Source organism: Sphingopyxis panaciterrulae (genome assembly GCF_014199295.1).
GTDB lineage: Bacteria > Pseudomonadota > Alphaproteobacteria > Sphingomonadales > Sphingomonadaceae > Sphingopyxis > Sphingopyxis panaciterrulae.
This window is the reverse complement of the sequence record NZ_JACIJH010000001.1, coordinates 54,537-163,760: the sequence shown is the minus strand read 5'-3', so window position 1 is coordinate 163,760 and position 109,224 is coordinate 54,537. Positions and strand designations below refer to the sequence as shown.

The window sequence follows — 109,224 nt, the reverse complement described above, 5'->3', positions numbered from 1 at the left end:
GCGCCGCGTCGAGCAGATCGCGCTGCGCGAGCCTGACGGTATCGAGCGCGATTCGGACGCCTTCGGCTATGACGGGCTGGCGCCGGGACGCCAGCGGACTTTCACCGTCGCTGGCGGGGCCGGAGTTTGCACTTATGAAATCTCCGTCCTCTTCGAGGAAAAGGACGAGGATTGCTGCAGCGATCCGCTCCCGATCGGTCAGCAGAACCTTTGCGACGATCCACGGATCATCATCCATGACTAGCAGATCGGCGCCTCGCCCTGGCGGCTTGCTTCTTTCCGCCGCCTTGGCGCTGTCAGGGGCCGCGTCCCCCTCGACCGCGCAGCCTGCACCGTCCGTCACCGTTCCCGCGAGCTTCGATTGCGGCAAGGCGACGCGTGCGGTCGATCGCTTCATCTGCGCCAACGCCGCCTTGCGCTGGCAGGACCTGGCCCTATCGCGGAGCTATCGCGCCGTGCTCGACAGCTTGACGGGCCCCGCGCGCGCGGCGCTGGTGGCACAGCAGCGCGACTGGGTAGGCGAGCGCGACCGCCGCTGCGCCGCCGACCGCAGCTTCGCCGAGTTGAACGATCCCGCGTCGTGGGTCCACGATCAGGCTTATGACTGCCTGATGGTCGTTTATCTCGACCGCCGCCAGACGCTCGGCGATCGCGCCGCCACCCCGATCGCGACGCGGGTCATCGGCGAAATCGACCTTGCCCCCATCGTCCGCGCGCGGCCCGAACTGGTCGAGGACGGGAACGTGCGGATCGCGGGGATGCGGCTGTCGCCCGACGACAGCCATGTCGCCATCCTGCTGCCCAGCCAGGAAATCGACTATCCCGATCAACTATGGCTGTATCGGGTCGCCGACCGCAAGCTGACGCCGGTGACGCCGCGCCCCGACGCAGCCGCGAAGCATTCCCCCGAAGCTGTGTCCGCGATTACCTCGCTGGCCTGGCGGGGCGGGACGCTGTTCGCCATCGCCTCGCTGTGGAACGACGGCAGCGACGGCTTGGATGGCCCACAGGCTTATTACGCCGCAACGATCGCGGTCGGCCGCCGGCTGCGCGACAAACCGGCGGAGGTGGAGGGGCAGTGGGAATCGGTGACGGGCGGCCTCGTGTACCGCGAGGACGAATTTCCCGACGACCTCGACGCCGTCCAGTCGCTGCGCGGCAACGAAGGCTGGCTGGTCTGGACGGCCAACCGCGGTCACGGCACCGTCGATCTGCATATCCGCACGCGAAAACCACTCGGCGCGCCCCATCTGGTTATATGGGGCGGGTGGGAACTGGCGCAATTCCTGTTCGATGATGCACGCTCGCGCCTGATCTATCCCGCCGATACCGGGATCGCGCAGTTCGACATGGCGACGCGCACCGAACGCCGGATTGCGGGTACCGGGCGCGAAGATCAGCCCTATGCCGTATCCGCCGACTCCGGCACGCTGATCTGGGCGACGCGCAACCGTTGCGGCGAGGAATATCTGGCTGTCCGGGAACCGGACGCGCCCGAACGCTTCTGCCTCGCCGCGATGACCGGGCAGTAGGCGATGGACGATTCGACGATATTCACCGTGGGCATGTTCCTGCTCCCTCTCCTGCTCGGGCCGGCCATCATACTGGTCCTGATTCTTGTCGGTCGCGCAGCCGCGCGCCGCGCCGCGCGGGGAGGCACCTCCGGCGGTCCGGTTCCGCCGGCCGCGCGGTGGGGGTGCGGATTATCCTTGCTGTTTGGCGTCTGCGCCTTTTGCGGCCTGATGGTCGCGACGGCGGGCGGGGCCGTCCACCCGCCGCTGGTGATGGTCGCCGTACCCTATGTCTGTGACGGGACCGTCGAAGCCCAGTCGCGCCATTATAGCTACAGGCCGGGACAGCGGGGCATCGCGCGCAATATCTACTGTATCGGCACGGACGGCGAGCGGCGCGATGTCACGCTACGCGCGGTCGGCGCGGCGACCATCTATTACACGCTGATCTGCTTTGCCGCGGCGCTGGTGCTGCTGGTTCTCGTCCGCTTGCTGAGGCCGCGCCGGACCGTCGGCGCTGATGCGCCAAGCCTCGCCGAATTGCGGCAAAGAATGGCCGAGAGGCTGCGTACCGACGCCGACATCGTGCGCCGTCCCGCCGCGCCGCCCGACACAGGCGGCGTAGAAGGCCGGCTGCGGCACCTGCAATCGCTGCGCGACGGCGGCCTGATCGACGAAGCGGAATATCGGGCCAAGCGCGCCGAGATATTGGGTAGCCTGTGACGCGCTGCCACGTCCGCCCGTGTCTTGCGATCCCGCTCTCGGCCGCGCTTGCGAGCTGCGGAGGATCGGGACATACGAAAGGCTATCACTACGGAGCGATCGGTCGCTCAGCCGCAACCATCTGTTTAAAAGCTCAACGTCCGGTTTCAGTCTTTGATCGGCGATCATGGCAACGATCAGTAACGGGCGCTATCCTGAAGCCGGAAGTCTCTCGGCGGGCATGGCGGGGCGGCGGAACCCGTCGTGAGGCGAATCGAAAAGACCTGCTCGAAAGACGATTTTCAATAGGCTGGCCAGATTCTCGCAATCGAGTTTATCCATTATATTTGCGCGATAAACTTCGACCGTTCTTGGACTGATGCCGAGTTGAAGTGCGATCATCTTGTTCTGCTGCCCATCTGTGATCGCCCTCAGCACCTGAAGCTCGCGCGGTGAAAGCCGATTCAATTGCTCCGCGGCATCGCTGCGGATGATCTCACCGACCGTCCGGTTCCGAAGAGCTTCGAACGCGTCGTCGACGGCGGCAATCAGCAGTTTGAGGTCGAGCGGCTTTTCGATGAGGGTCACGGCGCCCATCCGGAGCGTTGCGACGGCCGTCGATACGTCGGCCTGGCCCGATAGCATGATGGCGGCCAGCGGCACGCCGCGCGCACTCAGTTCCGCCTGAAGCTCGATCCCCGAGATTCCGGGCATCTTGCAATCGATCAACACGCAGGCCGGCTCATGCAACGGCGCGCCCGCCAGAAATGCAGCGGCGTCGGGCCACGCCGATACCCGATAGCCATATGGCCTCAGCACCATCCGCAAGGAACGTCGCACGGCTGTATCGTCGTCGACGATGTGTATAAGGTCGCTCTTCACGCCAATCCTCCCCTGTCGAGGACTTATTCAACGCGCGCGACCCACTCCCCAATTCTCGTTGCATTCGCTTCTGGTTAAACCCCAACCCGTGTGAGCACCATCCGTAATGATACGGGTAGGCGACTCGGCGGCATCCCCATAGCATTCCATTCATGCCACGTGCCGCCTGCGGCCGTGACCGCTTTGCCGTTCCCGCCTCGCAGGGTTCGTGCGGCATAGCCAAAAACGGGACGCACGAAATCGATAGAGCAAGGAGGGTGTGATGGCTCCATCACGCAGGCGATGCCTCGCGCCGATCATATTGGGCGTGGCAATCATCGGGCCGTTCGGTCCTGCAACGGCGCAGGACATCGTCTATACGCCCAGCAATCCGTCCTTCGGAGGCAATCCGTTCAACTCGGCCCATTTGCTCGGCGTCGCATCGGCCCAGAACAAATATCGGGATCCGAACGCGACGACGTCGACCGACCCGGCGCAGCAATTCCTGCGGACCTTGCAAAGCCGGCTGCTCTCGTCACTGGCGACCCAGATTACCGATCTGATTTTCGGGGAGAATGCGCAGGACAGTGGTCTGATCCAATTCGGCGATCAGGAAATATCCTTTGTCCGGGGCATCGATTCGGTGACCCTGACGATTACCAACCACGCCGACGGCAGCGTCACCGAAATCGTCATCCCGCTTCTGCAAAGCGACGACGGATCGGAGCCCGGCCTGTGAAAAAGGCGCACGGCCCGTTGCTCGCGATCATCGCCGCGGCGCTGTTGCCGGCCGGATGTGCCGTGAACAATGGCGCGTCCTGGTCGGAAGCGCGCCCCGTACTTCCGACACCGGCGACACGCAGCCTGCAGAGCCTTCCCGCACCGGGCGACAGCATTTCGGTCGCCGTGTATAATTTTTCGGACCAGACGGGGCAGTTCAAGCCGACCGACGGCGTCCAGACCCTGTCGCGCGCGGTCACGCAGGGCGCGACCTCTATCCTCGTCAAGGCCTTGCAGGAATCAGGACAGGGGCGCTGGTTCAAGGTGATCGAGCGCGAGCGGCTCGACAATTTGCTCCGCGAACGCGCGGTCATCCGCGAGATGCGCGCCGCCTATCTGGGCGAGACGAAGCTCAACCGCCAGGCGCTGCCGCCGCTGCTTTTTGCGGGCGTGATCCTCGAGGGCGGGATCATCGGCTATGATACGAACACCAAGACCGGCGGCGTCGGGGCGCGATTCCTGGGGATCGGCGGCAGCACCAAATATCGCGAGGACACCGTCACCGTCTATCTTCGCGCCGTCAGCGTGAAGACGGGCGAGGTGCTGCTTACCGTCAGCGTTCGCAAGTCGATCGCATCGATCGGGCTCAGCGCCGACGCCTTCCGCTATGTCGCATTCAAGGAACTGCTCGAAGTCGAGGCGGGGATCGCGACCAACGAACCCGACGCGCTCGCCCTGCAGCAGGCGATCGAGGCGGCTGTCTACGGTCTCGTGATCGAGGGCGCCAGCCGCGACCTCTGGTGCCTGTCGACGCAGCCCGATTACAGCGAGAATCTGCTCCGCCAATATTTCGCGCGGCGCGACAATATGGACGCCGCGGCGGTCGAACTCGCCAGGCGCGTCGACGGCAGCACCATCACGGGAGCCTGCACCGCAGGCTATACCCAGATGCATGTGCCCGCACGGCCGGCGCGGCCCGCGCAGCTTTCGGCACGCCCCGCTCCGCCGCAACCGGCGCCGGCAAAGCAACCGGATGATCGGCCACAGCCGGAAGGCTCGGCTCTGCCGGCGCCCGCACGACCGAATGAAGGAGGATAGCAGAACAGGCCCGGATACCGGGCGAGAGATGCGGACCCGTCGACACCATGATTGCACTCGCGATGTCGGCGGATCCGAACCTGGCAAGGTTTACGGGAAACCTGCCGGACGCATGAAGCGCCGATCGCCCCTTTATCGTAGCAGGGCGGCGGCCGCAAGGCATCGACGATGCCGCGCAGCAGGGGTTTCATCCGTCTTCCATCCCGTCGGCGACCAGCGGGCCGGCGCTGGCGACGACCCACGCCGGCCGCACGAAAGCGACAGGGGCAGTCCTTGCCGCGGATACAAGGAGCAAGACGATGAAAAGGATGATGATGAGCGCAGCCTCGGTGCTTGCGCTGGCAATCGCCGGTCCGGCACTCGCCCAATCGGTCAGTACCGTCAATCAGTCGAACACCGGCAACAGTGCCAATGTCGATCAGACGGCTTCGCTGAGCGGGGGCGATTCGCTGATCAACCAGAGCGGCGCCAATAATCAGGCCAATGTCTCGCAGGGCGATGACGGGTCGGGTGCGACGCCGATCAACGTGTCGGTGATCGACCAGACCGGCAACAGCAACCTCGCCAATGTCTCGCAGGATACGTCGACGATCGCGATCCAGTCCGATTCCTACATCGGCCAGTCGGGCAGCAACAATGTCGCCGACGTGACGCAGGTCGATGACTGGCAGTCGTCCACCATCACCCAGTCGAGCGACGGCAATAGCGCAACGGTGGTCCAGGGCGATGCGACTCTGGCGCTGACCGACGACAGCTTCGGCAACACGAGCACCGTCAATCAGGGCGGGACGGGCAGCCAGGTCGCGGAAGTCACCCAGGTCGGAATCTTCAACAACAGTTCGGTCGACCAGACCGGCGATGTCGGCGAAGCCTATGTGACGCAGAGCGGCAACAACAATCTGTCGTCGGTAAGCCAGACCGGCACCGACGACGATGCTCTCGTCGACCAGAGCGGCGATGGCAACACGTCCGACATCGTCCAGGACGGCGAAACGGTGACGGCGACGGTCTTCCAGTCGGGCAATGGCAACAGCAGCCTTGTCGACCAGACCTCGCCCGGCGGCATCCGTCCGATCAATTCGGCGGTCTATGTCGAACAGACCGGCGATGCGAACAGCTCGGACGTCTTCCAGCGCGCGAACGACGGCTATGCCGAAGTCCGTCAGTGGGGGACGAACAGCACGTCGACCGTCCTGAACCACGGCAACCGCTCGGTCGCCTATGTCTGGCAGCTCGCCGGCGACGACAATGATGCGTCGATCGAGCAGCGGTCCGAAGACAGCGATGCGCTCGTCTATCAGACGGGCAGCCGCAACAGCGGCAGCATCATCCAGCGCGAGGATAGCCCGCCGACCGAGAATTTCTCGGCCGCCATCTATCAATATGGCAACGACGGCATCTCGTCGATCGACCAGGATGGCGACAATCATGTCGCGGTCAACGAACAGACGGGTAATTTCGACAGTTCATCGATCGTCCAGACCGGGTCCGGCAGCTATGCCGGCGTCGGCCAATATGGCGACAACGACAGTTCGACCGTGACCCAGTCGGGCAGCGCGCAATATGCGCTCGTCCTGCAATATGGTTCGGGCAACACGTCGTCGGTCGATCAGAGCGGCAACAACAATATCGCCAACGTGACCCAGCTGACGAACGGCAATATGTCGACCGTCCTGCAGTCGGGTTCGTTCAATGTGGCGAACGTCGCCCAGTGACCCCCCAGCCCCGGAGGCATCCCCCAAGCCTCCGGGGCACCCTTTCGTTCGGGAGGCGGGAATGAACCGGTTTCGATTTCACACCCTCGTCCTCGCAGCTTTGGCCATCTGGCCTGCCGTCGGTTCTGCGCAGCACGCTCCGGTCGTCGACCAGGCGGGTTCGCTCGATCAAAGCGTGTCCGTACAACAGATCGGAACGGCTACGGCGGTAGACGTGGCGCAACAAGCCCCCCTTGCACGAGCGGAGCTTGGGCTCGCGGGCGAGCGGCTCGCCGCATCCCTGCGTCAGCAGGGCCAGGCCGACGCCGGCTTCGCCCTCCTGATGGAGGGAAGCGACGGGCTGGTCGACGCAATCCAGTCCGGCGACGCGGGTGGAAGCAATGTCGCGAGCGTCTGGCAATCGGGCGCGGGCAACAGCGCCTCGCTCGACCAATATGCGAGCGCCGGCATGCCCAATCATGTCGCCCTGATCCAGGACGGCACAGCGAACATCGCCTTTCTGACCCAGTCGGGCGAAGGCAACAGCCTCGATCTCGCCCAGCGCGGGGCGGATAATTTCGCGGCGATCGACCAGATCGGTTCGGGGCTGGGACTCAGCCTTTCGCAGCTTGGCGGAGCGTCGGTCAGCATCACCCAGACAGGTGGCCGTTGAGTCCGGTCGCGCCCCTTTTCCTGCTGGTAGCGCAACTCGCGGCGTCGGCGCCCGATGCCGATGCGGTGGACGTCGAACAGGTGCAGGCGCCCAGTGGAAAGTGCCAGGGCAGCATCGACCAGGTCGGTGCGGTCGCGCCGTCCGATCCGACGATTCAGCAACTGCCCGAAACGATGGAACTGCCGCGCGATGCGGCGGCACCCGAAGCGGATCTGGTCCGGACCGAAAGGCCGCGTGCGTCGCTCTATCTCGAGGTCGCCAATGCGTGGGAAGTCATCCGCAGGCGCGGCCAGCAGCCGACGCCGGAACTCATAGCGCGCGAGATCGGCCCCGACATGCTCGCCCGGTTCCTGAATCAATTCCCGGGATCGGAGGCCATGTTCGGCAAGGATTCGGATCGGCTCCCCGTGGAACCGCCCGCTCTCCCGCCCTATCCGGACACGCCGAAATGACGGGAATGGCGGCCCTGGCTTCGATCGAACTTGCATTTGCCGCCTGTACTCTGCTCGCTTTGACGGAGGCGCCAGCGATGCGCGACAAGTCCTACCCGCCGATCCGCATGGAGATCGACCGCCGCGAAGACAAGGTGACCGTGACGCTGATCGGCCGCGAGAGGACGAAGGAGCGATTCTCCTATATATTGGAGGTCACCGGATCTTCGCGTTCGCGCCTGGCGGCGAGCTATATCGGCGGATCGGCATCCCGAATCGTCAACCGGACGAGCTTTCCCGACACGCCGCCTTGGCGGATCACATTCCAGATCAGCGATGGCCGGAACCGGCTCGTGCATAGCGAAGAGGTCCCCGATCACTGACGGGTCGCATTCCGCACATCGGAATCCCGCACATCCGCCGGTTCGGCCGCGTGATGGCGCAAAAGACGAAATTATCACGGTCCGGGCCGCGATCATGATATAGGCATTCGGGACCAGCGATGGGCATGCGGCAGAATGAAAGCCAAGTGGGGCGGCTTTGCTTATGTCGATGATCGACCGACCCTTTTTTGTGCGTCTGGCAACCGCGATGGCGATCGTGGGCGCGACCGCCCTCCTTCGCCTCGCCCTGGGGCCATGGCTGGGCGGTCAGGCGGCGTTTCTCCTGTTCGCCCTGGCGCTGCTCGCTGCGGCGATGATCGCCGGATCGCGAGCCGCGACGATGGCCACGATCCCGGCGCTGGGCTTCGGCCTTCTTTTTTCGGGGCAACGGAATGTCGAATCCTTCGAACCCGCCGTTGCCGGCACCTTCCTGCTGACCGCGATGGGAATCGTCCTGCTGGCCAATCGGCTGCAGAAAGCCCGTTCCCGCATGGCCGAAAGCGAACGGCGCGCCGCGAGCGGTGCCGCCGAAGCCAGGTTGCTGGCGGAAGAGCTCAATCTGTTGATCGACGGCGCCCATGGCCACGCCATCTACCTGCTGGATGCCGAAGGCAAGGTGGCGATATGGAACCACGGCGCGCTGAGGCTGTTCGACTGGCCCGAAGCCGAGATCATCGGGTGCGATGCCTCGATATTCTATCCTGCCGACGCAATAGAGTGCGGAAAGCCCGGCAAGGAGCTTGCACAGGCGGAACGGCAGGGCAGGTTCGAGGTCGAAGACCGTCGCCTTCGCAAAGACGGGTCCGAGTTTCTTGCCGACGTCTCGATCACCGCTCTCCATGCGCCCGACGGCAATCTGCGCGGCTTTGCGACGGTAGTGTCGGACATCACCAAACGTCGGGCCACCGAGGACGCGTTGCGGTCGCAGGAAAACCACCTCCGCTCGATCCTCTCGACGGTACCCGACGCGATGATCGTCATGGACGATCGCGGACTGATCCTGTCCTTCAGCTCCACCGCCGAACGAATGTTCGGCTATCGTGAAGAGGAATTGCTGGGCACCAATGTCAAGAGACTCATGCCGTCGCCGGATCGCGAACGGCACGATCGCTATATTCGGCACTTTCTCGAAACGGGTGAGGAACATATCATCGGGATCGGCCGCATCATGTCTGGACGGCGAAGGGACGGGTCTATCTTTCCGATGGAGCTGTCGGTCGGCCAGACGGCAAGCGGCGCACGCCCGCTGTTTACAGCCTTCATCCGCGACCTGACCGAACGGCAAAAAACGGAAGCGCGGCTGGAATCGCTGCAATCGGAACTGATCCAGGTATCGCGCACCAGCGCAATGGGGACGATGGCGTCCACCTTGGCACATGAGCTCAACCAGCCGCTCACCGCCGTCACCAACTATGTCGAGGCGGTTCGTGACATGCTCGGGAAATTCGATCCCGATGACGTGCCGGTCATCCGCGAGGCGCTCGAGGATACTGCGAAGGAAGCGATGCGTGCCGGTGAAATCGTCCGGCGGCTGCGCAACTTCGTCGCGCGTGGCGAGGTCGAGAAAACAATCGAGGATCTCCCGGCCCTCATCAACGAGGCGGCCATGCTCGGGCTGATGGACGCACGCGAAAAAAATGTCGAGCCGCACTTCGACCTCGACCCGCTCGCATCGCCCGTGCTCGTCGACAAGACGCAGATTCAGCAGGTCCTTATCAACCTTGTCCGCAACGCCATCGACGCGATGGCCGATTGTCCGGTGCGCCGGCTGTCGGTGTCGAGCCGTCCCGGCCCGTCCGGTTTTGTGCAGGTCGTCGTGGCCGACACCGGCCCCGGGGTAACGCCGGAGATCGCCGACAAGCTGTTCACGGCCTTCGTCAGCACGAAGCCCGATGGCATGGGCCTGGGCCTCTCGATCTGCCGGACGATCATCGAGGCCAATGGCGGGCGGATATGGATGCAGGCGGCCGAGGATGGCGGCACCGAGTTTCACTTTACCCTCGTCAGCGCGATTATGGAGAACGGGCATGGCAGCCAGAAAGCTCGTGCATATCGTCGATGACGAGCACGCCATTCGCCGGTCGACCAGCTTCATGCTCCAAACCGCGGGTTATGCCGTTCGGACATGGCCGACGGGGGCGGCGTTCCTGAAGGAGGTCCGGCAGGCGCCCGAGGGGTGCGTACTCCTCGATATCCGCATGCCCGATATGGACGGTATCGCGGTCCAACAGCGGCTGGTCGCGGGCGGAATCGCGATTCCGGTCATCGTGCTCACCGGGCATGCCGATGTGTCCATCGCGGTGCAGGCGATGAAAGCGGGGGCGGTCGATCTTCTGGAAAAGCCGTTCGGAAAGGCGGCGCTGATAGCGTCTATCGAGGCCGCTTTCGACAGGATGACGACGACAAATGGCGCAGCCGTCCGCGCGGCCAGGGCCAACCGATTGCTGGATGTGCTCACCCGCCGCGAGCGCGAGGTGCTCGACCGGCTGGCACGGGGGCTTCAGAACAAGGCGATCGCACGCGACCTCGGCATCTCTCCGCGGACGGTCGAGGTGCATCGCGCGAACCTGATGATCAAACTCGACGTGCGCAGCCTCTCGGAAGCTCTGCGTCTCGTCTTCGCGGCGGGAATATCGGCTGACGGGTCAACGCGCTCGGCCTGCATTCGCAAAACGCCGCGGTGATGCTGCGCGAGACGCGGAAAATGCCTAGCAATGGGCACATATGGGAAAAGCTTTTGTCTGATCGATGCAGATTCGACATGCCTTGGTCGCCATCGGTCTTTCCGCGCCAGCACCCGAGCCTGCAAGAGCGGGTTGGAGGCGACGAAATGGCCGGAACGGGGTGGGAGTGGTCATTCGAAGATTGAACTGATCCCAAGGCAACGCGCGAACAGGCAAAGGCCGACGTCGAGCGCGTGACGGCTTCGCTCAGCCCTGAAGGTCGGAAGGCGGTCGCGCCCGACATGCTGGCGAAGTTCGCCACCGCCGCGCACAAGCGGATGCGAAATGAGAAAGGCGGCTATCGCCGCGACCATCCCCGCGCGCTTGTCCAGCGGGTGGAATTCGCTACCGATGAGGCTCGGATTCTCGGCTCAAAGAGCAATCTGCTCCAGGCGCCGGTCGCGGGAGCCGCCGAAACAAAGCCGGGCGCAGTGCCCAGCTTTGTTCCGAAGTGGCGCACCCGACAGGATTCGAACCTGTGACCTCTGCCTTCGGAGGGCAGCGCTCTATCCAGCTGAGCTACGGGTGCCAGTCGACGCGCGGCCTCTAGCAAGAGCGGGGCGCGCCAGCAATGGCCTATCGACCGGGCGGCGTCGATGTGCAAAGGGCGCGGCACCAACGGGAAAGGCGCGATGCAGGCATCCGAACGAAGCTGGCCGATGGCCGCCGACCTTTACGGCGAACTGCTGCTCGAACAGGCACCGCCGGCGAGGCGGCGCGTACGCGACTATCTGCCCGGCGCCAGCGTCACCGCGATCGCCGCGCTCGCCGCGGCATGGCTCGCCGATCATTATGCCGCGCCGATCGTGCTGATGGGCCTCCTCATCGGCCTGTCGCTCTCCTTCCTGTCGCAGGACCGGCGCACCCACGCGGGGCTCGACCTCTTGTCGCAGACCGCGCTTCGCATCGGCATCGTCCTCGTCGGCGCGCGGATCACCGCGGCGCAGCTTGCCGAACTGGGACCGCTGCCCTTTGCGCTGCTGCTGCTCATCATGGGGGCGGTGATCGGTGCGGCGCTGATCGGCGCCCGCCTGTTCCGGCAGGACAGCCACGCCGCGCTGCTCGCGGGCGGCGCCACCGCGATCTGCGGCGCCTCGGCCGCGCTCGCGCTCTGGTCGCTGATCGGCGACCGGCGCGTCGACCAGGCGCGCTTCACCCTGACCCTCGTCGGCATCACCGTCGCGAGCGCGCTTGCCATGACCCTCTATCCCGTGCTCGCGGCGCAAATGGGGCTTTCCGATACGCAAGCCGGCTTTCTGATCGGCGCCTCGGTCCACGACGTCGCGCAGGCGATCGGCGGCGGCTTTTCCTTTTCGCAAAAGGCGGGCGAGGTCGCGACGATCGTCAAGCTGACCCGCGTCGCGCTGCTCGCGCCGATGCTGATGCTCGTCGCTCTGTGGCTCGGTCGCGGCGGCGCGGCGCAGGCGACGCGGCGCATCCCGCTGCGCCTGCCCTGGTTCATCACCGGCTTCCTCGCGCTCGCGGCCATCAACTCGCTGGTCCCGATCCCGGCGTCGGCGCAGCACGCCGCGAACGGCGCCGCGCAGGCGCTGTTGCTGCTCGCGATCGTCGCCACGGCGATGAAGGCGCGGCTCGCGCTGCTGCTCGATCAGGGATGGCGCAGCTTCGCACCCATCATTGTCGCGACGCTGACCAGCTTCCTGCTCTCGCTCGCCGCCGCGGCCAGCCTGTGACGGCGTGACGCCCCGTCTCCCGGCCGTTTATCCCTTGGGCAAGGCCCAGCTCACCGTCAATTGCGTCGCGCGGCGCGGGATGTCGAGCTTCGCTTCGCTGAAATTCACCTTTTCGTTCGGCGGCAGCGTCCGCACCGGCGGCTTGATCGTCCAGCTATAGACGATCGTCCCCTGCGCGTCGCGCAGCTCGGCGAGGATCGGCGGCACGCGCTGTTCGCGGTCGGTCGGGTTGATGATGACTCCCGAGGCCGCGAAATAGATGGTGCCGTCGGGCAGTTCGCGATGATCCTGGTTCGGCGGCAGTTCGATCACCAGGTCGGGCTCGCCGGTCGCGCCGCCGAGACCGAGACCCTGCGCCCAGGCGGGCAGCCCGTAATAATAGAGCGCGCCGGTCGCGCCGACCATCAGCAGCGCCGCTGCCGCCGCGACCATCGTCCAGCGCCTGGCCGGGTCGCGGCGCGGGCGGCGGAAGGGCAGCGGCGCATCGTCGGCCAGCGGCGGCGCTGGGCGCTGGGCGGTCGTCTCGGGCGCCGCGAAGGCTTCGGGCGGAGGCGGAGGCGGCGCGGGCTCGACGGGAGGCTGCTGGACCGCGGCGGGAACGGGCGCCTCCACGGCGCCGGCGGGTTCCGGCGCCGTGGTCGGTTCCGCCGCCGGCGCCCCATTCGACGCGGGCTGCGGCGGCATCACCGGCGGCGCAGCGGGCTCCTGGAACCAGCTATGGCGGCAGTTGGCGCAGCGCACGGTGCGGCCGTTGGCGCCGATGGCGGTATCGGGCACGACATAGCGGGTGTGGCAGGATGGGCAGGCCAGGATCATGGCGTCCCTCTAAACACCGGGAGTCGCGCGGTTGCAAGCGCCGCGTCGCGCTTGGCGCTTTACGCCGCGCGGCAGGCGTGCGACAGGCAGCGGCATGTGCGTGGAGGGCCATAGTTTTTGCGGACCGGCGGCGCCCGCCCGCCCGCGGCTGACGTCATGACGGACGCGCGGCCCGCGCGCGCCGGCGGCGCGATGGTCGAGTTCGACAATGTCGGGCTGCGCTACGGTCCCGACGGCGAGGTGCTGCGCGACATCAGCTTCAACCTTCAGCCGGGCAGCTTTTATTTCCTGACCGGCGCATCGGGCGCGGGCAAGACCTCGCTGCTTCGGATGCTCTATCTCGCGCAGCGGCCGAGCCGCGGCATCGTGCGCCTGTTCGGCGAGGATCTGGGCGCGATGCCGCGCCACCGCCTGCCCGGATTCCGCCGCCGTATCGGCGTCGTCTTTCAGGATTTCCGCCTGATCCCGCATTTGAGCGCGCGCGACAATATCGCGCTGCCGCTGCGCATCGCCGGGGTCGGCGAAGAGGATCTGGCGGGGCCGGTGGGCGAGATGCTGAGCTGGATCGGCCTCGACGAACGCGCCGAGGCGCGCCCGGCGACACTGTCGGGCGGCGAGCAGCAGCGCGTCGCGATCGCCCGCGCGGTCATCGCGCGGCCGCAGCTTCTGGTCGCCGACGAACCGACCGGCAACGTCGATCCTGACATGGCGATGCGCCTGCTCGGGCTGTTCGAGGCGCTGAACCGGCTGGGGACCACGGTCATCGTCGCGACCCACGACATCCATCTGATCAGCCGCATCGACAATGCGCAGATGATGCGGCTCGAAAAGGGACGATTGTCCGACCCGACCGGCGCGCTGCGCTATCCGCCCAACCGCGCGTGACGTCATGATCATCCCGCGCGTCCCCGTCCAGCACCGCCGCCTGCTTCCCGATCGCCGTCTGTCGGGGCCGACACCGTGGGTGATCGCGATCCTCATGATGCTGACCCTGCTCGCCGCCGCCGCCGGGGTCGGACTCGCGCGGTCGGCGAACGCGATCGGCGAGGCGATCGCGGGTCGGGTCACGGTGCAGATCGTCACCGCCAACCCCGTCACCCGAGCCGAGCAGGCGGCGGCGCTGCGCCGCGAGGCCGCGGCGCAGCCCTATGTCCACGGCGCGCGCAACATCGAGCAGAGCGAGCTGCTCGCGACGCTCGGCCAGTGGCTCGGCAGCGCCGATGGCGACGATCCGGTGCTGAAATCGCTGCCGCTGCCCGCGCTCGTCGACATCGACCTCGTCGGCGGCGACCGCGCGGGGCAGCTCGCCCGGCTCGACGCGCTCGTCGACCGGGTCGCGCCGGGCGCGCGGGTGATCCCGCACGCCGAATGGCTGGGGCCGGTCGCGCGGCTGATCCGTTCGCTCGCCTGGGTTGCCGGCGGCCTCGTGCTGCTGATGATCCTGGCGAGCGGCGCGGTCGTCATCATGACCGCGCGCGCCGCGCTCGGCACCCATTATGCGACGATCGAGATGCTCCACCTGATCGGGGCGACCGACCGGCAGATCGCGCGCCTGTTCCAGCGGCGGATCGCGATCGACACCGCCTATGGCATCGCGCTCGGCACTGCGGTCGCGGCGGCGATCCTGCTGCTCATCGGCTGGCAATGGTCCGACGTCACCGCGGGGCTCGCCGCGACCGCCTCGCTCGGCCCCGGCGGCTGGGCGCTCTTGCTGGCGCTGCCGCTATTGGCTATCGCGCTGGCTGCTTTGACGGCGCGCCAGACGCTGCTCGCCGCGCTCAAGAAGATACTATGATACGGCGCCTGATCTCCCTCCTTTTCCTCGCCTGGGTGCTCGGCTTCGCCTGGTTCGCGCTCCTGCCGCCGATGCCGGCGCCCACGCAGCAGAAGACCGACGCGATCGTCGTGCTGACCGGCGGCCCCGGCCGCATCGACCGCGCGCTCGAATTGCTCGAGGCGGGGCAGGCGAAGCGGTTGCTGATCAGCGGCGTCGCGCGCGAGGTGAAGCCGCGCGAACTCGCCGCCGAATACAAGCGCCCCCAGCAGCTGTTCGACTGCTGCATCGCCCTGGGCTTCGAGGCGGAGGACACGCGCTCGAATGCGACCGAGGTCGCGACCTGGGTGGCGCGGCGGGGTTATCGGACGGTGCGGCTCGTCACCACCGACTGGCACATGCGCCGCGCCGAATATGAAATCGGCCGCGCGATCGGCAAGGACGTGACGATCGTCCCCGACGCGGTGCGCAGCGAACCCAGTTTCGCGACGCTGTTTCGCGAATATCACAAATATCTGGCGGGGCTGGCGGGCGGCCTGCTCGGGCTGTAAACGCCGCTGGTGCACTACGCCCTCGCTCTTTTCCGTTCGATCCTGTTCTGGATCGCCTTCGTCGTCGCGAGCAGTCTCTGCTCGATCGGCGCGGTCGTCGCGCTGCCGATTTCGCATCATGCGACGCATTGGTTCGTGCGCCGTTGGGCGCGCTTCCACCGCCTGATCTGCCGTTTCATCCTCGGCCACCGAATCGTCGTCGAGGGCGCGATGCCCGACATCCCCGTCCTCTATGTCTTCAAGCATGAGGGCGCGTTCGAGACGATCGAGCAGCCGATGCTCTTCCGCTGGCCCGCCGTCTTCGCAAAGGAGGAACTGTTCTCCATCCCGGTCTGGGGCCAGGCGGCGCGCTTCTACGGCCTGATCCCGGTCGACCGCGAGGGCGGCGGCAAGGCGATGCGCGCGATGCTCGCGGCGGCAAAAGCCGCGCTCGCGGCGGGCCGGCCGCTGGTGCTGTTTGCCGAGGGGACGCGCGTTCCGCACGGAAAGGCCCCGCCGCTGCGCGCCGGCTTCGCGGGCGTCTACCGGATGCTCGGCGTACCGGTGATCCCGGTCGCGGTGAACAGCGGCATCGCCTATCCGCCGCGCCGCTGGGTCAAATGGCCGGGAACGATCACCTACAGGATCGGCGAGACCATTCCCGCCGGCTTGCCGCGCGACGAAGCGGAAGACCGCGTTTGGCGCGCGATCAACGCGCTCAATCCACCCGAGGCATTATTGCCCGGGTGACGGCACCAGTCCGCTCCCCCTCCCGGCCTCCTCAACGATAGTAGCCTATGGGAGGCCGGGAGGGGGAGCGGGCTGGTGCCGTCTTCCGCGTCAACGGAAAATCTAGTGCTTGCGTCCGAAATCGGGCGCGGGATCGTCCTGCCCTTCGGCGATGATCGAGCGGCGGATCGCGCGGGTGCGGGTGAACCAGGCTTCCAGCTTGTCGCCGTCGCCGCGGCGGATCGCCTGCTGAAGCACGGTCAGATCCTCGTTGAAGCGCTGCAAGGTCGCGAGCACCGCGTCCCTGTTCGCAAGGAAGACGTCCCGCCACATCACCGGATCGCTCGCCGCGATGCGGGTGAAGTCGCGGAAACCGCCCGCCGAATATTTGATGACCTCGCTCTCGGTCACCTCTTCCAGCTCGCTCGCGGTGCCGACGATCGTATAGGCGATCAGGTGCGGCAGGTGGCTCGTCACCGCGAGCACCAGGTCGTGGTGCGCGGCGTCCATCGTGTCAACCGTCGCGCCGAGCGTCTGCCAGAAACCGGTGAGCGCCGCCACCGCATCGGCCGGCGCATCGGCCGCCGGCGTCACGATGCACCAGCGCCCTTCGAAGAGGCTTGCAAAGCCCGCCGCCGGGCCGCTGTTCTCCGTCCCCGCGACCGGATGCGCCGGGATGACGAGATGATCGGGCAGCGCCGCGCGCAGCGCCGCGCCGACCCCCGCCTTCGACGAGCCGACGTCGGAGACGATCGCATCGGCTTTCAGCCCCGGCGCCAGAGCGCGCGCTGCATCGGCCATGCCGCCGACCGGCACCGCGAGGATGACGAGGTCGGCGTCCTCGACCGCGTCGGCGGGATCGTCAGCGATGCGGTCGCACAGGCCGAGCGCGCGCGCCTCGTCGCGCACAAGAGCGCTGGCGTCGTGGCCGGTGACCGCCACGCCGGGCAGTCGCGCCTTGACCGCGCGCGCGATCGACGAGCCGATCAGGCCGAGTCCGACGACGGCGAGGCGTTCGATCGCCATCAGCCGGCGAGCGCGACGCGGATCGCCGCCGCCAGCCCGCGCGTCTCGTCCTCGGTGCCGATCGTCATGCGCAGCGCGTGCGGCAACCCCTGCCCCGGCAGCCAGCGGACGATATAGCCCGCGTCCATCAGCCGGTTGTAGACCGTCTCGGCGCCCACATCGCCCTCGAACAGCACGAGCAGGAAATTGCAGGCCGACGGCACGACGCGCACGCCGTGATTGCCCAGGCTTTCGAGTTCCCCCGTCAGCCAGCTACGCCATTTCGCATTATGCTCGCGGCTGCGGGTCACGAAATCCTCGTCGCCGAGCGCCGCGACCGCCGCAGCCTGTCCCGCGCGCGTGACATTGAACGGCAGGCGGATGCGATGCAGGGCCGAAATCACCTCGGCGCTGGCATAGCCCCAGCCGATCCGCTCGGCGGCGAGCCCGTGAATCTTCGAAAAGGTGCGGGTGACGAAGACATTGGGCTGCGTCTTCGCCAGCTCCAGCCCGCCGTCGTCCTGCTCGGGCGCCAGATATTCCGCATAGGCCTGGTCAATCACGAACAGCACATCCTTGGGCAAGCCCGCATAGAGCCGCGCCACGTCCACGCGCGTCGCGAGCGTGCCGGTCGGATTGTTCGGATTGGCGAGATAGACGACGCGCGTCTTCCCGGTCACCGCGGCGAGCAGCGCATCGACGTCGGTCGCATAATCCCTGTCGTCGGCCTCGACCGGCGTCGCGCCGACGCGCCGCGCCGCAATCTCATAGACCGCAAAGCCATAGCGGACATAGAGGATCTCGTCGCCGGCCCCGGCATAGGTGCCCGCGGCCAGATGCAGCAGTTCGTCCGATCCGTTGCCGCAGATGACCCGCGCCGGATCGAGCCCGAACTTCGCCGCGATCGTCTCGCGCAGGGCCGCCGATCCGGGATCGGGATAGCGCGACAGCGCGTCGGCGTCTGCTTGCGCGGCCCGAAACGCCGCCCGCGCCTTTTCGCCGGTGCCGAGGGGGTTTTCATTGGCACTCAATTTGATGAGCGGCCGGCCGTCGGCACCCGCCGACTTGCCGGGAACATAGGGCGCGATGCCGCTGATCCACGGCTTGGGGGTGAGGCTGGCGGTCGTGTCGGTCATGCGGCGGCGTTTAGCGGCTGCGCGGCGCGAGTCCAGTTTTGTCGACGGGATTGGCGCAGAACATCCGCGAGAGCATCTCCGGGCGAATCTTCCGCCCCTCGATCTGCATGTCTCCATAATCTCGGCGAGACCCCTGTTCCACCCGTCGTTGACAGCGCTCGCGCACCCGCTTAGCTCCGCGGCACGATGGCCACGCGACTGCAACCCGCCCGGCATAACCAGCTTGTGCTCGATTGTCCGCTGCCGCTCGACAGCGGCGCGGCGGTGGCAAGCCCCGCGATCGCCTATGAAGCCTATGGGCGGCTGAACGACGCGCGCGACAATGCGATCCTGATCTGCCACGCGCTGACGATGGACCAATATGTCGCCTCGACGCATCCGGTGACCGGAAAGCCGGGCTGGTGGGCGAAGGTCGTCCGTCCGGGCGGGGTGATCGACACCGATCGCTATCACGTCATCTGCGCCAATGTCATCGGCAGTTGCATGGGATCGAGCGGCCCCGCCAGCGACGATCCCGGCAGCGGCCAGCCCTATGCGATGCGCTTTCCCGTCGTCACCATCGGGGACATGGTGCGCGCGCAGGCGATGCTGCTCGACCGGCTCGGCATCGCGCGGCTGCATGCCGTCGTCGGCGGGTCGATGGGCGGGATGCAGGCGCTCGCCTGGGCGGCCCATTATCCCGATCGCGTCGACCGCGCGCTGATCATCGCCTCGGCCGCGCGCCATTCGGCGCAGAATATCGCCTTTCACGAAGTGGGGCGACAAGCGATCATGGCCGACCCGAACTGGCGGGGCGGCGATTATTACGCGAGCGGCGAGCCGCCGACGAAGGGGCTGGCGGTTGCGCGCATGGCAGCGCACATCACCTATTTGTCCGAGGCGGGCCTGACTGAGAAATTCGGCCGCCAGTTGCAGGATCGCGAGGCCAAGACCTTCGGCTTCGACGCCGATTTCCAGGTCGAATCCTATCTTCGGCATCAGGGGATCAGCTTCGTCGACCGCTTCGACGCGAACAGCTATCTCTACATCACCCGCGCGATGGACTATTTCGATCTCGGCGATCCGCACGGCGGCCGCCTCGCCGATGCCTTCCGCCAGTCGCCGGTGCGCTTCGGCCTCGTCAGCTTCGATTCGGACTGGCTCTATCCGACCGCCGAATCGCGCCGGATCGTCCAGGCGCTGCACGCGGCGGGCGCGCAGGCGAGTTTCGTCGAATTGTCGAGCCCGTTCGGCCACGACGCCTTCCTGCTCGATTCGCCCGAATTATGGCGGCTGATTTCCGGCTTCATCGAGGCCGGCCGGTGACCGCCTCCGAACCCGCCCGATTGCGCCCCGATCTCGCGTTGATCGCCGCGCAGGTGCCGCCCGGCGCGCGCGTGCTCGACGTCGGCTGCGGCGACGGCACGCTGATGGCCGCGCTGCGCGATGGCCGGAACGCCGATGTGCGCGGCCTGGAGATCGACCCCGCCAATGTCGCCGCCGCGATGGAGCGCGGTCTCGCGGTCGTGCAGGGCGACGCCAACCGCGACCTCGCCGACTATCCCGCGGGCGGCTTCGACTATGCGATCCTGTCGCAGACGCTGCAGACCACCGAGCGGCCCGACCGCATCGTCGACGAACTGCTGCGTATCGCTCCGCGGGCCTTCGTCAGCTTTCCCAATTTCGCGCATTGGCGGGTGCGGCTCGCGCTCATGTGGGGCGGACGGATGCCGGTGACGCGGCTGCTGCCGGTCGCCTGGTACGAAACGCCGAACATCCATCATGTCACGGTCAGCGATTTCCGCGACCTGCTGCGCAGCCGCGGCATCGGGGTCGAGCGTGCCTGGTTCCTCTCGGGCGATCGCCCCGCGAGCGACGCCGCCGCAAGCTGGCGCGCCGAGCATGCGATCTTCCTGATTTCCCGGAAATAACTCCCTTCTGAAAAGGGAGAGAAAGCCGGTCAGCCCTTCTTCGCCAGCCCGTTCGCCAGCAGGTCGTTGGCGATCCGCGCGACCGCGTCGATATCGGCGTCGGCGTCCCACAGACCATAGCGCATGCCCAGAAAGACGTTCATGCCCGCGATCGCCCAGGCGTGGACCTCGCCGGCGTCGGGCCGGATCTCGCCCCGCGCCGCGCCTGCCGCCAGCCGCTGGCGCATGCGCTCGACCGTGGTTTCATAGTGGCGGCGATAGCTCGCATAATCGACGAACTCGGCCTCGTCGATGATGCGATAGATTTCCTTATGCTCGCGCACGAAGCCCAGGAAGGAATGGAGGCCGGCATGTTCGGCGGCGATCTCGTCGGGTGCGGCCTGGACGATCGGCGTGACATGGTCGCGAAGCTGTTCGCTCATGTAGCGAACGAGCGCCTGGAAGATTTCCTCTTTCGAATCGAAATAGGTGTAGAAGCTGCCGAGCGCCGTGCCGGCGCGGCGGGTGATGGCGCTGATCGACGCTTCGTGAAAACCATGCTCGCCGAATTCGACCGCAGCGGCATCGAGCAATTTGCGCAGGGTACGCCGCCCGCGCTCGGTGCGCGGCGCCTTGCCGCGTCCGCCGGCGCGGGGATCGTCTGCCGCGCCGTCTCCTGAATCCGCACCCGATGACCGCGGCTGCTCCATCTCGTCCCCGTCTCCCGCCCTTTGCCAATGGCCCCTGATCGCTCGGCTTCCCCTGCATCGTGGCTTTTCGGCACCACTGGCAAGCCCAAAAAGCAAGGGCGCAACTTCCAAGTTGAAACTTGGTTCAACTTTCATTATTGGGTGCGACGCGGCTTGGCAAGTCCAGGCCGAAGAAAAGACGAGGAGGGGGGACGAGGGGTCGCCCCTGTCATGGGAGATTCATCATGCGTCCGTTCGCCCGCCGCTTGTCCACCGTCATCTCCGCGACCAGCGCGCTCGGCCTTGTCGCCTTCGCCCCCGCCGCCTTCGCGCAGGAAGATCCGGGCGCCAGCAGCGACGACGCGGGCGAGATCATCGTCACCGCGCGCCGCCGCGACGAGCGCCTCGTCGACGTGCCGATCGCGGTCACCGCCATTTCGGGCGACACGCTCGCCAAGGCCGGCGCGATCGACATCACCGACGTCGCCAACATGACGCCGAACACCACGCTCGAAAATTCGCGCGGCACCAATTCGACCCTCACCGCCTTCATCCGCGGCGTCGGCCAGCAGGACCCGGTGCCGGGCTTCGAGGCCGGGATCGGCATCTATCTCGACGACGTCTATCTCAACCGCCCGCAGGCGGCGGTGCTCGACATCTACGACGTCGAGCGGATCGAGGTGCTGCGCGGACCGCAGGGCACGCTTTACGGCCGCAATACCATCGGCGGCGCGGTCAAATATGTGACGCGGCGGCTCGATCCCGATTCGCCCGAGCTGCGCGTGCGCGCCACCTACGGCACCTACGACCAGGCCGATCTCGTCGTGACGGCCAGCGCGCCAGTCAGCGACCTGATCCGCGTCGGCGGCTCGGTCGCGCGCCTGTCGCGCGGCGGCTTCGGCGACAATCTGAACATTCCGGGGCTCGAAAACTACAACAAGGACGTCTGGGCCGGCCGCGCGACGGTCGAGATGGGCGGCAACGGCGCCCCCGTCTTCATCCGCATTTCGGGCGACTATACGCGCGACAAATCCGACCCGCGCAACGGCCACCGCCTGATCCCCGGCCTCGTCTCGGGCGCGCCCGTCCTCGACAATGTCTATGACACCCGCGCCGGCCTCAACGACCCGAAACAGGATGTGAAGGCCTATGGCCTCGCGATGAACGTCTCGGCCGAGCTGACCGACAATCTGACGCTGCGGTCGATCAGCGCGTGGCGCAAGGACACCAGCTTCACCCCGATCGACTTCGACGCGCTGCCCGCGGTCGACGTCGACGTCCCCGCGGTCTATCGCAACGAGCAGCTCAGCCAGGAATTCCAGCTCCTCTACGAAAGCGACCGCCTGCACGGCCTCGTCGGCTTCTACTATCTCGACGCCCGCGCCGCGACCTCGTTCGACGTGCTGCTCGGCCTGACCGGCGAGACGATCGGCCTTCCGGGCCTCAACGGCTATACGGCGGGCGACGTGCGGACCGATACATGGTCGGTGTTCGGCGACTTCACCTTCGACTTCACCGACCGGATCAGCCTGTCGGTCGGCGGCCGCTATACGAACGACAAGCGCAATGCCTTCGTCTACAAGGCGAACCGGATCACCGGCCTGTCGCCCGAGTTCGGCGGCACGCTCGACCCGATCGCGATCGCGGTGGCGACCGATTTCCGGGGCAAGCGCACCTTCAAGGAATTTACCCCGCGCGCGTCGCTCAGCTTCAAGCCCGACGACGACAACATGATCTACGCCTCCTATTCGAAGGGGTTCAAGGGCGGCGGCTTCGACCCGCGCGGTTCGGGCACCTCGGCACCGATCAGCGATCCGAGCGCCGGGCGGACCTATGAGGATATCTACAACTTCCTCGCCTTCGACCCCGAAAAGGTCGACAGCTACGAGGTCGGCTACAAGGGATCGCTGCTCGACCGCCGGCTGACGCTCAGCCTCGCGGGCTTCTATATGGACTATAAGGATGTCCAGATCCCCGGCTCGGTCGGTTGTCTCGTCGGCGGGGTGCAAAGCTTCTGCGGCATCACCACCAACGCCGCCAAGGCCCGCCTCCAGGGGTTCGAGGCCGAAGCGAACGCCGTGCTCGCCCGCGACTTCGCCGGCGCCGGCTCGAGCGTCCGCTTCAACGGGTCGGTCGGCTTCATCGACGCCAAATACAAGCGTTTCATCGGCCCGACCGGAACCGACGTTTCCGACATCCGTACCTTCCAGAACACGCCGAAATGGACCGCCGCCGGCACGATCGCTGCGGGCATCCCGGCGATGGGCGGCATGGTCGATGCATCGACCGGTCTGACCTATCGCAGCCTGACCCATCAGTTCGAGGTGCCGATCCCGGCGCTCGACCAGCCGGGCTATGTGCTGTGGGACGCCAGCCTCGTCTGGACCGCCGACGGCGGCGACTATTCGATCGGGGTCCACGGCAAGAATCTGACGAACAAGCGCTACATCACGTCGGGCTATAATTATCAGAACGCCGCGGGCGGCTCGACGCTCGGCCTCGAGGGCGTCCAGACCGCCTTCTACGGCAACCCGCGCCAGGTCTTCGTCACCGGCACGGTGAAATTCTGAGGAAAAGCGTCGCCCCAGCGAAGGCTGGGGCGACAATCAGATCGTGAGCGGCGGCGCGCCCGTGGCGGCGATCATCCGCTCGCCGTCGATGACGATCGGGCTGGCGACCGCGTCGATCGCCGCGCCTTCGGGGCGAAAGCGCATCCCCCGCGCAATGACCTGCGGGTCGGCGAACACTCCGGCGAGGTCGTTGATCGGCCCCGCGGGCACGCCCTGCCCCTCGAGCGCGAGCGACAGCGGCTGCGCGTCCCACGTGGCGATCCTGGCCGCAAGCAGCGGGATCAATTCCGCGCGGTTCGCAAGCCGCGCCGCGTTGGTCGCGAAGCGCGCGTCATCGGCCCAGCCGGGCTCGCCGAGCAGGGCGCATAATTTATGGAACTGCCCGTCGTTGCCGACCGCGATCACGAGCTGGCCGTCGGCGGTCGCGAAGACCTGATAGGGCACGACATTGACGTGGCCGCTGCCCATCCGCTTCGGCACCACCCCGCTCGCCAGATAATTGGCGGCCTGATTCGCGAGCACCGCGACCTGACTGTCGAGCAATGCCATGTCGATATGCGCCCCCGCCCCCGTGACGTCACGACGCCGCAACGCGGCAAGGATCGCCACCGCCGAATACATGCCGGTGAAGATGTCGGCATAGGCGATGCCCGCCTTTTGCGGGGGTCCGTCAGGCTCGCCGGTCAGCGACATGAAGCCGCTCATCGCCTGGACGATATAGTCATAGCCCGCGCGGTGGGCATAGGGACCTGTCTGGCCGAAGCCGGTGACCGAACAGACGATCAGCCGCGGAAAATCCGCGCGCAGCCGCGCCGGATCGAGCCCATATTTGACCAGCCCGCCGACCTTGTAATTCTCGATCACCACATCGGCACCGGTCAGCAGGTCGCGCAGTTCGGCTTGGCCTTCCCCGGTCGCGATATCGATCGCAACGCTGCGCTTGCCGCGGTTGCAGCTATGATAATAGGCCGCGCCCAGCGCCTCGCCCCCCTCGCCCGTGACGAAGGGCGGGCCCCATTGGCGCGTGTCGTCCCCCCCGCCCGGCCGCTCGATCTTCACCACCTCGGCGCCGAGGTCGGCGAGCAACTGCCCGCACCACGGCCCCGCGAGCACGCGCGCCAGTTCGACGACGCGCAGGCCTTCCAGCGGTTTCATATCAGGAAAAGGCGCTGATGCCGGTGATCGCGCGGCCGAGGATCAGCGCGTGGACGTCGTGCGTGCCTTCATAGGTATTCACCGTTTCGAGGTTCACCGCATGGCGGATGACGTGATATTCGGCGGCGATGCCGTTGCCGCCGTGCATATCGCGCGCGACGCGCGCGATATCGAGCGCCTTGCCGCAATTGTTGCGCTTGAGCAGGCTGATCCGGTCGGGCGCGAGTCGGCCCTGGTCGATCAGCCGTCCGACGCGAAGCGCGGCCTCGGTGCCGAGCGCGATCTCGGTCAGCATGTTCGCGAGCTTTAGCTGCACGATCTGGTTCGCCGCGAGCGGCCGCCCGAACTGCTTGCGCTCGAGCGTATAATTGCGCGCCGCCTCATAGCAGAATTCGGCCGCGCCCATCGCGCCCCAGCCGATACCGTAGCGCGCGCTGTTGAGGCAGCCGAACGGCCCCTTCAGCCCCGACACGTTCGGCAGTAGCGCCTCCTCGCCGACCTCGACCCCGTCCATGACGATCTCGCCGGTGATCGAGGCGCGCAGGGAAATCTTGCCCTCGATCTTCGGCGCCGACAGGCCCTTCATCCCCTTTTCGAGCACGAAGCCGCGGATCGCTCCGTCATGCGCGTCGGATTTCGCCCAGACGACGAACACGTCGGCGATCGGCGAATTGGTGATCCACATCTTCGCGCCGCGCAGGCGATAGCCGCCGGCGATCTTCTCGGCGCGCGTTCGCATCCCCGCGGGGTCGCTGCCCGCGTCGGGCTCAGTGAGGCCAAAGCAGCCGACCAGCTCGCCCGATGCGAGCCCGGGCAGAAAACGCCGCTTCTGCTCCTCGCTGCCATAGGCGTTGATCGGGTGCATCACGAGGCTGCTCTGCACCGAACAGGCCGAGCGATAGCCCGAATCGACGCGCTCGACCTCGCGCGCGATCAGGCCGTAGCTGACGTAATTCAGGCCCGCGCCGCCATATTCGGGATCGATCGTCGCGCCGAGCAGCCCGAGCTGCCCCATCTCGCGCATGATCTCGCGGTCGAAACGCTCGTCGAGGAAGGCGGACGTGACGCGCGGCATCAGCGCGTCGGTGGCATAGGCGCGCGCGGTATCGCGCACCATGCGCTCCTCGTCGGACAATTCCGCGTCGAGCGCCAGGGGATCGAGCGGGTCGAGCGCTTCGATGCGCTGCGGATCGGCGAGGGCCATCGGATCGGCTTCCTTCAAAGAAGCGGCCGACCCCGCGGGGCCGCGCCGCTATCGGCTGGTCGCGCCCGTGCGGGGCATCGCGGCAGGCGGGCTGTCGCGCGGTTCCAATATCGCCGCGGTCTCGATCAGGTCAAGCGCGCGCCGCGCCTCGTGATAGCGCCGCGCGTCGATCAGCCATTCGCTCGCGACCTCGGCGCCGGGCATCGCCTCGACTTCCTCGATCGCCTTGTCGGCCTGCCCGCCGGCAAGATAGCGGCGCGCGCGGTCGATCCGTTCGGAGGCGCGCGGCGACTGGGTGCCCGCGGGGCGGAAGATGAACAGCTCGCCGAGTTCGCGGCGGATACCGGTCCACAGGCTGCCGCCGCTCTGGCTGTTGCGGCCGACGAGTTGCGGCGCCATCGCGTCGAGCTCGCTGCGCAATTGTTCGAGCGTGATCGGGTCGCGCGCGGTGTCGATGATCGTCTTGACCGCATTGGGCTGGTCGTCGCCGAAACGCAGGCGGAGCTGCGCCTCGAGATAGCCGAGCGACAGCCCGCGATCGAGCGCGCGGCGGGCGGCGAAGGCGATCAGCAACCCTTCGGCGCGGGTCGCATTGCCCGACGCCGACGCGGCCTGGAGCGTGATGCGCGACAGCCGGGTTTCGAGCTCGGCGACCCGCGCCGCGAGCGCGTTGGCGCCGTCGACCGGCGCGACGACCAGCGGGGGATCCTGGGCCCCTTCGGGCGGAGCGACCGCCTCGCCGCCGGCCGCGGACGCACCGGGCACGACCGGCGCGGCGGCGACCTTCGGGGCGGGCGGGGCGTTCCGGTCGGCGAGCAGCCGGGTCATCGCCCAACCGCCCGCGACGAGTCCGATCACCAACACCGCGAGCGCACCAATCACCAAGCCACGGAGCGAAAAGCCCTTTTCTTTGACGCGCTCGTCCGTGCGGACGATTTTGTCGCTATCAACTGCCATATTCAACTTTCGAACGACCCCATTTGGGCGCCCTTGTGGCACAAGAAGCGGGCCTGTGCCAGCAGCGCGGCGTCTTCGGGCCGCGCGGCGACCGCGACGTCGCTCCACCCCTCCCCCGCGGCGGCGGCGGCGGTGGGTCCGATCGCGGCGAGCGCCAGATGCCCGCGCGCCGGCCCCGCCAGGTCGGCGAGACGCGCCGCGCCGCGCGCCGAATGAACGCTGAGCACGGCAGGGCGCGCGATCAGCCGGTCCCATTCGGCGGGCGGCGGGACCGGATCGACGGCGTAGCAGGCCAGCGCGATCATCGCCGCGCCGCGCGGATCGAGCGCCGACCGGTCGCGTCCGGTCAGCCACAGGATGCGCCGGATCCGCGCCGACGTCATGGCGTCCAGAAGCTGCTGGCCGTCGGCCTCGCCCACCGCCACGACCCGCAGCCCCGCCGCTTCGGCAGCGGCGGCGGTGACCGCGCCGACGGCGTGAACAGGCAGCGCGGAGAGTTTCGCCAGGTCTTCGCCCCCCAGCCGCGCCGCCTGCGCGCTGGTCAGCAGCAACGCGTCGAAGCCGGCAGGATCGGGCGCGCGCCACGACAGCGGCCGCGCAGCGAAGAGCGGCAGGTGATGCGCATCGAGCCCCATCGCCCGGGCGCGCGCAACGGTCCGGGCGCCGCCGGGGTCGGCACGGGTGACGAGGAGCGGCAGGCCCGCGCTCACGCCGCGAACAGCCGTCGCACCGATTCGGGCGCGCCTGCGAGCAGATTCCACGCGAGCGCGGCGGCATCGTCCGACCCCGCAACCGCCGCGTGACCGGCGGCATGGTCGGCGCCGTCGTCCGAATAGATCTCGCCATCGAGCCGCAGCGTCCCGTCGGCCAGGAAGCGCGCGTGCGCCGCGACCGGCGAGCGGCAGTCGCCGCCGAGCGCGGCCAGAAAGGCGCGCTCGGCCGCCACCGCGCGGTGGGTCGGCTCGTGGTCGACCGCCGCAACGAGCCGGTGGGTCGCGGCATCGTCGGCGCGGCATTCGATGCCGATCGCCCCCTGCGACGCGGCGGGCAGCAGCGTCTCGACCGGCTGGACCGATCCGATATCGGGCATGGCGAGGCGGTCGAGCCCGGCGGCGGCGAGCAGGGTCGCGTCGATCTCGCCCGCCGCGAGCCGCGCGAGCCGGGTCGCGACATTGCCGCGCAGCAGCGGGGTTTCGAGGTCGGGGCGCAACCGCCGGACCTGCGCGGCGCGGCGCGGACTGCTGGTGCCCAACCGCGCGCCTTGCGGCAGGTCGGCGATGGTGGCGGCCACGACGCCCTCGCGCACCACCAGCCGGTCGCGCGGGTCGGCGCGCGGCAGCATCGCTGCCAGCGCGAAGCGCGCATCGCGGAGCGTTTCGACATCCTTGAGCGAATGAACCGCGATGTCGATGACGCCCGCGTCGAGCGCCGCATCGAGCTCGCGCGTCCACAGCGCCTTGCCGCCGACCTCGGCAAGTGCGCGGTCCTGAATCCGGTCGCCGGTCGCGGTCATCGGTACGGTGACAAGCGCCTCCGGGTCGAGCCCATGCGCCGCGACCAGCGCCGCCGCGGCCTGATGCGCCTGCGCCATGGCGAGCGGCGAGGCGCGGGTGCCGATGCGGAGCGGACGGTCGGGGGTGGGACGGTCGGTCATGCGCTGCTGCTAGGACTTCGCGACATCAAAGGGAAGATAGGGGATTCGCAGGGAGCGACGCCGTTTGAAAGCAGGAGCGTGATTTTGCTTTCTCCGTCACCCCGGGCTCGACCCGGGGTCCCGCTTTCCCCGCCGTTTAGCGGGACCCCGGATCAAGTCCGGAGTGACGACGCGGGGAGAAGGGCGCCTCCGTGTTCTTTGCGCGAATCCCGATACGCAACCCTTGCTTGCTCCCGCACGCCCCGCGCGGGTAAGGGAGCGCCATATCATGACCCTGATCCTCGGCCTCGAATCGAGCTGCGACGAAACCGCGGCGGCGCTTGTCGACAGCGAGCGGCGCGTCCGCGCGCACCGCGTCGCGGGGCAGGAAGCCGAGCACAGCCCCTATGGCGGCGTGGTGCCGGAGATCGCCGCGCGCGCGCATGTCGACCGCCTCGCGCCGCTGGTCGAGGGCGTGCTCGCCGATGCGGGCGTATCGCTCGCCGACGTCGATGCGGTCGCCGCGACCGCCGGGCCGGGGCTGATCGGCGGGGTGATGGTCGGGCTGGTCACCGGCAAGGCGCTCGCGCACGCCGCGAACAAGCCGCTGGTCGCGGTCAATCATCTCGAGGGCCATGCGCTCAGCCCGCGCCTCACCGACCCCGACCTCGCCTTCCCCTATCTGCTGCTGCTCGTCTCGGGCGGGCATTGCCAGTTGCTGCTGGTCAGCGGCGTCGGCGCCTATCGCCGCCTCGCCACCACGATCGACGATGCCGCGGGCGAGGCGTTCGACAAGACAGCGAAGCTGCTCGGGCTCGGCTACCCGGGCGGCCCCGCGGTCGAACGCGCCGCGAGGGACGGTGACCCCCGCGCCGTGCCGCTCCCGCGCCCACTGGTCGGCAGCACCGAACCGCATTTCTCCTTCGCCGGGCTCAAGAGCGCGGTCGCGCGTGCCGCCGCGTTGGGCGATCATGGCGTCGCCGACCTCGCCGCCGCGTTCCAGCAGGCGGTGGTCGACTGCCTCGTCGACCGCAGCCGCATCGCGCTCGCCGCCTGTCCGCAGGCGAGCGCCTTCGTCGTCGCAGGCGGGGTTGCCGCCAATGGCGCGATCCGCGCCGCGCTGACCGAACTCGCGCACGAGCACGGCAAGCGCTTCGTCGCGCCGCCGCTGTGGCTGTGCACCGACAATGGCGCGATGATCGCCTGGGCGGGCGCCGAGCGCTTCGCCGCCGGGCTGACCGACGACCTCGGCGTCGCCGCGCGGCCGCGCTGGCCGCTCGACCCCGCGGCCGAGGCGGTGCGCGGAGCCGGAGTGAAGGCATGACGTCGTACGAGAATTTCGGCATCGTCGGCGGCGGCGCGTGGGGCACGGCGCTCGCGCAACTGCTGGCGGCCGAGGGCGCGCCGGTGCGACTGTGGGCGCGCGAGGCGGAGGTCGTCGCGGCGATCAACGCCGAGCATCGCAATCCGCTGTTCCTGCCCGGCGCGGCGCTGTCTCCCTCGCTGGCCGCCACCGCCGACCTCGCCGAGCTCGGCGACCGCAACGCGCTGCTCGTCGTCGTTCCCGTTCCCTATCTGCGCGCGGTGCTGGCCGAACTGCCGGCGAGCGACGCGCCGCTGATCTTCTGCAGCAAGGGGATGGAGGCGGAAAGCTTCGCCTTTCCGATCGACATCGCGCGCGCGATATTCCCGCAGCGGCCGCTGGCCGTCCTGTCGGGTCCGACCTTCGCGAACGAGGTCGCGGCAGGCCTGCCGACCGCCATCACTCTCGCCGCCGCCGATCCGGCGCTGGCCGAGGCGCTGGCCCGCGCGCTCGCGCGGCCGCATTTCCGGCCCTATGTCTCGACCGACATGATCGGCGCCGAGATCGGCGGCGCGGTCAAGAATATCCTCGCCATCGCCTGCGGCATCGTCGACGGTGCCGGCCTCGGGCTCAACGCGCGCGCCGCGCTCATCAGCCGCGGCTTCGCCGAGATGACACGCTTTGGGCTCGCGCGCGGCGCGGAGGCCGAAACGCTCGCCGGGCTCGCCGGGCTCGGCGATCTCGTGCTCACCTGCACCTCGTCCAACTCGCGCAATTTCGCGCTCGGTCAGGGACTGGGACGCGGGACAAGCGCCGCCGCGCTGATGGCCGACCGCCGCACCGTCGCCGAGGGGGCGTTCAGCGCCCCGGTCGTCGCCGCGGCGGCGCGCGCGCAAGGGATCGACATGCCGATCACCGACGCCGTCGCGCGCCTCGTCGCCGGAGAGACCCATGTCGCCGACGCCGTTCAGGCGCTGCTCAGCCGGCCGCTGCGACCCGAGGGACGATGAGGCGCGACGCGCAATTGCCTGCCCCCCCTCCCCGCGCTAGAAGCGAGGATCGGGAGAAGCAGAAGGGGCGCGAGGCTTGAGCCAGACCGACAGCGCGGCTGCGCCCCCGCCTTCCGCACCGCCCCATTCGTCCCCCGATTCGTCCGACGCCGATACGGCCGCGCTGGCGAAGGGCGGCCGCACCAACTTCTTCGGCTTCGTGCTGCGCCTCGTTGCGCGCCTGCCCTTTCTCTACATCGCCGGCCGCTGGTACGGGCCGGAGGCGGTCGGGCGTTTCGCCTTCGCCGTATTGGTCATCGAACTGGTCGCGCAGCTCGCGACGCTCGGGCTCAAGCGCGGCCTCGCCGAGCAGTTGAGCGCCCCCGGCGCCGATCCGCGCATCACCGTCTGGGACGGCATGTTCGTCGCCTTCCTCGCCTCGGCACTCGGCTCGGCGGTGCTGTTCGTCCTGCCGCAGCTCATGTATCCGGCGGGCGAGATCAGCAGCGCCGACCGCTGGATGGCCGGCCTCGTCTTCGCGATCGCAGGAACCGAGATCGCGCTCGCCGCCTGCGCCTATCGCTTCGACATCGGCGCGACGGTGCGCGCGCGCGCGGTGGTCGAGCCCTGGGCGATCAGCCTCGCGGCCGCCGGATTCTGGTATGTATCGCCGGCGGACGGGCTGATGCTCTCCTATGCCGCCGCGATGGTCGCCGCCTTCCTGACCGCGCTCGCGCCGATGATCCGCCATTATGGCGGCCCCGGCGTCTGGCGCCCGCACCCGGCGGCGCTGATCGGGCTCGCCCGCCGCAACGTGCCGCTCGCCGCCGCCGACGCGATCGAATGGGGGACGCGCCGGCTCGACCTCTTCATCCTCGGCCAGTTCACCTCGCCGACCATCTACGGCATCTATTACATGGCGCAGCAGGTCGCCTCGCTGCCGCAGAAGCTGAAGACCAGCTTCGAGCCGATCCTTGGCCCCGTCATCACCCGCAACCTCGCCGAAAAGCGCTTCGCCGCGGTCGCGCAGCAGGTCAGCCAGGTCGGTTTCTGGATCATCGCGGCGCAGGCCGGCATCGCGCTCGCGCTCGGCATTCCCGGAGAGGCGGTGATGGGCCTCGTCGGGCCGGAGTTCGTCGGCGGCGCAGGCGCGCTCGCCTTCCTGCTCGCTGCCGAAGTGGTCGCCGCGACTGCCGTGGTCAGCGAGGCGGCGCTGGTCTATGTCGCGCGCCACCGCAACCTCCTCATCAGCCTCGCGACGCTCGCGCTGCAGGCGGCGTTCAGCGTCGCGCTGATCCTGATCGCGCAGTCGATGGGCCTGCCGCCGCTCTATTATGCCGCGGCGGTCGCGCTGGCGCTGATGCTCGCACTCGGCTTCGCCTCGATCGCCAAGGCGTGGCTGCTCGCGCGCATCCTGCAGGCGCCGGTCAACAGCCTGCGCTGGGCGCTCGTCTGGGCGACCGCGGGCGCGGCGGTGCTCGGCTGGGGCGCGACCAAGCTTCCCGAATGGGCCGAGCTGCTGATCGGCGTGCCGGTCATCCTCGGCATCTATGCCTGGCTGATCTGGACGCGCGGTTTCGGCCCCGCCGACCGCGCGCTGTTCAAGAAGCATCCGGAAACGGCCGAAGCGGCCGCCGGCTGAGCCCTAGAGCCTGATGACATGGCTTTGACCCATCGTGATCGCCCTGTGAAAGACGCTGGCGAGGAGCGGGGCGCCGCGCGGGCCGGTGGCCCGTGCAAGACCCGCGACGATGTCCAGCGCCCTTCACAGGGCGACCCCTGCGGGGCGGGCCGATTTTGGCCCATTGCCGCGTTGCTCGTCGGTCACGATGCCTCGACATCGCTCCCTCCTCGCGCCTCGCACTGGGCCAAAATCGGCTCCGTCACGGTGGGGCAAAGCCATGTCATCAGGCTCTAGCCCAGCCGCGCCGCGACCTGCGCCTTGAGGTCGGTCTGCGCGCGCGGGCCGACCTGCGCGATGATCTCGCGCGCGCACACCGCGCCCATCGTCAGGCAGTCGGCGACCGGCCGCCCCTCGGCGTGGCCGGCGAGGAAACCCGCGGCGAACAGGTCGCCGGCACCGGTGGTGTCGACGACCTCGTCGATCGGCTCGGCGGGAACAGCGGTGCGCGCGCCGCCGGTGACGGCGATGGCGCCCTGTTCGCTGCGGGTCACGACGAGCAGCGGCACCTGCGGCGCGACCTTGGCGACCGCGGCTTCGAAATCCTTCTCTTCGGCCAGCGCGCAGATTTCGACCTCGTTGGCGAACAATATGTCGAACAGGCCTTCGGCGATCAGCGCGCGGAAATCATCCCCATGGCGGTCGATGATGAAGGCGTCGGACAGGGTGAAGGCGACCTTGCGCCCCGCGCCCCGCGCCACGTCGATCGCGCACCGCATCGCCGCGCGCGACAGCGGCGGGTCCCACAGATAGCCTTCGAGGTAGAGGATGTCGGACTCGGCGATCACCGCCTCGTCGATCATCGCCTGTTCGAGCAGGTGACTGGCGCCGAGGAAGGTGTTCATCGTCCGCTGCCCGTCTGGGGTGACGAGGATCAGGCAGCGCGCGGTCGGCGCCCCGCCGCTGAGCGGCGGCGTGTCATAGGAAACGCCGAGCGCGCGCAGATCGTGGGTGAAGACGCCGCCGAGCTGGTCGTCGGCGACCTGCCCGATGAAGGCGCAGCGGCGCCCGAGCGCAGCGAGTCCCGCGAGCGTGTTCGCCGCCGAGCCGCCCGACATTTCGACCGCGGGGCCCATTGCCGCATAGAGGCGCGTCGCCTCCGCCGCGTCGATCAGCCGCATCGACCCCTTGACCAGTCCTTCGGTCTCGATGAGCGCGTCGTCGGTGCGGGCGATGACGTCGACGATCGCGTTGCCGATCGCGGCGACGTCGAAACGGGCGGTGGAGGCCATGGATTATCCTGTACTGTCGGGGAAGATGCGGCGTGCCTTAAGGGGCGATGCGCCTCAAGGCAAGCCGGCGCTTGACGCGGTAGTGGGTCGGTTTTGAATTTCCGCCTGGATTAATAGAGCCAGTCTCTTTCTTCGTCATGCTGAACTTGTTTCAGCATCCATGGCCGGCTCTCTCGTCCGGCGCTGCGTTCGTCGAAACCTCGGGCCATGGACCCTGAAACAAGTTCAGGGTGACGGAAAAAGAGAAGCGCGTGAACCACACACAGCGCAAACCATACACAGATGGAAATTCAAACTGACCCACCACCCTTGACGCGCCCCGCGCCGGCCCGCATCCCCGACGCGATGACCCGCGCCCTTCACGCCCTGTCGCTCGCGCTCGGCGACCTCGCCAGCCGCCGCGTGCTGCGCGTGCTTGCGCAGAGCCTGGCGCTGACCCTGCTGCTGTTCCTGATCGCGGGCGGCGCGCTGGTCTTCGCCGGGCGCTGGGCGCTCGACCATTGGGACTGGCTCGACGGCCCCGGCCTCGATCTCGCGAGCGCGCTGCTCGTGGTGGTGCTGATCGCGGGAAGCTGGCTGCTGTTCCGCGCCGTCGCGATCGCGGTGGTCGGCCTGTTCGCCGATGCGATCGTCGCCGATGTCGAGGCGCGCCACTATCCTGCCGCCGCCGCGCGCGCCATCAACGTCGGCTGGCGGGCGAGCATCGTCCTCGCGCTCGCCTCGCTCGGCCGTCTGATCCTCGGCAATCTCGTCGCGCTGCCCTTCTACATCCTGCTGCTCGTCACCGGGATCGGCACGCTGTTGCTCGCACTCGCGGTCAATGCGCTGCTGCTCGGCCGCGATCTGGAGGCGATGGTGCTGGCGCGCCACCCGGACCGGCCGCACCTCGGCCGCGCCGCACGCTGGTCGCTCGGGCTGCTGTCCGCCGCAGCTTTCCTGATTCCCGTCGCCAATTTCTTGGCCCCCATCGTCGGCGCCGCTATGGCCGTCCACATGCTGCATCTGGGGAGGGACCAACCATGATCCGACATAGCCGCCTGGCGGGCGCCGCCGGCCTCGCCCTGCTGATATCCGGCTGCGCCGGTCCGGCCATCCCGCGCGCGACGCCGCCGCGGACCGCCCCGCCCGCCCCCGATACGCCGCCGCCGACCGCGCCGCGCGTCGTCCAGAACAATGCGCTGATCGGCCACGACGCCGACGCCGCGATCGGCATCTTCGGCCGGCCGCGGCTCGACGTCACCGAGGGCAGCGGACGCAAGCTGCAGTTCAGCGGCGAACCGTGCATCCTCGACGTCTATTATTACGCCCCGAAACGCGGCGCCAAGCCGCTCGCCACCCATGTCGACGCGCGCGCGCCCAACGGACGGGAGGTCGACGTCGACCGCTGCATCGCGGCGCTGCGGCATTAGAATTTCGCGTCATGAAAAAACCGTTCGGTGCTTCGACAAGCTCAGCACGAACGGCGTTAGGTAGCGATGCCAATTTGACGCGCGCCGCTCTGGTTTCTTCAGTCCGCCAGCTCGGCGAGTGCCCACGCCGCTGCCTCGGCGACCACCGGCGAGGCGTCCCCCGTCAGCTCCGTCAGCCGCGCCCGGAAGCGCGCGTCGCCGCTGTTCCCCGCGGCAATCGCGGCGTTGCGGACCATGCGCTCGCGCCCGATACGCTTGATCGGCGAGCCCGCGAACACGGTTCGGAAATCCGCATCGTCGAGCGCCAGCAGGTCGGCGAGTGCCGGGGCAGCGAGCTCGGCGCGCGGCAGGAAGGCGCGGTGGCGGTGCGCGCTGTCGGCGAATTTGTTCCACGGACAGACCGCAAGGCAATCGTCGCAGCCATAGACGCGGTTGCCGATCCCGCGCCGCAAGTCCAGCGGGATCGGCCCGGCATGCTCGATCGTCAGATAGGATATGCAGCGCCGCGCATCGAGGCGATAGGGCGCGGGAAAGGCCTGCGTCGGGCAGGCGTCCTGGCAGGCGCGGCAGCGGCCGCAGCGGTCGCGCCCCGCCCCGCTCGGAACCAGATCGAGCGTCGTGTAGATCGCGCCGAGAAACAGCCAACTGCCGTGATCGCGGCTCACCATGTTCGTATGCTTGCCCTGCCAGCCGAGCCCGGCGGCGGCGGCGAGCGGTTTTTCCATCACCGGCGCGGTGTCGACGAACACCTTGACCTCCGCCCCCGGCGTCTCGGCGATCAGCCAGCGCGCGACCGCCTTCAGCGCCCGCTTGACGATGTCGTGATAGTCGGCGCCCTGCGCATAGACCGAAATGCGGCCGCGGTCGGGATGATCGGCGAGCGCCAGCGGATCGGCGGCGGGCGCATAGGTCATGCCGAGCGCGATCACCGACTTCACCTCGGGCCACAGCCCCTGCGGCGATCCGCGCTGCCCCGCACGACTCTCCATCCAGATCATGCCGCCGTGACATCCCTCGGCCAGCCAGGCGTTCAGCCGCGCCGCCGTCTCGGGCGCCGCATCGGCGGACGCAATGCCGAAAGCGGCGAAGCCGTGCGCGCGCGCGGTCGCTTCGAGGCGGTCTTCGAGAGGGGGCAGGCTTTCCGAAATCATGGACGCCCTATACGACAGGGCGCCATGCGTGCCATAGTGTCCTGACACACTATGGGCATTCGGCGATCGGGGACCAGCATTTGACCGAATATAGCGTCGAGGCGCACGGCCTCACCAAATATTTCGAGGGCTTCACCGCGGTCGACCATGTCAGCCTCGAGGTGCCGGCGGGCAGCATCTACGGCGTGCTCGGCCCCAATGGCGCGGGCAAGACGACAACGCTGCGCATGATGCTGGGCATCGTCGACCCCGACGCCGGCACCAGCCGCCTGCTCGGAAACCACAAGCCCCAGAGCGTGCGCAGCCGCGTCGGCTATCTGCCCGAGGAACGCGGCCTCTATCCCGGCATGAAGGCGCGCGAGGCGATCGCCTTCATGGGCGCGCTGCGCGGGCTCGATTGGGCCGAAGGCCGTCGCCGCGCCGCGATCTTCATGGCCGAGCTGGGGCTCGAACGCGTGATCGACGAAAAGATCCGCAAGATGTCGAAAGGCATGGCGCAGATGGTGCAGTTGATCGGATCGATCATCCACGCGCCCGACCTGATCGTGCTCGACGAGCCCTTTTCGGGGCTCGACCCGGTCAACCAGGAGCGGCTGGAAATGCTGGTCCGGCGCGAGCGCGAGCGCGGCGCGACGATTCTCTTTTCGACCCATGTCATGGCGCACGCCGAGCGCCTCTGCGACCGCATCGCGATCATCGCGCGTTCGGCGCGCCGTTTCGAGGGAACGGTCGATCAGGCGCGCGCGCTGCTGCCGATGCAGGTGCGCTACACGCCGCGCGACGCGGGCGGCGACGTCGCCGCCAGCCTGCCCCCCGGCGCCGAGCGGCGCGGCGACGACTGGCATTTCGCGATTCGGGACGACGGGGTCGAGCCGCTCCTGGCGCGGATCACCGCGAGCGGCCACGGCGTCGCCGGCCTGTCGATCACCCGGCCCGGCCTGCACGACGCCTTCGTCCATATCGTCCGCCAGGTCGACGCCGGCTTCGCGGCCGACGCGCGCGCCGACGCGATCGAGGAGTCCGCGGCATGACCTCCCTCCTCCGTACCATCTTCGTGGTTGCGCGGCGCGACTTTCTGGCGATCGTCGCGACCCCGACCTTCCTCCTCTTCCTGCTCGCGCCGCTGTTCATGATCGGCATGGGCGCGATCGGGGGTTTCGGCGCCTCGCAGCTCGCCGACAGCGCGCGCGGTGCCGGGCGCATCGTCATCCTCGCCGCGCCGGCGGATATCGAGGCGCTGCGCGCCGCCGACACGCGGCTGCGCGAGGCACTGCCGGGGAACAAGCCCGCGACGCTCGAGCTGCGCGTCGCCACGGCGAACGACGATCCGGTCGCGGTGGCGCAGGAAAAGGGCAGCGACACCTATGCGGTGATGAGCGGTCCGCTCGCCGCTCCGCATATCGTCGAGCGCGATGAAGACAGCCGCTCGGGCGCTTATCTCGCGCTGCTCGCGACCGACGTGCTGCGCGATCGGGCTGCGGGCGCCGTCGCCCCCGCCGCGCCGCGCTTCGAAAGCCTGAAGCATGGCGGCACCAGCATCGCGGCACAGCAATCGATCGGCTTCGGGGCGATCTTCGTCATCTTTCTGCTGACCCTGCTCCTCGCCGGCCAGTCGGTCGGCATGCTCGCCGAGGAAAAGGGCAACAAGGTCATCGAAATCCTCGCCGCCGCGGTGCCGCTCGAAAGCGTCTTCCTCGGCAAGCTGCTCGGGCTGCTCGGCGTCGCGATCCTGTTCATCGCCTTCTGGATGGCGATGGCGGTGGGCGGCGGCCTGGTCGCGATGACGCAGGTCGACCCCGCCGCGCTGGCAGAGGCGGGCACGACGGCGGCGAATGCAAAGGCGTCCGCCGCCCTGCTCGCGGTGGAGCCGGCGACCGGCTGGCCCTTCTTCATCGGCATCGGTTTCGCCTATTTCATCATGGCCTTCCTGCTTCTCGGCGCGATCTTCCTCGGCGTCGGCGCGCAGGCGGGCACGGTGCGCGAGATCCAGATGCTCAGCCTGCCGATCACCATCCTGCAGGTCGCGATGTTCAGCCTCTGCTCGGCCGCCGCGAGCGCGCCGGGCAGCACGCTGGCGACGGTCGCGCAGATCATCCCCTTCTCCTCGCCGCTGGCGATGGCGGCGCGCGCCGCGACCGACGACGCGCGCGGCGTCCACCTGCTCGCGCTCGGCTGGCAGGCGATCTGGGTCGCGCTCGTCATCATGCTGTCAGTGCGCCTGTTCCGCGCCGGCGTGCTGAGCGGACGCAGCAACTGGAAATTCTGGAAGCGCGGGACCGGCGCGGCGACGGCCGCTGCGGGAGCGGCCGAAACGGCATCGGGGCAGTAAGTCGCTGTCCGGTCCATGCCGTCGTTGACAAAGCTGTAAATAGTGGCATTCTGCAACCCAATTCGCGGCCGCGCCAGACGGCCGGAGAGAGGAGCTGTCCCGATGGCCACCCAATATCGCGTTGCCCCCGAAAATCCCGATCCGCTCGACGTCAGTCGCGCCGAACTGTGGAGCGAGGACCGCTGGCAGGAGCCGATGGCGCGCCTGCGCGCCGAATCGCCGATCCATTATTGCGAGGATTCGAAATTCGGCCCCTATTGGTCGGTGACGACCTACAAGCCGATCCAGCATGTCGAGGCGCTGCCGAAGCTGTTTTCGTCGAGCTGGGAATATGGCGGTATCACCGTCGCCGGCGACGGCGTCGAACATCTGCAGGAGGGCGAGATCCCGATGCCGATGTTCATCGCGATGGATCCGCCGCAGCACACGGCGCAGCGCCGCACCGTCGCCCCCGCCTTCGGCCCGTCCGAGACCGAGCGGATGCGCACCGACACGCTGAAACGCACCAGCGACGTGCTCGATTCGCTGCCGGTCGGCGAGCCGTTCGACTGGGTCGAGAAATTGTCGATCGAACTGACGACGCAGATGCTCGCCATCCTGTTCGACTTTCCGTGGGAGGAGCGCCACAAGCTGACCGCCTGGTCCGACGCGCTCGGCGATATCGAGAGCTTCAACACGCTCGAGGAACGCCAGGCGCGGCTCGCCATCGCCTATGAGATGGGCGCCGCCTTCAAGGAACTGTGGGACCGCAAGGCGCAATCGCCCGGCGAGCACGACCTGATCTCGATCATGCTCCAGTCCGATGCGATGAGCCATATGAGCCATGAGGAATTCATGGGCAATCTCATCCTGCTGATCGTCGGCGGCAACGACACGACGCGCAATTCGATGTCGGCCTATGCCTATGGCCTGCACCAGTTCCCAGAGGAGCGCGCAAAGCTGGAGGCGAACCACGACCCCGACCTCGCGGTGAATGCGATGCACGAGATCCTGCGCTGGCAGACCCCGCTCGCGCATATGCGGCGCACCGCGATGGAGGATACCGAACTGTTCGGCCACCAGATCAGGAAGCGCGACAAATTGGCCCTGTGGTACGCCTCGGCGAACCGCGACGAGAGCGTCTTTCCCGACGGCGACCGCATCATCGTCGATCGCGAGAATGCGCGGCGTCATCTCGCCTTCGGCTATGGCATCCATCGCTGCGTCGGCGCCCGCGTCGCCGAGCTCCAGCTCACCGCGCTGATCTCCGAGATGCAGCGTCGGCGGCTGCGCGTGAACGTCCTCGCCGAACCCGAGCGCGTCCACGCCAGCTTCGTCCACGGCTATCGCCGCATGCAGGTGGAACTGGAACGCTATTGATCGCGCGCGACCGTCTCTCGTCGCCCTGAACTTGTTTGCCGCTCATTCCTTTTGGACAAGCGAATGATCGGGGGTCCCGCTAAAGCGTCTGCATCACCCTTTCTTCCGTTCGTGCTGAGCTTGTCGAAGCACCGTCCTTTTTCTTGCTACGCTTGAAAGAAAGAACAGCCCTTCGACAAGCTCAGGGCGAACGGGGATGAGTGATGCAGATTTACGGCACGCCGCTCTAAACGCCGGGGAAAGCGGGGCCCCCGGATCAAGTCCGGGGTGACGAAGAAAGCAAAAGCAAACGCCTGCTTTCAAACTGCGTCACCACCGATCGCCCGACTCGCTTGCCTTGAGGGGCTGGATGCCGATATCATGCGCCGATCCATCGGAGTCCGGCCATGATCGAACGGCGCACCCTATTCGGCGGCATCGCCCTCGCGGGCGCCATGGTCGGCGCGCCGCTGCTCTTCGCCAAGTCCGACAAGCGGCCGCTCGCCGAACCCGGCTGGCGGCTGTCCGATGCGGCATGGCGAAAACGGCTGACCTCGTTCCAATATAAGGTGCTGCGCGAAGCAGCGACCGAACGGCCCTTCACCAGTCCGCTGAACGACGAGCATCGCGCCGGCACCTTCGCCTGCGCCGGCTGCGCGCTGCCGCTCTATTCGAGCAAGACCAAATTCGAAAGCCATACCGGCTGGCCGAGTTTCTGGGCGCCGCTGAAGGGCGCCGTCGCGACCGCGACCGACCGCAAGCTCGGCTATCCGCGCACCGAGGTGCATTGCCGGCGCTGCGGCGGGCATCTGGGGCATGTCTTCAACGACGGGCCGAAGCCGACCGGCAAGCGCTATTGCATGAACGGCGCGGCGCTCAGCTTCCGGCCGGCCTGACGCGCCAGACCTCGAGCCCCGTTGTGACTCCCAGCGGCACCGGTTCGAGCCAGGCAGGCGGCTTGCCCGCATAGAGCTGCGCGGCGAGGTCATCGGCGCGCGCCTTCCTGTACTGGGTGAAGTCGTTCGCGCTGCGGCAGACGACGATCAGGGTCGCGCCCCGCGCCCGGACCAGCGCCTCGGCCCGCGACGAGTCGCCTAGGAAGACGCGGATCGTGTCGGCCATCGCCGCCTTGTTGCGGTGGTGCGGCGTCGCGACCAGGCGGTGCGGCGTCCAGAAGATCAGCGGTGCGCCGAGGTCGATCGGCGCGAGGATCGTCGTCGCCGGCAGCCGGTCGAGCGCGGCGATCCCTTGCGCGTCGAGGCAATTCTGCCGCTCTGGCCTATCCGACGCGGCGGTGCGTTCGTCGACTGGTTTCAGCGCCGGAAAGACCCAGCCGAGCGGCAGCGCGAGCGCCATGCTCGCAAAGAGCGGCAGCGTCGCCGCGGCAAGCAGCGAGGCCAGAATGCGCGGTAGCGCGCGCGCCATGCCCCGCGCCCATGTCCACAGGCGGACGCCGATCCACGCGCAGCCCGGCACCGCGAACAGATGCGCCGTCGCGGCGCTGCGCATGACCAGCAGCGAGACCGCCGCCGCGCCCGCCAGCGCGATCAGGACGGTCGCCCATTGCCGCCGTCCCCCGGCATCGTCGCAGCGCCGCCAGGCGGCGAGCGCGCCGATGGCGCCGAGCAGCGTCGGCGCCAGCAGATAGATCATGTCGTGCGGCTTCGACGCCCAGATCGGCTGGCCTTCGAGGACGCGGCGATACCAATATTGCTCGACGATCGGGTCGAGAGCGGCAAAGGGCCCGCGCGCGCATTCGGGCGCGGTGCCGACCAGCGCGAGCGCCGCGAGCGCCGCCGCGCCGCTTAGCAGCAGCAGGCGTTGCCAGGGCCGCGCCGGACGCAGCGCGACCGTCGCCGCCGTTCCCGCCGCCGCGGCGACGAAAGCGGCGAAATAGGGGGCGGAGAGCGAATCGCACCACGTCCCGGCCAGCCCAGGCGGCCCGCGCGTCGCGAACTGGAACAGGATGGCGCCGCCCGCGAGGCCGGCCATATAGCCGAGCAGCCGGCCGCGGTCCGCCGCATCGCCGGCCAGTGCCCAGCGCAGCGCGGCGATGCCGGCGAACAGCGCCGCCAGCGGCAACCCCTCGATCGACACCGCGAGCAGCATCGCCGCGAACAGCCCGCCAAGCAGCCCGGCGCCACGGGACGCGGGACGCAGCGCCTGCCACAGGATCAGCATCGCGAGGAATATCTGCCAGCCGTGATGATCGACGCGCAGCGGCCGGAACTGCACCATGATATAACCGCAGAAGAGGATATAGAGCGGCGCGGCGAAGGCGATGCGACGGTCGGGCAGATGACGATAGCCGAGCGCCACGGCGATCAGCAACGCGCCCAGATGCAGCGGCGGCCAGATCGCCATCACCATCTGCTCGGCGAGCGGCTGGCCGAAAAGCGGCCGCAGCAGCAGGATGCCGCCCGCGATCGGCGCATCGACGATCCGCGACCAGTGCATCAGCACGCCGCCATCCGCCGGATTGACCCGATATTGCGTCAGATCCCACCAGCCCTGCCCCGCGAGCAGGTCGCGCACCTGCGCCATCCGCATCGCGTCGTCGGTATCGGCGAGCCGCAGCGCCGCGATCGCCGGCCACTGGCTGACGAAGATCACGACATGGACAATGAACCAGACGATCAGCGCCACTCGCACCGGCGTCCACCACGCCTCGAAGGACATGGCCGTCCGATCCGGCAGCACGCTCATGCGGCCGCCGGACGGAAGACGATATGGCGGCGCAGCAGATAGGTGGTCTGGAAGCTGACGAGAATCGCGGCGAGCTTCGCGAGGCGCGGGTCGAGTCCGAGCGCGCTGCCGGCCCCGACGATCGCCGTCGTCACCGCCAGCCCGACGAGTGCCGAGCCGACGAACAGCAGCTTCTGCCGGTGCCGTTCGCCGCTGCCGCGCGCCGCGGTGCCGTCGGCAAAGACGAGGCGGCTCGATACCAGCCAGTGGACGAGGATGCCCATGCCATAGCCGAGCGCCGAGGCGGCCACCGGCGCGACTCCGCCGCCGAGCAGCAACAGGAACAGTCCGGCGTCGGTACCGAGCGCCAGGCCGCTTGCGAACAGATAGGCGAGCCAGCGCGCCTCGCCGCGCCGCGCCGCGCCGATCAGCCGTGCGATCCTGTCGATCATCGCCCGATCCCCCGGCCGCGCTTACGCCGCCTGGCCGACGCGCGCGGGCACGTCGCGCACCGACGCCAGCGCCGCGCGCTCGCCCTCGGTGCCGCTCTCATGATATTCGGCGTCCTCGTTGACGCCCCAGATATCATAGACGCGGCTTCCGGCGGCGATGTTGCGCACGGTCAGCATCGCGGTCATCATCGCATGATCCTGGTTGTTGTAGCGGTGCATACCGTTGCGCCCGACCATGTGCAGCGTCGGGTAGCGCGTCTCCAGCTCCTCGCGCATCGCGGCGACATGCACGGCATAATCATCGTCATAGACCGGATAGGCCTTTTCCTGCCGCACCACCGCGCCGCCGACGACATCGGCGGGGTCGCACAGGCCGAGGATCGCCATCTCCTTCGTCGCCAGCGCGATCAGCTCGTCGTCGCTCGACGCCCACAGCCCATCGCCCTCGAAACAGAAATATTCAAGGCCGACGCAGGCGATCGCCGGATCGGGCACCATTTCGGGCGACCAGCTTCGGAAATTCTGCACCCGGCCGACCTGCACCTTGCTGTCGTGGATATAGATCCAGTTGTCGGGAAACAGGTCCTCCGAGCGAATCTTGAGCGCGACGGTCAGGAAATCGCGATATTTGAGGCCCGGCGCCGCACTCAGCGCCGAGGCCGGCAGCGGATGGATTCGCGCCGCCAGTTCGCGCATCGGCGCCGAACTGACGACATGCTCCGCGTCGATCACGATATCGCCGTCGGGCCCGGTCGCGGTCAGCCGCCAGCGCCCCGTCTTCTGGTCCTGCGTCAATTGCTTGAAGCTGTGGCCCATCAGCACATGGTTGCCGCCCGCGCGCACCTTGCCCGCCGCCGCTTCCCACATCATGCCGGGGCCAAGCCGCGGATATCGGAAGGTTTCGAGCAGGGTCTTGGTCGCCATGCCGTCGTTGGGCGCCCGGTTGAGGCCGAGGCTGCGCTTCAGCCCGTCGAGCACCGCGGCACCCAGGCTCAGTCCCTTGATGCGCTGCGCCGCCCAGTCGGCCGACATCTCGTCGCACGGCATCCCCCACACCTTCTCGGTATAGGTCTTGAAGAAGATCGAATAGAGTTTCCGCCCGAACTGATTGATGGTCCAGTCCTCGAAACTGCGGACCGCCCGGTTCGGCAGCAGCTTCGCCTTGGCATAGCTCGCCATGCACAGCGCCGACCGTACGATGCCCAGATTCCACAGCGCCTCGAACGCGCGCAGCGGATAGGAATAATATTTGCCCTCATAATAGATTCGGCTCATCCGCGGCCGCTGGATGAAATCGTCGGGCAGGATCTCGTTCCACAGGTCGACGACTTCCTGGCTTTTCGAGAAGAAGCGGTGACCGCCGATGTCGAAGCGAAAGCCCTCATGCTCGACCGTGCGGCTGATGCCGCCGACATAATGCGGGTCCTTCTCGATCACCGTGACGCGATACCCCTGCTTCGTCAGCAGATAGGCGGCGGTCAGCCCGGCCGGCCCGGCGCCGATGATCGCGACGTCCACGCTCGTCGGCCGGTTCATATCGTCACGCATCAATCGTCCCCACGCAGCAAAATGCTTTGCCATCGCTGTGACGGATCGGCGCTAAAAACTGGTTAACGCAGCGGTAGGAGATCGGGCACGATATCCTCTCCGTCACCTCGCACCTGATCCGGGGTCCCGCTGGATGCCGAAACCGGTCGACGGTGCTATGGCCCACCCCGCTGCGGCTAACCAGCAAGCTGGCAAGCCTCGCTGCCCTCCCGCAAGCGGGAAGGGAGGTCGGCGCAATCTTCGAACCTCCACTCCCATCCCACAACCGCCCTTGCCGACCGGACCCGTCCATCGCATAATCGCCGCGCCTGAAAAGGAGCAGGCCGGTGCGGTTGGCCCGGCCCTCGCCCGCGCGAGTCCTGACTTTCGCCCGCGGGCGATGCGTCCCGAGGCCTTTGACGCGCCGGCAATCCCGCCGACGCGAACGAAGGAGTTCGGACCCCATGCAACAGCAGATTTCCGTCATCACCCTCGGCGTGGCCGACCTCGCGGTGTCACGGCATTTCTATACGCAGGGCTTCGGCTGGCAGCCGGTGTTCGAGAATGACGAGATTCTCTTTTACCAGATGAACGGCTTCGTCTTCGGGACGTGGCGGAAGGCGGCGCTCGCACAGGATATGGCGCGGCCGTCCGCCAGCGGCGGCGCCGCTTTCGCGCTCGCCCACAATGTCGCGGCGCGGGCCGAGGTTGCGCCGCTGATCGACGCGCTCGTCGCCGCCGGCGGCGCCCTGCTCCGCGCCGCGGACGCACCGCCGCACGGGGGCTTCCGCGGCTATGTCGCCGATCCCGACGGCCATGCGTGGGAAATCGCCTGGAATCCGGCGTGGCCGATCGATGCGGAGGGGCATGTGACCTTTTCGGCCTGACCGACGGGGCTTTACGTCCGCCCCATAAAGGGGTAGGGGGTACCCCTATGTCACACCTCACCCAATCCCATTCGGACCTTCTCGCGCGTAGCCGGCGCATCGCGGGACAGGTCGGCGCGGTCGAGCGCGCGCTGCTTGCCGACAAGGACTGTGCCGAGATCCTGCACCTCGTCGCCGCGGTGCGCGGCGCGGTGAACGGCCTGCTCGACGAGATCATCGTCCATCACCTCGAGGCGCATGTCTCGCGCCCCGGCCTCAGCGATGCCGAGCGCGCGCGCGGCCGCGACGACCTGCTGGCGGTGATCCGCCGCTATTCGAAATAGGCCGCGCGATGACGACTCCGTCCGATCTCGAGGCCTTTGCCCACGACCATATGTTCCTGGGCGCCGCGCACGACGCCAATGCACGACGCACGCGCTGGGTCGTGCTGCTGACCGCGGTGATGATGGTGGGCGAGATCGCCGCCGGCTATGCGACCGGATCGATGGCGCTGCTCGCCGACGGCTTCCACATGGCGACCCACGCCGGGGCGCTGTCGATCGCCGCGCTCGCCTATGCCTATGCACGGCGGCACGCGCGCAATCCCGACTATAGTTTCGGCACCGGCAAGGTCGGCGACCTCGCGGGTTTCGCCTCGGCGACGATCCTCGGCCTGTTCGCGCTCGGCATCGCGTTCGAATCGGCGATTCGCCTCGTCGACCCGACCGACGTCGCCTTTGGCGAGGCGACGATCGTCGCGATCATCGGTCTCGCGGTCAATGTCGTCAGCGCCGCGCTACTCGCGGGCGGCCACCATCACGGCCACGACCATGAGCACGGTCCTTCCCACGCTCACGGCAAGGACAACAACCTGCGCTCCGCCTATATGCACGTCCTCGCCGACGCGCTGACCTCGATCCTCGCGATCGCGGCGCTGCTCGCCGGGCGCTATCTCGGCTGGGTGTGGATGGACCCGATGATGGGGATCGTCGGCGCCATCGTGATCGCGCGCTGGTCGTGGACGCTGATGCGCGACACCGCGGCGGTGCTGCTCGACCGCACCGACCCGCATGTCGCCGCAGAGATTCGCGATCGGGTCGAAGGACCCGGCGATGCACGGATCGCCGACCTCCACGTCTGGCGCGTCGGGCCGGAGGCGCATGCCGCGATCGTCAGCGTCGTCGGCGCGGCCATCACCGGCGAGACGATCCGCGAGCGGCTCGCGCCCGTTCCCGAACTCGCGCATCTGACCGTCGAGTGCCGCTGACGCGACACCCGCGTCCTCAGATCCCCTCGCCCGACAGCCGCTGGCAGATCATGTCGAGCTGGTCGAGCGACGCGAATTTCAGCGTCAGCGCGCCCTTCCCGCCGCCGGCATATTGGATCGCGACGCCGATCCCCAGCAGTTCGGACAGGTGGCGTTCGACCGCGACGATATCGGGGTCGCGCCCGACGCCGTCCATGCTCTTATATTCCATCGGCGCCTTGCGCCCACCGCCGCGCGCCTCGCGCACCAGCGCCTCGACCGCGCGCACCGACAGCCCGTCCTTGACGACCTTGCGCGCGATCGTCTCGGCGTCCTCGGCGCCGATCAGCGCGCGCGCGTGGCCCATCGCCAGCGACCCGTCGCCGACCAGCGCCTGCACCGCCTGCGGCAGGTCGAGCAGCCGCATCAGGTTCGCGACATGGCTGCGCGACTTGCCGACCAGCTTTGCCAGCGCTTCCTGGTCATGGCCGAAATCCTCGATCAGCTTGCGATAGGCGCTCGCCTCCTCGATCGCGTTCAGATCCTGCCGCTGGATATTCTCGACCAGCGCGATCTCATAGGTCGCGGCATCGTCGAGCTCGCGCACCAGCGCCGGAATCTGGTGCAGCCCGGCGCGCTGCGCCGCGCGCCAGCGCCGCTCGCCGGCGACGAGCTGATAGCCCTCGCCGCCCGGCGCGCGCCGCACGATGATCGGCTGGAGCAGCCCGCGCGCACCGATCGATTCGGCGAGTTCGGCGATCGCGGTCTCGTCGAAATGGCGACGCGGCTGACCGGGCAGCGGCCGGATCGCGCCGACCGAAATATGCTGCACCGCGTCGCCCGGGGCGGCGGGCGATGCGGGCCGCGCCGCGCCCGGCGACGCCAGCACCGGCGATTCGACCGCCGCGTCGCCGAACAGCGCGTTCAGCCCGCGACCGAGTCCCGTCGGCCGCTTGCGCGTCGACGATGCTCCACTTTCCTCTTTATTATCCGTCATTTAAGCAGCCTTGCGAACATTGGGCAGGCGGTCGATCAGCTCGCGCGCGAGCGCGATATAGGCGGCCGACCCGGCGCAGCGATGGTCATAGATCAGCGCCGGCAGCCCGTGGCTCGGCGCTTCCGACAGGCGGACGTTGCGCGGGATGACCGTTTCGAACACCACCGGGCCGAGTACCTCGCGCACATCGTCCGACACCTGGTCGGTCAGCCGGTTGCGCCGGTCGAACATGGTCAGCGCGACGCCGAGGATGAAGAGCTGCGGGTTGAAGCGCCCGCGCACCCGTTCGACCGTGGTCAGGAGCTGGCTCAGCCCTTCGAGCGCGAAAAATTCGCATTGCAGCGGTACGAGCAGCGATTCGGCGGCGATCAGCGCATTGAGCGTCAACATGCCGAGCGACGGCGGGCAGTCGATCAGGCAGATGTCCCACTGCCCCGCCTCGGCGGCAGCGAGCGCCTGCTGCAACCGATGCAGCCGGTCCTGATATTCGACCAACTCGATCTCGGCACCCGACAGGTCGACCGTCGCGGGGACGATATCGAGCCGCGGCACCGTGGTATGCACCGCGCAATCGGTCAGCGTCGCCTCGGCGCGCAGCAGGTCATAGCTCGAAAATTCACGCTGCGCCTGGCTGATCCCCAGTCCGGTGGAGGCATTGCCCTGCGGATCGAGATCGATGAGCAGCGTACGCCAGCCGGTCGCCGCAAGCGCGGTGGCCAGATTGATCGCGGTCGTCGTCTTGCCTACCCCGCCCTTCTGGTTCGCGACCGCGATCCTGATCATGATTATCCTCGCTTTTTCGGCACGATCCGGCCCCCCAACCGACCGGCGCCGACCAATATCCGGCTCTCCGCATCGGTGCGGCTCTGTTCCACGTGGAACAGACTTTGCCATGGCCGCGGCAGCAATGCCAGTTCCTTAACCGCATTTCGCCCCTTGGGCAGCAGCCAGCGCGTCGATTCGGTGGAAAAACGGGCGGATAAGTCGATGAGCTTGTCGAGCGGTGCGAACGCACGCGCGCTGATCGTCGCCGCGGAGCGGGTTTCGACCGCTTCGAGCCGCGCCTCGACCACCTCGACATGGTGCAAATCGAGGTCCTCCGCCACCGCACGCAGAAATTCGCAGCGCCGCTTGCGCGATTCGACCAGCATCAGCGGCCGCTCGCTCAGAATCGCAACCACCAGCCCCGGCAGCCCCGGCCCGCTCCCCAGATCGAGCCACAGCCCGTCGCCGTCGCGATCGAACGCCAGAAGCTGCGCGCTGTCGGCGATATGTCGCACCCACAAGGTCGGAATCGTCGACGCCGCGATCAGATTCTGGCGCGCATTCTCGGCCACCAGCATCGCCGCGAACCGCTCGAGCCCCGCCCACGCCGCGGGCGTCGGATCGAACGTCGCGCGCAACCAGTCCCGCGCCGCCGCCTCATCGTCGATTATCGTCACCACCCCGACAAAGCCCTTCCGTCGTCATTCCCGCGCAAGCGGGGAATCGCGCTTCTTCTTCGCGCCTTTGCGTGAGATTTCTCGGAACTCACGCAAAGGCCCGAAGAACAGACTTGTTTAGAGCATCGAGCCTCAAATCTGACCCATCGTCCCGTTCGTGTCGAGACACCCATCGGTATGACGCAAGGCCGATGGGTGTCTCGACTTCGCTCGACACGAACGGATAACGGCACGCCTGCTCTAAAGCGGCGTGCGTTAATTCTGCATCACCCTTTCTTCCGTTCGTGCTGAGCTTGTCGAAGCACCGTCCTTTTTCTTGCTACGCTTGAAAGAAAGAACAGCCCTTCGACAAGCTCAGGGCGAACGGGGATGAGTGATGCAGGTTTACGGCACGCCGCTCTAACCAATCCGCCGCACAACGCCCTCCTTAATATCTTTATGTGAGAATTTCCCACCCTCAAGAATCAAGCCGCGCGCCGCCGGCTATGCACCATGATCGCGGTCAGCGCCGCGGGGGTCACCCCGTCGATGCGCGCCGCCTGCCCCAGCGTCTCGGGCCGCGCCTTCGTCAGGCGCTCGACCATCTCGCGGGACAGCCCACCGATCGCGCCATAGTCGAGCGCGGGGTCGAGCATGATCGCCTCGTTCGCCGCCAGCGCGCGCAGCTCGGCCTCCTGCCGCGCGACATAGGGGGCATAATGTGCGTCCTCGGCCAATTCGGCCCGAATCGCCGGCTTCACATCCGCCAGCCCGGGCGCCAGCTCCGCCAGGCGCGCCATGGTGACCCCGGCAAAGCGCAGCAGGTCGACCCGCCGGCGCGCCACGCCGTTGCCGGGCAGCGTCAGGCCGAGCGTCGCATAGTCCGCGCTCGCGGCGGGCGCATCGAGCAGCGCCGCCGCCCTCTCCCGCTCCGCCATTCGCGCCGCGAACAGCGCCGCGGTCGCGGGCCGCACCAGCCCCAGTTCGATCCCCGCCGGGGTCAGCCGCGTCGCCGCATTGTCGGCGCGCAGCCGCAGCCGATATTCGGCGCGCGCGGTCAGCATGCGATAGGGTTCGCTCACCCCCTGCAACACCAGATCGTCGACCATGACTCCGATATAGGATTCGGATCGGTCGAGGATCAGCGGCTCGCAGCCCTGCACGGCCAGCGCCGCATTGGCGCCCGCGACCAGCCCCTGCGCCGCCGCTTCCTCATAGCCGGTGGTGCCGTTGATCTGCCCCGCGCACCACAGCCCGGCAATCGCGCGAAGCTGCAACGTCCGGTCGAGCGCGCGCGGGTCGATATGGTCATATTCGACCGCATAGCCGGGCACGACCATCTCGACCCTCTCCAGCCCCCCGATCGTGCGCAGCATCGCCAACTGGACGTCGGCGGGCAGCGAGGTCGAAACGCCGTTCGGGTAGACGAGATGCGTGTCGAGCCCCTCGGGCTCGAGAAACACTTGATGCCCGTCGCGGTCGGCGAAGCGGTGGATCTTATCCTCGATCGACGGGCAATAGCGCGGACCCGCCGCGCCGATCGCGCCGGTGAACAGCGGCGAACGATGGAGATTGTCGGCGATGATCGCATGCGTCGCCGCGTTGGTGCGTGTGATCGCGCAGAAAATCTGCGGCACCGTCCGCCGGTCGTTCCACGTGGAACAGGTCCAGTCGCCGCTGTCCGACGGCTGTTCGTCGAGCTGTGCCCAGTTGATCGTCCGCCCGTCGAGGCGCGGCGGCGTCCCGGTCTTGAGCCGCGCCATCGGCAGATCGGCGCCGCGGAGCTGCTGCGCAAGCTTGTGCGCGCCCGCCTCGCCGATGCGTCCCCCCTCCATCCGCTCCTCGCCGCGGAACATCCGCCCGCCGAGGAAGGTGCCGGTCGCCAGCACCACCGCGCCTGCTGTCAGCGCGCTGCCGTCGCCGAGCACCAATCCCTCGACGCGCGATCCATCGGACGAGAGCGTCAGCGCCGCCGCCTCGCCCGCGATCACCGCGATGCCCGGCTCGGCCGCGAGCAGCGCCTGGATCGCATGGCGATAGAGTGTCCGGTCCGCCTGGATGCGCGGCCCCTGCACCGCCGCGCCCTTCGACGCGTTGAGCATGCGGTAATGAATCGCGGCGGCATCGGCCGCGCGCGCCATCCAGCCGTCGAGCGCGTCGACCTCGCGCACCAGATGCCCCTTGCCGAGCCCGCCGATCGCCGGGTTGCACGACATGCTCCCGATCAGCGCCGGGTCGAAGCTGACCAGCGCCACCCGCGCGCCGAGCCGCGCCGCGGCCGCGGCGGCCTCGGTCCCGGCGTGCCCGCCGCCGACGACGACGACATCGAATGGTGCGCTGCTCCGCATGATCGCGGCGCCCATAAATCCATCCGGTGCACAGCGCCAAGCAAAATCTCACGCACAGGCGCAAAGACTGCGAAGACCGGGCGGGTCTTCTTCGCGCCTTCGCGCCTGCGCGTGAGATCATGAATATCCTTTGGAACGCCGAGTTGTAAATCTGCCCGTTCGCCCCCGCCTTCGCGGGGGCAGGCTCCGAGCTTGTCGAAGGGCCGTTCTTTCTTTCAGGCGTCGCTAGAGGAAGGACAGTGCTTCGACGAGCTCAGCGCGAACCGGTTTGAATGATGCCGATTTTGCGTGCGTCGCTTCGGGCCGGTCCGATTAATCTTCCCATAAAGACACCATGATCGGCACGCACTTTCGATCGATTCGCGCCCTCCTTGTGTTTTTGTGCGAGTCAAAATGGGGCTGCGCTCGGCGCTCCTGCCCGCCGCGTTTCACGTGAAACATCATTTCCCGATGCAGAACCGTCCGAACAGCGCATCCAGCATATCCTCCACCCCGGCCCGCCCGGTGATGCGATCGAGCGCACCCGCTGCAAGGCGCAGGCGCTCGGCAAGCAGGATCAGGTCGCTCGCTTCCTGCGATCCCGCCGCGACCGTCAGCCACTCGCGCGCTTCCGCAAGCGCCGCGCGCTGGCGCGCGCGCAGCGCCGCCTCGCCTTCGCGCGGCAGCAGCGTCCGCGCCCGGTCGACGATCGCGCGGTGCAGCGCCGCCATCCCCTCGCCAGTCGTCGCGGACAGAATCAGGTCGGCATGCGCCGCCTCGGCTTCGGCCGCCGCGTCGCCGCGCCAGCGGTCGGCCTGCGCTGCGATCCGGATCGCGCGCGGATGCGCGGGCGTCGCCTCGGGCGGGCCGAGCCACAGCAATATATCCGCCGCCGCCACCGCCGCCTTCGCCCGATCGATCCCGATCGCCTCGATCGCTTCGGCACCTTCCCCGCGCAATCCGGCCGTGTCCGAAAAGCGCATCGCGATGCCGTCGAGCGCGAGCGGCGTCTCGATCACATCGCGCGTCGTCCCCGCGACCGGCGACACGATCGCCAGCTCCCTTTTAGCCAAAGCATTGATTAAAGTGGATTTTCCAGCATTTGGCGGTCCCGCGATCACCACCGACAGCCCCTCGGCGATCACCTCCGCCGCCGGCCGCGCCAGCCATTCGCCCAGCTCGCCGGCCAGCGCCGCCATCCCCGTGACCGCACGCTGCGCGGCACTTTCACCAACTTCCACATCGCCTTCGTCGGAAAAATTCAGCTCCGCCTCCGCCCCCGCCATCAGCGCGAGCAGCCGCTCCTGCCAGGCCGCGACGGCGCGCGAGACATGCCCGCTCGCCAGACCCAGCGCCTGCACGCGCTGGCTTTCGGTCTCGGCGGCGAGCAGGTCGGCCAGCCCCTCTGCCTCGGCCAGGTCGATGCGGCCGTTCAGGAAGGCGCGGCGGGTGAATTCCCCCGCCTCGGCGCGCCGCAGCCCCGGCAGCGCCGCCAGCTCCGCCTCGACCGCCGCCACCACCGCGCGGCCGCCGTGCAGGTGCAGCTCGGCCAGATCCTCGCCCGTTGCGGTCGCGGGGCCGGGAAACCACAGGATCAGTGCGCGGTCGAGCGCGCCGCCGTCCGCGCGGCGCAGGTCCGCGAGCGACGCGCGACGCGGCGGCGGCCGCCGCCCGGCAAGCGCCTTCAGCGCCACGCCCGCGCGGGGTCCGCTGATCCGCACGACCCCGATCGCCGCCGGCGGCACCCCGCTCGACAGCGCGAAGATCGTGTCGCTCGCGCCCTTCTCCTGCAATTTTCCGTTCAGCCCTTGCGCCCCCGCGCCGGCTTGTCCCCGCTTTCCTTGTCGGCCGCTTTCGCCGCGCCGCCCATCAGGCCGCCGCCGAACTGGCCGAGCAACGACTGGACGAGGCCCAGGCCGCTCTCGCCCATCGGCACCCAGCCCTTGACCATCGCCTGCACCATGTCGGGGGTGATGCCTTTCGCCATCAGCTCCTTGACCCGGCTCAGATAAATCTCGTGCAGCGGCTCGAGGTCGGGCAGCCCGAACAGGCGCCGCGCTTCTTCGGGCGTGCAATCGATCTCGATATTGAACTTCATGCCCCTTCTCCTGCCCGAATGCGGGTGTTGGCGCTTGAGCCGCGCTCCCGGCGCCGCTAGCTTCGCGTTTTCACCGTCAAGAAGCAAGAGCCAGGAGAGCCTCATGTCCCCGACCAACACGTCCATCCCCGCCCTCGACGGCGAAGGCGACATTCCCGCCTATGTCGCGCGCCCCGACGCCGACAGTTCCCGCGCGATCATCGTCATTCCCGAAATCTTCGGCGTGAACGCGGGCATTCGCCAGAAATGCGACGATTGGGCGGCCGAAGGCTATCTGGCCATCGCGCCCGACATCTTCTGGCGCTTCGCCCCCGGCGTCGAGCTGAATCCCGACGTCGAGGCGGAATTCCAGAAAGCGCTCGGCTATTTCGGACAATATGACGCCGACCTGGGCGTCAAGGATATCGAAGCGTCGGTCCGCTGGCTGCGCGGCCAAGGCACGAACCGGATCGGCTGCGTCGGCTTCTGCCTGGGCGGCCGCCTCGCTTATATGGCGGCGACGCGCACCGACGTGGACGCATCGGTCGGCTATTATGGCGTCATGATCGACACGATGCTGAACGAAGCCCATGCGATCTCGAACCCGCTAATGCTGCATATCCCGACCGAGGATCATTTCGTCGATCATGCCGCGCAGCAGAAGATTCACGAGGCGCTCGATCCCAATCCGAAGGTGACGCTCCACGACTATCCCGGTCTCGACCACGGCTTCGCGGCGACCAGCGGCAATCGCCGCGACGACGAGGGAGCCAAACTCGCCGATGGACGCACCCGCGCCTTCTTCGCCGGGACTTTGGCGTGAGCGCCCACCCGGGGCTCGCCGCCTGGCACGCCTATATGGCGGCCGGCGGCGACCCGCAGGCGCTCCGGGCGCTGCTCGCCGAGGATGCGGTGTTCCACTCGCCGGTCGTCCACACGCCGCAAGAGGGGCGCGACAAGGTGTTCGCCTATCTCCACGCGGCGAGCCACGTCCTCGGCGGCGACAGTTTTCGCTATCTGCGCGAGATCGTCGACGGCGATCAAGCCTGCCTCGAATTCGTCTGCGAACTCGACGGCATCCAGATCAATGGCGTCGACATCATCCGCTGGGACGCCAACGGAAAGATAGAGGATTTCAAGGTCATGGTGCGGCCGCTCAAGGCGATCAACAAGGTATGGGAAAAAATGGCGACGATGCTCGCGGCGCAGGCTCGTTAGATCATGCGCCGCTGGCTCGCCTTTCCCGTCCTGCTCCTGCTCATTGCCCTCGCCGGCTGGTGGGCGCCGGCACGCTGGACGCTGATCGCCTGGGTGCCGCTTCTGCTGCTCGCCATCTACGACGCGGTGCAGCGGCACCATACGCTGTGGCGCAACTATCCGCTGATCGCGCGCGTGCGCTGGATGTTCGAGGCGCTGCGCCCCTTCCTCTACGCCTATATCGTCGAAAGCCCGCTCGACGGCCGCCCCTTCGCCCGCAACGAGCGCGACATCGTCTATGCGCGCGCCAAGCGCGATCTCGACGCCCATCCCTTCGGCACCGAACTGGACGTCTATTCGGACGAATATGAATGGATGAGCCACAGCATCGCCCCCGTCGAGGAGCACGACCGGACACGGCGCGCGCGGGTCGGCACCGCGCAATGCGCGCGACCTTATGACGTCGCGCTGCTCAACATCTCGGCGATGAGCTTCGGCTCGCTCGGCGCGCGCGCGATCGAGGCGCTCAACCTCGGGGCCAAGACCGGCGGCTTCTATCACGACACCGGCGAGGGCGGCTTCAGCCCCTATCACCGCGCGCATGGCGGCGACATCGTGTGGGAACTCGGCAGCGGCTATTTCGGCGCGCGCGACGGCACCGGTCGCTTCGACCCCGAACGCTTCCGCGACACGGCGCAGATCGACCAGGTGCGGATGATCGAGATCAAGCTGAGCCAGGGCGCCAAACCCGGCCATGGCGGCGTCCTGCCGGGCCCCAAGGTCAGCGCAGAGATCGCGGCGACACGCGGCGTCCCGCAGGGAGTCGACTGCATCTCGCCCGCCGCCCACTCGGCCTTCGCGACCCCGATCGAGCTCGTCGAATGGGCGGCAAGGCTGCGCGAGCTGTCGGGCGGCAAGCCGGTCGGGATCAAGCTGTGCGTCGGCCAGCCGCACGAAGTCTATGCCGTCATGAAGGCGATGCTCGAAACCGGAATCCGCCTCGACTACATCGTCGTCGACGGCGCCGAAGGCGGCACCGGCGCCGCGCCGGTCGAATTTTCGAACCGCGTCGGCATGCCTTTGCGCGAAGGGCTGATCTTCATGCGCAATGCGCTCGTCGGCTGCGGGTTCAAGGAGGATATCCGCCTCGCCGCCTCCGGCAAGGTGCATTCGGGCGCGGGGCTGGCGGTCAATTGCGCGCTCGGCGCCGACTGGTCGAATGCCGCGCGCGCCTTCATGTTCTCGCTCGGCTGCGTCCAGTCGCTCAAATGCCACACCGGCGAATGCCCGACCGGCATCGCGACGCAGGACCCGGGGCGTCAGCGCGGTTTGGTGGTCGAGGACAAGGCCGAACGCGTCCGCCGCTTCCAGGCCGCCACCGTATCTTCGTTGTGGGACATCACCGCCGCGATGGGGCTGGAAACGCCGTGGCAGATCCGTCCGCATCATCTCCACGAACGCCAGAATGCGACGCGATCGGATTCGATCGACCGCATCTACAGCTTCTATCCGCGCGGCATCCTGCTCGACGCGCCCGATTCGGTCGCCAGCGCCCGCTATTGGGCGATGGCGCGCGCCGACAGCTTCCGCGCCGCGATCGAAGGCACGCCGGGTTGACGGCTAGATCAGGCTGAGCTCGGCCAGCTCACGATAGAGGTGTGGCGGCAGATCGGCGATGCCGCTCGCATCGTCGTCGGCGCTGGGCGCATCGCCGTCCGTCAGATAGCGCCAGCCCTGGTGCGCGCGCCTGGGCTGTGGATGCACGCGCTCGAGCGCCGCGGCGCAGACGATGTCGATCCGCCCGTCGTCGCGATCCTCGAAGCGCAGAATCTCGACCCGCGCCACCAGCGTGTGGCGGACGATGAAATGCAGCTTGCCGCCGATCAACTCGTCGGCGCGCTTCGGCCGCATCCGCGTCGCAAAGCGGATTTCGCCGCCCCCGGCGCGCGCCGCAATCCGCGCCGCGAGCGCCGGATAGTCCGGGCAGCCGACGGCGACGCGGGTCATGTGGAGCTGGGCCATATCGGGCAGATGGGAAGCCGATACGAAAAAGCCAGCCCTTCGCCAGGCTGGCTCTTCGTTTTCGGGGCCGAAAGGCCGATCAGCCGAACAGCGTTCCGACGCCGACGCTGGGGTCGATCCAGCCTTCGTGGATCATCTTGACCGCGACATAAAGGATCACCGCGAGGCCGATATAGGCAATCCAGCGATAGCGTTCGATATATTTGGCGATGATGTTCGCCGCGATGCCCATCAGCGCGACCGCGAAGATCAGCCCGACGATCAGGATTCCCGGATGCTCGCGCGCGGCGCCCGCGACCGCGAGCACATTGTCGAGGCTCATGCTGACATCGGCGACCGCGACCGCCCAAGCCGCGGCGGCGAAGCTCTTCGCGGGCTTCAGGCCCGAATGCTCGTCGCCCTCGACCTCGGGCGAGCCGCCCGAATGGCCGCTTTCGCGCAGCTCGCGCCACATCTTCCACGCGACCCAGATCAGCAGCAGGCCACCGACGAAGATCAGCCCGACGATCTGCATGAGCTGGGTGACGACGAGCGCGAAGGCGATGCGCAGCACCAGCGCCGCGAGGACGCCGATCAGGATCACCTTCTTGCGCTGCGCCGCGGGCAGGCCCGCCGCCAGCGCGCCGACGACGATGGCATTGTCGCCGGCCAGCACGATGTCGATCATCAGCACCTGAAAGAAGGCGGCGAGCGCGGCCGGTTCGGTGATGTTGGAAAAATCGTTGACGATATGCGCCCAGATTCCGTCGGGGCCGCCGAGTGCCGGCGCCGCGGCGCCCGCCGTCATCAGAAGATCAAGCATGATCGGTCAACTCGCCCCGCCGCTTACTGGTTCATCGATTCGAAGAAATCTTCGTTGGTCTTGGAATCCTTGATCTTGTCGAGCAGGAATTCCATCGCATCGACGGTGCCCATCTGCATCAGGATGCGGCGCAGCACCCACATCTTGGACAGCTTGTCCTTCTCGACCAGCAGCTCTTCCTTGCGGGTGCCCGACTTGCCGACGTCGAGCGCGGGGAAGATGCGCTTGTCGGCGACCTTGCGGTCGAGAACGATTTCCGAATTGCCGGTGCCCTTGAATTCCTCGAAGATCACCTCGTCCATGCGGCTGCCGGTGTCGATCAGCGCGGTCGCGATGATCGACAGCGAACCGCCCTCCTCGATGTTGCGCGCGGCGCCGAAGAAACGCTTCGGACGCTGGAGCGCATTGGCGTCGACGCCGCCGGTCAGCACCTTGCCCGACGACGGCACCACCGTGTTGTAGGCGCGGCCGAGCCGGGTGATCGAGTCGAGCAGGATGACGACGTCCTTCTTGTGCTCGACAAGGCGCTTCGCCTTCTCGATCACCATCTCGGCCACCTGGACGTGGCGCTGCGCGGGTTCGTCGAAGGTCGACGAAATGACCTCGCCGTTGACGCTGCGCTGCATGTCGGTGACTTCCTCGGGGCGCTCGTCGATCAGCAGGACGATCAGGAAGACCTCGGGATGATTGTCGGTGATCGCCTTGGAGATATTCTGCAGCAGCACCGTCTTGCCGACGCGCGGCGGCGCGACGATCAGCGCGCGCTGACCCTTACCCTGCGGGCTGACGAGGTCGATGACCCGCGCCGACTTGTCCTTGACCGTCGGGTCGATCGTGTCGAGCGACAGCTTCTGGTCGGGATAGAGCGGGGTAAGATTGTCGAAATTGACGCGGTGTCGGACGACCTCGGGGTCGTCGAAATTGACGCTGACCAGCTTGGTCAGGGCGAAATAACGCTCGCCGTCCTTGGGCGCGCGAATCTCGCCCTCGACCGTGTCGCCGGTGCGCAGGCCATATTTGCGAACCTGGTTCGGCGAGACATAGATGTCGTCGGGGCCGGCGAGATAATTGGCCTCGGGGCTGCGCAGAAAGCCGAAGCTGTCGGGCAGAACCTCGATCGTGCCGGACCCGATGATCTCCTCGCCCTCTTCGGCGAGTTCCTTGAGGATCGAGAACATCAGATCCTGCTTGCGCAGCGTCGATGCGCCCTCGACGCCCAGCTCTTCGGCCATTTCGACCAGCTGGGCGGGGGACTTTCTCTTGAGTTCTTTAAGATGCATGGATGGATTCCAGGTAATGAAATTCGGGAGAAAACTGGACTAATTCGTTGCACCGGCCGGTGCCTATCCGGCCGGGGGACGGCCGTTCGCGATAGTTCGGCGCCAGGGAAGCGCCGCCCGCAAAGCGCGGTGTTGACCGGCCCCTAACTTTCGGGCCGGTTCAAGTCAATCGGCTCGCGACAGAGCGCGGGTCAGAACGGCCTGACGACCGCCAGGACAACCACGATCGCCGCGACGACGCCCGGAACCTCGTTGAGCAACCGCAGCCGCTTTTCCGAAAGCGGCCGTTCGCCGCGTTTCAGCTTCTTGAAATAGCCGATCAGCCAGCCGTGATAGCCCGAAAGGCCGAGCACGAGCAGCAATTTGGCGTGAAACCAGCCCTCGCTCCAATAGCCGCCGCTGAAGGCGAGCATCAGCCCGAGAATCCAGACGATGACGATCGACGGATTGAGGATGATCCGGCGCAGCCGGTCCTCGCGCTCGATCCACTTCTTGTCCTCGTCCGACCCGACCGGGCATTGGTGATGATAGACGAAGAAGCGCGGCATCATGAACAGGCCCGCCATCAGGAAGATGACGAAAATCACATGCGCCGCCTTGACCCACAGCATCGTCACCCCCAGAAAACCTGCCAATTCCATTGCTGTCCCCCGCCTTAGTGGCCGCGTACGCGCCGGATCAGATGCTCGACATGGGCTATGGGCGTGTCGGGCACGATGCCATGGCCGAGATTGAAGATATGGGGGCGAACGGGAAAAGCCGCAAGGATGCGGTCGATCGCCGCATCGAGCGCCGCGCCGCCGGCGACGAGCACAAGCGGGTCGAGATTGCCCTGTACCGGCAGATGCGCTGGCAGCGCCGCGTCGGCCCAGGCGGGATCGACCGTCTCGTCGAGCCCGATCGCATCGACCCCCGTCTCGTCGGCATAGGCGGCGAGCTTGCCGCCCGCGCCCTTCGGAAAGCCGATGACCGGCGTGTCGGGGTGCAGCGCCTTCAGTCGCTCCACGATCTCGGCATTGGGCGCGATCACCCAGCGCTCGAACTGCGCCGGGCTGAGGCTGCCCGCCCAGCTATCGAACAATTGCACCGCCTCGACCCCCTGCTCGATCTGGCCCGACAGGTAAGTCACGGTAACATCTATGATCGCGTCGACGATCGCTTGAAAGGCCTGTACGTCGCCGAATGCAAGCCGGCGCGCCGCGGCCTGGTCCTTCGACCCCGCGCCGGCGACCATATAGGTGGCGACGGTCCAGGGGCTGCCGGCAAAGCCGAGGAAAGTGGTTTCGGCGGACAGCGCCGCCGCGACACGCGCGACCGTCGCATAGACGGGATCGAGCCGCTGCGGTGCCGCTTCGAGCACGGCGAGCGCGGTGTCGACAAGCGGCGGTGCGAGCCGCGGCCCCTCGCCGGCCTCGAACCACAGACGTTGTCCCAGCGCGTGCGGCACCACGAGGATATCGGAAAACAGGATCGCGCCGTCGAAACCGAAACGCCGGATCGGCTGCAGCGTCACCTCGGCCGCCGCCTCGGGATCGTAGCAGAGCTCGAGGAACCCGCCCTTGGTCTCCCGCAGCGCGCGATATTCGGGCAGATAGCGTCCGGCCTGGCGCATCAGCCACAGTGCGGGCCGCTCCTGCCGCACCCCGCGCAGTGTCGCCAGCAAGCTCTTCGGTGACGCCTTCACGCGGCCCCTCTTTCTTCTCTCATCATATAGATTGAATAGATTGTGGTGGTTGTTGGCAGGCGGAAAGTGGGGCTTAGCCCAGCCGCGCCGCTTTTGCCAACAGCTTGACTCGTGCGGGCGGACGATCGGGGCCGGAGTCGCGGGCCCCTGTCCCCCTTCTTCACAGCCTGTGGATAAATTCGGATCGCCGGGGATAAGGGGTGGAACGGAATCGGCAGCGCCGGGGATGGAATTTGGCTGCCGCGTTTGTCCAACCCCTTATGCCGAATCTTATCCACAGGGGCGGCTGGCGCGTCTCCGCTTGCCTTTTTCCGCGCGCCGACGCCATGGTGCCGCGATGAGCCGCCTCCACCTCCACCTCATATCCGATTCCACCGGCGAGACGCTCGAGAATATCGCCAAGGCGGCGATCGCCCAGTTCGACGATGTCGAGGTGGTGCGGCATTTCTGGCCGATGGTTCGTTCGGAATCGCATCTCGACCGCATCATGGCTGAGGTGGAAGCGAGCCCCGGCATGATCCTCTTCACCCTCGTCAGCGGCGAACTGCGCGCCAGCCTCGAACGCCGCGCGAGCGCGCAGGGCCTCCCGACGGTGCCGGCGCTCGACGCGGTGACCGATGCGCTGTCGCGGATACTCGGGCAGGAAGCAAAGGCGCGTCCCGGTCGCCAGCATGTGCTCGACGCCGCCTATTTCCGGCGCGTCGACGCGATCCAGTTCACCGTCGCCCACGACGACGGCATCGGCGCCGAGAATTGGGAAGAGGCCGACATCGTCCTCGCCGGCGTGTCGCGCACCTCGAAGACGCCGACGAGCATCTATCTCGCCAACCGCGGCTACAAGACCGCGAACATCCCGATCGTCCCCGAATCGCCGCCGCCCGAACGGCTCTATGACCTCAAGCGCCCGCTCGTCGTTGGGCTGACCACCGGGCTCGACCGGCTCGTGCAGGTGCGGCGCAACCGCCTGCTCTCGCTCAACCAGGCGCCCGAAACCGCCTATGTCGACGAGGACCGGGTCAAGGCCGAGATCGCCTTTGCGCGGCGGATGTTCGCCGACAATGGCTGGCCGGTGATCGACGTGACCCGCCGCTCGATCGAGGAAACCGCGGCGGCGGTCATCAAGCTGGTCGAGGACCGCGCCGGATGACCGCGCTTGTCCTCGCCTCGCAGAGCAGCGGACGCGCGGCGATGCTGCGCGCCGCCGGGCTTGCTTTCGAAACGACGCCCGCGCATGTTGACGAGGAGGCGCTGGCCGCCTCGCTGCTCGCTACCGGACAGACACCGCGCAACATCGCCGATGCCCTCGCCGAGGCAAAGGCGATCAAGGTCTCATCACGACTTCCCGGCATCACCGTGCTCGGCGCCGATTCGACGCTCGCGCTCGCCGATGGGACGATGCTCAGCAAGCCCGAAAGCCCCGAGGAAGCCGCCGATCATCTGCGGCGCATGGCGGGGACGCGTCACCGGCTGTTCAGCGCCGCGGTCGCCGCGCAGGGCGGGGTGCCGGTGTGGCGCGCGATCGGCGAGGCAAAGCTGTGGATGCGTCCCTTGTCGGACGCCTTCATCGCCGACTATGTGGCGCGCGAATGGGACAGCATCCGCTGGACCGTCGGCTGTTACGAGATCGAAGGAGCGGGCGTGACATTGTTCGATCGGGTCGAGGGCGACCCCTGGACCATCATCGGCATGCCGATGCTCCCGCTGCTCGCCTGGCTGCGCGCGACCGGGCTGGCGCCGTCATGAGCGACGACCTGCCCGCCGCCCTCCCCTATGCCGAAGTGATCGGCGATCCGATCGCGCAGTCGAAATCGCCGCTGATCCATGACTTCTGGCTCGACGCGCTCGGCCTGGTCGGCCGCTACGCCCGCGCGCATGTGAAACCCGAAGGCCTCGCCGCTTACATCGCCGAACGCCGCGCCGATCCCGACTGGCGCGGCTGCAACATCACCATGCCGCACAAGCAGGCGATCATGGATCTGGTCGACGATCCGGGCGACATCCGCGGCACGATCGGCGCGATGAACACGGTGGTGCGTCAGCCTGATGGAGCGCTGATCGGTACCAACACGGATGCCGCGGGCTTCTACGCGCCGCTCGCCGAACTCGATCTCGCGGGCGCGCCGGTGATCGTGGTCGGCGCTGGCGGCGCGGCGCGTGCTGTCCTTTTTGCGCTCGCGCGCGCTGGCGTCGGGTTCGTCACGATGATTGGCCGCAGTCCCTTGAAGGCGATGGGACTGCTCGCGACCTTCGGTCTCAAGGGCGGGACCGCTGCGCTCGACGCACCGCTGCCGCCCGCGGCGCTGCTCGTCAATGCCAGCAGCCTCGGTATGACCGGCCAGCCGCCGCTCGACCTCGACCTGTCGTCGCTTCCTGGGGAGGCGATCGTCTACGATCTCGTCTATTCGCCGCTGCGCACCGGGCTGCTCGGGGCGGCTGAGGCGCGCGGGCTCGACACGGTCGACGGGCTCGACATGCTGATCGGCCAGGCGGCGCTCGCCTTCGAACTCTTCTTCGGCGCTGCGCCGCCCGAGGGACGCGACGAGGAATTGCGCGCGCTGCTGACCGCATGACCCCTTATAAGCGCCCCGCCTCGCGGCTGCGCCGCCCCTTCATCCTCGGGCTCACCGGTTCGATCGGCATGGGCAAGTCGACCGCGGCCGCGATGTTCGAGCGCGAGGGCGTACCGGTGTTCGACGCCGATGCCGAGGTGCACCGGCTGCAGGGGCCGGGCGGCGCGCTGGTCGCGGCGATCGAGGCGCGCTTTCCCGGTACCACCGGCCCGGGCGGCGTCGACCGGCAAAAGCTCGGTGCGCGTGTGCTCGGCCACCCGCACGAGCTGGCGGCGCTCGAGGCGATCGTCCATCCCGCGGTCGGCCGCGCGCAGAAGCGTTTCCTCGCGCGGCACCGCGCCCGCGCCGTCGTCGTCCTCGACATTCCGCTGCTCTTTGAAAAGGGCGGCGCGCGGCGGGTCGGCGCGGTCGCGGTCGTCTCCGCGCCGCTCTGGGTCCAGCGCAAGCGCGTCATGCGCCGCCCCGGCATGACCGCCGCCAAGTTCAGGGCGATCCGCGCCTTGCAGACCCCCGACCGGGTCAAGCGCGCGCGCGCCGATTTCGTGATCGAAACCGGCCGCCCGAAAAGCGAGACGCATCGCCAGATTCGCGCCATCGCCTCTTGTTTCCGCGCGCGATAAGGTCCAGATTGGATCGTCAGATGCGAGAGATAATCTTCGACACCGAAACGACGGGACTCGATCCCAGGTCTGGGCACCGACTGGTCGAAATCGGATGCGTCGAGCTGGTCGACCGGCGCGAATCTGGCCGGACCTTCCACGCCTATTTCCATCCCGAACGCGACATGCCGGCAGAGGCCGAGGCGGTGCATGGCCTGTCGGTCCAGTTCCTGTCAGACAAGCCGCTGTTCGCAAGCCGTGTCGACGAGCTGCTCGAGTTTCTCGGCGACGCGCCGATGGTCGCGCACAACGCCGCCTTCGACTTCGGCTTCATCAATGCCGAGCTGGCGCGCGTCGGCCGGCCGGCGCTCGACATGGCGCGCATGTGCTGCACCGTGCAGATGGCGCGCAAGCTTCATCCCGGCGCCAAGCACAGTCTCGACGCGCTCTGCACCCGCTATGGCATCGACCGCAGCCACCGCATCAAGCATGGCGCGCTGCTCGACGCCGAACTGCTCGCGCACCTCTATATCGAAATGACCGGCGGACGGCAGATCGGGCTGGGACTTGCCGCCGCGTCCGCCGTCACCGCGGCGCCGGGCGTCGCTTCGCCGCCGCGCCCGGCCGCCCCGGCGCGTCCGTTCCGCGAGCCGCGGCCCCATGCCGCAACTCCCGCCGAGCTTGCGCGTCATGCCGAATTCGTTGCCGCACTCACCCAACCGCTGTGGCACGATAGCCCGTGACGGCAGCCTGAGGCCGCCGCTCACGAGACCCTGGAAGGAGAAGACAAATGGAAATCCGCGTCTCTGGCCACCAGATCGAAACCGGCGAAGCGCTTCAGGCGCATGTGTCGGACCGGATGAACGCGATTGCCGACAAATATTTCTCGCGCGCGATCGGCGCGCACGCGGTCTTCGGAAAGGGACCGCACGATAGCTTCCAGTGCGATATCGTCGCGCATGTGATGCAAGGGCTCGTGCTCAAGGGCCATGGCCAGGCGCAGGATGCGCACGTCGCCTTCGAGGCGGCCGCCGAGCGCATCGACAAACAGCTTCGACGCTATATGCGGCGCCTGAAGGACAAGAGCAGCCCGAGTCAACCGTCGGCGACGCTGGACGAGATTCAGGCCAATGCGAGCTATATCGTCTTCGACGCGGGCAATGAGGAGGAGGAAGCGGGCGACGCGCCGGCAATCGTCGCCGAAACGCGGGTCGACGTCCCGACTACCAGCGTGTCCGACGCGGTGATGATGCTCGACCTGCGCGACACCAACGCGCTGCTCTTCGTCAACAGCAGGACCGGCGCACATAATATGGTCTATCGTCGCCATGACGGCACCATCGGTTGGGTCGAGCCGCAATAGGGGCTGGATTTTCTCCGCCATCCGGCCTAAGGGCCGCGCCCATCAATGCCCCGAGCCGGGATGGCGGGGAAGCAGCAGAACCGATCCGCGACCGACCGCGAAAAGCCTTTGGCCCTGCGCGGCGGGCCCGGCGTTTTACAGATTTGACCAGACCGATGAACCTATCCTCTCTTCTCTACCCCGCGACTGTGCGTGCGCACGTTCCGATCGATTCGAAGAAGGCGCTCTTTCCTTATGTCGGCGACCTGGCGGCGCGCTCGCTCGGTCTCGATTCGGGCGAGGTGGCCGAAGCACTGCTCGAACGCGAACGGCTCGGCTCGACGGGATTCGGGCGCGGCATCGCCCTGCCCCATGCCAAGCTTTCCGACCTTGCCGGGGTGCGAGGCCTGTTCCTCCAACTCGCGCGGCCGATCGATTTCCAGGCGGTCGACGGGCTCCCGGTCGACCTGCTGTTCGTCCTCCTCTCGCCGCTCGACGCGGGCGCCGACCATCTGAAGGCGCTCGCCGGCGTATCGCGGATGCTGCGCAACGAGGCGGTGGCCGAGCGGCTGCGCGGCGCGAAGAACGACGAGGCGCTCTATGCGCTGCTCGCCGACACCGAAACGCGTGACGCCGCGTAGGATTCCATGACACGGCTCCAGGGCCGTTTCCTCGTCGACCTGTTGATTCGCCGCGCCGAAGCCGCAGGCGGCTTTGCGGCTATTCTCGCCTCGGGCGATGCCGACGCGGGCGCCATCCTCGTTCAGTGCAGCGATCGGGGCGCGTCCGGCCCGCTGCTCGAGCGGCGATTCGCGCTGACCGGCGGCTATTTGTGGGAAGCGGTCGGCCCCGATGAATCGGCCGATGCCGCGACCCGCGCCGCCTATGTCGAACGGCGCCGAATCGCCGATCCCGACCTGTGGATCGTTGAACTGGATATCGCGAACGCGCCACAACTCGTCGCCGAATGGGGATTGCTTGCTTGACATTGTTGCGGCGCACAATAGGTCGCGCGCCAGCAATCAACGCGTAGGTCGTTCCGCGGATTCTTGCCGGTTTTCCGGCGATCCGGGCAAACGGTTCGGACACGCAGTCGGATGATGACCGCAGGCGGCATACAGCATAGCCCCCGTCTGTTCTGAAGTTCCGGTTCATCAGCCGCCCTTTTGACGGATCATATGAGTCGTATCTTGAACGCCGCCAGCGTGGCTGCCGTGGGCCTGACCGTTGCCGCGACGCTGCTGCTGGCCGAACCTGGTTTCGCAACCGATCTTGGCGCCGACGCCAACACCCCCGTGATCCAGCTTCCCGGCGCCGAAACGCCGATGAAGGCGGAAACGGCGGATCTCTCGACCGACGCTCCGGTCGCCCCCCCCACTCCCGACAGCATCGACCAGACCGAGCCCGAAGCGCCGGAACCGGCGCCCGTGACGCTCGCCGCGCTCGTCGATGCGACGCCGATGCCGGCGACGATCGATCCCGAGCTGCGCTGCCTTGCCGGCGCGGTCTATTTCGAATCGCGCGGCGAATCGCTCGCCGGCCAGCTCGCGGTCGCGCATGTCATCATCAACCGCGCCGAATCGGGCCGCTTCCCCAGCAGCTATTGCGGCGTCGTCCATCAGCGCAGCCAGTTCAGCTTCGTGCGCGGCGGCAAGATGCCCAGCATCCGCGAATCGAGCCGCCAATGGGCGCGCGCCGTCGCGGTCGCGCAGATCGCTCGTGACGACATGTGGAAGACCAAGGCGCCCGGCGCGCTCTTCTTCCACGCGCGCTACGTCCGGCCCGGCTGGCACAGGACGCGGGTCGCGGCGATCGACAACCATATCTTCTATCGCTGATCGGCGCGGCGGGCCCGTCCCGCGGCCCGTTCATTGCCAAGCCAGCTTCGCGGGCGCATCATGCGCGCATGATGCGTCATCGTTCCGCCGCCCTGCTCGGCCTCGCTGCGCTCGCCCTTTCGGCGTGCGCCACTCCCGTGCCCCCGGTGGAGGTGACCCGCTTCCACAGCGCTGCCGTCGCCGGCTGGGCGCCCGGCACGCGCTATGTCGTCGATCCGCGGCCGCTCGCCGATCCGGCGGGCGCGGCAAGCGGAATTCAGCCGTCGCTCGAATGGGACAGCTATCGCACTGCGGTCGAACGGCAGTTGCAGCTTCAGGGCCTCGTTGCCGCCGAGGGCACGGCGACCAGCACCGCGCCGCTCAGGGTGCGGATCGGCTTCGAGCGCGCCGAACGGCTCGGCCCGGGCAAGCGCTCGCCGGTCTCGGTCGGCGTCGGCGGCTCGACCGGCAGCTATGGCTCGGGGGTCGGCCTCGGGCTCGGCATCAACCTCGGCGGCGGGCCGCGGCAGATGCAGGATCTTCGGCTCGGCGTGCGCATCGACGATGCCGCGACCGGCCAGGCGCTGTGGGAAGGCCGCGCGATCGCGGCGGTGCCGGTGAAGGCGCCTGCGTCGCAGCCCTCGCTCGCCGCGGCGAAATTGTCCGAAGCCCTATTCAGGGACTTTCCCGGCGAATCGGGACGCACTATCAGCGTCCCATGACCATCAGCATCAACGCCGCCTTCGACAGCGGCAATATCGTCGTGGAGTCGCTCGCCGGCACCACTGCCCGCCTCTCGATCCGCAAGGACCGCGAATCGGATTTCTATCAATGGTTCCACTTCCGCGTCGCCTGTACCGCCGGCGACGCGCTCGAACTCGCGATCGCGGGTCTGGGGGATTCGGCCTATCCCGACGGCTGGCCCGGCTATGCCGCCGCCGCAAGCTACGACCGCGACCATTGGTTCCGGCTCGACACCAGCTATGAGGCGGGCACGCTGACTATCCGCCACACCGCCGAAGGGTCGCTGCTCTGGATCGCCTATTTCGCGCCCTATTCGATGGAGCGGCACCACGACCTGATCGCCTCGGTCGCCGAATGCGACGGCGTGTCCCACCGCTGCCTCGGCACCAGCCTAGAAGGCCAGCCGATCGACTGCATCGAAATGGGGACGGGCGACACGCAGGTCTGGCTCTATGCGCGCCAGCATCCGGGCGAATCGATGGCCGAATGGTGGATGGAGGGCGCGCTCGAGAAGCTGACCGATCCCGCCGATCCCCATGCGCGCTCGCTGCGGCAGAAATGCCGCTTCCATATCGTCCCCAACATGAATCCCGACGGCTCGCGGCGCGGCCATCTGCGCACCAACTATGCCGGCGTGAATCTCAACCGCGAATGGAACGATCCGACGCCCGAACGCAGTCCCGAGGTGCTGTGCGTGCGGAATGCGATGGACGAAAGCGGCGTCGACTGGGCGATGGACGTCCACGGCGACGAGGCGATCCCCGCGGTCTTCCTCGCCGGTTTCGAGGGCATCCCCTCGCTGAAGGCCGGGCAGACGGAGAAGTTCCTCGCTTTCCAGACCGCGCTCGCCGCGAACACCCCCGATTTCCAGACCGAACTCGGCTACGAATCCTCGGCACCGGGCCAGGCGAACATGACGATGTCGACGACCCAGCTCGCCGAACGCTTCGGCGCGGTGTCGATGACGCTCGAAATGCCGTTCAAGGACAATCGCGACCTGTCCGACCCGGTGCAGGGCTGGTCGCCAGAGCGCTCGAAGCTGCTCGCCCACGCCTGCCTGGCGACGCTCGACCAGATGTTGTGAGCGCCGGATCGGCGCGGCTTTTGGCGCGGCGGTTTTGAAGAGGTTTCACGCGAAGACGCGAAGAAGAGGCTTCGGGCCGATAGGCCCGATTTTCTTCACGACGGCTCGAATCGCGGCGCCGAAAAGGCAAGCTGCTTCGCGGGAAGCGCGTCCTCTTCGCGTCTTCGCGTGAACCAAAATCGCGCGTCCTTTCGCCAATCGTCGCCTTCTCGAAAGCATCCTGCAAAAACGGGGCCCGGAAGAAACCGGACCCCGTTCGTCAGGCTGCCCAAAGAGAGGGGAGTCAGGCGGCCTTCTTGCTGTCTTCGATCGCCGGCATGTCGCCGCCGATCGCGATCTTGTGCGGCTTCATCGCCTCGGGCACTTCGCGCACCAGGTCGATGGTCAGCAGGCCGTCGCCCAGGTCGGCGCGGTCGACGCGCACGAAATCGGCGAGCTGGAAGCGGCGCTCGAAGGCGCGTGTCGCAATGCCGCTATAGAGCAGCTTGCGTTCCTCGCCTTCCTTCGCCGGCGCCTTGCGGCCGCTGACGGTCAGCATATTCTGCTGCGCGGTGATGTCGATCTCGTCAGTCTTGAAGCCCGCGACCGCCACCGTGATGCGGAAATGGTCGTCGGCGATCTTCTCGATGTCGAAGGGCGGATAATTGTCCGCCGAACCGCTCGTCTCGAAGAAATCGAACAGGCGGTCGAAACCGACGGTCGAGCGGCGATAGGGGGTCCAGTCGAAACTGTTACGCATGGGTCATTCCTTCCTTCGTAAAGCGAAGTCATGGGGCGTCGACATGGCGTCGGCGCCTCCGTCCGGCCCCGTTGCGGCGGCCGGATGCTGCGAATCTGGGTGCGGCCCCGGGCATTTCAAGGGGGCGGTGGCCCTTCCCCGAAAGCCGCGCTAAGGGGGCGGCGAATCACCGCCCCCACGCAGGAAGGATCTCCCGATGCCGCAGCTCATCCTCATCCGTCATGGCCAGTCGCAGTGGAATCTCGAGAACCGTTTCACCGGCTGGTGGGACGTCGATGTCACCGAAAAGGGCGCGGCGGAGGCCTGGGCGGCGGGCGAGCTGATGAAGGCAAAGGGCATTGCGCCCGACACCAGCTTCACCTCGGTGCAGACGCGCGCGATCAAGACGCTGAACCTCGCGCTCGAGGCGATGGGGCGGCTGTGGCTGCCGGTGACCAAGGACTGGCACCTCAACGAGCGGCATTACGGCGGCCTCACCGGGCTCGACAAGGCCGAGACCGCGGCGAAGCACGGCGACGAACAGGTGAAGATCTGGCGCCGCAGCTTCGACACCCCGCCGCCGCCGCTCGAAGCGGGATCGCCTTACGATCTGTCGAACGACCCGCGCTACGCCGGTATCGCGATCCCCGATACCGAGAGCCTCAAGGATACGATCGCGCGCGTCCTGCCCTATTATGAACGCGCGATCGCGCCCGAACTCGCGGCCAGCAAGACGGTGCTGATCTCGGCGCACGGCAACAGCCTGCGCGCGCTGGTCAAGCATCTTTCGGGCATTTCGGACGCCGACATCACCGGGCTGGAAATTCCGACGGGGCAGCCGATCGTCTATGATCTGAACGACGACCTGACGGCGCGCGAGCGCTATTATCTCAGCGAGCGGTGAGTTCTTTCGTCATTGCGAGGAGCGTAGCGACGAAGCAATCTCCAGCTATCGGATCGTCACCCCGATAGCTGGAGATTGCTTCGCTTGGCTCGCAATGACGCCATTCTGGTTCGAGCTTAGTCGCGCAGCAACTCGTTGATGGCGGTCTTGGCGCGCGTCTGTGCATCGACGCGCTTGACGATCACCGCGCAATAGAGCGACGGCCCAGGCGTCCCGTCGGGCAGCGGCTTGCCGGGGAGCGATCCCGGAACAACCACGGCATAGGCCGGCACTTCCCCGACGAAGACCTCGCCGGTCGCGCGGTCGACGATCTTGGTCGAGGCGCCCAGATAGACGCCCATCGACAGCACCGCGCCCTCGCGCACGATCACACCCTCGGCGACCTCGGCACGCGCGCCGATGAAGGCGCCGTCCTCGATGACCACCGGCCCGGCCTGCAACGGTTCTAGCACGCCGCCGATCCCCGCGCCGCCCGACAGGTGGACGTTCGCGCCGATCTGCGCACAGCTTCCCACCGTCGCCCAGGTGTCGACCATCGCCCCCTCGCCGACGCGCGCGCCGATGTTGACGAAGCTCGGCATCAACACCGCGCCCTTGCCGATATGCGCGCCGCGGCGGACGATCGCGCCGGGCACCGCGCGGAATCCGGCGTCCCTGAAGCGGTTCTCGCCCCAGCCGGCGAATTTCGACGGCACCTTGTCCCACCAGGTCGCACCGCCGGGGCCGCCCTCGACGATCGCCATGTCGTTGAGGCGGAACGAGAGCAGCACCGCCTTCTTCAGCCACTGGTTGACCTGCCACGCGCCGCCCGCGTTGCGCTCCGCGACGCGCAGGCTGCCGTCGTCGAGTCCCGCGAGTGCCGCCGCGACCGCCTCGCGCACCGGTCCCTGCGTCGTCACGCCCAGCGTGTTGCGTGCGTCCCAGGCGGCTTCGATCGTCGTCTGCAGGTCACTCGTCATGAAAATCCCCAGGGTAAAGGCAAGCTGTCGAGCCAGTCGGCGATGTCGGTGACGTGAAAGTCGACATGCTCCGGCCGGTGGTCGCGATGGCCGCTTTCGCTGCCATTGTCCAGCCACACGGTGGTCATCCCCAGCGCCTTCGCAGGGGTCAGGTTGCGCGCCATGTCCTCGACGAACAGGCTCGTCGCCGGATCGACGCGCAGATGGCCGACCATCGTCGCATAGGCTGCGGCCTCGGGCTTGGGCGTATAGGCGGTGATGCGGATGTCGCAGATGCCGTCGAACAGGTCGGCGATCCCGCGCGCCTCGAGCACCCGCGCGGCATAATCGGCGTCGGCGTTGGTAAAGATCAGTCGCCGTCCGGGCAGCCGCGCGAGTCCGGCACGCAGCCGGGCGTCGGGTGCGATGCGGTCGAGCGCGATGGCGTGGACGTCGGCCAGGAAATCCTCCGGCGCGACGTCATGGTGGCGCATCAGCCCCGCCATCGTCGTGCCGTGATCGTGGAAATATTGCTTCTGCACCCGCCGCGCCTCGACGGCATCGACATCCAGCAGCCGCATGATAAAGGCGCCCATGCGGTCGTCGATCAGGTCGAACAGCTTCGCCGACGGCGGATAGAGCGTGTTGTCGAGATCGAAGATCCAGTTCTCGATATGGTCGATGCGCGGGGCCATGGCGCGGGGCTTAGGGATGTGCGGCGCCGGCGGCAAGCGTAGGCTCAGGGTGATAGTGCCTCGCGCAGCGTCAGCCACTGCGCCAGCTTCGCCTCGAAGCCGATGGTGTTCGCGGCGCTGCTCGACGGCAGGTCGGTCAACGCGATGCCGGGCGGGTCGCCGATCTGCCGCCGCCCGATCGCCGCGGCCTTGCCGCCGTTGAAGGCGATCATGCGAAGATCGGGCAATGTTGCGACCAGTTCGGAAAGATCGTGCGCCTCGGCCTCGCGAATATCGCTGTCGCTGCTGGTGCGTCGCGCGGCGCTGCGGATCACGTCCCACAGGCCGACCCGCGCCGCGGCGAGCGCGTCCAGCCGGTCCGCATAGTCGAGCGCGGCGAGCGGCCGGTCGATCGCCGCGCCGAGCAGGCGCCAGAATTGGTTGGTCGGATGCGCATAATAGCGCCGCTCGGCCAGCGACCGTGCGCCGGGCAGACTGCCGAGGACCAGCAGCCGTGCGTCGGACGGAACATGCGGGGCAAAGCTGGTGTGGCGGGCGGGCGGCATCGCTTCGGACTATCCAGCGGACGTCCGCGCCGCAAGCCGCTTGTCCCTTGACCGGCGAGGGAATCGCCGCTAGGGGCGCCCGGTTCGAAAGCGGCGGATGTCCGCGGCTTGCGAGTCACAACAGCGCTTGAACATTGCTGGCGCGGATGGAGCCTCCGGAAGATCATGACGATCCGCCGGGGTCTTTTGCTGTTACAAGGTTGGCCTTTTCAGGGAAAGGGCCGGAGCTTCATCCACCGCGGTAGAGTAACCGTTCGCTCCCCCCGGGATACGGAGGGATGCGGACACAAAAAGGTGAAGCATTCATGCCCACGATCAACCAGCTGGTCCGCAAGGGCCGGACGCCGCAAAAGGCGAACTCCAAGGTCCCGGCCATGGAAGCGAACCCGCAGAAGCGCGGCGTTTGCACCCGTGTCTATACGACGACCCCGAAAAAGCCGAACTCGGCGCTCCGCAAGGTTGCCAAGGTCCGCCTGACCAACCAGCGCGAAGTCATCACCTACATCCCCGGCGAAGGCCACAACCTCCAGGAACACAGCGTTGTGCTGATCCGCGGCGGCCGTGTACGCGACCTTCCCGGCGTGCGCTATCACGTCCTGCGCGGCGTGCTCGACACCCAGGGGGTGAAGGACCGCAAGCAGAGCCGTTCGAAGTACGGCGCGAAGCGTCCCAAGTGACGTTCACGGGGTGAACGTCATCCCGGAAAACCGCTTCAGGCGATTTATTCGGGATCCTTTCACTCCTTCGGCTATTTGATCGTCCCGCGAGCGCTTGGCGCCGGGATGCTGTTGCAAAGGAATTACCCATGGCTCGTCGTCGTCGTCCCGAACGCCGCGAAATCCTGCCCGATCCCCGTTTCGGGGATGTCGTGCTGTCCAAGTTCATGAACAGCGTCATGCTCGACGGCAAGAAGTCCGTCGCCGAAAGCATCGTCTATGGCGCTCTCGAAGCGGTCGAGGCCCGCGCCAAGAAGGAACCGATCGGCGTGTTCCACGAAGCGCTCGCCAACATCCGTCCGAACATCGAAGTGCGCAGCCGCCGCGTCGGCGGTGCGACCTATCAGGTTCCCGTCGAAGTCCGCCCCGACCGCGCGCAGGCGCTCGCGATCCGCTGGCTGATCAGCGCCGCGCGCAACCGCAGCGAGACGACGATGGCCGCGCGCCTGTCGGGCGAGCTGCTCGATGCGTCGAACAACCGCGGCAATGCGGTGAAGAAGCGCGAAGACACGCACCGCATGGCCGAAGCCAACCGCGCGTTCAGCCACTACCGCTGGTAAACGCCAGCGGGCCGGCCCGCCGTCTCGCAATTGTAACCATTCTTCCTATATCGGGGGCGGCCCCAAAGGCCTCCCCCAAAGCCCAAGGAAAAGATCATGGCACGCAGCCATCCGCTCGAACGCTATCGCAATTTCGGTATCATGGCGCACATCGACGCCGGCAAGACCACGACGACCGAGCGCATCCTCTATTATACCGGCAAGTCCTACAAGATCGGCGAAGTCCATGACGGCGCCGCGACGATGGACTGGATGGAACAGGAACAGGAACGCGGCATCACCATCACCTCCGCGGCGACCACCTGCCTGTGGAAGGCCGATGAGGGCAAGGGTCCCGAGCATCGCCTGAACATCATCGACACCCCCGGACACGTCGACTTCACCATCGAGGTCGAGCGCTCGCTGCGCGTCCTCGACGGCGCGGTCGCGGCGTTCGACGGCGTCGCCGGCGTCGAGCCGCAGTCGGAGACGGTGTGGCGTCAGGCCGAGAAATATGGCGTGCCGCGCATGTGCTACATCAACAAGCTCGACCGCACCGGTGCCAACTTCTATTATTGCGTGCAGACGATCATCGACCGTCTGGGCGCGGTCCCGGCTCCGCTCTATCTGCCGATCGGCGCGGAAAGCGACTTCGTCGGCCTCGTCGACCTCGTGGGCGAGCGCGCGATCATCTGGAAGGACGAGAGCCTGGGCGCCGAATTCTTCTATGAAGAGATTCCGGCCGACATGAAGGACAAGGCCGCCGAATATCGCGAAAAGCTGGTCGAGCTTGCCGTCGAGCAGGACGATGCGGCGATGGAAGCCTATCTCGAAGGCGAACTGCCCGACGTCGCGACGCTGAAGGCGCTGATCCGCAAGGGTACGCTGAACCAGTCGTTCGTGCCGGTGCTGTGCGGCTCGTCGTTCAAGAACAAGGGCGTGCAGGCGTTGCTCGACGCGGTCGTCGACTATCTGCCCAGCCCGCTCGACATTCCCGACGTCCAGGGCATCAACCCGGCGAACGACCAGCCCGACACGCGCGAGACGTCGGACTCGGCGCCGCTGTCGCTGCTCGCGTTCAAGATCATGAACGATCCGTTCGTCGGCTCGCTGACCTTCGCGCGCATCTATTCGGGCACGCTGACCAAGGGCACCTATCTGAACTCGGTCAAGGACAAGAAGGAAAAGATCGGCCGCATGCTCCTCATGCATGCCAACAGCCGCGAGGACATCGACGAAGCCTATGCGGGCGACATCGTCGCGCTCGCGGGCCTCAAGGAAACCACGACGGGCGACACGATCTGCGCCAACAACGCGCCGATCATCCTCGAACGCATGGAATTCCCGGAGCCGGTCATCGAACTGTCGGTCGAACCCAAGACCAAGGCCGACCAGGAGAAGATGGGCGTCGCGCTCAACCGTCTCGCGGCGGAAGATCCCTCGTTCCGCGTGACGACCGACCATGAATCGGGCCAGACGATCATCAAGGGCATGGGCGAGCTTCACCTCGACATCCTCGTCGATCGCATGAAGCGCGAGTTCAAGGTCGAGGCGAACGTGGGCGCGCCGCAGGTGGCGTATCGCGAATCGCTCGCGAAGCCGGTGGCGGTCGACTACACCCACAAGAAGCAGTCGGGCGGCTCGGGCCAGTTCGGCCGCGTCAAGGTCGAGGTCACGCCGGGCGAGCGCGGCAGCGGCATCACCTTCATCGACGAGATCAAGGGCGGCAACATTCCGCGCGAATATATCCCGGCGGTGGAAAAGGGCTTCCGCGAGTCGGCCGAAAATGGGCACATGATCGGCTTCCCGATCATCGACTTCGAGATCAAGCTGGTGGACGGCGCCTATCACGACGTCGACTCGTCGGCGCTGGCGTTCGAGATCGCGGGCCGTGCGGCGATGCGCGAGGTGGCGGCGAAGGCCGGCATCAAGCTGCTCGAGCCGGTGATGAAGGTCGAGGTCGTCACCCCGGAAGAATATATGGGCGACGTGATCGGCGACCTCAACAGCCGCCGCGGCCAGATCCAGGGCACCGACAGCCGGGGCAACGCCCAGGCGGTCGAGGCGATCGTGCCGCTCGCCAACATGTTCGGCTACGTCAACCAGTTGCGCAGCTTCACCCAGGGCCGCGCGCAGTACACGATGCAGTTCTCGCACTATGAAGAAGTACCGACGAACGTGGCCGAAGAGGTGAAGGCCAAGATGGCCTGACGCGCTTTGCCGCGCGGACTTGCGCCGCGCGGCAAGACCTACTAAGGGCGGCGCCTGATTCAGCGGGCCTCGTCCAGGACTGATCAACCCAACCAAAGTGAACGAGAAGGTTCAAGAACATGGCTAAGGCTAAATTTGAGCGGACGAAGCCGCACTGCAACATCGGCACCATCGGTCACGTCGACCATGGCAAGACCTCGCTGACCGCGGCGATTTCGAAGGTTTTGTCGGAGCGCGGCGGCGGCGCTGCGGTCGATTTCGCCAACATCGACAAGGCGCCCGAAGAGCGCGAGCGCGGCATCACCATTTCGACCTCGCACATCGAATATGAAACCGACGCGCGCCACTATGCGCACGTCGACTGCCCGGGCCACGCCGACTATGTGAAGAACATGATCACCGGCGCGGCGCAGATGGACGGCGCGATCCTCGTCGTGTCGGCTGCTGACGGCCCGATGCCGCAGACCAAGGAGCACATCCTGCTCGCGAAGCAGGTCGGCGTTCCGACCATGGTCGTGTTCCTGAACAAGGTCGACCAGGTCGACGACCCCGAGCTGCTCGAGCTCGTCGAACTCGAAATCCGCGAAGAGCTTTCGAAGCGCGACTTCGACGGCGACAATATTCCGATCATCGCCGGTTCGGCGCTCGCCGCCATCGAAGGCCGCGACGACAATATCGGCAAGGAAACCATCCTGAAGCTGATGGAAGCCGTCGATAGCTGGATTCCGCAGCCGGAACGTCCGGTCGACCAGCCCTTCCTGATGCCGATCGAGGACGTGTTCTCGATCTCGGGTCGCGGCACCGTCGTCACGGGCCGCGTCGAGACCGGCATCGTCAAGGTCGGCGAGGAAGTCGAAATCGTCGGCATCAAGGACACCAAGAAGACGACCGTCACCGGCGTCGAAATGTTCCGCAAGCTGCTCGACCAGGGCCAGGCCGGCGACAACATCGGTGCGCTGATCCGCGGCGTCGGCCGTGAAGAGGTGGAGCGTGGCCAGGTCCTCGCGAAGCCGGGTTCGATCACCCCGCACACCGAATTCACCTCGGAAGTGTACGTCCTGTCGAAGGACGAAGGCGGCCGTCACACGCCGTTCTTCGCCAATTATCGTCCGCAGTTCTACTTCCGCACCACCGACGTCACCGGCGAGGTCATCCTCCCCGAGGGCACCGAGATGGTCATGCCGGGCGACAACGTCCAGCTGTCGGTCAAGCTGATCGCCCCGATCGCCATGGACCAGGGTCTGCGCTTCGCAATTCGCGAAGGCGGCCGCACGGTCGGCGCAGGGGTTGTCGCGACCATCACAAAGTAATATAGGGCCGCGAGCCGCGCGATTCGGTTGATTCGCGCGGCTCGCAGCTTTTAAGAATTTCAATGGCCTCTCCGGCCTCCCTGCGGGGGTCGGAACAGGCCATTTCGGCTCTTTCGCATCGTCAGACGGGATTCGACTGGAACAGTCATGGAAACGCAGAATATTCGCATTCGCCTGAAGGCCTTCGACCATCGCGTGCTCGATCAGGCCACCACCGACATCGCCGACACGGCACGTCGCACGGGCGCCCTTATTCGCGGTCCGATCCCGCTGCCGACGCGTATCGAGAAGTTCACCGTGAACCGCGGTCCGCACATCGACAAGAAGTCGCGCGAGCAGTTCGAGGTGCGCACCCACAAGCGGCTGCTCGACATCGTGCAGCCCACCCCGCAGACGGTCGACGCGCTGATGAAGCTCGACCTCGCCGCGGGCGTGAACGTGGAAATCAAGCTGGCCTGAGCCAGCGCAGCCCCGGCTTTCGCCGGGGTCTCTATCGGCCAGTCGCTTCGGCGCTGGCATCGTCCGGAGCGATCCGGACCGACGATAGGGCGGATACCGCCGGTCGCTTCCATCGGAAGCCTTTCAGACCGGGCTGCGTCCCCCGTCTCGCCGCTGCTCCCTCGGGAAGGCGGCACCTCAGCCCGGACGGGGCGATGCATCGAAATTATGGGCTGGGAGGGTTCCGCCGAGACGCGTCTCGATGGGTCCCGCAAGCCGTGCGGAATGGTCCGCCCGGCCTCTGTTGAGGAGTGAAGATCATGCGGACTGGCGTGATCGCGAAGAAAATGGGGATGACCCGCCTGTTTCAGGACGATGGCCGCCACGTGCCCGTCACCGTCCTGAGCCTCGAAGGCTGTCAGGTCGTCTCCGTGCGCGATAAGGACCGCGACGGCTATGTGGCCGTCCAGCTCGGTGCTGGCTCGGCCAAGGCGAAGAATGTGGCGAAGCCGCAGCGCGGCGCCTATGGCAAGGCCGAAGTCGAACTGAAGGCGAAGCTCGTCGAATTTCGCGTCGCCGACGACGCGACGCTCGACGTCGGCGCCGAACTGTCGGCCGACCATTTCGTCGCCGGCCAGATCGTCGACATTCAGGGCGTTACCCAGGGCAAGGGCTTTGCCGGTGCGATGAAGCGCTGGGGTTTCGGCGGCATGCGCGCCAGCCACGGCGTCTCGATCAGCCACCGTGCCCATGGTTCGACCGGTAACCGCCAGGACCCGGGCCGCGTCTTCAAGAACAAGAAGATGGCCGGCCACATGGGCGCGCGCAACCGCACCCAGCAGAATCTCGAAATCGTCCGCACCGACGCCGAACGCGGCCTTCTCTTCGTCAAGGGTTCGGTGCCCGGCTCGAAGGGCGGCTGGCTGCTCGTCCGCGATGCGGTCAAGCTGCCGCGCCACCCTGAGGCTCCCTATCCGGCGGGCCTGAAGAGTGCGGCCAACACCAACGATGCCCCGGCTGACGCGCCGGTCGAAACGCCGGTCGAAGAAACCGTCGTCGACACCGCGGCCACCGACGGCGCACAGGAGTCCTGATCATGAAGGTCAAGGTTCAGACCCTCGATGGCAAGGCTGGCGCCGACATCGACCTTAACGACGACGTCTTCGGCGTCGATGCGCGGGCGGACATCCTGCACCGCGTCGTCGCCTGGCAGCTCGAAAAGCGCCGCGGCCCGGCCCGCGCCGCCCGCGAGCGCAGCGACGTCGCCCGCACCGGCAAGAAGTTCGGCCGGCAGAAGGGCGGCGGCACCGCCCGTCACGGCGATCGCAAGGCGCCGATCTTCATCGGCGGCGGCAAGGCGCACGGCCCGCGGGCTCGCACCTTCGGCCATTCGCTGAACAAGAAGATCCGCGCGCTCGGCCTCAAGATGGCGCTCAGCGACAAGGCGAAGGGCGGCAAGCTCGTCGTTCTCGACACGCTCGAGCTCAAGGATGCCAAGACCAAGGCGCTCGCCGGCAAGCTCGGCAAGCTCGAACTCGGCACCCGCGCCCTCTTCATCGACGGCGATGCGGTCCACGACAGCTTCGCCAAGGCTTCGGCCAATATCGTCGGCATCGACTCGCTGCCGGCGATCGGGGCCAATGTCTATGACATCCTTCGCGCCGACACGCTGGTCCTGACCCGCGCGGCGGTCGAAAAGCTGGAGGCCCGTTTCAATGGCTAAGGCAAAGACCATCGACGCGCGTCACTATGACGTGATCCTCGCTCCGGTGATCACCGAAAAGTCGACGCTGCTCAGCGAGAATGACGCCGTCGTCTTCCGCGTCGCCAACGACGCGACCAAGCCGGCGATCAAGGCGGCCGTCGAGGCGCTGTTCGACGTCAAGGTGCTCAGCGTCAACACGCTGGTCACCAAGGGCAAGACCAAGCGCTGGAAGGGCAAGCCCTACACGCGCAGCGACGTGAAGAAGGCGATCGTCCGCCTGGCCGAAGGCCAGTCGATCGACGTCACCACGGGCGTCTGAGCGCGCACGGGAAGGCAGAGAAATGGCACTCAAACATTATAATCCGACCAGCCCGGCGCAGCGCGGCCTGATCCTCGTCGACAAGTCGGCGCTGTGGAAGGGCAAGCCCGTCAAGGCGCTGACCGAAGGCAAGCGCAAGAGCGGCGGCCGCAACAACAAGGGTCATGTGACCTCGCGCGGTATCGCCGGCGGCCACAAGCAGAAGTACCGCTTCATCGACTTCAAGCGTCGCAAGTGGGACATGCCGGCCACCGTCGAGCGTCTGGAATATGACCCGAACCGCACCGCGTTCATCGCGCTCGTCAAATATGAGGACGGAACGCAAGCCTATATTCTGGCGCCGCAGCGTCTGGGTGTCGGCGACACGATCGTCGCGGGCAAGAAGACCGACGTGAAGCCGGGCAATGCGATGGAATTGTCGCAGATGCCGGTCGGCACGATCGTCCACAATATCGAGATGAAGCCGGGCAAGGGCGGCCAGATCGCCCGTTCGGCCGGCACCTATGCGCAGGTCGTCGGTCGTGACCGCGGTCTCGTCATCGTGCGTCTCGGCTCGGGCGAACAGCGCTACATCCGCGGCGATTGCATGGGCACGGTCGGCGCGGTGTCGAACCCCGACAACCAGAACACCAATCTGGGCAAGGCGGGCCGCAATCGCTGGCTCGGCAAGCGTCCGCTGACCCGCGGCGTCGCCAAGAACCCGGTCGACCACCCGCACGGCGGTGGTGAAGGCCGCACCTCGGGAGGCCGTCATCCGGTGACCCCGTGGGGCAAGCCGACCAAGGGCGCGCGCACACGTCACAACAAGCAGACCGACAAGATGATCATCCGGTCGCGTCACGCGAAGAAGAAGAGGTAAGTCATGGCTCGCTCGGTCTGGAAGGGTCCGTTTGTCGACCTTCATCTCCTCAAGAAAGCCGAAACGGCCCAGGACGGCGGCAGCTCTGCCCCGATCAAGACCTGGTCGCGCCGGTCCACCATCCTCCCGCAGTTCGTGGGGCTGACCTTCAACGTCTACAACGGCCGCAAGTTCGTGCCGGTGTCGGTCAATGAAGACATGGTCGGCATGAAGCTGGGCGAATTCGCGCCGACGCGCTTCTTCCCCGGTCACGCGGCCGACAAGAAGGGCAAACGCTAATGGGCAAGGAAAAGTCCCCCCGCCGCGTTGCGGACAACGAGGCACTGTCGGTCGGCACGCAGATTCGCGGCTCGGCGCAGAAGCTGAACCTCGTCGCCGCGCTGATTCGCGGCCGCAAGGTCGAAGACGCGATGAACGTCCTCGCCTTCTCGAAGAAGGCGATGGCCGTCGACGTGCGCAAGGTTCTGGCGAGCGCGATCGCGAATGCCGAGAACAACCATAATCTCGACGTCGATGCGCTGGTCGTCAAGGAAGCGAGCGTCGGCAAGTCGATCTCGATGAAGCGCTGGCATGCGCGTGGCCGCGGCAAGTCGACCCGGATTGTCAAGCCGTTCAGCCGCATCCGCATCGTCGTGCGCGAACAGGAAGAAGAGGCGTAAGATGGGCCAGAAGAGCAATCCGATCGGCCTGCGCCTGCAGGTCAACCGCACCTGGGACAGCCGCTGGTTCGCCGAAGGGCAGGACTATGGCCGCATGCTGGTCGAGGATCTGAAGATCCGCAAGTTCATCTTCAAGACGCTGCCACAGGCCGCGATCTCGAAGGTGGTGATCGAGCGTCCGGCAAAGCTGTGCCGCGTGTCGATCTATGCCGCCCGCCCGGGCGTCATCATCGGCAAGAAGGGCGCAGACATCGAAAAGCTGCGCAAGCAGCTCGGCGCGATGACGGGCAGCGACGTGTCGCTGAACATCGTCGAGATTCGCAAGCCCGAGGTCGACGCGAAGCTCGTCGCGCAGGGCATTGCCGACCAGCTCGAACGCCGCGTCGCCTTCCGCCGCGCGATGAAGCGCGCGGTGCAGTCGGCGATGCGTCTCGGCGCCGAAGGCATCCGCATCAACAGCGCCGGCCGTCTCGGCGGCGCGGAAATCGCGCGCACCGAATGGTATCGCGAGGGCCGCGTGCCGCTGCACACGCTGCGCGCCAATGTCGACTATGCCGAGGCCGAAGCCCACACCGCCTATGGCGTGTGCGGCATCAAGGTCTGGATCTTCAAGGGCGAGATCCTCGGTCACGACCCGATGGCGACCGACCGGCTGATGCTCGACGCGCAGACGTCGGGCGTGCGCCCGGCGCGCGATGACCGCCGCTAAGGACTGCTGACATGCTGCAACCGAAGAAAACCAAGTTCCGCAAGGCCTTCAAGGGCCGCATCCACGGGCTCGCCAAGGGCGGCACCGATCTGAACTTCGGCTCCTATGGGCTGAAGGCGATGGAACCCGAGCGCATCACCGCGCGCCAGATCGAGGCGGCCCGCCGCGCGATCAGCCGTGCGATCAAGCGCCAGGGCCGCCTGTGGATTCGCGTGTTCCCCGACGTCCCCGTGTCGTCGAAGCCCGCCGAGGTCCGCATGGGCAAGGGCAAGGGTTCGCCCGAATTCTGGGCGGCGCGCGTCAAGCCTGGCCGAATCCTGTTCGAACTCGACGGCGTTCCCGGCCCCGTGGCCGCGCTGGCGTTCGAGCGCGCGGCGATGAAGCTGCCGATCAAGACGAAGGTCGTCGCCCGCCTCGGCGACACCTCGCACCTGGAGGGTTGAGGGCCATGGCCAAGACCGAAGACGTGAGCAAGAAGACCGACGACCAGCTCGCCGAGCAGCTCGGCGAACTGAAGCGCGAGGCATTCAACCTGCGCTTCCAGGCCGCGACCGGCCAGCTGGAAAAGGCTTCGCGGGTCAAGGACGTGCGGCGCACGATTGCCCGCATCAAGACCGAGCAGACCGCGCGCGTGCGTGCGGCTGCCGCGAAATAAGGAGACTGTCATGCCGAAGCGCGTATTGACCGGCACGGTGGTGTCCGACAAGGGCGACAAGACCGTCGTGGTGAAGGTGGAGCGAAAGGTGAAGCACCCGCTCTACGGCAAGATCATCCGCCGCTCGAAGAAGTATCACGCCCATGATGAGGACAACAGCATCAAGGCTGGCGAAACCGTCCGCATCGAAGAGACGAAGCCCTATTCGAAGCTGAAGACGTGGAAGGTGCTCGACAAGGTCGAAACCTCCATCAAGCCGAAAGCGGCCCCCGTCGCGACCCCCGCTTCGGTCGAGGTCGAGGCGTAAGAGTTTCACGGAACCGCCGGGACGGCCCGGTAGGCCAAGGAAGAAGGAAATGCATCGATGATCCAGATGCAGTCACAATTGGAAGTCGCCGACAACAGCGGCGCGAAGCGCGTCCAGTGCATCAAGGTGCTGGGCGGGTCGAAGCGTCGCACCGCCGGCGTCGGCGACGTCATCGTCGTGTCGATCAAGGAAGCGCAGCCGCGCGGCAAGGTGAAGAAGGGTGACGTGCATCGCGCCGTCATCGTCCGCACCGCCAAGGACGTGCGACGCGCCGATGGCTCGGTGATCCGTTTCGACAGCAACGCCGCCGTCCTCGTCAACAAGAATGAGGAGCCGATCGGCACCCGTATCTTCGGCCCCGTCGTCCGCGAACTGCGCGGCCGCGGCTATATGAAGATCATCAGCCTGGCGCCGGAGGTGCTTTGACCATGGGTATGGCCAAGATCAAGAAGGGCGACACGGTTGTCATCCTGTCCGGCAAGGACAAGGGCAAGACCGGCGAAGTGACGCAGAGCCTGCCGAAGGACGGCAAGGTCGTCGTCGCGGGCGTCAATATCATCACCCGCCACAAGAAGCCGAACCAGCAGGACCCGCAGGGCGGCCTCGAACGCAAGGAAGCGCCGCTGCACGTCAGCAAGGTCGCGGTCGCGGACCCCAAGACGGGCAAGCCGACGCGCGTCCGCTTCGAAACCAAGGACGGCAAGAAGGTCCGCGTGGCCGTGAAGTCCGGGGAGACCATCAATGGCTGACAAATACACCCCGCGCATGCGCAAGCTCTATGACGACAAGATCGTCAAGGCGATGACCGAGAAATTCGGTTACAAGAATGCGATGGAAATCCCGAAGATCGAGAAGATCACGCTCAACATGGGCGTGGGCGACGCGGTCCAGGACAAGAAGAAGGTCGAACTCGCCGCTTCGGAAATGGAGCTGATCGCGGGGCAGAAGCCCGTGATTGCCAAGGCGAAGAAGTCGATCGCCGGTTTCAAGCTGCGCGAAGGCATGCCGATCGGCTGCAAGGTCACCCTGCGCCGCGAGCGGATGTACGAGTTCCTCGATCGCCTGATCACCATCGCGATGCCGCGCATCCGCGACTTTCGCGGCGTGTCGGCAAAAAGCTTCGATGGTCGTGGCAACTATGCCATGGGCCTCAAGGAACAGATCATCTTCCCCGAGATCAACTATGACCGCATCGACACGGTGCGCGGCATGGACGTGATCGTGACCACCTCGGCCGGGTCGGACGACGAAGCCCGCGAACTGCTCCGGCTGTTCGGCTTCCCCTTCCCGATCGAAGCCCCCGTGGACAGCAAGGAAAAGGAAGCCGCCTGATCCCTCGGGATCAGGCCGTGCTCTCTCAATAAGGAAAGAGAACTTAAGTCATGGCGAAACTGAGTTCGGTGAACAAGAACGAGCGTCGCAAGCGTCTGGTGAAGAAATATGCCGGTCGCTACGCGAAGCTGAAGGCCATTGCGGCCGACACCTCGCTCGACGATGGCGAGCGTCTGATCGCGCGCCTCAAGATGGCGGAAATCCCGCGCAACGGAAACCCGACCCGCATCCGCAACCGGTGCGAGCTGACGGGCCGTCCGCGCGCCTATTACCGTAAATTCCGGCTGTGCCGCGTGCAGCTCCGCGATCTGGCCAACAAGGGCCTGATCCCCGGCGTTGTGAAGTCGAGCTGGTAAGGGACTGACAAGATGGCAATGACCGATCCCCTGGGTGATATGCTCACCCGCATCCGCAACGGCCAGCAGGCGAAGAAGGACAGCGTCCTGACTCCCGCCTCGACGCTGCGCGTCCGCGTTCTCGATGTGCTCCAGCGCGAAGGCTATATCCGCGGCTACAGCGAAGAAGCGCTGGGCGCGAAGGGCCAGCACAAGGGCATTCGCATCGAGCTCAAATATTTCGAGGGCCAGCCGGCGATCCGCCACGTGGCCCGCGTCTCGAAGCCGGGCCGCCGCATCTATTCGGGCTCGAAAGAGCTGCCGATCGTGCGCAACGGCCTGGGCATCACCATCGTGTCGACCCCGCGCGGCGTCCTGTCGGATGCCGAAGCGCGCGAGCATAATGTCGGCGGCGAAGTGCTGGCGGAGGTGTTCTGATGTCGCGCATCGGTAAAAAGGCCGTGGCAATCCCCAGCGGTGTCACCGCCGCGATCGACAGCGGCGAGCTGTCGGTCAAGGGGCCCAAGGGCACGCTGGCGATGCCGCTGTCCGACCTCATCAACTATGAGGTCGGCGAAGGTTCGATCTCGGTGAAGCCCGCCAACGACAGCCGCGAAGCGCGCGCGTTCTGGGGGATGCAGCGCACGCTGGTGCAGAACCTGATCACGGGCGTGACCGAGGGCTTCACCAAGGTGCTTGAGATCACCGGCGTCGGCTATCGCGCCAACTCGCAGGGCAAGACTCTGAAGCTGAACCTCGGGTACAGCCACGATGTCGATTTCGCGGTGCCCGAGGGCATCGAGATCAAGACGCCGGACAACACGACGATCGAGATCAGCGGCATCGACAAGCAGAAGGTCGGCCAGGTCGCGGCGGAGATCCGCCGCTGGCGCAAGCCCGAACCCTATAAGGGCAAGGGCATCAAATATCGCGGCGAGTACATCTTCCGCAAAGAAGGCAAGAAGAAGTAAGCCATGGCACATCTTACCCCTTTCCAGAAGCGCCGTCAGCGCGTCCGCACCGCCCTCCGCCAGCGCGCCGCCGGGCGTCCGCGTCTGTCGGTGCATCGTTCGGGCCGCCATATCTATGCGCAGCTCATCGATGACGCCGCCGGTAAGACGCTGGCTGCCGCCTCGACGCTCGACAAGGACGTCCGCGGCAAGACCGGCGCGACCGCCGCTGCCGCCGCCGATGTCGGCAAGCGCCTCGCCGCTGCCGCCAAGAAGGCGGGCGTGACCCAGGTCGTGTTCGACCGTGGCGGCTTCCTGTTCCACGGGCGCATCAAGGCGCTGGCCGACGCGGCGCGCGAAGGCGGATTGGAGTTTTAACGATGGCAGACGAAGTTCAGAACGCCGCAGGCGCCCCCGAGGCGGCGACCGAAACGACCGGCGCGCCCCAGCGTCGCGGCCGCGGTGGCCGGGACGGCGGTCGCGACGGTGGCCGTGGCCGCCGCGACGATCGCCGGTCGCGCGACCGCGATGAGGATGGCGGCGAAGAGCTGATCGAAAAGCTCGTCCACATCAACCGCGTGTCGAAGACGGTGAAGGGCGGCAAGCGCTTCGGTTTCGCCGCGCTCGTCGTCGTCGGCGACGGCAAGGGCCGCGCGGGCTTCGGCCACGGCAAGGCGCGCGAGGTTCCCGAAGCGATCTCGAAGGCGACCGCCGCGGCGAAGAAGGCGATGATCCGCGTTCCGCTGCGCGATGGTCGGACGCTGCATCATGACGGCCGCGGCCATTTCGGCGCCGGCAAGGTCACGCTGCGCTCGGCGCCCGCGGGGACCGGCATCATCGCCGGCGGCCCGATGCGCGCCGTCTTCGAATCGCTGGGCGTTGCCGATGTGGTGACCAAGTCGGTCGGCACCTCGAATCCCTACAACATGATCCGCGCGACCTTCGAGGCGCTCGGCGAGCAGACCAGCCCCAAGTCGGTCGCGCAGCGCCGCGGCAAGAAGGTGTCGGACCTCATCAAGCGCGGCGGTGCGTCCGACCGTGCGGCCGAGGCCGAAGCCGCGGCGGTGACGGAGTAAGACCATGGCCGGCAAGACTATCAAGATTCGCCAGATCGGCTCGCCGATCCGTCGTCCCAAGGAACAGCGCGCCATTCTGACCGGCCTCGGCCTGGGCAAGATGCACCGCGAGGTCGAACTGGTCGACACCCCGGAAGTGCGCGGCATGATCCGCAAGCTTCCGCACATGGTGGAAGTCATCGAGGGCTAAGGTCGATGAAGCTCTACCGCCTATTGACCGGTCCCGACGACAGCGCCTTCTGCGCGCGGGTCGAGGGGCTGCTCAACCGGGGGTGGCAGCTTCACGGCAGCCCGTCGATCACCCAGGTCGATGGCCGCGGCTATGTCGCCCAGGCCATCGTGATGGAAAAGGCCGGACCCTATCCGGGCTTTCAGCCATCGAGCGAAATCGAACCGGACTGATCCCTCGGGGCCGGTCCACAGCGCGAACACAGCGAAAGCGAGTGCAACCATGACTATCAAGCTTAACGATCTCCGCGACAACAATGGCGCCCGCAAGGGCCGGATGCGCGTCGGACGCGGCATCGGCTCGGGCAAGGGCAAGACCGCCGGCCGCGGCCAGAAGGGCCAGAAGAGCCGCTCGGGCGTCTCGATCAACGGCTTCGAGGGCGGCCAGATGCCGCTCCACATGCGCATCCCGAAGCGCGGTTTCAACAATATCTTCGGCAAGGACTTCGCGATCGTCAATCTGGGCATGATCCAGAAGCTGGTCGATGCGAAGAAGCTCGATGCGAAGAAGACCGTTGATCACGACGCGCTGAAGGCCGCTGGCGTTGCGCGCGGCGGCAAGGACGGCGTCCGCCTCCTCGCCAAGGGCGAACTGACCGCCAAGCTGAACTTCGCCGTCGGGGGCGCCTCGAAGGGCGCGATCGCCGCGGTCGAAAAGGCCGGCGGCAAGGTCGAACTGCCTGCGGCTTCGGCGGAGGAAGCCAAGGGCGAATAAAAATGGCTCCCCTCCCGCTTGCGGGAGGGGCAGCGAGACTTGCGAGCTTGCTCGCTAGTCGCAGCGGGGAGGGTGTCGGCCTTGCGCGCGATCGACAGGCCCCACCCCAACCCCTCCCGTGAAGAGGAGGGGCTTTAAATCGGGCCTTTCCCCTTGCGCTTCGCGCCCGCCGAACGCACATAGGCGCCGGGTCGCGGGGGCGCGGTCCGCCACTCGAGGAAAGATATCATGGCCTCTCGCGCCGACCAGCTGGCATCCAATCTCAGCTTTTCGAAATTCGGTCAGGCGACCGAACTCAAGAACCGCATCTGGTTCACGATCGGCGCGCTGATCGTCTTCCGCTTCCTGTCGTTCGTGCCGCTGCCGGGCGTCGATCCGGTCGCGCTGTCGCAGCTCTACAATCAGGCGGCGTCGGGCGGCGTGCTCGACATCTTCAACACTTTCTCGGGCGGCAGCCTCGAGCGCATGAGCATCATCGCGCTCGGCGTCATGCCCTATATCACCGCCTCGATCGTCGTGCAGCTCGCCTCGGCGCTGTCGCCGAGCCTCGCCGCACTCAAGAAAGAGGGCGAGAGCGGGCGCAAGAAGCTCAACCAATATACGCGCTACGGCACCGTCGCGCTGACCGCGATCCAGGGCTATTTCGTCGCTGTCGGGCTCGAAACGCTCGGTGCGAGCCAGGGGGTCGGCGCGGTCGTCGATCCAGGCATGCTGTTCCGTATCGGCGCCGTCATCAGCATCGTCGGCGGCACCCTCTTCCTGATGTGGCTCGGCGAGCAGATCACCAGCCGCGGCATCGGCAATGGCGTGTCGCTCATCATCATGGCGGGCATCCTCGCGCAGCTTCCGCGCAGCTTCGCGCAGCTCTTCACCCAGGTCCGCGAAGGCTCGATGAGCGGCAGCGTCATCCTCCTCGTCCTCGGCGGCGCGGTGGTCATCATCGCTTTCATCAGCTTCATGGAGCTCGCACAGCGCCGCGTCCTCGTCCAATATCCGAAGCGCGCGACCCAGCGCGGGATGCAGGCCGACCGCAGCCACCTGCCGCTCAAGGTCAACACCTCGGGCGTGATCCCGCCGATCTTCGCTTCGTCGCTGCTGCTGATGCCGCTGACCGTCACCCAGATGATGGGTAATCGCGTCTCGGGCGAATCGGCGTGGGGCGACTTCCTGATCACGCTCAACCAGTATCTCGCGCACGGCCAGCCGCTCTACATGAGCCTCTATGCCGCGGGCATCATCTTCTTCTGCTTCTTCTATGTCGCGGTCGTCTTCAATCCCGAGGAAACCGCCGAGAATCTGAAGCGCCAGAACGGCTTCATCCCCGGCATCCGCCCGGGCAAGAACACCGCCGCCTATCTCGATTTCGTGCTGACGCGCATCACCGTGATCGGCGCCGCCTATCTGGCGGTGATCTGCGTCGTGCCCGAATATTTCATCGCGCGGTCCGCCCTGCCCTTCCATCTCGGCGGCACCAGCCTGCTCATCATCGTCAACGTCACGGTCGACACGATCACCCAGATGCAGAGTCACATGCTCGCGCATCAATATGGCGACCTGATCAAGAAGGCCAAATTGAAGGGCGGCGTTGCGCGGCGCTGATCGGTCGGTTAGGGCCACCCCGACGAAACGGAACGGTCGGGACGGGATACAGGGGCTTCCATGACGCTGAACATCATTTTGCTGGGCCCGCCGGGGGCGGGCAAGGGAACGCAGGCGTCGCGCCTCGAGGACGAGCATGGCATGGTCCAGCTCTCGACCGGCGACATGCTGCGCGCCGCGGTCAAGGCGGGCACGCCGATCGGTCTCCAGGCCAAGGCGGTGATGGACGCGGGCGAACTGGTCTCGGACGAGATCGTCTCGGGCCTGATCGGCGAACGGCTCGACGAACTCGGCCCCGACGTCTCGGTGATCTTCGACGGCTATCCGCGCACCGCGGCGCAGGCAGAGGCGCTCGACGGGCTGCTCGGCGCGCGCCGCCGCCAGCTCGACCATGTCATCGAACTCGTCGTCGACGAGGATGCGCTGGTCGACCGCATCACCGGTCGTTTCTCCTGCGCGAAATGCGGCGCCGGCTATCATGATCGCTACAAGCTGCCAAAGGTCGCCGACACCTGCGACGTCTGTGGCAGCCACGATTTCAAGCGCCGTCCCGACGACAATGCCGAAACGGTGCGCACGCGCATGGCCGAATATCGCGCCAAGACCGCGCCGATCCTGCCGATCTACGACGCGCGCGGCATCGTCGCCCACGTCGACGGCATGGCGCCGATCGATCAGGTCAACGACGCGATCGAAGCCATTCTCGCCACCGCCGGCTGATCGCCGGCGGCTTCCTGTTGCGGGTCGCGTGCGACCCCCTCATGACGCGGGCCGCGAGCGCCCGACGGTCAGCGTTCCGGTCATTCCCGGGTGATAGATGCAGTAGAAGGCGATCGTGCCCGATCGCTTGAGCACGGTCCTGCCGCTTTTTCCGGCGGGCAGGTCGACGTTGAAGCTGCCGTCGCGCGCGGTGGCGGTATGGCGGAACAAATCCTTGTTGACCCACAGGATCGTGTCTCCGGCGCGCAGCTCCGCTGGAGCGGGGCCGAACTTCATCTTGTCGATGACGATGCTATGCACCCTCGGCGTCGGCGCCGCGGCGACGAGCAGGGGGACGGTGGCTATCGCGAGCGCACAGGCTATCGCGCGCATCATCGCAGGCTCGCGGCCAGATGCTCGGCATGCATCTGGTGCTGGCTGAACAGCGTCAGTCCGGTTTCCAGCAGCGATTTCAGCTCTTTGTTCGTCGCCGACGGGATCAGCACGTCCCGCAGCGCGCCATTGACCGTGGCGTGATAGGCGACCTCGTTCGCGACATAGGCGCGGTCGAACGCCGCGCCGTCCAGCTTGGCCAGTTCGTCATGCTTTTGCGTGGCCTGCGCGGTCAGCGCGCTGCTGGTCGCGTTGGCTTCGGGCGTGACGCCGAGTTGCTTGACCAGCGCCAGCGCCTTGTCGTTCACCGCACCATGATCGCGGACCATTTCTTCGGCAAACGCCCGCACCGTCGGGTTCTTCGATTTGGCGAGCGCCTGCTTTCCGGCGTCGATATCGATCTGCCCCGCCGTATAGGCGATATGCGCGATCTGCGCGTCGCTGGGTTTCGCCGCGTCATGCGACAAAGCGGCGCCGCTGATGGCCAGCGACGCCGCGGCGCAGGCCCAGATAAGTGGTTTCAGCATCATGCTTCTCCTTGTTTGAATGCAGCCATTGGATGGCGCCGCCGCAATAAGGTTCCCGGGAACCTGGGGCGCGGTGCGGCATCCAATGGGCATCATGGATAATGAGAGGCGCGAATGGAGATGTACGAACTGAGCCCCGAACCAGCCGCGATCGAGACGGGCGGCGCGTCCGAAGCCGCACGGCGGCGACCGGGACAGGCCGAGATCGAGGCGGCGGTTCGCACCCTGATCGCGGCGGTAGGCGACGATCCCGCGCGCGAAGGGCTGACGGAGACGCCGGCGCGGGTGGCGCGCGCCTATCGCGAATGGTTCTCGGGCTATCGGATCGATCCCCATCATCTGCTCAGCCGCAGCTTCGGAGAGACGGCGGGCTATGACGAAACGATTCTGCTGCGCTCGATCCCCCTGGTGTCCACCTGCGAACATCATCTGGCGCCGATCGTCGGCGTCGCCCATGTCGCCTATCGTCCCCGCGACCGGGTGGTCGGCATTTCAAAGCTGTCGCGGCTCGTCGATGTCTATGCGCGCCGGCTGCAACTGCAGGAACGATTGACGCGGCAGATCGCCCAAGCGCTGAACGAAGCGTTGCAGCCGCGCGGTGTCGGGGTGATTATAGAGGCCGGGCACGCCTGCATGTCGACACGCGGGGTGCGGCAACATGGGGTGTCGCTGGTGACCAAATGCTGGCTGGGCGAATTCGGCACCGATGCAGGGCTGCGGCACGAACTGCTCGATTCGCTGCCGCCGGCGGCGCGCGGCAGCGGTGGAGGGGAGGGGTGATGGTGCCGTCATGGGCCGACCCGAGAGAGCTTTCCGATCTGGAACTGGCGTCGCGGATCGCGGCCCGCGATCGCGCCGCGGTGCGGATCGTGACCGAACGCAATAACCAGCGATTGTTCCGGGTCGCCTGGAGCGTGCTCAAACAACGCGAGGAGGCCGAGGATGTGGTGCAAAGCACCTATATGCGCGGGTTCGCAGCGATCGGCAGCTTTGCCGGACGCTCGTCGCTGTCGACCTGGCTGACACGCATCGCGATCAACGAAGCCCTGGGCCGCGCGCGGGCGGCACAGCGCCGGCGCAGGCGGCTCGACGCGACGTCGGTCGTCGATCTCAACGATTATCGGAACAGCTTGATGCGTGGTTCGATGCAGGGCGACAAGCCCGACGCGGAGTTGGCGCGGGGCCAGATCCGTGCGATGATGGAGGCGGCGATCGAGCGGCTGCCGCAGGAATTTCGCACTGTGTTCGTGTTGCGGGAGGTCGAGGGGCTGTCGGTGGAGGAAACCGCCGCGCTGCTCGCCATCGCACCGGCGACGGTGAAAACGCGCTGCCTGCGGGCGCGGCGGCGGTTGCAACAGCTTCTCGCGCCGGACCTCCGGTCGGCGCTTACCGGCAGCTTTCCTTTTGCCGGGGCCGATTGCAACGCCCTGACGGAGCGGGTTCTCGCTCACTGGTGCCCGTAACCTCCTGCCGCGCTATCACCCCGCTTGAAAACGCCCTATGGCGGTGCAAGCCTGCGTGGGATTCGCGTGGGCGCGGCCGGGGGCGGGGGAAGGAAGATGAAGCGTAAGGGCTGTTTTGCCGGAGCGGCGCTGGCGACCGCATTGTTCGCGGCTCCGGTGCAGGCCAAGGTCATCGACCAGAGCGACATCGGCTTCACCGTCGCCCACACGGCGCAGGTCGCCGCGGCGCCCGAGGATGTGTGGGCGATGCTGCGCACCCCCGACAAATGGTGGTCGGCCGAGCATAGCTGGTCGGGCGATGCGGCGAACTTCTGGCTCGATTCGCAGGCGGGCGGCTGTTTCTGCGAGAAACTGCCCGGTGTCGCGGGCATGGGCAGCGTCCAGCATGCGCGCATCCTCTTCGCGCAGCCGAACGCCATGATGCGCCTGTCGGGCGCCTTCGGCCCGCTGCAGGGCGAGGCGGTCACGGGCACGCTGACGATCCAGATCAAACCCACCGATGCCGGCGCTGCGATCCGCTTCGACTACGTCGTCGGCGGTTATATGCGCTTCAAGGTCGCCGAGATCGCGCCCGCAGTCGATCGCGTGCTCGGCGAACAGCTCGTCGGGCTCGCCAAGGCGCTCGGCGGCGCGCTGTCGGTGGCGGGGGAGGATGAATCCGGGAATGAAGCTGCCGGGCCGGCCAGGCCGGACTCGAACCTCGACGACGCGATGGCCGACCTCATCCGGGACGATGGCGCGACGGGTGGCGATGCGGCGCCCGAACCCGACGAAGAACCCTAGTATAGTGGAAACGAAGTTCGCGGCATTGGTAATCGTCACCCTGAACTTGTTTCAGCATCCATGGCCTGCTCTCGAACGAAGCACTGCGCTGGCCGAGAGAACAGGCCGATGAACTGCAGGTCCAGGCGACTAGAGCGCCGTGCATTCAATCTGCATCACCCTTTCTTCCGTTCGTGCTGAGCTTGTCGAAGCACCGTTCTTTCTTTTCGGCGTCGCAAGGAAAGAACAGCCCTTCGACAAGCTCGGAGCCCGCCCCTGCGAAAGCGGGGGCGAACGGGGAAGGGTGATGCCGATTTAACGCAGGCCGCCCGAGCTGAACGTCGATCCGTCCTAACTGCCTGACTTGCCGCGCAGCTTGGCGAGTGCCGCAAACGGCCCCGCCTGCTCCTCGCTGAGCACGCCCTTTTCGACCAGAATGCGGTCGGCGTCGGGGTGGCGCGGAAAAGGGTCGAGTGCCAGCGACAGCGTCTGTACCGCCGCCTCGCCCAGGTCGGCGCGATCGCCTTCCAGCGGCAATATGTCGCAATCGGCGCTGTCGATCTCGACTTCTTCCTCCGCCTCCGTCACGGGCATCGCGTCGCGCAGGAAGCGCAGGTCGAAATCCTCGGCGACGGCGGCGGGAACCGGAAGGCTGGTCGCGGCGCAACTCTGGACCACGTCGGCCTCGATCCGGCCCGTTGCGGCGATCCCGCCCGCGACCGCGCGCACCTCGGCCGCGACGGTGAAGCGGTCGAGCGCCACCAGGTCGAGTCGCCGGGCGATCCGCGCACGGGCATCGGCGTCGGCCTCCAGCGCGATTCGCCGTCCCTGCGCCGCCTCCGCCAGCGTCACCACATGAGGAAATTCGGCCACGTTCACGCCGGCCGCCCCGGCAGGCGGTCGGCGGCGATCAGGTCGACGACCGGCATCGCGGCCAAGGCGCCGCGCAGCGCCGCGACCTCGGCCATCGCATGCGCGAGCGCCGCGTCCGCCGGCGCCTGCCCGCGCCACAGGTTGCGCACCAGCGCCTCACGCAGCGCGTCCGATCCATCGGCGGCGCGATAGGCGCCCAGCCGGCCGCCGAGCGCGCCGACCATCCGCCCGATCTGCTTGCCGACCACCATGTCGCCAAAGCCGATCTGGCGAATCTGCCCATCCATGTCCGCAACGAACAACTCGGTAAGCTCTACCGCTGCGACCGCCTGCACGGGATCGTCGTCGATGCGGTGGAGGACGAGCGCGAGGATCAGGCAGACCATGTCGAACCGTCCGTCGAGCGTGTCGGGAACCCCGCCCGCCTCATACCAATGCGGCGCGCGCGCGGTCGCGACGACCGCCTGCCACAGCGGGCGGCGCGCCTCGCGCGGATCGGGGCCGGGGCGAAACAGCTTGCGCAGCGAAATCATGCCGCCCGCTTAGGCGCAATTGCGCGCGGCGAAAAGGGGGAGTCGGGTCAGCTTCCAGCAAGCTTCGCCTCGCCACAAGCGGCTTGTGCCCCCCGCCCGCTTGCGGTTAAGAGGCGCCAGACACAAGCGCAGCCGTCTGCTGCCGGCCGCCGGGGCGGGCGGCCGGGTGAGGCCAGGCAGGGCCTGCGCGCCGGAGATAATTTGATGCCGATTGCCAAGCCCGCCGTTTTCGCCCCCACGCCGCCTGCGCGCCTGCGCCTGCTCGGGGCCGGGATGATCGCCCTGCTGGTGCTCGGCGGATGCAGCCAGCTCCGCGGACGGCAGGGCTATGTCGTCGACCCGGTGCTGACGCAGGCGATCACGCCGGGCGTCGACAACCGCGAATCGGTCGAAAAGACGCTCGGCCACCCGAGCTTCGTCAGCCAGTTCAGCGACAATGAATATTATTATCTGTCGCGCGAGACGCGGCAACTCGCCTTCGCCGATCCGCGGCCGGTGTCGCAGCAGGTGCTGCGCATCCGCTTCGACGCGCAGGGCAATGTCGCCGCCGTCGACCGGACCGGGCTCGAATTGGTGAGCAAGATCAACCCCGAAGGCGACAAGACGCCGACCCTCGGCCGCGACCGCAGCTTCTTCGACGATATCTTCGGCAATATCGGCGCGGTCGGTGCTGCCGGCATGGGCGGACCGCAGGGCGGCAACACCGGGCCGTAGGCGCGCCGCCCCGCTTTCGCAGAGGCGACGGCCCGGCTTTCCTCTATCCCGTGATCCCGCCCGCCGCGAGCACGGCGAGCGTCACCAGATCCGAGGCCGGCGACGCCATGGTCGCGACCTGAACCGGCTTTTCCATGCCGACGAGCACCGGCCCGATCACCGCGCCGTCGCTCAGTTCGCGTAGCAGCTTCGCCGACAGGTTCGCCGATTGCAGCCCCGGCATGATCAGGACATTGGCCGGCCCCGACAGGCGGCAGAAGGGATAGCTTTTCATCAGCTTTTCGTTGAGCGCGACGTCGGGCGCCATTTCGCCTTCATATTCGAACTCGGGCTGGCGCTCGTCGAGGATATGGACGGCGTCGCGGATATTGCCGAGCCATGATCCCGGCGGATTACCGAAGGTCGAATAGGACAGGAAGGCGACGCGCGGCTCATGCCCCATGCGGCGCGCGACCTGCGCCGTGCGCTCGGCGATGTCGGCGAGCATCTCGGCCGATGGGCGCTCGTTCACGGTCGAATCGGCGATGAAGATCGTCTGCTGCTGCCCGACCCAGATATGCATGCCGAACGGCGTCTTGCCCTCGGCATGGTCGATCACGCGGCGTACCTCGCGCATCGTCTGCGCATAGGTGCGGGTGACGCCGGTGATCATCGCGTCGCCCAGCCCCAGCTTCAGCAGCAGCGAGCCGAAGATGTTGCGGTCGCGGTTGACCATGCGCTCGCAGTCGCGGCGCAGATAGCCGCGCCGCTGCAGCCGCTTGTAGAGAATCTCGACCATCTCGGGCACATGCGGCGAATTGACGCTGTTGTGGACCTCGAAACTCTCGGCATCGGGGACGCCCATGTCGCGCAACTTGTCGTGCAGCCCCTCGCGTCCGACGAGCACGGGGATGCCATAGCCGCCGTCGCGGAACTGGATCGCGGCGCGCAGCACCACCTCCTCCTCGCCCTCGGCAAAGACGACGCGCTTCGGATTCTTGCGCGCCGCCTCATAGGCGAGCGTCAGCACCGACGTCGTCGGATTGAGCCGTGCGCGCAGGCTGGTGCGATAGGCCGCCATGTCGGTGACCGGCCGCTGCGCGACCCCCGACTCGGTCGCCGCCTTGGCCACCGCTGCGGGGACGATCTCCATCAGCCGCGGGTCGAAGGGCGAGGGGATGATATATTCGGGGCCGAAGCTCGATGCGCGCCCGCCATAGGCGGCGGCGACTTCCTCGGGCACCTGCTGGCGCGCGAGCTCGGCGATCGCGTTCGCGGCGGCGATCTTCATCTCCTCGTTGATCGCGGTCGCCCGGACGTCGAGCGCGCCGCGGAAGATGAAGGGGAAGCACAGCACGTTGTTGACCTGGTTCGGATAGTCCGAACGCCCGGTGGCGATGATCGCATCGGGCCGCGCGGCGCGCGCGTCGGGCGGGGAGATTTCGGGGTCGGGGTTGGCCATCGCGAAGATGATCGGCGCCGGCGCCATCTCCTTGACCATCTCGGGCTTGAGTGCGCCAGCGGCGGACAGGCCGAGGAAGACGTCGGCGCCCTTCAGCGCCTCGGTCAGGTTGCGTGCCTCGGTCGGCACGGCGTGCGCCGATTTCCACTGGTCCATGCCCTCGGTGCGGCCCTGATAGATGGTGCCCTTGCGGTCGCACATGATGACATGGTCGTGCGGAACGCCCATCGCCTTGATCAGCTCGGTGCAGGCGATCGCCGCCGCGCCGGCGCCGTTGACGACGACGCGGATATCCTTGAGGTCGCGCCCGGTCAGGTGGCACGCATTGATCAGCCCGGCGGCGGTGATGATCGCGGTGCCGTGCTGGTCGTCGTGAAAGACGGGGATGTTCATCCGTTCCTTCAGCGCCGCCTCGATGATGAAGCAGTTGGGCGCGGCGATATCCTCCAGGTTGATGCCGCCGAAGCTCGGCTCGAGCAGTTCGACCGCGTCGATGAAGGCCTGCGGGTCCTCGGTCTTAACCTCGAGGTCGATCGAGTCGACGTCGGCGAAGCGCTTGAACAGCACCGCCTTGCCTTCCATCACCGGCTTGGAGGCGAGCGCCCCCAGATTGCCGAGGCCCAGGATCGCGGTGCCGTTCGATATGACGGCGACCAGATTGCCCTTGGCGGTATAGTCATAGGCGGTGGCGGGATCGTCGGCGATCGCCTTCACCGGCACCGCGACGCCGGGCGAATAGGCGAGGGAGAGGTCGCGCTGCGTCGCCATCGGCTTCGACGCGATGATCTCGATTTTCCCGGGGCGGCCGTAGCTGTGATAAAGCAGCGCCTCGCGGTCGGAAAATTGCACCTTGCTGCCGCTGTCCATTCTTTGTCCTCTCGAAATATCCACAAGATGCGCGCCCGAGTGTTTCCCCTAGCGCCGCCTCGCGAAAATGTAACCGGCAATGTTGGATGGCAGATGATTGCAAAGCCGCGTCCGCCGGCCTTGCCATGCCGCCTCCAATCACTAAGCAGGGGCGGATGCCCGCCACCGCTCCGAAACCCGCGAACAGCAACGCCGCGCCTGCCGCGACGCCGATGATGGCGCAATATTGGACGCTGAAGGAGCGCGCGGGCGATTGTCTGCTCTTCTATCGCATGGGCGACTTCTTCGAGCTGTTCTTCGACGATGCGAAGGCGGCTGCCGCGACGCTCGACATCGCGCTGACCGCGCGCGGCGAGCATGACGGACAGCCGGTGCCGATGTGCGGCGTGCCCGTCCATTCGGCCGAAGCCTATCTTGCGCGCCTCATCAAGGCGGGGCACCGCGTCGCGATCGCCGAACAGGTCGAGACCCCGGCGGAGGCGAAGGCGCGCGGCGGGTCGAAGGCGCTCGTCGCGCGCGACATCGTCCGCTTCGTCACGGCGGGGACGCTGACCGAGGAGGCTTTGCTCGAAGGGCGTAGCGCCAACCGCCTTGCGGCGCTCGCCGCGGTGGGCAGCGAGACCGAGGTCGCGATCGCCGCCGCCGACATCTCGACCGGGCGCTTCGAGGTCGTCGCGGTGCGGCCCGAGCAGGTCGATGCCGAGCTGGCGCGGCTCGCCCCCTCCGAATTGCTGGTCAGCGAGGCGGCGGACGATCTTCCCGCCTGGACCGCGCGGCAGGTGGTGCGGCGCCCGCAGGGCGATTTTTCGAGCGGCGCCGGGCAGAAGCGGCTCGAAACGCTATTCGGGGTCCGCACGCTCGACGGCTTCGGCGCCTTCACGCGCGGCGAGGTGGCGGCGATGGGCGCGATCGCCGCCTATCTCGACCATGTCGGCACCGGCGGCGCCGTGTTCCTCCAGCCGCCGCTGCGTGTCTCGGCCTCGGGGCGGATGGCGATCGACGCCGCAACGCGCGAAAGCCTCGAGCTCGTTCGCACCATGGCGGGGACGCGCGAGGGCAGTCTGCTCGCGACGATCGACCGCACCGTCACCGCGGCGGGCGCGCGGCTGCTCGCCGACGACCTTGCGAGTCCGCTCACCGACCGGGACGCGATCCTCGATCGTCTCGATCTTGTCGACGCACTCGCCCGCGACGCGCTGTGGCGCGGCGAACTGCGTGGCGAACTGCGGGCGCTCCCCGATGCGGGCCGCGCGCTTGGCCGCCTCGTTGCGGGACGCGGCGGCCCGCGCGATCTGGCGCAGCTTCGCGACGCGCTCGGCGGGGCGCGGCTGTTGCGCGAACGGCTCGCGCGCCGCGCCGACCTGCCGCCCCTGCTCGCACGGCTGCTCCCCGGCCTCGACGGCCATGGTGCGCTCGTCGATGAACTGACGCGCGCGCTGATCGAAACCCCGCCGGTCGACGCGGCGCAGGGCGGTTATATCGCCGAGGGTCATGACGCCGCGCTTGACGCGCTGCGCGAGACCGCGCGCGACGGGCGCAAGGCGATCGCGGCGCTCGAGGCGGACTATCGCGCACGCACCGGCATCGCCGCGCTCAAGATCCGCCACAATGGCGTGCTCGGCTATCATGTCGAGGTACCCGCGAAACATGCCGACGCGCTGATGGCGCCCGAATCGGGTTTCACCCATCGCCAGACGCTCGCCGGGGCGGTGCGTTTCAATTCGTCCGACCTGCACGAGGCGGCAAGCCGGGTGACGCAGGCGGGCGTCCACGCGCTCGCCGCCGAGGCGGCGCACCTCGAAACGCTCACCGATCAGGCGGTGGCGCGGCGCGAGGCGATCGCCGCGAGCTGCGACGTGCTCGCGCGGATCGACGTCGCCGCCGCGCTCGCCGACCATGCGATGAGCCACAATTGGTGCCGCCCCGATATCGCCGACGCGCCATGCCTCGACGTGGCCGGCGGTCGCCACCCGGTGGTCGAGGCGGCGCTGGCGAAGGGCGGCGAGCGCTTCGTGCCCAACGACGTCGCGCTATCGCCCGACGACCGGCTGTGGCTCGTGACGGGTCCGAACATGGGCGGCAAGTCGACCTTCCTGCGCCAGAACGCGCTGATCGTCGTGCTCGCGCAGGCGGGCGCCTTCGTCCCCGCCGCGTCGGCGAAGCTCGGGCTGGTCGACCGGCTGTTCAGCCGCGTCGGCGCGAGCGACAATCTCGCGCGGGGGCGCTCGACCTTCATGGTCGAGATGGTCGAGACTGCGGCGATCCTCGCGCAGGCGACGCCGAACAGCTTCGTGATCCTCGACGAGGTCGGGCGCGGCACCTCGACCTACGACGGGCTCGCGCTCGCCTGGTCGGTGGTCGAGGCGGTGCACGAGGTCAATCGCTGCCGCTGCCTGTTCGCGACCCATTATCACGAGCTCACCCGGCTCGCCGAAACGCTGGGCGCGCTGTCGCTCCACCATGTCCGCGCGCGCGAATGGCAGGGCGATCTGGTGCTGCTGCACGAGCTTGCCGAGGGGCCCGCCGACCGCAGCTACGGTCTCGCCGTCGCGCGGCTCGCCGGGGTGCCCGCCGCGGTCGTCCAGCGCGCCGAGGCGGTGCTCGCCAAGCTGGAGGCGGGGCGCGAGGCGACCGGCGGTCTCGCTGCGGGGCTCGACGACCTGCCGCTCTTCGCGGCGACTCTCGCCGCCGCGCCCGAAGCCGCGAAGGACGCGCTGCGCGAGGCGCTCGCCGGTATCGACCCCGACGCGCTGGCGCCGCGCGAGGCGCTGGGCGAACTCTATCGGCTCAAGCAGATATTGGTCGAAGAGCGATGAGCGACCTGTTCGACCATCTCGACCATCGCCGCGCGATCATCGACCGCCGCGCGCTGTCGGGACGGCTCGACGAGATCGCGGCCGAGACGAGCGACACGGGAAAGCGGCGGCGTGCAGTGGTGGCGCTGCTCAGGGAGGCGCTCGATGCGGGGCGCGCCGAGATCGAGCGCCGCCTGCTCGATCATCCCTCGGCTGGCCGGCTCGCGGCCAATGCGACCGCTTTCCTGATCGACCAGATCGTCCGCCTCTCCCACGACTTCACCACCCATCACCTCTATCCCGCGAGCAATCGCACGGCGGGCGAGCGGATCACGGTGATCGCGGTCGGCGGCTACGGCCGCGGCGAGATGGCGCCGCACAGCGACGTCGACATCGGCTTCGTCACCCCGTTCAAGCAGACGAGCTGGACCGAGCAGGTGATCGAGGCGCAGCTCTATACCTTGTGGGACCTCGGGCTGAAGGTCGGCCATTCGTCGCGCTCGGTCGACGAGATGATCCGCGCCGCAAAGGACGACCTGACCATCCGCACCGCGCTGGTCGAGGCGCGCTTCATCTGGGGCGACCGGGCCCTCTACGACCAGGCGGCGGCGCGCTTCGATGCCGAGGTCGTCGCGGGCAATGCGCGCGCCTTCGTGGCCGAAAAGCTCGCCGAGCGCGACGAGCGGCATAAACGGATGGGCGATTCGCGCTATGTCGTCGAACCCAATGTGAAGGAAGGGAAGGGCGGCCTTCGCGACCTCCATACCCTGTTCTGGATCGGCAAGTTCATCCACCGCGTCCGCACCGTCCCCGAACTGGTCGACGCGGGGCTGCTCACGACGCGCGAACTCAGGCAGTTCGCGCGCGCCGAAAATTTCCTGCTCGCGGTGCGCTGCCACCTCCACACCCTCGCCGGGCGCGCCGAGGACCGGCTGACCTTCGATTTCCAGCGCGAGATCGCACAGCGCATGCAGTTCGCCGAGCGGCCGGGGAAGAGCGCGGTCGAACGCTTCATGCAGCTCTATTTCCTGCATGCGAAGAGCGTCGGCGATCTGACCGGCACCTTCCTCGCGCATCTCGACGAGCAGATGGCGAAGCGTGGGCGGCGCTTCCTGCCGACGCTGCGCCGCCGGCCCGGCAAGCTCAACGGCTTCGTGCTCGACCGCGGCCGGCTCGCGCTCCCCGTCGACGATTTTTTTCAGCGGGACCCGGTGCGCCTGCTCGAAATCTTTGCGCTCGCCGACCGGTACGGGCTGGAGATCCATCCGCAGGCGATGCGCCAGGCGCGCCACGATGCCAAGCTGATCGACGGCAGGATCCGCCGCATCGCGCGCGCCAACGACTTGTTCCTCGACGTGCTGACCAGCCCGCGCGATCCCGAAACGGTGCTGCGCTGGATGAACGAGGCCGGGGTCTTCGGCCGCTTCGTGCCCGATTTCGGCCGCGTCGTCGCGCAGATGCAATTCGACATGTATCACCATTATACCGTCGACGAACATACGATCCGCGCGATCGGCCTGCTCTCCGACATCGAACAGAGCCGGCTGACGGACGATCATCCGCTGTCGACCGCAATCATGCGGAACCTCCATTCGCGCCGCACCATCTATGTCGCGGTGCTGCTCCACGACATCGCCAAGGGGCGCGGCGGCGATCACAGCGTCCTCGGCGCCGAACTGGCGCTGCGCGTCTGCCCGCGGTTGGGGCTCAGCGAGGCGGAAACCGAGACGGTGTCGTGGCTGGTGCGCCATCACCTGCTGATGTCGGCGACCGCCTTCAAGCGCGACCTTGCCGATTTCAAGACGATCCTCGATTTCGCGCAGATCGTGCAGAGCGCCGAGCGGTTGCGGCTGCTGCTCGTTCTCACCGTCGTCGATATCCGCGCGGTCGGTCCCGGCGTGTGGAACGGCTGGAAACGGCAATTGCTGACCGAACTGTTCGACGCCGCCGAAGAGGTGCTGCGCCTCGGCCACAAGCAGAAGGGGCGCGAGGCGCGGATCGCGAGCAAGAAGGAAGCGGTCGCCGCGCAGTTCGGCTTCGGCGACGCGGTGTTCCAGGCGCTCGCGAAGCGCCTGCCCGAAAGCTACTGGATCGCCGAGCCGGTCGAGGTGATCGCGGCGAACCTGCTCCACATCCGGCAGGCGGGCGACGCGCCGCTGCACATCGCCGCGGTGCCCGACGACGATCGTGGCGCGACGCTGGTGATGGTCCTCGCCGCCGACCATCCGGGGCTCTTCTATCGCATTGCGGGCGGCATCCACCTTGCCGGCGGCAATATCATCGACGCGCGCATCCACACGACGCGCGACGGGCTGGCGCTCGACAATTTCCTCGTCCAGGACCCGCTCGGCCGGCCCTTCGCGGAAGCCGGGCAGATCCAGCGCCTGACCCGCGCGATCGAGGATGCGCTCGCCAATCGCCAGAAACTGCTGCCGAAACTCGAGGCCCGCGCCCTGCCCCGCGCGCGCGCCGAGGCGTTTCGGGTGGCGCCCAGCGTGTTCGTCGACAACAATGCCTCGAACCGCTTCACGGTGGTCGAGGTCAATGCGCAGGACCGCCCCGCGCTGCTGAACCAGCTCGCCTATGCGCTGTTCCAGTCGAAGGTCACGGTGCATAGTGCGCATGTCGCCACCTATGGAGAGCGCGCGGTCGACACCTTCTACGTCACCGACCTGATCGGCGACAAGATCGACGGCGCGGTGCGGGTCAGGGGGCTGGAAAAGCGCCTTCTCGAAGCCGCGGCGAGCCGCAGCGAGGACGCGGTCGCGGCATAGGACGTCGCCGTCGTTCCACCGGTCATCGCTGAAAAGCCACCGTTCGCCGCTATCGACCGCGGCCCTCGGAAACATGCGGCGCGCCCTGCGGGTTTGGCCCACGCCCGCTTTCGTCCGGGCGGTTTTCCAAGGGAGTGAGTGATGCGTTTCCAACCCCTCATGCTGGCGGGCGCCACCGCGCTGCTGCTCGCCGCCTGCTCGAACAAGGAAGAGGTCGCCGCCGCGCCTCCACCCCCGCCCGGCGCCGTGCCCGGCAGCGTCGCTGCCGACCGCGACGGCGACGGCATCATCGACGGCTATTACACCGCCGACGGCATCTATCATCCCAATGCGCCGATGACGCCTCCGCCCCCGCCGCCGCCGACCCAGGTCGGAGAGAGAGGCTGATTCCTCGCAAGGGGGGAATGCGGCGCCGCTGCCTTCCCCTTGCGTTCCTGATTCTCGCGGGCGCGCCGGTTTTCGGCGCGCCCGCGCTGGCCGCCGACGCACGAGCGGCGCAATATGCGGCGATTCCCATCGACGACGCGGTCGCGCTGATCCTGCGCGACGAGGCGAGGGGCGACATCAAGCGCTTCTACGCCGAACGCGGCTATCGACCGCTGTGGGTGCGTTCGGGCCGGATCGTCGCGGCGGCGCAGAGCCTGCTTGGCTATATCGAGTCGGCGCGGCTCGACGGCCTCAAACCCGCTTCCTACGATCCCGGCGACCTGCGCGCGGCGCTCGCCGCGGCGAAGGGCGGCGATGCCGGGGCGCTGGCGCGTGCCGAGCTGGCGCTGTCCAAGGGCTTCGCACGCTATGTCCGCGACCAGCGCCGCCCGCGCGACGTCGGCATGATCTGGGCCGACAAGGCGTTGAAGGCGAAGCGGCCCGACACCCAGGCCGTGCTGCGCGCCGCCGCCTTTCCCAAGGATTTCGACGCCTATATGGCGAACATGGGCTGGATGAGCGAACATTATGTCCGCCTCCGCCGCCTGATGGGCGATGCGCGCGCTCGCGGCGCGTCGGAACAGGCGCTCGACCGGATCGCGCTCAACCTCGACCGGGCGCGCATCCTGCCCGGACCCTGGACCCACCATATCGTCGTCGATGCCTCGTCGGGCCGGCTGTACTATTATGGCGGCGGCAAGCGCGAAGGATCGATGCGCGTCGTCGTCGGCGCGGCCGAAACCCAGACGCCGATGCTCGCCGGCACGATCCAGTGGGCGATCCTGAACCCCTATTGGAATGTCCCCGACTATCTGGCCCAGCGCAGCATCGCGCCCAAGGTGCTGGCGGGTCGCAGCCTCAAGTCGCTGCACATGGAGGCGCTGTCCGACTGGGGACCGAACCCACGCAAGCTGTCATCCTCTGAAATCGACTGGCAGGCGGTCGCCGCGGGACGGCAGCTACTCCGCCTGCGCGAACTGCCCGGCAGCCATAATTCGATGGGCAAGGTCAAATTCCTGTTTCCGAACCGGGAAGGCATCTACCTCCACGACACCCCCGACCGCGCGCTGTTCCAGAAGGACGACCGCCATTTCAGCAACGGCTGCATCCGGCTGGAAAAGGCATCCGAACTCGGCCGCTGGCTGTTCCAGAAGCCGCTGCGGGCCAAGGGCAAGGCCCCCGAACAGGCGGTGCCGTTGCCTGTCGGCGTGCCCGTCTATCTGACCTATTTCACCGCCGTCGCGGTGGACGGCGGCGTGGCGTTCCGGAAGGATGTCTACGGGCGCGATGGGTAGGGGTTGTCGTATATCAGGGCACGAGCTAGCGCCGCCTGGAGAAGGGAAAAGCGCCTGCTACCCCCCTCAACTTTGGCAAAGCCAGCCCTTCGACAACCTCAGGCCTCGCAAGCCTTCGTATCTCTCCCCTGAAGGGGAGAGAGCGTCACCCGCTCCCTAGAGCAGCGAGCCATAAATCTGCATCACCCTTTCTTCCGTTCGTGCTGAGCTTGTCGAAGCACTGTCCTTCTTCTTGCGGCGCTGAAAGAAAGAACGGCCCCCTTCGACTGCCTTGCAGGCGCTCGGGACAGGCTTCGACAAGCTCAGAGCCTGCTCCCGCGGAGGCGGGGGCGAACGGGTCAGATCAAGGCTCGCCGCCCTAACCCCGCAGCACTGCCCCCAGCTTCGCCGCCGCAGCGATGACCTTGTCGGCGATCGCTTTCAGCTCGACGTCGGTGAAGCTTTGCGCATGCGGCTGCAATTCGACCTCGACCGCCAGGCTGAGCTGCCCGTCGGGGACGCCGGCCCCCGCGAAGCGGTCGAACAGGCGCGCATCGACGATGCTTGCCTTGTCGGCACCGCGAATCGCGCGAACGAGGTCGGCGGCCGCCAGGCCCTCGGGGGCGAGGAAGGCGAAGTCGCGGCGCACCGATTGCAGCGCCGGCGGTGCGAAAGCCGCGCGTGCCGGGCCGCTCGCGCGCTTCGCGGGAATCGCGTCGAGGAAGATCTGCACCGCCATCGCCGGACCGTCGACGTCGAAATGCCGCGTCAGAGCCGGGTGCAGCGCACCGAATTCGGCCAGCACCGCCTTGGGGCCGAGCCGCAGCGTCGCCGACTGGCCGGGATGCCAGATCGCGCCTTCGCTCACCGCCTCCATCACCTGCAACCGGTCGGCGGGCGCCCCTGCGGCGTCGAGCAGCGCCAGCGCCGCCGCCTTGGCGTCGAAGGCGTCGAATGGCGCCGCCTTGCCCGCCTGCCAGCCGCGCGCGCTTTTGTCGCCCGCCATCAGCAGCGCCAGCGTCGGACGCTCGGCGTCGGCCAGATAGCGGCGGCCGATCTCGAACAGGCGGATGCTGTCCGCGCCGCGGTGGACGTTGCGCGCCGCTGCCGACAACAGGCCGGGCAGCAGCGAGGGGCGCATGACTTTCAGCTCCTCGCTGATCGGGTTGGCCAGGCTCCACGCGCCGCCGCCGAAGGGCGCCGCCTCGCGCTCGGACACGAAGCTCCACGTCACCGCTTCGTGAAAGCCCGCCGCCGCGGCGGCGCGGCGCAGCCGGCGTTCGAGAAGCTGCTCGGCGGTCGCGGTCGGCTTCGCGACCCCGTCGGTGCGCGGCAGCGGGGTCGAGGGGATGGCGTCGAAGCCGTGGATACGCGCGACCTCCTCGACCACATCGGCCGGGCCGTCCATGTCGCGGCGCCAGCTCGGCACCGCGACGTGCCACGGCGTCCCGGTCTCGACCGCGAAGCCGAGCGCTTCGAGAATGGCCTGCTGGCGTTCGGCCGGAATCGCGATGCCGCCGAGCGTCTCGGCGAGCGCCGGGTCGTAGGCGATCGACCGCGTCTCGACCGGCGGGGTGCCGGCGCGCGCGACGGTGGAAGGCGTGCCGCCGCAGATCGCCAGGATATGACCGGTGACGATCGCAGTCGCCGCATCGAGGAAGGCCGGATCGACCCCACGTTCGAAGCGGCTGCGCGCGTCGCTGGCAAGGCCGAGTGCCTGCCCGGTCAGCGCGATCCGCTCGGGGGTGAACCAGGCGATCTCCAGCAGGATGTCGGTCGTCGTCTCGCTGCACCCGCTATGCTCGCCGCCCATGATGCCGGCGATGTCGTGGACGCCCGCGTCGTCGGCGATCACCGTCATCGCGTCGGTGAGCGTGTAATCCTTGCCGTTGAGCGCGGTGACCGTCTCGCCGTCGACCGCGCGCCGCGCGACGAGCGCGCCGGTCAGCGTGGCGCGGTCGTAGATATGGCTCGGGCGGCCGAGGTCGAACATCACATAATTGCTGATGTCGACGAGGGCGGAAATCGACCGCTGCCCGATCGCCTCCAGCCGGCGGCGCATCCACTCGGGCGCGCTGCCGTTGGTCACGCCCGAAATGGTGCGGCCATAGAAGGCGGGGCAGCCCTCGGGGTCGTGGGTGGCGATGTCGGTCGCGGGGGCGCCTTCGCCCTCGATCGCGGGCACGGCGAGCGGTTTCAGCGTGCCGAGCCCGGCGGCGGCCAGGTCGCGCGCGATGCCGCGCACGCCCATGCAGTCCTGCCGGTTCGGGGTGATCGAAATGTCGATCACCGGATCGCCGCGCCCGGCATAGTCGGCGAAGGCGGTGCCGACGGGCGCGTCGGCGGGCAGCTCGATGATGCCGTCATGCTCGTCGCCCAGTTCGAGCTCGCGCACCGAACACATCATGCCGTTCGATTCCACGCCGCGGATCGCGGAAACCTTGAGCTCCATCCCGTTCGCGGGCACCACCGCGCCGGGCAGGCCGAGCACGCCGACGAGGCCGGCGCGCGCATTGGGGGCGCCGCACACGACCTGCAGCGGCGCGCCGCCGTCGCCCGTATCGACGGTCAGCACCTGCAATTTGTCGGCCTGCGGATGCTTCTCGGCGGTCAGCACCTTTGCGACGCGAAAACCGGCCAGCCGCTCGGCCGGATTCTCGACATCTTCGACTTCGTGGCCGATGCGATTGAGCGTGGCGACGACATCGGCGACCGTGAAACCGCCATCCAGATGCTCTTTCAGCCAGTCGAGGGTGATCTTCATGCCGAAATCCCCCCGCTCAGCGTCGGCTGCGACAGCGCGCCGAACCCGTAATGGGCCAGCCAGCGCAGATCGCCGTCGAAAAAGGCGCGCAGGTCGTCCATGCCATATTTCAGCATCGCCAGCCGGTCGACCCCGACCCCGAAGGCGAAGCCCTGCCATTCGGCGGGGTCGAGCCCGCAGTTCGCGATGACGCGCGGGTGGACCATGCCGCTGCCGAGCAGTTCCATCCAGGCATGGCCCTCGTCGTCGCCATGGCCGCCGACGATGCGCCGCCCCTTTTCCTGGGCATAGCCGACATCGACCTCCGCCGACGGCTCGGTGAAGGGGAAATAGCTGGGGCGCAGCCGCAGCACGATGTCGTCGCGTTCGAAATAGGCCTTGAGGAAGGTCTCCAGCGTCCATTTGAGATGCCCCATATGGATGCCGCGGTCGATGACCAGCCCTTCGATCTGGTGGAACATCGGCGTGTGCGTCGCGTCGCTGTCGCTTCGGTAGACGCGCCCCGGCGCGATGATGCGGATCGGCGGCGCCTCGCTCATCATCGTGCGGATCTGCACCGGTGAGGTATGGGTGCGCAGCAGCATCGCCCGGCGCTCTGTCCGACCCTCTCCAGGAATGGAACGGGTGTCGGCGTCGTTCATCTGCGACGGGAAATAGAAGGTGTCGTGCATCGCCCGCGCCGGATGCGTCTCCGGAATGTTGAGCGCGGTGAAATTGTGCCAGTCGTCCTCGATCTCGGGTCCGGTCGCGACCGCGAAGCCCATGTCGGCGAAGATTTCGGCGAGTTCGTCCATGACCTGGCTGACCGGGTGGACGCTGCCCCTGGGCGCCGCATCGGCCGGCAGCGTCATGTCGAGCCGTTCGGCGGCGAGCTTCGCCTCCAGCGCCGCGGCTTCGAGCGCCGCCTTGCGCCCCGCGATCGCCCCGGTCACCGCTTCGCGCAGCGCGTGGATGCGCGGCCCCTCGACCTGCCGCTCTTCCGGGCTCATGCCGCCCAGCGTCTTGAGCAGCGCCGACACGCCGCCCGCCTTGCCGAGCGCGGCGACGCGCAGCGCCTCGAGCGCATCGAGATCGGCGGCGCTGTCTATATCGGCCAACAGCCGGGCCTGCATGGCCGGATAATCGCTCATCGTCGTTCGTCCTGCGGCGGCGGGTCGCCGGGCGCGCCGCCGCTGTCTGTGTTCCTTGCCTGTCAGGCTGCCGGCGGCGGAAAACCCGCGTCTGCCCCGCCGCCGCTTGCACCGAAGCGGCCCGACGGGTCAACCCTGTCCTTGGGGTTTGTGCAGACCCTGCACGGCTTCGCCGGCCGCGGCGGCGCGGGCGAGCGCGGCGGCGCCGAGGATCGGCTTCGGGCGCGCAGCATAGACGCCGGGCCTCATCCCCATGAAGCGTTGGAAGTCGCGGATGAACTGCGCCTGGTCGTAATAATGATGGTCGAGCGTCGCGGTCCACGCCATCGACGGATCGAGCATGAAGCGCGCGAGGCTGCGCAGGAAGCGCTGGCGGCGAAGCAGCAGCTTGGGCGGAAAGCCGAAGGCGCGTCGGCTGAGCCGCTCGACCGAGCGTTCGGACAGGCCGAGCTTGTCCGCGAGGTGGCCGACGCTGGCGAGCTCCTCATCGAGAAGGGCGGCATGCGCCTTGCCGATCATGGGATCGTCGCGCGGCGCGCTGGCCAGCAAGGCGACGAAATGATCGTCGATCGCGCGCGC

The 109,224-nt window shown here is 67.5% G+C and carries 121 protein-coding genes and 1 tRNA gene (2 of these 122 running past the window's edge); 83 read left to right on the top strand and 39 right to left on the bottom strand.

The features are described from left to right. The 3 genes from FHR21_RS00890 to FHR21_RS00880 all read left to right on the top strand — a co-directional run. A protein-coding gene (locus FHR21_RS00890) for a hypothetical protein (protein WP_184094371.1) crosses the window boundary here: on the top strand, window positions 1-244 show its 3' portion. It extends 101 nt beyond the left edge of the window; 244 of the gene's 345 nt are visible here — the last part of the coding sequence; its start codon lies beyond the left edge, outside the window; the stop codon is at window positions 242-244. A 43-nt stretch (window positions 245-287) separates the two neighbouring features. Then, window positions 288-1,532 carry a lysozyme inhibitor LprI family protein gene (locus tag FHR21_RS00885; protein WP_184094369.1) on the top strand — a complete coding sequence of 415 codons (1,245 nt, stop codon included), beginning with the start codon at window positions 288-290 and terminating at the stop codon, window positions 1,530-1,532. A 177-nt stretch (window positions 1,533-1,709) separates the two neighbouring features. Then, on the top strand, window positions 1,710-2,234 hold the full coding sequence (locus FHR21_RS00880) for an SHOCT domain-containing protein (RefSeq protein WP_184094367.1): 525 nt from the start codon (window positions 1,710-1,712) through the stop codon (window positions 2,232-2,234). A 189-nt stretch (window positions 2,235-2,423) separates the two neighbouring features. Here FHR21_RS00880 and FHR21_RS21150 read toward each other — a convergent pair whose 3' ends face one another. Continuing rightward, window positions 2,424-3,095, bottom strand: a complete 672-nt coding sequence (locus FHR21_RS21150; RefSeq protein ID WP_184094365.1) for a response regulator — start codon at window positions 3,093-3,095, stop codon at window positions 2,424-2,426. A 262-nt stretch (window positions 3,096-3,357) separates the two neighbouring features. On the opposite strand from FHR21_RS21150, the gene FHR21_RS00870 reads away from it, so the two are divergent. The 9 genes from FHR21_RS00870 to FHR21_RS00830 all read left to right on the top strand — a co-directional run bounded on the left by FHR21_RS00870 (window position 3,358) and on the right by FHR21_RS00830 (window position 11,278). Further along, window positions 3,358-3,813: a curli assembly protein CsgF gene (locus FHR21_RS00870; protein ID WP_184094363.1), complete on the top strand. Its 456-nt coding sequence runs from the start codon at window positions 3,358-3,360 to the stop codon at window positions 3,811-3,813. Then, window positions 3,810-4,892, top strand: coding sequence for a CsgG/HfaB family protein (locus FHR21_RS00865; RefSeq protein ID WP_184094361.1), 1,083 nt, complete (start codon window positions 3,810-3,812; stop codon window positions 4,890-4,892). Before FHR21_RS00870 ends, FHR21_RS00865 begins: the two co-directional genes overlap by 4 nt. Before the next feature lie 299 nt (window positions 4,893-5,191). Continuing rightward, a complete protein-coding gene (locus FHR21_RS00860; RefSeq protein WP_184094359.1) occupies window positions 5,192-6,607 on the top strand; it encodes a hypothetical protein in 1,416 nt (471 codons plus the stop codon). Window positions 6,608-6,821: 214 nt separating this feature from the next. Continuing rightward, a complete protein-coding gene (locus FHR21_RS21145; RefSeq protein WP_184094357.1) occupies window positions 6,822-7,259 on the top strand; it encodes a hypothetical protein in 438 nt (145 codons plus the stop codon). Next, a complete protein-coding gene (locus FHR21_RS00850; RefSeq protein ID WP_184094355.1) occupies window positions 7,256-7,711 on the top strand; it encodes a hypothetical protein in 456 nt (151 codons plus the stop codon). The genes FHR21_RS21145 and FHR21_RS00850 overlap by 4 nt, the downstream gene beginning before the upstream one ends. 77 nt (window positions 7,712-7,788) lie before the next feature. Next, window positions 7,789-8,073 carry a hypothetical protein gene (locus tag FHR21_RS00845; protein WP_184094353.1) on the top strand — a complete coding sequence of 95 codons (285 nt, stop codon included), beginning with the start codon at window positions 7,789-7,791 and terminating at the stop codon, window positions 8,071-8,073. 163 nt (window positions 8,074-8,236) lie between these two features. After that, window positions 8,237-10,135: a PAS domain-containing sensor histidine kinase gene (locus FHR21_RS00840; RefSeq protein ID WP_246426987.1), complete on the top strand. Its 1,899-nt coding sequence runs from the start codon at window positions 8,237-8,239 to the stop codon at window positions 10,133-10,135. After that, complete coding sequence (locus FHR21_RS00835) at window positions 10,101-10,757, top strand: response regulator transcription factor (protein WP_184094351.1); 657 nt, start codon at window positions 10,101-10,103, stop codon at window positions 10,755-10,757. The genes FHR21_RS00840 and FHR21_RS00835 overlap by 35 nt, the downstream gene beginning before the upstream one ends. 281 nt (window positions 10,758-11,038) lie before the next feature. Then, complete coding sequence (locus tag FHR21_RS00830; protein WP_184094350.1) at window positions 11,039-11,278, top strand: hypothetical protein; 240 nt, start codon at window positions 11,039-11,041, stop codon at window positions 11,276-11,278. On the opposite strand, the gene FHR21_RS00825 is transcribed toward FHR21_RS00830, so the two are convergent. Then, window positions 11,249-11,325 (bottom strand) — tRNA-Arg (locus FHR21_RS00825). The two genes, FHR21_RS00830 and FHR21_RS00825, sit on opposite strands and share 30 nt — an antisense overlap. Window positions 11,326-11,428: 103 nt before the next feature. Here FHR21_RS00825 and FHR21_RS00820 point away from each other — a divergent pair. Then, complete coding sequence (locus tag FHR21_RS00820; protein WP_184094348.1) at window positions 11,429-12,490, top strand: YeiH family protein; 1,062 nt, start codon at window positions 11,429-11,431, stop codon at window positions 12,488-12,490. A gap of 27 nt (window positions 12,491-12,517) precedes the next feature. Here the strand turns inward: FHR21_RS00820 and FHR21_RS00815 are convergent, their stop codons facing one another. Next, window positions 12,518-13,306, bottom strand: a complete 789-nt coding sequence (locus FHR21_RS00815; RefSeq protein ID WP_184094346.1) for a zinc-ribbon domain-containing protein — start codon at window positions 13,304-13,306, stop codon at window positions 12,518-12,520. A gap of 156 nt (window positions 13,307-13,462) precedes the next feature. On the opposite strand from FHR21_RS00815, the gene ftsE reads away from it, so the two are divergent. From ftsE to FHR21_RS00795, 4 genes are read left to right on the top strand one after another with little or no spacing between them, the layout of a single operon-like run. Continuing rightward, entirely contained in the window at window positions 13,463-14,191 is a 729-nt protein-coding gene (ftsE, locus tag FHR21_RS00810; RefSeq protein WP_184094344.1) for a cell division ATP-binding protein FtsE, read from the top strand. Window positions 14,192-14,195: 4 nt separating this feature from the next. Continuing rightward, a complete protein-coding gene (locus tag FHR21_RS00805; protein WP_184094342.1) occupies window positions 14,196-15,101 on the top strand; it encodes a cell division protein FtsX in 906 nt (301 codons plus the stop codon). Then, window positions 15,098-15,631, top strand: coding sequence for a YdcF family protein (locus FHR21_RS00800; RefSeq protein WP_184094340.1), 534 nt, complete (start codon window positions 15,098-15,100; stop codon window positions 15,629-15,631). Before FHR21_RS00805 ends, FHR21_RS00800 begins: the two co-directional genes overlap by 4 nt. A 9-nt stretch (window positions 15,632-15,640) precedes the next feature. Then, a complete protein-coding gene (locus FHR21_RS00795; RefSeq protein WP_184094338.1) occupies window positions 15,641-16,360 on the top strand; it encodes a 1-acyl-sn-glycerol-3-phosphate acyltransferase in 720 nt (239 codons plus the stop codon). 102 nt (window positions 16,361-16,462) lie between these two features. Here the strand turns inward: FHR21_RS00795 and FHR21_RS00790 are convergent, their stop codons facing one another. Beyond that, window positions 16,463-17,365 (bottom strand): prephenate/arogenate dehydrogenase family protein, encoded by a 903-nt coding sequence (locus FHR21_RS00790; RefSeq protein WP_184094336.1) that lies wholly within the window; start codon window positions 17,363-17,365, stop codon window positions 16,463-16,465. After that, window positions 17,365-18,480 carry a histidinol-phosphate transaminase gene (gene hisC, locus FHR21_RS00785; RefSeq protein ID WP_184094334.1) on the bottom strand — a complete coding sequence of 372 codons (1,116 nt, stop codon included), beginning with the start codon at window positions 18,478-18,480 and terminating at the stop codon, window positions 17,365-17,367. The genes FHR21_RS00790 and hisC overlap by 1 nt, the downstream gene beginning before the upstream one ends. A 186-nt stretch (window positions 18,481-18,666) precedes the next feature. Between hisC and metX the strand changes: the two genes are divergently transcribed. Both metX and metW read left to right on the top strand, forming a co-directional pair. Beyond that, window positions 18,667-19,785, top strand: coding sequence for a homoserine O-acetyltransferase MetX (gene metX / locus FHR21_RS00780; RefSeq protein ID WP_184094332.1), 1,119 nt, complete (start codon window positions 18,667-18,669; stop codon window positions 19,783-19,785). Further along, the gene (metW, locus tag FHR21_RS00775; protein ID WP_338113007.1) at window positions 19,782-20,390 is read left to right on the top strand and encodes a methionine biosynthesis protein MetW; all 609 of its coding nucleotides are present in this window, start codon (window positions 19,782-19,784) and stop codon (window positions 20,388-20,390) included. The genes metX and metW overlap by 4 nt, the downstream gene beginning before the upstream one ends. Before the next feature lie 29 nt (window positions 20,391-20,419). Here metW and FHR21_RS00770 read toward each other — a convergent pair whose 3' ends face one another. Further along, window positions 20,420-21,079 carry a TetR/AcrR family transcriptional regulator gene (locus FHR21_RS00770; protein ID WP_184094328.1) on the bottom strand — a complete coding sequence of 220 codons (660 nt, stop codon included), beginning with the start codon at window positions 21,077-21,079 and terminating at the stop codon, window positions 20,420-20,422. Window positions 21,080-21,303: 224 nt separating this feature from the next. On the opposite strand from FHR21_RS00770, the gene FHR21_RS00765 reads away from it, so the two are divergent. After that, window positions 21,304-23,628, top strand: a complete 2,325-nt coding sequence (locus FHR21_RS00765; RefSeq protein WP_184094327.1) for a TonB-dependent receptor — start codon at window positions 21,304-21,306, stop codon at window positions 23,626-23,628. A gap of 36 nt (window positions 23,629-23,664) precedes the next feature. Here FHR21_RS00765 and FHR21_RS00760 read toward each other — a convergent pair whose 3' ends face one another. From FHR21_RS00760 to hemC, 5 genes are all read right to left on the bottom strand, one after another. Continuing rightward, window positions 23,665-24,783, bottom strand: a complete 1,119-nt coding sequence (locus FHR21_RS00760; protein WP_184094325.1) for a CaiB/BaiF CoA transferase family protein — start codon at window positions 24,781-24,783, stop codon at window positions 23,665-23,667. Between the two features lies 1 nt (window position 24,784). Further along, window positions 24,785-25,987 carry an acyl-CoA dehydrogenase gene (locus FHR21_RS00755; RefSeq protein WP_184094323.1) on the bottom strand — a complete coding sequence of 401 codons (1,203 nt, stop codon included), beginning with the start codon at window positions 25,985-25,987 and terminating at the stop codon, window positions 24,785-24,787. Window positions 25,988-26,035: 48 nt separating this feature from the next. Continuing rightward, window positions 26,036-26,869: a mitofilin family membrane protein gene (locus FHR21_RS00750; RefSeq protein ID WP_338113049.1), complete on the bottom strand. Its 834-nt coding sequence runs from the start codon at window positions 26,867-26,869 to the stop codon at window positions 26,036-26,038. A 77-nt stretch (window positions 26,870-26,946) separates the two neighbouring features. Next, window positions 26,947-27,654 carry a uroporphyrinogen-III synthase gene (locus FHR21_RS00745; protein WP_184094319.1) on the bottom strand — a complete coding sequence of 236 codons (708 nt, stop codon included), beginning with the start codon at window positions 27,652-27,654 and terminating at the stop codon, window positions 26,947-26,949. Then, the gene (gene hemC / locus FHR21_RS00740) at window positions 27,651-28,598 is read right to left on the bottom strand and encodes a hydroxymethylbilane synthase (RefSeq protein WP_184094317.1); all 948 of its coding nucleotides are present in this window, start codon (window positions 28,596-28,598) and stop codon (window positions 27,651-27,653) included. The genes FHR21_RS00745 and hemC overlap by 4 nt, the downstream gene beginning before the upstream one ends. A gap of 268 nt (window positions 28,599-28,866) precedes the next feature. Here hemC and tsaD point away from each other — a divergent pair, with 268 nt between their 5' ends. The 3 genes from tsaD to FHR21_RS00725 all read left to right on the top strand — a co-directional run bounded on the left by tsaD (window position 28,867) and on the right by FHR21_RS00725 (window position 32,511). Beyond that, entirely contained in the window at window positions 28,867-29,901 is a 1,035-nt protein-coding gene (gene tsaD / locus FHR21_RS00735) for a tRNA (adenosine(37)-N6)-threonylcarbamoyltransferase complex transferase subunit TsaD (RefSeq protein ID WP_184094315.1), read from the top strand. Further along, window positions 29,898-30,890: an NAD(P)H-dependent glycerol-3-phosphate dehydrogenase gene (locus FHR21_RS00730; RefSeq protein WP_184094313.1), complete on the top strand. Its 993-nt coding sequence runs from the start codon at window positions 29,898-29,900 to the stop codon at window positions 30,888-30,890. The genes tsaD and FHR21_RS00730 overlap by 4 nt, the downstream gene beginning before the upstream one ends. A 76-nt stretch (window positions 30,891-30,966) precedes the next feature. Beyond that, on the top strand, window positions 30,967-32,511 hold the full coding sequence (locus FHR21_RS00725) for a lipopolysaccharide biosynthesis protein (protein WP_184094311.1): 1,545 nt from the start codon (window positions 30,967-30,969) through the stop codon (window positions 32,509-32,511). A 272-nt stretch (window positions 32,512-32,783) separates the two neighbouring features. On the opposite strand, the gene FHR21_RS00720 is transcribed toward FHR21_RS00725, so the two are convergent. Then, window positions 32,784-33,782, bottom strand: a complete 999-nt coding sequence (locus FHR21_RS00720) for an adenosine kinase (RefSeq protein ID WP_184094309.1) — start codon at window positions 33,780-33,782, stop codon at window positions 32,784-32,786. Window positions 33,783-34,127: 345 nt separating this feature from the next. Here FHR21_RS00720 and FHR21_RS00715 point away from each other — a divergent pair, with 345 nt between their 5' ends. Further along, complete coding sequence (locus tag FHR21_RS00715) at window positions 34,128-34,805, top strand: EI24 domain-containing protein (protein ID WP_184094307.1); 678 nt, start codon at window positions 34,128-34,130, stop codon at window positions 34,803-34,805. Next, window positions 34,802-35,191: a hypothetical protein gene (locus FHR21_RS00710; RefSeq protein ID WP_184094305.1), complete on the top strand. Its 390-nt coding sequence runs from the start codon at window positions 34,802-34,804 to the stop codon at window positions 35,189-35,191. Before FHR21_RS00715 ends, FHR21_RS00710 begins: the two co-directional genes overlap by 4 nt. 98 nt (window positions 35,192-35,289) lie before the next feature. Here the strand turns inward: FHR21_RS00710 and queG are convergent, their stop codons facing one another. After that, complete coding sequence (gene queG / locus FHR21_RS00705; RefSeq protein ID WP_184094303.1) at window positions 35,290-36,342, bottom strand: tRNA epoxyqueuosine(34) reductase QueG; 1,053 nt, start codon at window positions 36,340-36,342, stop codon at window positions 35,290-35,292. Window positions 36,343-36,422: 80 nt separating this feature from the next. On the opposite strand from queG, the gene FHR21_RS00700 reads away from it, so the two are divergent. From FHR21_RS00700 to msrB, 4 genes are all read left to right on the top strand, one after another. Then, complete coding sequence (locus FHR21_RS00700) at window positions 36,423-37,373, top strand: ABC transporter ATP-binding protein (protein ID WP_184094301.1); 951 nt, start codon at window positions 36,423-36,425, stop codon at window positions 37,371-37,373. Next, entirely contained in the window at window positions 37,370-38,671 is a 1,302-nt protein-coding gene (locus tag FHR21_RS00695; protein ID WP_184094299.1) for an ABC transporter permease, read from the top strand. Before FHR21_RS00700 ends, FHR21_RS00695 begins: the two co-directional genes overlap by 4 nt. Window positions 38,672-38,773: 102 nt before the next feature. Next, the gene (locus FHR21_RS00690; RefSeq protein ID WP_184094297.1) at window positions 38,774-40,030 is read left to right on the top strand and encodes a cytochrome P450; all 1,257 of its coding nucleotides are present in this window, start codon (window positions 38,774-38,776) and stop codon (window positions 40,028-40,030) included. A gap of 386 nt (window positions 40,031-40,416) precedes the next feature. Beyond that, window positions 40,417-40,905 carry a peptide-methionine (R)-S-oxide reductase MsrB gene (gene msrB, locus FHR21_RS00685; protein ID WP_184094295.1) on the top strand — a complete coding sequence of 163 codons (489 nt, stop codon included), beginning with the start codon at window positions 40,417-40,419 and terminating at the stop codon, window positions 40,903-40,905. Here msrB and FHR21_RS00680 read toward each other — a convergent pair. The 3 genes from FHR21_RS00680 to FHR21_RS00670 are packed head-to-tail and all read right to left on the bottom strand — an operon-like array spanning window position 40,886 to window position 44,694. Further along, window positions 40,886-42,715 (bottom strand): hypothetical protein, encoded by a 1,830-nt coding sequence (locus tag FHR21_RS00680; protein ID WP_184094293.1) that lies wholly within the window; start codon window positions 42,713-42,715, stop codon window positions 40,886-40,888. The two genes, msrB and FHR21_RS00680, sit on opposite strands and share 20 nt — an antisense overlap. Beyond that, window positions 42,712-43,146, bottom strand: coding sequence for a GtrA family protein (locus FHR21_RS00675; RefSeq protein WP_184094291.1), 435 nt, complete (start codon window positions 43,144-43,146; stop codon window positions 42,712-42,714). The genes FHR21_RS00680 and FHR21_RS00675 overlap by 4 nt, the downstream gene beginning before the upstream one ends. A 21-nt stretch (window positions 43,147-43,167) precedes the next feature. Beyond that, window positions 43,168-44,694 (bottom strand): NAD(P)/FAD-dependent oxidoreductase, encoded by a 1,527-nt coding sequence (locus tag FHR21_RS00670; protein ID WP_420825258.1) that lies wholly within the window; start codon window positions 44,692-44,694, stop codon window positions 43,168-43,170. A 443-nt stretch (window positions 44,695-45,137) separates the two neighbouring features. Between FHR21_RS00670 and FHR21_RS00665 the strand changes: the two genes are divergently transcribed. Genes FHR21_RS00665 through dmeF form a run of 3 tightly spaced genes read left to right on the top strand, consistent with a single transcriptional unit; the run spans window position 45,138 to window position 46,806 of the window. Then, window positions 45,138-45,560: a VOC family protein gene (locus FHR21_RS00665; RefSeq protein ID WP_184094289.1), complete on the top strand. Its 423-nt coding sequence runs from the start codon at window positions 45,138-45,140 to the stop codon at window positions 45,558-45,560. A 47-nt stretch (window positions 45,561-45,607) separates the two neighbouring features. After that, on the top strand, window positions 45,608-45,883 hold the full coding sequence (locus FHR21_RS00660; protein ID WP_184094287.1) for a metal/formaldehyde-sensitive transcriptional repressor: 276 nt from the start codon (window positions 45,608-45,610) through the stop codon (window positions 45,881-45,883). An 8-nt stretch (window positions 45,884-45,891) separates the two neighbouring features. Next, a complete protein-coding gene (gene dmeF, locus FHR21_RS00655; protein WP_184094285.1) occupies window positions 45,892-46,806 on the top strand; it encodes a CDF family Co(II)/Ni(II) efflux transporter DmeF in 915 nt (304 codons plus the stop codon). A 16-nt stretch (window positions 46,807-46,822) separates the two neighbouring features. Here dmeF and FHR21_RS00650 read toward each other — a convergent pair whose 3' ends face one another. From FHR21_RS00650 to FHR21_RS00625, 6 genes are all read right to left on the bottom strand, one after another. Beyond that, the gene (locus FHR21_RS00650) at window positions 46,823-47,782 is read right to left on the bottom strand and encodes a ParB/RepB/Spo0J family partition protein (protein ID WP_184094283.1); all 960 of its coding nucleotides are present in this window, start codon (window positions 47,780-47,782) and stop codon (window positions 46,823-46,825) included. Further along, entirely contained in the window at window positions 47,783-48,565 is a 783-nt protein-coding gene (locus FHR21_RS00645) for a ParA family protein (protein ID WP_184094281.1), read from the bottom strand. 2 nt (window positions 48,566-48,567) lie between these two features. Continuing rightward, entirely contained in the window at window positions 48,568-49,224 is a 657-nt protein-coding gene (gene rsmG, locus FHR21_RS00640; protein ID WP_420825265.1) for a 16S rRNA (guanine(527)-N(7))-methyltransferase RsmG, read from the bottom strand. A gap of 464 nt (window positions 49,225-49,688) precedes the next feature. Next, window positions 49,689-51,551 (bottom strand): tRNA uridine-5-carboxymethylaminomethyl(34) synthesis enzyme MnmG, encoded by a 1,863-nt coding sequence (gene mnmG / locus FHR21_RS00635; RefSeq protein ID WP_184095505.1) that lies wholly within the window; start codon window positions 51,549-51,551, stop codon window positions 49,689-49,691. Window positions 51,552-51,991: 440 nt separating this feature from the next. Continuing rightward, complete coding sequence (gene mnmE / locus FHR21_RS00630; RefSeq protein WP_184094279.1) at window positions 51,992-53,323, bottom strand: tRNA uridine-5-carboxymethylaminomethyl(34) synthesis GTPase MnmE; 1,332 nt, start codon at window positions 53,321-53,323, stop codon at window positions 51,992-51,994. A gap of 8 nt (window positions 53,324-53,331) precedes the next feature. Next, on the bottom strand, window positions 53,332-53,628 hold the full coding sequence (locus tag FHR21_RS00625; RefSeq protein ID WP_184094277.1) for a DUF6489 family protein: 297 nt from the start codon (window positions 53,626-53,628) through the stop codon (window positions 53,332-53,334). Between the two features lie 103 nt (window positions 53,629-53,731). On the opposite strand from FHR21_RS00625, the gene FHR21_RS00620 reads away from it, so the two are divergent. From FHR21_RS00620 to FHR21_RS00610, 3 genes are read left to right on the top strand one after another with little or no spacing between them, the layout of a single operon-like run. Then, a complete protein-coding gene (locus tag FHR21_RS00620) occupies window positions 53,732-54,430 on the top strand; it encodes a dienelactone hydrolase family protein (RefSeq protein ID WP_184094275.1) in 699 nt (232 codons plus the stop codon). 35 nt (window positions 54,431-54,465) lie between these two features. After that, a complete protein-coding gene (locus FHR21_RS00615; RefSeq protein ID WP_184095503.1) occupies window positions 54,466-54,825 on the top strand; it encodes a nuclear transport factor 2 family protein in 360 nt (119 codons plus the stop codon). A gap of 3 nt (window positions 54,826-54,828) precedes the next feature. Then, window positions 54,829-56,421 (top strand): FMN-binding glutamate synthase family protein, encoded by a 1,593-nt coding sequence (locus FHR21_RS00610; RefSeq protein WP_184094273.1) that lies wholly within the window; start codon window positions 54,829-54,831, stop codon window positions 56,419-56,421. Window positions 56,422-56,424: 3 nt separating this feature from the next. On the opposite strand, the gene FHR21_RS00605 is transcribed toward FHR21_RS00610, so the two are convergent. The 5 genes from FHR21_RS00605 to hemE form a co-directional block, all read right to left on the bottom strand. Continuing rightward, window positions 56,425-56,811: a DUF1489 family protein gene (locus FHR21_RS00605; RefSeq protein WP_246426985.1), complete on the bottom strand. Its 387-nt coding sequence runs from the start codon at window positions 56,809-56,811 to the stop codon at window positions 56,425-56,427. Between the two features lie 94 nt (window positions 56,812-56,905). Then, window positions 56,906-57,628, bottom strand: a complete 723-nt coding sequence (locus FHR21_RS00600; protein ID WP_184094269.1) for a YjbE family putative metal transport protein — start codon at window positions 57,626-57,628, stop codon at window positions 56,906-56,908. 23 nt (window positions 57,629-57,651) lie between these two features. After that, window positions 57,652-58,908 (bottom strand): transcription termination factor Rho, encoded by a 1,257-nt coding sequence (gene rho, locus FHR21_RS00595; protein ID WP_184094267.1) that lies wholly within the window; start codon window positions 58,906-58,908, stop codon window positions 57,652-57,654. 191 nt (window positions 58,909-59,099) lie between these two features. Beyond that, a complete protein-coding gene (locus tag FHR21_RS00590; protein WP_184094265.1) occupies window positions 59,100-59,549 on the bottom strand; it encodes a CopD family protein in 450 nt (149 codons plus the stop codon). Window positions 59,550-59,563: 14 nt separating this feature from the next. Beyond that, window positions 59,564-60,592, bottom strand: coding sequence for a uroporphyrinogen decarboxylase (gene hemE / locus FHR21_RS00585; protein WP_184094263.1), 1,029 nt, complete (start codon window positions 60,590-60,592; stop codon window positions 59,564-59,566). A 337-nt stretch (window positions 60,593-60,929) separates the two neighbouring features. On the opposite strand from hemE, the gene FHR21_RS00580 reads away from it, so the two are divergent. The 11 genes from FHR21_RS00580 to FHR21_RS00530 all read left to right on the top strand — a co-directional run bounded on the left by FHR21_RS00580 (window position 60,930) and on the right by FHR21_RS00530 (window position 68,748). Then, entirely contained in the window at window positions 60,930-61,739 is an 810-nt protein-coding gene (locus tag FHR21_RS00580) for a pyruvate, water dikinase regulatory protein (protein WP_184094261.1), read from the top strand. Next, window positions 61,736-62,335 (top strand): Maf family protein, encoded by a 600-nt coding sequence (locus FHR21_RS00575; RefSeq protein WP_184094259.1) that lies wholly within the window; start codon window positions 61,736-61,738, stop codon window positions 62,333-62,335. The genes FHR21_RS00580 and FHR21_RS00575 overlap by 4 nt, the downstream gene beginning before the upstream one ends. Beyond that, window positions 62,332-63,162 carry a shikimate dehydrogenase family protein gene (locus tag FHR21_RS00570; protein ID WP_184094257.1) on the top strand — a complete coding sequence of 277 codons (831 nt, stop codon included), beginning with the start codon at window positions 62,332-62,334 and terminating at the stop codon, window positions 63,160-63,162. Before FHR21_RS00575 ends, FHR21_RS00570 begins: the two co-directional genes overlap by 4 nt. Next, a complete protein-coding gene (coaE, locus tag FHR21_RS00565) occupies window positions 63,159-63,782 on the top strand; it encodes a dephospho-CoA kinase (protein ID WP_184094255.1) in 624 nt (207 codons plus the stop codon). The genes FHR21_RS00570 and coaE overlap by 4 nt, the downstream gene beginning before the upstream one ends. A gap of 20 nt (window positions 63,783-63,802) precedes the next feature. After that, a complete protein-coding gene (dnaQ, locus tag FHR21_RS00560) occupies window positions 63,803-64,504 on the top strand; it encodes a DNA polymerase III subunit epsilon (RefSeq protein ID WP_184094253.1) in 702 nt (233 codons plus the stop codon). Window positions 64,505-64,551: 47 nt separating this feature from the next. After that, window positions 64,552-65,124, top strand: a complete 573-nt coding sequence (hpf, locus tag FHR21_RS00555; RefSeq protein WP_184094251.1) for a ribosome hibernation-promoting factor, HPF/YfiA family — start codon at window positions 64,552-64,554, stop codon at window positions 65,122-65,124. A 155-nt stretch (window positions 65,125-65,279) separates the two neighbouring features. Then, complete coding sequence (locus FHR21_RS00550) at window positions 65,280-65,744, top strand: PTS sugar transporter subunit IIA (protein WP_184094249.1); 465 nt, start codon at window positions 65,280-65,282, stop codon at window positions 65,742-65,744. A 6-nt stretch (window positions 65,745-65,750) separates the two neighbouring features. After that, entirely contained in the window at window positions 65,751-66,089 is a 339-nt protein-coding gene (locus FHR21_RS00545) for a DUF1491 family protein (RefSeq protein ID WP_184094247.1), read from the top strand. 192 nt (window positions 66,090-66,281) lie between these two features. After that, window positions 66,282-66,941, top strand: coding sequence for a cell wall hydrolase (locus FHR21_RS00540; RefSeq protein WP_184094245.1), 660 nt, complete (start codon window positions 66,282-66,284; stop codon window positions 66,939-66,941). Window positions 66,942-67,012: 71 nt separating this feature from the next. Then, a complete protein-coding gene (locus FHR21_RS00535; protein ID WP_246426984.1) occupies window positions 67,013-67,642 on the top strand; it encodes a DUF4136 domain-containing protein in 630 nt (209 codons plus the stop codon). Then, a complete protein-coding gene (locus FHR21_RS00530) occupies window positions 67,639-68,748 on the top strand; it encodes a M14 family metallopeptidase (protein ID WP_184094242.1) in 1,110 nt (369 codons plus the stop codon). The genes FHR21_RS00535 and FHR21_RS00530 overlap by 4 nt, the downstream gene beginning before the upstream one ends. 283 nt (window positions 68,749-69,031) lie before the next feature. Here FHR21_RS00530 and FHR21_RS00525 read toward each other — a convergent pair whose 3' ends face one another. Then, window positions 69,032-69,487, bottom strand: a complete 456-nt coding sequence (locus FHR21_RS00525; RefSeq protein ID WP_184094240.1) for an Hsp20 family protein — start codon at window positions 69,485-69,487, stop codon at window positions 69,032-69,034. A gap of 196 nt (window positions 69,488-69,683) precedes the next feature. Here FHR21_RS00525 and gpmA point away from each other — a divergent pair, with 196 nt between their 5' ends. Further along, window positions 69,684-70,370 (top strand): 2,3-diphosphoglycerate-dependent phosphoglycerate mutase, encoded by a 687-nt coding sequence (gpmA, locus tag FHR21_RS00520; RefSeq protein ID WP_184094238.1) that lies wholly within the window; start codon window positions 69,684-69,686, stop codon window positions 70,368-70,370. A gap of 116 nt (window positions 70,371-70,486) precedes the next feature. Here the strand turns inward: gpmA and dapD are convergent, their stop codons facing one another. The 3 genes from dapD to FHR21_RS00505 are packed head-to-tail and all read right to left on the bottom strand — an operon-like array spanning window position 70,487 to window position 72,548. After that, window positions 70,487-71,329: a 2,3,4,5-tetrahydropyridine-2,6-dicarboxylate N-succinyltransferase gene (gene dapD / locus FHR21_RS00515; RefSeq protein ID WP_184094236.1), complete on the bottom strand. Its 843-nt coding sequence runs from the start codon at window positions 71,327-71,329 to the stop codon at window positions 70,487-70,489. Beyond that, the gene (locus FHR21_RS00510; RefSeq protein ID WP_184094234.1) at window positions 71,326-72,003 is read right to left on the bottom strand and encodes a pyrimidine 5'-nucleotidase; all 678 of its coding nucleotides are present in this window, start codon (window positions 72,001-72,003) and stop codon (window positions 71,326-71,328) included. Before FHR21_RS00510 ends, dapD begins: the two co-directional genes overlap by 4 nt. Before the next feature lie 44 nt (window positions 72,004-72,047). After that, entirely contained in the window at window positions 72,048-72,548 is a 501-nt protein-coding gene (locus FHR21_RS00505) for a DNA-deoxyinosine glycosylase (RefSeq protein ID WP_184094232.1), read from the bottom strand. Window positions 72,549-72,853: 305 nt separating this feature from the next. Between FHR21_RS00505 and rpsL the strand changes: the two genes are divergently transcribed. From rpsL to FHR21_RS00365, 28 genes are all read left to right on the top strand, one after another. Then, window positions 72,854-73,225 carry a 30S ribosomal protein S12 gene (gene rpsL / locus FHR21_RS00500; protein ID WP_105999100.1) on the top strand — a complete coding sequence of 124 codons (372 nt, stop codon included), beginning with the start codon at window positions 72,854-72,856 and terminating at the stop codon, window positions 73,223-73,225. A gap of 128 nt (window positions 73,226-73,353) precedes the next feature. Beyond that, window positions 73,354-73,824: a 30S ribosomal protein S7 gene (rpsG, locus tag FHR21_RS00495; protein ID WP_184094230.1), complete on the top strand. Its 471-nt coding sequence runs from the start codon at window positions 73,354-73,356 to the stop codon at window positions 73,822-73,824. A 96-nt stretch (window positions 73,825-73,920) separates the two neighbouring features. Continuing rightward, entirely contained in the window at window positions 73,921-76,014 is a 2,094-nt protein-coding gene (gene fusA / locus FHR21_RS00490) for an elongation factor G (RefSeq protein ID WP_184094228.1), read from the top strand. Between the two features lie 119 nt (window positions 76,015-76,133). Further along, a complete protein-coding gene (gene tuf / locus FHR21_RS00485; RefSeq protein ID WP_184094226.1) occupies window positions 76,134-77,324 on the top strand; it encodes an elongation factor Tu in 1,191 nt (396 codons plus the stop codon). Between the two features lie 147 nt (window positions 77,325-77,471). Next, window positions 77,472-77,783 carry a 30S ribosomal protein S10 gene (gene rpsJ / locus FHR21_RS00480; RefSeq protein ID WP_011543089.1) on the top strand — a complete coding sequence of 104 codons (312 nt, stop codon included), beginning with the start codon at window positions 77,472-77,474 and terminating at the stop codon, window positions 77,781-77,783. 299 nt (window positions 77,784-78,082) lie between these two features. After that, a complete protein-coding gene (rplC, locus tag FHR21_RS00475) occupies window positions 78,083-78,856 on the top strand; it encodes a 50S ribosomal protein L3 (RefSeq protein ID WP_184094224.1) in 774 nt (257 codons plus the stop codon). A 2-nt stretch (window positions 78,857-78,858) separates the two neighbouring features. Continuing rightward, on the top strand, window positions 78,859-79,485 hold the full coding sequence (rplD, locus tag FHR21_RS00470; RefSeq protein ID WP_184094222.1) for a 50S ribosomal protein L4: 627 nt from the start codon (window positions 78,859-78,861) through the stop codon (window positions 79,483-79,485). Next, window positions 79,478-79,786 (top strand): 50S ribosomal protein L23, encoded by a 309-nt coding sequence (locus tag FHR21_RS00465; RefSeq protein ID WP_184094220.1) that lies wholly within the window; start codon window positions 79,478-79,480, stop codon window positions 79,784-79,786. The genes rplD and FHR21_RS00465 overlap by 8 nt, the downstream gene beginning before the upstream one ends. A 22-nt stretch (window positions 79,787-79,808) precedes the next feature. Continuing rightward, window positions 79,809-80,645 carry a 50S ribosomal protein L2 gene (rplB, locus tag FHR21_RS00460; protein WP_184094218.1) on the top strand — a complete coding sequence of 279 codons (837 nt, stop codon included), beginning with the start codon at window positions 79,809-79,811 and terminating at the stop codon, window positions 80,643-80,645. A 3-nt stretch (window positions 80,646-80,648) separates the two neighbouring features. After that, a complete protein-coding gene (rpsS, locus tag FHR21_RS00455; protein ID WP_037556370.1) occupies window positions 80,649-80,924 on the top strand; it encodes a 30S ribosomal protein S19 in 276 nt (91 codons plus the stop codon). Continuing rightward, complete coding sequence (rplV, locus tag FHR21_RS00450; RefSeq protein WP_053555860.1) at window positions 80,924-81,304, top strand: 50S ribosomal protein L22; 381 nt, start codon at window positions 80,924-80,926, stop codon at window positions 81,302-81,304. Before rpsS ends, rplV begins: the two co-directional genes overlap by 1 nt. 1 nt (window position 81,305) lies before the next feature. Further along, a complete protein-coding gene (gene rpsC, locus FHR21_RS00445; protein ID WP_184094216.1) occupies window positions 81,306-82,013 on the top strand; it encodes a 30S ribosomal protein S3 in 708 nt (235 codons plus the stop codon). A gap of 11 nt (window positions 82,014-82,024) precedes the next feature. Then, window positions 82,025-82,456, top strand: a complete 432-nt coding sequence (gene rplP, locus FHR21_RS00440) for a 50S ribosomal protein L16 (RefSeq protein ID WP_184094214.1) — start codon at window positions 82,025-82,027, stop codon at window positions 82,454-82,456. A gap of 5 nt (window positions 82,457-82,461) precedes the next feature. Further along, window positions 82,462-82,668, top strand: coding sequence for a 50S ribosomal protein L29 (gene rpmC / locus FHR21_RS00435; protein ID WP_184094212.1), 207 nt, complete (start codon window positions 82,462-82,464; stop codon window positions 82,666-82,668). A gap of 10 nt (window positions 82,669-82,678) precedes the next feature. Then, window positions 82,679-82,975 carry a 30S ribosomal protein S17 gene (gene rpsQ, locus FHR21_RS00430; RefSeq protein WP_184094210.1) on the top strand — a complete coding sequence of 99 codons (297 nt, stop codon included), beginning with the start codon at window positions 82,679-82,681 and terminating at the stop codon, window positions 82,973-82,975. A gap of 57 nt (window positions 82,976-83,032) precedes the next feature. Beyond that, window positions 83,033-83,401, top strand: coding sequence for a 50S ribosomal protein L14 (gene rplN / locus FHR21_RS00425; RefSeq protein ID WP_011543078.1), 369 nt, complete (start codon window positions 83,033-83,035; stop codon window positions 83,399-83,401). Window positions 83,402-83,403: 2 nt separating this feature from the next. Then, window positions 83,404-83,724, top strand: a complete 321-nt coding sequence (rplX, locus tag FHR21_RS00420) for a 50S ribosomal protein L24 (protein WP_184094208.1) — start codon at window positions 83,404-83,406, stop codon at window positions 83,722-83,724. Next, window positions 83,717-84,307, top strand: a complete 591-nt coding sequence (rplE, locus tag FHR21_RS00415; RefSeq protein ID WP_184094206.1) for a 50S ribosomal protein L5 — start codon at window positions 83,717-83,719, stop codon at window positions 84,305-84,307. Before rplX ends, rplE begins: the two co-directional genes overlap by 8 nt. Before the next feature lie 50 nt (window positions 84,308-84,357). Then, window positions 84,358-84,663, top strand: a complete 306-nt coding sequence (rpsN, locus tag FHR21_RS00410; protein WP_067108754.1) for a 30S ribosomal protein S14 — start codon at window positions 84,358-84,360, stop codon at window positions 84,661-84,663. A 12-nt stretch (window positions 84,664-84,675) separates the two neighbouring features. Further along, the gene (rpsH, locus tag FHR21_RS00405; protein WP_037556380.1) at window positions 84,676-85,080 is read left to right on the top strand and encodes a 30S ribosomal protein S8; all 405 of its coding nucleotides are present in this window, start codon (window positions 84,676-84,678) and stop codon (window positions 85,078-85,080) included. Continuing rightward, window positions 85,080-85,613, top strand: a complete 534-nt coding sequence (gene rplF, locus FHR21_RS00400; protein WP_184094204.1) for a 50S ribosomal protein L6 — start codon at window positions 85,080-85,082, stop codon at window positions 85,611-85,613. The genes rpsH and rplF overlap by 1 nt, the downstream gene beginning before the upstream one ends. Before the next feature lie 3 nt (window positions 85,614-85,616). Further along, window positions 85,617-85,970 carry a 50S ribosomal protein L18 gene (rplR, locus tag FHR21_RS00395; RefSeq protein WP_184094202.1) on the top strand — a complete coding sequence of 118 codons (354 nt, stop codon included), beginning with the start codon at window positions 85,617-85,619 and terminating at the stop codon, window positions 85,968-85,970. A 2-nt stretch (window positions 85,971-85,972) separates the two neighbouring features. After that, window positions 85,973-86,668: a 30S ribosomal protein S5 gene (gene rpsE, locus FHR21_RS00390; protein WP_184094200.1), complete on the top strand. Its 696-nt coding sequence runs from the start codon at window positions 85,973-85,975 to the stop codon at window positions 86,666-86,668. A gap of 4 nt (window positions 86,669-86,672) precedes the next feature. Continuing rightward, window positions 86,673-86,858 carry a 50S ribosomal protein L30 gene (rpmD, locus tag FHR21_RS00385; RefSeq protein WP_184094198.1) on the top strand — a complete coding sequence of 62 codons (186 nt, stop codon included), beginning with the start codon at window positions 86,673-86,675 and terminating at the stop codon, window positions 86,856-86,858. A 5-nt stretch (window positions 86,859-86,863) separates the two neighbouring features. Further along, window positions 86,864-87,070, top strand: coding sequence for a DUF1737 domain-containing protein (locus FHR21_RS00380; protein WP_067180143.1), 207 nt, complete (start codon window positions 86,864-86,866; stop codon window positions 87,068-87,070). A gap of 49 nt (window positions 87,071-87,119) precedes the next feature. Next, on the top strand, window positions 87,120-87,611 hold the full coding sequence (gene rplO, locus FHR21_RS00375; RefSeq protein ID WP_184094196.1) for a 50S ribosomal protein L15: 492 nt from the start codon (window positions 87,120-87,122) through the stop codon (window positions 87,609-87,611). A 228-nt stretch (window positions 87,612-87,839) separates the two neighbouring features. Continuing rightward, window positions 87,840-89,210 carry a preprotein translocase subunit SecY gene (secY, locus tag FHR21_RS00370; RefSeq protein WP_184094194.1) on the top strand — a complete coding sequence of 457 codons (1,371 nt, stop codon included), beginning with the start codon at window positions 87,840-87,842 and terminating at the stop codon, window positions 89,208-89,210. A gap of 60 nt (window positions 89,211-89,270) precedes the next feature. After that, a complete protein-coding gene (locus tag FHR21_RS00365; RefSeq protein ID WP_184094192.1) occupies window positions 89,271-89,930 on the top strand; it encodes an adenylate kinase in 660 nt (219 codons plus the stop codon). Between the two features lie 39 nt (window positions 89,931-89,969). Here FHR21_RS00365 and FHR21_RS00360 read toward each other — a convergent pair whose 3' ends face one another. Then, entirely contained in the window at window positions 89,970-90,305 is a 336-nt protein-coding gene (locus tag FHR21_RS00360) for a cupredoxin domain-containing protein (RefSeq protein WP_246426983.1), read from the bottom strand. After that, window positions 90,302-90,829 carry a DUF4142 domain-containing protein gene (locus tag FHR21_RS00355; protein WP_184094190.1) on the bottom strand — a complete coding sequence of 176 codons (528 nt, stop codon included), beginning with the start codon at window positions 90,827-90,829 and terminating at the stop codon, window positions 90,302-90,304. Before FHR21_RS00355 ends, FHR21_RS00360 begins: the two co-directional genes overlap by 4 nt. 120 nt (window positions 90,830-90,949) lie before the next feature. Here FHR21_RS00355 and folE point away from each other — a divergent pair, with 120 nt between their 5' ends. The 3 genes from folE to FHR21_RS00340 all read left to right on the top strand — a co-directional run bounded on the left by folE (window position 90,950) and on the right by FHR21_RS00340 (window position 93,075). Next, window positions 90,950-91,609, top strand: coding sequence for a GTP cyclohydrolase I FolE (gene folE, locus FHR21_RS00350; protein WP_184094188.1), 660 nt, complete (start codon window positions 90,950-90,952; stop codon window positions 91,607-91,609). Next, window positions 91,609-92,292 carry an RNA polymerase sigma factor gene (locus tag FHR21_RS00345; RefSeq protein WP_184094186.1) on the top strand — a complete coding sequence of 228 codons (684 nt, stop codon included), beginning with the start codon at window positions 91,609-91,611 and terminating at the stop codon, window positions 92,290-92,292. Before folE ends, FHR21_RS00345 begins: the two co-directional genes overlap by 1 nt. A gap of 96 nt (window positions 92,293-92,388) precedes the next feature. Further along, the gene (locus tag FHR21_RS00340) at window positions 92,389-93,075 is read left to right on the top strand and encodes an SRPBCC family protein (RefSeq protein WP_184094184.1); all 687 of its coding nucleotides are present in this window, start codon (window positions 92,389-92,391) and stop codon (window positions 93,073-93,075) included. Between the two features lie 330 nt (window positions 93,076-93,405). Here the strand turns inward: FHR21_RS00340 and FHR21_RS00335 are convergent, their stop codons facing one another. Together FHR21_RS00335 and FHR21_RS00330 are read right to left on the bottom strand one after the other, a co-directional pair. Next, window positions 93,406-93,927, bottom strand: a complete 522-nt coding sequence (locus FHR21_RS00335; protein ID WP_338113003.1) for a YceD family protein — start codon at window positions 93,925-93,927, stop codon at window positions 93,406-93,408. A gap of 2 nt (window positions 93,928-93,929) precedes the next feature. Beyond that, window positions 93,930-94,460, bottom strand: coding sequence for a ubiquinol-cytochrome C chaperone family protein (locus tag FHR21_RS00330; protein ID WP_184094180.1), 531 nt, complete (start codon window positions 94,458-94,460; stop codon window positions 93,930-93,932). A gap of 204 nt (window positions 94,461-94,664) precedes the next feature. Between FHR21_RS00330 and FHR21_RS00325 the strand changes: the two genes are divergently transcribed. After that, the gene (locus tag FHR21_RS00325) at window positions 94,665-95,174 is read left to right on the top strand and encodes an outer membrane protein assembly factor BamE (RefSeq protein ID WP_184094178.1); all 510 of its coding nucleotides are present in this window, start codon (window positions 94,665-94,667) and stop codon (window positions 95,172-95,174) included. Between the two features lie 43 nt (window positions 95,175-95,217). On the opposite strand, the gene FHR21_RS00320 is transcribed toward FHR21_RS00325, so the two are convergent. Next, the gene (locus tag FHR21_RS00320) at window positions 95,218-97,482 is read right to left on the bottom strand and encodes an NADP-dependent malic enzyme (protein ID WP_184094175.1); all 2,265 of its coding nucleotides are present in this window, start codon (window positions 97,480-97,482) and stop codon (window positions 95,218-95,220) included. 155 nt (window positions 97,483-97,637) lie between these two features. On the opposite strand from FHR21_RS00320, the gene mutS reads away from it, so the two are divergent. The 4 genes from mutS (at window position 97,638) to FHR21_RS00300 (ending at window position 104,772) form a co-directional block, all read left to right on the top strand. After that, window positions 97,638-100,298, top strand: coding sequence for a DNA mismatch repair protein MutS (mutS, locus tag FHR21_RS00315; protein ID WP_246426982.1), 2,661 nt, complete (start codon window positions 97,638-97,640; stop codon window positions 100,296-100,298). Continuing rightward, entirely contained in the window at window positions 100,295-103,051 is a 2,757-nt protein-coding gene (locus tag FHR21_RS00310) for a [protein-PII] uridylyltransferase (RefSeq protein WP_184094172.1), read from the top strand. The genes mutS and FHR21_RS00310 overlap by 4 nt, the downstream gene beginning before the upstream one ends. Before the next feature lie 141 nt (window positions 103,052-103,192). Further along, window positions 103,193-103,438 (top strand): hypothetical protein, encoded by a 246-nt coding sequence (locus FHR21_RS00305; protein ID WP_184094169.1) that lies wholly within the window; start codon window positions 103,193-103,195, stop codon window positions 103,436-103,438. A gap of 17 nt (window positions 103,439-103,455) precedes the next feature. Continuing rightward, complete coding sequence (locus FHR21_RS00300) at window positions 103,456-104,772, top strand: L,D-transpeptidase scaffold domain-containing protein (RefSeq protein ID WP_184094167.1); 1,317 nt, start codon at window positions 103,456-103,458, stop codon at window positions 104,770-104,772. A gap of 358 nt (window positions 104,773-105,130) precedes the next feature. Here FHR21_RS00300 and pheT read toward each other — a convergent pair whose 3' ends face one another. The 3 genes from pheT to FHR21_RS00285 form a co-directional block, all read right to left on the bottom strand. Then, on the bottom strand, window positions 105,131-107,515 hold the full coding sequence (pheT, locus tag FHR21_RS00295; RefSeq protein WP_184094164.1) for a phenylalanine--tRNA ligase subunit beta: 2,385 nt from the start codon (window positions 107,513-107,515) through the stop codon (window positions 105,131-105,133). Continuing rightward, window positions 107,512-108,645 (bottom strand): phenylalanine--tRNA ligase subunit alpha, encoded by a 1,134-nt coding sequence (gene pheS, locus FHR21_RS00290; RefSeq protein ID WP_246426981.1) that lies wholly within the window; start codon window positions 108,643-108,645, stop codon window positions 107,512-107,514. Before pheS ends, pheT begins: the two co-directional genes overlap by 4 nt. Window positions 108,646-108,774: 129 nt before the next feature. Next, on the bottom strand, window positions 108,775-109,224 hold the 3' end of the coding sequence (locus FHR21_RS00285) for a helix-turn-helix domain-containing protein (protein ID WP_184094161.1). 459 nt of this gene lie beyond the right edge of the window; 450 of the gene's 909 nt are visible here — the last part of the coding sequence; its start codon lies beyond the right edge, outside the window — the gene reads right to left on this strand; its stop codon occupies window positions 108,775-108,777.

Bases quoted from the DNA above. Each gene is read 5' to 3' on its own strand.
- tuf (WP_184094226.1), top strand. From the start codon at position 76,134: ATGGCTAAGGCTAAATTTGAGCGGACGAAGCCGCACTGCAACATCGGC.
- FHR21_RS00805 (WP_184094342.1), top strand. From the start codon at position 14,196: ATGATCATCCCGCGCGTCCCCGTCCAGCACCGCCGCCTGCTTCCCGAT.
- rplO (WP_184094196.1), top strand. From the start codon at position 87,120: ATGACTATCAAGCTTAACGATCTCCGCGACAACAATGGCGCCCGCAAG.
- secY (WP_184094194.1), top strand. From the start codon at position 87,840: ATGGCCTCTCGCGCCGACCAGCTGGCATCCAATCTCAGCTTTTCGAAA.
- rplN (WP_011543078.1), top strand. From the start codon at position 83,033: ATGATCCAGATGCAGTCACAATTGGAAGTCGCCGACAACAGCGGCGCG.
- FHR21_RS00365 (WP_184094192.1), top strand. From the start codon at position 89,271: ATGACGCTGAACATCATTTTGCTGGGCCCGCCGGGGGCGGGCAAGGGA.
- coaE (WP_184094255.1), top strand. From the start codon at position 63,159: ATGACCCCTTATAAGCGCCCCGCCTCGCGGCTGCGCCGCCCCTTCATC.
- rpsG (WP_184094230.1), top strand. From the start codon at position 73,354: ATGGCTCGTCGTCGTCGTCCCGAACGCCGCGAAATCCTGCCCGATCCC.
- hisC (WP_184094334.1), bottom strand. From the start codon at position 18,480: ATGACCGACACGACCGCCAGCCTCACCCCCAAGCCGTGGATCAGCGGC.
- FHR21_RS00870 (WP_184094363.1), top strand. From the start codon at position 3,358: ATGGCTCCATCACGCAGGCGATGCCTCGCGCCGATCATATTGGGCGTG.
- mutS (WP_246426982.1), top strand. From the start codon at position 97,638: ATGCCCGCCACCGCTCCGAAACCCGCGAACAGCAACGCCGCGCCTGCC.
- FHR21_RS00320 (WP_184094175.1), bottom strand. From the start codon at position 97,482: ATGGACAGCGGCAGCAAGGTGCAATTTTCCGACCGCGAGGCGCTGCTT.
- FHR21_RS00815 (WP_184094346.1), bottom strand. From the start codon at position 13,306: ATGATCCTGGCCTGCCCATCCTGCCACACCCGCTATGTCGTGCCCGAT.
- queG (WP_184094303.1), bottom strand. From the start codon at position 36,342: ATGATTTCGGAAAGCCTGCCCCCTCTCGAAGACCGCCTCGAAGCGACC.
- rplX (WP_184094208.1), top strand. From the start codon at position 83,404: ATGGGTATGGCCAAGATCAAGAAGGGCGACACGGTTGTCATCCTGTCC.
- hemC (WP_184094317.1), bottom strand. From the start codon at position 28,598: ATGACCGACCGTCCCACCCCCGACCGTCCGCTCCGCATCGGCACCCGC.
- rho (WP_184094267.1), bottom strand. From the start codon at position 58,908: ATGCATCTTAAAGAACTCAAGAGAAAGTCCCCCGCCCAGCTGGTCGAA.
- FHR21_RS00310 (WP_184094172.1), top strand. From the start codon at position 100,295: ATGAGCGACCTGTTCGACCATCTCGACCATCGCCGCGCGATCATCGAC.
- FHR21_RS00670 (WP_420825258.1), bottom strand. From the start codon at position 44,694: ATGCGTGACGATATGAACCGGCCGACGAGCGTGGACGTCGCGATCATC.
- FHR21_RS00510 (WP_184094234.1), bottom strand. From the start codon at position 72,003: ATGGCCCCGCGCATCGACCATATCGAGAACTGGATCTTCGATCTCGAC.
- FHR21_RS00570 (WP_184094257.1), top strand. From the start codon at position 62,332: ATGAGCGACGACCTGCCCGCCGCCCTCCCCTATGCCGAAGTGATCGGC.
- FHR21_RS00800 (WP_184094340.1), top strand. From the start codon at position 15,098: ATGATACGGCGCCTGATCTCCCTCCTTTTCCTCGCCTGGGTGCTCGGC.
- FHR21_RS00540 (WP_184094245.1), top strand. From the start codon at position 66,282: ATGAGTCGTATCTTGAACGCCGCCAGCGTGGCTGCCGTGGGCCTGACC.
- pheT (WP_184094164.1), bottom strand. From the start codon at position 107,515: ATGAAGATCACCCTCGACTGGCTGAAAGAGCATCTGGATGGCGGTTTC.
- FHR21_RS00300 (WP_184094167.1), top strand. From the start codon at position 103,456: ATGCGGCGCCGCTGCCTTCCCCTTGCGTTCCTGATTCTCGCGGGCGCG.
- FHR21_RS00625 (WP_184094277.1), bottom strand. From the start codon at position 53,628: ATGAAGTTCAATATCGAGATCGATTGCACGCCCGAAGAAGCGCGGCGC.
- FHR21_RS00360 (WP_246426983.1), bottom strand. From the start codon at position 90,305: ATGATGCGCGCGATAGCCTGTGCGCTCGCGATAGCCACCGTCCCCCTG.
- FHR21_RS00325 (WP_184094178.1), top strand. From the start codon at position 94,665: ATGCCGATTGCCAAGCCCGCCGTTTTCGCCCCCACGCCGCCTGCGCGC.
- dapD (WP_184094236.1), bottom strand. From the start codon at position 71,329: ATGACGAGTGACCTGCAGACGACGATCGAAGCCGCCTGGGACGCACGC.
- hpf (WP_184094251.1), top strand. From the start codon at position 64,552: ATGGAAATCCGCGTCTCTGGCCACCAGATCGAAACCGGCGAAGCGCTT.
- FHR21_RS00355 (WP_184094190.1), bottom strand. From the start codon at position 90,829: ATGCTGAAACCACTTATCTGGGCCTGCGCCGCGGCGTCGCTGGCCATC.
- rplP (WP_184094214.1), top strand. From the start codon at position 82,025: ATGCTGCAACCGAAGAAAACCAAGTTCCGCAAGGCCTTCAAGGGCCGC.
- FHR21_RS00710 (WP_184094305.1), top strand. From the start codon at position 34,802: ATGATCCGACATAGCCGCCTGGCGGGCGCCGCCGGCCTCGCCCTGCTG.
- FHR21_RS00730 (WP_184094313.1), top strand. From the start codon at position 29,898: ATGACGTCGTACGAGAATTTCGGCATCGTCGGCGGCGGCGCGTGGGGC.
- rplR (WP_184094202.1), top strand. From the start codon at position 85,617: ATGGCACATCTTACCCCTTTCCAGAAGCGCCGTCAGCGCGTCCGCACC.
- FHR21_RS00760 (WP_184094325.1), bottom strand. From the start codon at position 24,783: ATGAAACCGCTGGAAGGCCTGCGCGTCGTCGAACTGGCGCGCGTGCTC.
- FHR21_RS00600 (WP_184094269.1), bottom strand. From the start codon at position 57,628: ATGCTTGATCTTCTGATGACGGCGGGCGCCGCGGCGCCGGCACTCGGC.
- rplC (WP_184094224.1), top strand. From the start codon at position 78,083: ATGCGGACTGGCGTGATCGCGAAGAAAATGGGGATGACCCGCCTGTTT.
- FHR21_RS00860 (WP_184094359.1), top strand. From the start codon at position 5,192: ATGAAAAGGATGATGATGAGCGCAGCCTCGGTGCTTGCGCTGGCAATC.
- FHR21_RS00835 (WP_184094351.1), top strand. From the start codon at position 10,101: ATGGCAGCCAGAAAGCTCGTGCATATCGTCGATGACGAGCACGCCATT.
- rpmD (WP_184094198.1), top strand. From the start codon at position 86,673: ATGGCCGGCAAGACTATCAAGATTCGCCAGATCGGCTCGCCGATCCGT.
- FHR21_RS00610 (WP_184094273.1), top strand. From the start codon at position 54,829: ATGCGCCGCTGGCTCGCCTTTCCCGTCCTGCTCCTGCTCATTGCCCTC.
- FHR21_RS00755 (WP_184094323.1), bottom strand. From the start codon at position 25,987: ATGGCCCTCGCCGATCCGCAGCGCATCGAAGCGCTCGACCCGCTCGAT.
- FHR21_RS00605 (WP_246426985.1), bottom strand. From the start codon at position 56,811: ATGACCCGCGTCGCCGTCGGCTGCCCGGACTATCCGGCGCTCGCGGCG.
- FHR21_RS00695 (WP_184094299.1), top strand. From the start codon at position 37,370: ATGACCTCCCTCCTCCGTACCATCTTCGTGGTTGCGCGGCGCGACTTT.
- rplV (WP_053555860.1), top strand. From the start codon at position 80,924: ATGGGCAAGGAAAAGTCCCCCCGCCGCGTTGCGGACAACGAGGCACTG.
- metX (WP_184094332.1), top strand. From the start codon at position 18,667: ATGGCCACGCGACTGCAACCCGCCCGGCATAACCAGCTTGTGCTCGAT.
- gpmA (WP_184094238.1), top strand. From the start codon at position 69,684: ATGCCGCAGCTCATCCTCATCCGTCATGGCCAGTCGCAGTGGAATCTC.
- FHR21_RS00305 (WP_184094169.1), top strand. From the start codon at position 103,193: ATGCGTTTCCAACCCCTCATGCTGGCGGGCGCCACCGCGCTGCTGCTC.
- FHR21_RS00345 (WP_184094186.1), top strand. From the start codon at position 91,609: ATGGTGCCGTCATGGGCCGACCCGAGAGAGCTTTCCGATCTGGAACTG.
- FHR21_RS00830 (WP_184094350.1), top strand. From the start codon at position 11,039: ATGCTGGCGAAGTTCGCCACCGCCGCGCACAAGCGGATGCGAAATGAG.
- rpsS (WP_037556370.1), top strand. From the start codon at position 80,649: ATGGCTCGCTCGGTCTGGAAGGGTCCGTTTGTCGACCTTCATCTCCTC.
- FHR21_RS00770 (WP_184094328.1), bottom strand. From the start codon at position 21,079: ATGGAGCAGCCGCGGTCATCGGGTGCGGATTCAGGAGACGGCGCGGCA.
- pheS (WP_246426981.1), bottom strand. From the start codon at position 108,645: ATGAGCGATTATCCGGCCATGCAGGCCCGGCTGTTGGCCGATATAGAC.
- FHR21_RS00690 (WP_184094297.1), top strand. From the start codon at position 38,774: ATGGCCACCCAATATCGCGTTGCCCCCGAAAATCCCGATCCGCTCGAC.
- rpsJ (WP_011543089.1), top strand. From the start codon at position 77,472: ATGGAAACGCAGAATATTCGCATTCGCCTGAAGGCCTTCGACCATCGC.
- dnaQ (WP_184094253.1), top strand. From the start codon at position 63,803: ATGCGAGAGATAATCTTCGACACCGAAACGACGGGACTCGATCCCAGG.
- FHR21_RS00530 (WP_184094242.1), top strand. From the start codon at position 67,639: ATGACCATCAGCATCAACGCCGCCTTCGACAGCGGCAATATCGTCGTG.
- FHR21_RS00680 (WP_184094293.1), bottom strand. From the start codon at position 42,715: ATGAGCGTGCTGCCGGATCGGACGGCCATGTCCTTCGAGGCGTGGTGG.
- FHR21_RS00650 (WP_184094283.1), bottom strand. From the start codon at position 47,782: ATGACGGATAATAAAGAGGAAAGTGGAGCATCGTCGACGCGCAAGCGG.
- msrB (WP_184094295.1), top strand. From the start codon at position 40,417: ATGATCGAACGGCGCACCCTATTCGGCGGCATCGCCCTCGCGGGCGCC.
- FHR21_RS00660 (WP_184094287.1), top strand. From the start codon at position 45,608: ATGTCACACCTCACCCAATCCCATTCGGACCTTCTCGCGCGTAGCCGG.
- FHR21_RS00620 (WP_184094275.1), top strand. From the start codon at position 53,732: ATGTCCCCGACCAACACGTCCATCCCCGCCCTCGACGGCGAAGGCGAC.
- FHR21_RS00545 (WP_184094247.1), top strand. From the start codon at position 65,751: ATGACACGGCTCCAGGGCCGTTTCCTCGTCGACCTGTTGATTCGCCGC.
- rpsL (WP_105999100.1), top strand. From the start codon at position 72,854: ATGCCCACGATCAACCAGCTGGTCCGCAAGGGCCGGACGCCGCAAAAG.
- rplB (WP_184094218.1), top strand. From the start codon at position 79,809: ATGGCACTCAAACATTATAATCCGACCAGCCCGGCGCAGCGCGGCCTG.
- FHR21_RS00615 (WP_184095503.1), top strand. From the start codon at position 54,466: ATGGCGGCCGGCGGCGACCCGCAGGCGCTCCGGGCGCTGCTCGCCGAG.
- mnmG (WP_184095505.1), bottom strand. From the start codon at position 51,551: ATGCGGAGCAGCGCACCATTCGATGTCGTCGTCGTCGGCGGCGGGCAC.
- folE (WP_184094188.1), top strand. From the start codon at position 90,950: ATGTACGAACTGAGCCCCGAACCAGCCGCGATCGAGACGGGCGGCGCG.
- FHR21_RS00525 (WP_184094240.1), bottom strand. From the start codon at position 69,487: ATGCGTAACAGTTTCGACTGGACCCCCTATCGCCGCTCGACCGTCGGT.
- rplD (WP_184094222.1), top strand. From the start codon at position 78,859: ATGAAGGTCAAGGTTCAGACCCTCGATGGCAAGGCTGGCGCCGACATC.
- FHR21_RS00790 (WP_184094336.1), bottom strand. From the start codon at position 17,365: ATGGCGATCGAACGCCTCGCCGTCGTCGGACTCGGCCTGATCGGCTCG.
- dmeF (WP_184094285.1), top strand. From the start codon at position 45,892: ATGACGACTCCGTCCGATCTCGAGGCCTTTGCCCACGACCATATGTTC.
- rplF (WP_184094204.1), top strand. From the start codon at position 85,080: ATGTCGCGCATCGGTAAAAAGGCCGTGGCAATCCCCAGCGGTGTCACC.
- rpsC (WP_184094216.1), top strand. From the start codon at position 81,306: ATGGGCCAGAAGAGCAATCCGATCGGCCTGCGCCTGCAGGTCAACCGC.
- FHR21_RS00580 (WP_184094261.1), top strand. From the start codon at position 60,930: ATGAGCCGCCTCCACCTCCACCTCATATCCGATTCCACCGGCGAGACG.
- FHR21_RS00330 (WP_184094180.1), bottom strand. From the start codon at position 94,460: ATGATTTCGCTGCGCAAGCTGTTTCGCCCCGGCCCCGATCCGCGCGAG.
- FHR21_RS00720 (WP_184094309.1), bottom strand. From the start codon at position 33,782: ATGGCCTCCACCGCCCGTTTCGACGTCGCCGCGATCGGCAACGCGATC.
- FHR21_RS00465 (WP_184094220.1), top strand. From the start codon at position 79,478: ATGGCTAAGGCAAAGACCATCGACGCGCGTCACTATGACGTGATCCTC.
- tsaD (WP_184094315.1), top strand. From the start codon at position 28,867: ATGACCCTGATCCTCGGCCTCGAATCGAGCTGCGACGAAACCGCGGCG.
- rpsE (WP_184094200.1), top strand. From the start codon at position 85,973: ATGGCAGACGAAGTTCAGAACGCCGCAGGCGCCCCCGAGGCGGCGACC.
- FHR21_RS00845 (WP_184094353.1), top strand. From the start codon at position 7,789: ATGCGCGACAAGTCCTACCCGCCGATCCGCATGGAGATCGACCGCCGC.
- FHR21_RS00590 (WP_184094265.1), bottom strand. From the start codon at position 59,549: ATGGAATTGGCAGGTTTTCTGGGGGTGACGATGCTGTGGGTCAAGGCG.
- rpmC (WP_184094212.1), top strand. From the start codon at position 82,462: ATGGCCAAGACCGAAGACGTGAGCAAGAAGACCGACGACCAGCTCGCC.
- FHR21_RS00715 (WP_184094307.1), top strand. From the start codon at position 34,128: ATGACCCGCGCCCTTCACGCCCTGTCGCTCGCGCTCGGCGACCTCGCC.
- FHR21_RS00675 (WP_184094291.1), bottom strand. From the start codon at position 43,146: ATGATCGACAGGATCGCACGGCTGATCGGCGCGGCGCGGCGCGGCGAG.
- FHR21_RS00645 (WP_184094281.1), bottom strand. From the start codon at position 48,565: ATGATCAGGATCGCGGTCGCGAACCAGAAGGGCGGGGTAGGCAAGACG.
- FHR21_RS00820 (WP_184094348.1), top strand. From the start codon at position 11,429: ATGCAGGCATCCGAACGAAGCTGGCCGATGGCCGCCGACCTTTACGGC.
- rpsQ (WP_184094210.1), top strand. From the start codon at position 82,679: ATGCCGAAGCGCGTATTGACCGGCACGGTGGTGTCCGACAAGGGCGAC.
- FHR21_RS00505 (WP_184094232.1), bottom strand. From the start codon at position 72,548: ATGCCGCCCGCCCGCCACACCAGCTTTGCCCCGCATGTTCCGTCCGAC.
- FHR21_RS00550 (WP_184094249.1), top strand. From the start codon at position 65,280: ATGAACCTATCCTCTCTTCTCTACCCCGCGACTGTGCGTGCGCACGTT.
- rpsN (WP_067108754.1), top strand. From the start codon at position 84,358: ATGGCGAAACTGAGTTCGGTGAACAAGAACGAGCGTCGCAAGCGTCTG.
- FHR21_RS00380 (WP_067180143.1), top strand. From the start codon at position 86,864: ATGAAGCTCTACCGCCTATTGACCGGTCCCGACGACAGCGCCTTCTGC.
- ftsE (WP_184094344.1), top strand. From the start codon at position 13,463: ATGACGGACGCGCGGCCCGCGCGCGCCGGCGGCGCGATGGTCGAGTTC.
- FHR21_RS00665 (WP_184094289.1), top strand. From the start codon at position 45,138: ATGCAACAGCAGATTTCCGTCATCACCCTCGGCGTGGCCGACCTCGCG.
- fusA (WP_184094228.1), top strand. From the start codon at position 73,921: ATGGCACGCAGCCATCCGCTCGAACGCTATCGCAATTTCGGTATCATG.
- FHR21_RS00535 (WP_246426984.1), top strand. From the start codon at position 67,013: ATGCGTCATCGTTCCGCCGCCCTGCTCGGCCTCGCTGCGCTCGCCCTT.
- FHR21_RS00765 (WP_184094327.1), top strand. From the start codon at position 21,304: ATGCGTCCGTTCGCCCGCCGCTTGTCCACCGTCATCTCCGCGACCAGC.
- FHR21_RS00575 (WP_184094259.1), top strand. From the start codon at position 61,736: ATGACCGCGCTTGTCCTCGCCTCGCAGAGCAGCGGACGCGCGGCGATG.
- FHR21_RS00840 (WP_246426987.1), top strand. From the start codon at position 8,237: ATGTCGATGATCGACCGACCCTTTTTTGTGCGTCTGGCAACCGCGATG.
- rpsH (WP_037556380.1), top strand. From the start codon at position 84,676: ATGGCAATGACCGATCCCCTGGGTGATATGCTCACCCGCATCCGCAAC.
- FHR21_RS00340 (WP_184094184.1), top strand. From the start codon at position 92,389: ATGAAGCGTAAGGGCTGTTTTGCCGGAGCGGCGCTGGCGACCGCATTG.
- rplE (WP_184094206.1), top strand. From the start codon at position 83,717: ATGGCTGACAAATACACCCCGCGCATGCGCAAGCTCTATGACGACAAG.